Here is a 115,343-nt window from a genome sequence, read left to right on the forward strand (position 1 = left end):
GAAAATCCCTCATGGCCGAAGAGTGTCGATATCATGTTTGAGGTTGACATGGAACTCTCCTGATGGACAGGCGCGCGGCGTGAGTGTCGCCACGCGCTATTTTTGTTTAATCTTCAGAGTTGGCCCAAGCGAGTGGGGCCCATCCGAAATTTTCAGGTCCAGAAGTAATTCGCTTGAGTTTTTCGTTGATGGTTATTTCGATGCTCATTTGATTTTCCTTTTTTAGTTTTTGTTTTTTACTCCCGGAACTGCTAGGGAGGGATGAATTAGTACCTGAGTTTTTTGACGTGTTAAATGGTTCATTTGATTTTTTTAAGAATAATTTTATCTATCTGTTTTGTCGGTGGCGTGTTTTAGTTATTTGTCTGGGTTCTGGCTGTAGTACCGATCTGAAAATTGAATATCAGTGGTTTTTGTTGTTGTGAGGGGTGAGTGTTTTGTAGTTAGGTCTATTTATGGTTTTTGGGTTTATATAAAACTTGGTCGGAGGGAAGCACAGTGCACGTATCAAAGAAATACCTGACAGAAGCATCTGTTCACGAGGCTTTGCTGTTGGACGATTTAACTGAAAAAAGCAATCCTGACCACGCTGTACGGCTATTGCTCGATGAAGTTCTTCTGGGGCTTGCCGAAAATGGCTGGCCTCAAGCCCAGTTGCAAGTGGGACCACGGATCGTCTCCGCTGAAGAAAATTACGGATTACTTGGATACGACCCGAAAGAGATCACGCTGGGTAGTGAACACACTCGATGGGTCGATGAACACTTCCTCTTGCGAACCCAAACCACGAGTCAGATCCCCAAGGCGCTTCAATTAGCCGCTCAGGTTCGACAACTGGGGCAGACGATCTTGTTGGCTGCGCCGGGAATAACGTTCAGGCGTGATAGCCGGGATCGCTGGCATTGTGCGGAGCCTCATCAAATGGATATCTGGGTATTGGGCGATCCAGAACTGGCATCACATGAAAATTTATTGCGTCTGATCGGCGATATTCTCAAAGTTGCTGCTCCCGAAAAACCCTGGATTTACAGCGATAGCCCACATCACTACACCGAGGGTGGAATCGAAGTGAACGTTCTCATGGACGGTACGCCGGTGGAGGTCATTGAGTGCGGCCTTATAGCGAAGTCTTTGCTGGAGCGTTTGAATATTGACCCGCTGCGACATGGCGGGCTGGCGCTTGGGATGGGGCTGGATCGCCTCACGATGTTACGAAAAGGAATTCCTGATATTCGCTTGTTGCGCGATCAGAACGTGCGCGTGCAGGCGCAAATGCATGATCTGAGTCCATGGACTTCGGTATCGCGCCTGCCTTCAATTGCACGGGATATATCATTGGCGATAACGCCAGGCCTTAGTGAGGAAGTGCTGACTGAAAGGATGTTGCGGGCGGCGGGGGATTGCGCTGACTGGATTGAAGAGATGCAGATAAAGGGACGTTGGCCGTATGCGGATTTTCCAGTCCAAGCCATTGAACGGCTCGGCCTGCTGCCGGGGCAGGAAAATGTGCTTTTGCATGTGGTTTTGCGCGATTGTTCGCGATCAATCACTACCGCCGAGGCGAATGCCTTGTACGCCGAAATTCAGGCGGCAATGCATGAGGGCGCCCCCGGTGCAGGATACAAAATGGATCTGTCCAAGGCGTGACATGTACTGACCACAACCGATACACCACGGACCATGTAGGTGTGAGCCTGCTCGCGATGACTCAGTGTCAGGTGGCAAGGATTCAAAAAGTGCCACCGCCATCGCGCGTAAGCCCACTCCCGCAAGGGCTATGGTGTACTCGGATTTCAAGCATTCCAGAAGATTCTGCATGAGTGAAATTTCATCACTCCGACGGACTCAACGCCTGATAAAACGCCATCCACGTCGAGTGGCAGGTTTCGGTGTCCTTAAGATCGACGGCGGTCATTGCACGTTCCAGCGCCGCGGCTTCGTGCACTTTGTACAACTGGTTGACTGCGGCTTGGGCGATGGCGTTGACCTTGGCGGATGAAAAGGTGTCGGGGACCGTTACGGGCTGTCGTGCGAATGGCGCTCCCTCGACGGTGAGGCGTTCAATCCTGACCTTGCTGCTTGCCGGGTTCTTGGGGCGAGTTCCTCGCAGGTATGCGTCCCCGTCGATTGCCAGTGAAGGCGGTGCCGCGCTGTCGGCTGTTGGCGTCAACAATCTCCAGTCGATATCCCTGCGCAACTGAACCTGCGAGTGTCGGACGAAGACTTCGAAGACCCGGGGCGTGTAGTCGCGTAGCAGCGCGATTATGGCGAACGGCCCCGTGTCGTTCCTCGGTTTGACTGCCGCGCCTGGCTGCGGCACCGGACTCAGTGCAAACAGCTCCAGTGTGGAATCTTCGATATCAATCCGTTGTTGCAAAGGTAGCTCGCAAAACGCCTCCTTGATCAAGGCCAGGCTGGCTTTTTTCATTTGAGCCAAGCGGTTGGTGAGGACGAAAGAGAACTGCTCGCAGACCTTCTTCAATCTGGAAAACTGCGGCGTCATTGTTTCCAGATTCAATTGGGCAAGCCTGGAGTTCCAGCCCGTCATGTCGGGCATCAGTCGGTTGGCCATGTGCAGATCCACCAGGGAATATTGCGGCGGATCGGTTTGCGGTACCGCGATTGCGTCGGTCCAGACCAGCACCTTGTCTTCGAGGTGACGGTGATTGGGGAAAATGCTGCGCAGGTCAGCCAATGCCACCGTATAGGGAGTGGGAAAGACCGGGTGAAAACCGTCACGGCACAGTTGGTCCAGCTGTTGAGTGTGCGCGCGGAAGGCCGTGCCGGCCTTTTCCAGCGTGGACGAATCGTAGGTGCTGACATCAAGGTCGGGCTCTGACCGGATCAAGCCTCTGGCGATGGCCCATTCGACCAGCACCAAAGTGCACGCGTGCCCGGCCCGAAAGGTCTGGAATTGAGGGGGTGGATGTTTGGCCAGAGTCATCAGTTGTTCGAATGTGAGCACCCGCGCCAGTCCCGCTTTTAACTGTTCGACGTACAACACCATCTGTTTGAGCATGACCCAACGGCACGAACTCATGTAGCCGACGGACTGGGGAATATCCCGAACCAGAAACTCTGGCGCTATGCCCGATAGCATCAGGTGTGTGGCCAGTACTTTGTTTCTGACTTGCGTCAGGTCGGGTTGACCGTCGATAAAGCGGCGTACTTCGCTGAAACTCTCGCCCCAGAAAAAGCGGTCGTTCAAGGGTTGGCCAATGACCTGTCGGGTGTGTTTTCCCATACTCGGGTCGAGACTCAATATCAGGGCAGCAAGGACCAGGCGTTCGCGGTTTATCGCGTCGAGTGCCTTTGCCATGTCAGTCAATCTGAATTTGCTCAACAATTGGTTGCCAAGATCCTGAGCCCGGGGCGCGCTCAGGATCTGGTTGAACAGGTAATCCGCTTTCGCGCGCAGAGCGGATCGGGGCAGGTCGGTTGCAATGCCTTCGTTCAAATAATCGATCAGCGGGGCTGAGCCTGATGGAAGAAACGCTGCAGTGGTGTCGATGATGAGCTGGCGTTCCTGCGAGGTGAACTGTTCAGTTTCATTTCCGGGAGGGCCCAACAGATACCAGTGGTCCATGTGCACCGGATGCAGTATCAGAAGGGTTTTTTCCCACTGCGCGGTGGTGCGGGCGGCGCCGACGTTTTCAGGTACGTCCATTTCGTAGTAGCGCATCATCTGTACCAGGCTGACTTTACCGTTGGTACGTATCTCTCCTCCTGCATCGCCCGCCAGGGTTTTTAGCTGCTCAAGCAACACTTTCAGTCCCGCGTGTCGCTCGACTTGCCGCTTCAGGGCAATCCACTTGTGGTTGTTGTCAGCGGTGCCTACCCGACCTGATTCGGTCACAAGCAATTGACTGTCCGGCGGGAGGTTTTTGCCTTTGAGAATCGCCTGAAAGGCCGGATTGGACCTGAACTTCAGCAGTGACTCCATGTGCCTCGCCACCAGTCGGCCCAACGTCGATGCAGGTTCCGGTCTGCTGAACTCCTCCAGACTGATCGCCTGGGTGCTGTCCTTGTTCCAGCTCAGCGCCTCCAGGCGCCCGATGATGTACTGACAGTTCTCGATGTCAGCAAACGCTTCCTGGTAGTGCCTGATGAGCAGATTGGTCTGCACGTAGCCACTGACAAAGGGGGGGAGTGGCCATTTTGCCTGGCGCAACTGCAGGATCAGCTCGCGGGTGTCCTTGGCATTGGCCGGCAGTTTGAAGCCATAGCGCGTTATGACGTAGCCGAGGTTGAGTTCAGACTCTGTCTTGGCAATTAAAGAGTCGGAGGTCAGCGATACCGACGTTGCGGCAATGCGAAACTGAACGAAAGGCTGTTTGCGCTCGTCTGCGGTCTGCAGGGCCTGCTCCAGTTCTGCCGCGATGGCGCGATAATCTTCAAGCTGTGCGGTGCGCTCTTTGATCACCGCAGACGTCGTGTAGCCGTCGTTGTTGATCGGGGCAATTGCGCTGGTTTTCAGCTCATTGACAATCACCTGCGCCTGCTGGGTGTTTTGCGGTTCTGGATAGCCGTAGAACGCCAGCACCAGCCGGCGCGGAAAACGGGAGTGCGGGTTGGCGGATTTACCGCCGATACAGGGCAGGCCGATCCCCGCCGGATCGATTCGTTGCGAAATCGACAACAGGACCGGCGCCATTTGCCACCAGCCGGAATCATCTTCCAGGGTGAATATCCTGAGGGTGGGCGTCGTTAGCGACGCAGTCAGGGCCTGCAATGTCTCGCCTTTGGGGCTGAACGTGTCGAGGTTGAGGTCGAACTGGCTGGCCCAATAGAGAAAATCCGGACGCTGCAGAGCGGTCCAGTAGAGTTCGGTCCACTCGCGCAACAGGCAGCCGCGCGGAATCTCAAGGGTGCGCGAGGGCTCCGTGGCATTGGCGACGGGCACTGCGGTCAATTCGTCGATCAGGCATTGGATCAATGCCTGATCGCCCTGGTCGGCAGCTGGATCTGATTCGGTTTCGTCCATCAGTGTTCTCCTATAGGCGGTTGAAAACCGCTGAGCGCCGATTGTCGAACGACGGGGAGAATCTCCGGTGGTACATAGTTATTGCCCGTGCGCGACTTTTGCGCAGGCGAAAAAAAACCGCCTCGAAAGGCGGTTTTTTTCTACATCGAGATTACTCTTCGATGTTGCCCATGGCGGTGGTGTTGAAGCCGCCGTCCACGTACATGATTTCACCGCTGATGCCCGACGCCAGGTCAGAGCACAGGAACGCGCCGGCGTTGCCGACTTCGTCGATGGTGACGTTGCGACGCAGTGGGGTTTGCGCTTCGTTGGCGGCCAGCATCTTGCGGAAGTTCTTGATGCCGGAAGCGGCCAGCGTACGGATCGGGCCAGCCGATACGCAGTTGACGCGGGTGCCGTCCGGGCCCAGGGAACCGGCCAGGTAACGTACGCCAGCTTCCAGCGAAGCCTTGGCCATGCCCATCACGTTGTAGTTAGGCATGGTGCGCTCGGCGCCCAGGTACGACAGGGTCAGCAGGCTGCCGTTGCGGCCTTTCATCATTTCGCGGCCGGCTTTGGCCAGGGCCACGAAGCTGTAGGCGCTGATGTCGTGAGCGATGCGGAAACCGTCACGGGTGGTGGCTTCGGTGAAGTCGCCGTCCAGTTGGTCGCCCGGGGCGAAGCCAACGGAGTGCACGATGCAGTCCAGCCCGTCCCACTTCTTGCTCAGTGCTTCGAAGACCTTGGCGATTTCTTCATCGCTGGCCACGTCGCACGGGAAGCACAGCTCAGGGCTCGAACCCCAGCCTTGGGCGAATTCTTCAACACGACCTTTCAGTTTGTCGTTCTGATAAGTGAAGGCAAGCTCAGCGCCCTCGCGATGCATGGCGGCAGCGATGCCGGATGCGATGGACAGCTTGCTGGCGACACCGACGATCAGTACGCGCTTACCGGCGAGAAAACCCATGTGTTGCTCCTCTTTCAGGTTATTGCGCAGTGGCTGGTGCCAAAAAAGCGGCTTCCAGCAACTGCTGTGTATACGGATGTTCAGGGGCGGCAAAGATTGCTTGCGCGTCTCCCTGTTCGACCACTTGGCCATGCTTGACCACCATCAACTGGTGGCTCAGCGCTTTGACGACAGCCAGATCATGGCTGATGAACAAATACGTCAGGTTGTACTTGGCTTGCAGTGAACGCAACAGCTCCACCACTTGCCGCTGCACCGTCCGGTCGAGCGCCGACGTCGGCTCGTCCAGCAGGATCAGCGCCGGTTTGAGCACTAACGCTCGAGCAATGGCGATACGTTGCCGTTGCCCACCGGAAAATTCGTGGGGGTAGCGGTGCCGGGTTTCCGGATCCAGACCTACCTCCTTCAATGCCGCAATAATTGCCGCTTCCTGTTCGGCGGCAGTGCCCATCTTGTGAATCCGCAGGCCTTCACCAACGATGTCGCTGACGCACATCCGCGGGCTCAGACTGCCGAACGGGTCTTGAAACACCACCTGCATCTCCCGGCGCAACGGGCGAATCTCGTTCTGCGTCAGGCAGTCTAGCTGCTTGCCTTCAAAACGGATCGCGCCTTTGCTGCCGATCAGCCGCAAAATCGCCAGACCCAGCGTGGATTTACCGGAACCGCTTTCGCCCACAATCCCCAAAGTCTGACCTTGAGGCAGGCTGAAATTGATGCCGTCCACTGCCTTGACGTAATCCACCGTGCGTTTGAGCAGGCCTTTCTTGATCGGGAACCAGACTTTCAGGTCCTCGACCTCAAGCAGCGGCGCCCCGATTTTATTGGTCGCCGGGCCTCCGCTGGGCTCCGCGCCGAGCAATTCCCGAGTGTACGGATGCTGCGGCGAACGGAACAGCTCTGCGCACGATGCCTGTTCGACGATGCAACCGCGCTGCATGACACATACACGATGCGCAATTCTTCGCACCAGGTTCAAATCATGACTGATCAGTAGCAACGACATGCCCAATCGAGCCTGAAGTTCCTTGAGCAAATCGAGGATTTTCAGCTGAACGGTCACGTCCAGCGCCGTGGTCGGCTCATCTGCGATCAACAGTTCCGGCTCGTTGGCCAAGGCCATCGCGATCATCACCCGCTGGCGCTGGCCGCCGGACAGTTCGTGGGGCAGGGCCTTGAGGCGCTTGTGCGGCTCGGGGATGCCGACCATCTCCAAAAGCTCCAGCGTGCGCTTGGTCGCGACTTTGCCGGTCAGGCCCTTGTGGATGCCGAGCACCTCGTTGATCTGCTTCTCGATCGAGTGCAGCGGATTGAGCGAGGTCATCGGCTCTTGAAAAATCATCGCGATGCGGTTGCCGCGGATGTGGCGGATGGTTTTCTCGCTCAGGTTCAGCAGGTTTTGCCCGGCGTAATTGATGCTGCCGGCCGGATGCCGCGCCATCGGGTAGGGCAGCAAACGCAGGATGGAGTGGGCGGTCACCGATTTGCCGGAGCCGGATTCGCCAACCAGCGCCAGGGTTTCGCCGCGTTTGATGTCGAAGCTCACGCCCTCGACCACCCGGTGCAGGCGCTCGCCGAAACCGAATTCGACGGCGAGGTCGCGCACTTCGATCAGATTGTCCTGATTCATTTCACTTCCTCGGGTCGAAGGCATCGCGAGCGGACTCGCCGATAAACACCAGCAAACTCAACATCAGCGCCAGCACCGCAAACGCACTCATGCCCAACCACGGCGCTTGCAGGTTGGATTTACCCTGAGCCACCAGCTCGCCCAGCGACGGGCTGCCGGCCGGCAAGCCGAAACCGAGGAAGTCCAGCGCGGTGAGGGTGCCGATGGCGCCAGTGAGGATGAACGGCATGAAGGTCATGGTCGACACCATGGCGTTGGGCAGAATGTGGCGGAACATGATCGCCCCGTTCTGCATGCCCAGCGCCCGCGCTGCGCGCACATATTCGAGGTTACGGCCACGGAGGAACTCGGCACGCACCACATCAACCAGACTCATCCACGAAAACAGCAACATGATCCCCAGCAGCCACCAGAAATTCGGCTGGACGAAACTGGCCAGAATGATCAACAGGTAGAGCACCGGCAAACCTGACCAGATCTCAAGAAAACGCTGTCCGGCCAAGTCGACCCAACCACCATAGAAGCCCTGCAAGGCCCCGGCGATCACGCCGATGATCGAACTCAGAATGGTCAGCGTCAGGGCAAACAGTACCGAAACGCGGAAGCCGTAAATCACCCGCGCCAGCACATCGCGACCTTGATCATCGGTGCCCAGCAGGTTGTCCGCCGACGGCGGGGCAGGGGCCGGGACTTTCAGGTCGTAGTTGATGCTCTGATAGTTGTACGGAATCGGCGCCCACAGCACCCACGCATCCTTGGCCTTGAGCAGTTCGCGGATGTACGGGCTCTTGTAGTTGGCCTCCAGCGGAAATTCGCCGCCGAAGGTGGTTTCCGGGTAGCGCTTGATCGCCGGGAAGTACCAGTTGTTGTCGTAGTGCACCGCCAGCGGCTTGTCGTTCGCGATCAATTCGGCGCCCAGGCTTAGCCCGAAAAGGATCAGAAACAGCCACAGCGACCACCAGCCGCGCTTGTTGGCCTTGAACAGTTCGAAGCGGCGGCGGTTGAGAGGGGACAGGTTCATCTCAATGCTCCCGGCTTTCGAAGTCGATACGCGGATCGACCAGGGTGTAGGTGAGGTCGCCGATCAGTTTCACCACCAGCCCCAGCAGGGTGAAGATGAACAGGGTGCCGAACACCACCGGGTAATCGCGGTTGATCGCTGCTTCGAAACTCATCAGACCGAGGCCGTCGAGCGAGAAGATTACCTCGACCAACAACGAGCCGGTGAAGAAGATACCGATGAATGCCGACGGAAAACCGGCGATCACCAGCAGCATGGCGTTGCGGAAGACATGGCCGTAGAGCACGCGATGGCGGGTCAGCCCCTTGGCCTTGGCGGTGACCACGTACTGCTTGTTGATCTCGTCGAGGAAGCTGTTTTTGGTTAGCAGGGTCATCGTCGCGAAATTGCCGATCACCAATGCTGTCACCGGCAGCGCCAGGTGCCAGAAGTAATCGAGGACCTTGCCGCTCATGCTCAGTTCGTCAAAGTTGTTCGAGGTCAGCCCCCGTAACGGAAACCAGTCCAGATAACTGCCGCCGGCAAACACCACGATCAGCAGGATCGCGAAGAGGAACGCCGGGATCGCGTAGCCGACGATGATTGCCGAACTGGTCCAGACATCGAAGTGACTGCCATGCCGCGTGGCTTTGGCGATCCCCAGCGGGATCGACACCAGGTACATGATCAGCGTGCTCCACAGCCCCAGCGAGATCGATACCGGCAGCTTTTCCTTGATCAGGTCGATGACCTTGGCGTCGCGGAAGAAGCTGTCGCCAAAATCCAGCGAGGCGTAGTTCTTGACCATGATCCACAGACGTTCCGGGGCCGATTTGTCGAACCCGTACATGTGCTCGATTTCCTTGATCAGCGCCGGGTCCAGGCCTTGCGCGCCGCGATAGGCGGAACCGGCCACCGACACTTCGGCACCGCCGCCGGCGATGCGACTGGTGGCGCCTTCGAAGCCTTCGAGCTTGGCGATCATCTGTTCCACCGGCCCGCCGGGCGCAGCCTGAATGATCACGAAGTTGATCAGCAAAATGCCGAACAGGGTCGGGATGATCAGCAACAGTCGCCGAAAAATATACGCCAGCATCTGATTACTCCGTGCCCGCAGGGTCGGCTTGCAGTTTGGTTTCGACTTCTATTGCCGGTTTTGCGTCAGGTTTGACCCACCAGGTATTTATCCCGATGTCGTACTTGGGCGAGACTTTCGGGTGGCCGATGTGGTTCCAGTACGCGACGCGCCAGGTCTTGATGTGCCAGTTGGGGATCACGTAATAGCCCCACTGCAACACGCGGTCGAGCGCGCGGGCATGGGCCACGAGACTTTTGCGCGTATCGGCGTTGATCAGGTTTTCGACCAGTTGATCGACGATCGGGTCTTTCAAGCCCATGGTGTTGCGGCTGCTCGGCTTGTCAGCGGCGGCACTCATCCAGAATTCGCGCTGCTCGTTACCCGGCGAATTGGACTGCGGGAAACTGCCGACAATCATGTCGAAGTCCCGCGAACGCACGCGATTGATGTACTGCGAGACATCGACACGGCGGATCACCAGATCAATGCCGAGGTCGCTGAGGTTGCGCTTGAGCGGCAGCAGCACGCGTTCGAAGTCGGTCTGCGTCAGCAGAAATTCGATGACCACCGGTTTGCCATTAGCGTCGACCATTTTGTCGTCGACGATCTTCCAGCCGGCCTCTTGCAGCAGTTGATAGGCCTCGCGTTGCTGTGTGCGAATCATGCCGCTGGCGTCGGTCTTCGGATTCTCGAAGGCTTCGCTGAACACCTGCGCCGGCAGTTTGCTGCGGAAGGGCTCGAGGATCGCCCGCTCATCGGCGTCAGGCAGGCCGGTGGCGGCCATTTCCGAGTTCTCGAAATAGCTGCGGGTGCGCGCATAAGCGCCGTTGAACAGTTGCTTGTTGGTCCATTCGAAATCGAACAGCAGGCTCAAGGCCCGTCGCACGCGCATGTCCTGGAACACCGGGCGACGCAAGTTGTAAATGAAGCCCTGCATGCCGGTCGGGTTGCCGTTGGCGATCTGTTCCTTGATCAACCGACCCTCGGTGACGGCCGGGATGTTGTAGGCGTTGGCCCAACTCTTGGCGGTCATTTCCAGCCAGAAATCGAATTGGCCGGCCTTCAGCGCTTCGAGGGCGACGGTGTTGTCGCGGTAGTAATCAGTGGTCATCGTGTCGAAGTTGTAGAAACCGCGATTGACCGGAAGGTCCTTGCCCCAGTAATCCTTGACCCGCTCGTAGCGCACCGAGCGCCCGGCTTTTACTTCGGTGACTTTGTAGGGGCCGCTGCCGAGCGGAATTTCGAGGTTGCCCTTGTTGAAGTCACGGCTGGCCCACCAGTGTTTCGGCAGCACCGGCAGTTGGCCGAGGATCAGCGGCAGTTCGCGGTTGTTGGCGTGCTTGAATTTGAACAGTACTTTCAACGGGTCTTCTGCGATGACTTCGGCAACGTCATTGTAGTAGCCGCGAAACAGCGGTGAGCCTTCCTTGGTCAGCGTCTCGAAACTGAACACGACGTCGTCGGCGCGTACCGGGTGGCCGTCGTTGAAACGCGCTTCGGGGCGCAGGTAAAAACGCACCCAACTGTTGTCCGGGGCCTTTTCGATCTTGCCGGCGATCAGACCGTATTCGGTGAACGGCTCGTCGAGGCTGTGCTTGGTCAGGGTGTCGTAGATCTGGCCGATGTCATCGGCAGGCACGCCTTTGCTGATGAACGGGTTGAGGCTGTCGAAGCCGCCGGACCCGGCCTGGCGAAAGGTTCCGCCCTTGGGCGCGTCGGGATTCACATAGTCGAAATGCTTGAAATCGGCCGGGTATTTCGGCGGCTCGTTGTACAGGGTCACGGCGTGTTGCGGGGCGGCAAATGCCAGCCCGGCGAACAGCAAGCCGCTGGCCTGCACGAGCAGGGCGCGGATCGGTTTCATTGATCTTTCTCCGAAGACTTCAGCCACCACGCGCTCAGGCCCAGCGTATAGGGCGGCGTGGTGACAAAGGCCAACCGGTTGCGGTAGGCCAGGCGATGATAATTGAGGTACCAGTTGGGAATGATGTAGTGCTGCCAGAGCAGTACGCGGTCGAGGGCCTTGCCGGCGGCGACCTGCTCGTCGCGGGTGCGCGCCGCAAGCAATTGTTCGAGCAGGTGATCGACCACCGGATTGGCGATGCCCGCGTAATTCTTGCTGCCCTTGATTCCGACCTGGCTGGAATGGAAGTACTGCCATTGCTCAAGGCCCGGGCTGAGGGTCTGGTTGAGCGTCATCAGGATCATGTCGAAGTCGAATTGATCGAGGCGTTGTTTGTACTGGGCGCGATCCACGGTGCGCAGGCGCGCGTCGATACCGATGCTTTTGAGGTTCTCGATGTACGGCTGGAGGAGGCGTTCCAGGTTCGGATTGACCAGCAACAGCTCGAAGCGAAATGGCTGGCCAGCGGCGTTTTGCAGGCGTTGGCCATTGAGCTTCCAGCCAGCCTCGCCGAGCAACGCCAGAGCCTTGCGCATGGTGTCCCGAGGGACGCCGCGCCCGTCGGTCTGCGGCAGGGTGAACGGCTCGGTAAACAGCTTGGCCGGCAGTTGCTCCTTGTACGGCTTGAGCATCAGCCATTCGTGCCCGACCGGCAGGCCGCTGGCGGAAAACTCGCTGTTGGGGTAGTAACTGGTGGTGCGCTTGTACGCATTGCTGAACAGCGCGCGGTTGGTCCACTCGAAGTCGAACATCAGGCCCAGCGCTTCGCGAACTTTGGTGTCAGCAAAGGTCGCTCGCCGGGTGTTCATGAACAGGCCCTGACTCTGGGTCGGGATCTGATGCGCGATCTGCGCCTTGATCACCTCGCCACGGCGCACGGCCGGGAAGTTGTAGCCGTTGGCCCAGTTCTTCGCCTGATGCTCGATGTAGATGTCGAACTCGCCGGCCTTGAAGGCTTCGAAGGCGACGTCGCTGTCGCGGTAGAACTCGACTTGCATGCGATCGAAATTGTACTTGCCGCGATTGACCGCCAGGTCCTTGCCCCAGTAATCCTTGACCCGCTCGAAAATCAACTGACGCCCCGGCGTCACCGAAGTGATGCGGTACGGGCCGCTGCCCAGCGGCGGTTCGAAGGTGGTGGCCTTGAAATCGCGGTCTTTCCAGTAGTGTTGCGGCAGCACTGGCAGCTCGCCCAGGCGCAGGATCAACAGCGGATTGCCCGAGCGCTTCATCACGAAACGAATGCGCTGCTTGTTGAGGATGTCGACCCGCAACACTTCCTGCAGCGCGGTGCGATACAGCGGATGACCTTCCTTGAGCAGCAACCGGTAGGAGAACGCGACGTCGTAGGCGGTGATGGGGGTCCCGTCGTGGAAGCGTGCTTCCGGGCGCAGATTGAACACTACCCAGCTGCGATCTTCGCTGTACTCCACCGATTGCGCGATCAAGCCGTAGCTGGATGCCGGTTCGTCACCGGATGGCGAATACTGGCCGGTGCCGACCATCAACGGTTCGTTCAGCTCGTTGATGCCGTACTGAAGGAAATTCCCTGTGGAAACCGGGCTGGTGCCTTTGAAGGTGTACGGATTGACCGTATCGAAGGTGCCGAACGCCATTACCCGCAACGTACCGCCCTTGGGCGCTTGCGGGTTGACCCAGTCGAAGTGGGTAAATCTGGCCGGGTACTTGAGCGTGCCGAACTGCGCATAACCGTGACTTTCGGTAATCGTCGCGCTTGCGGATGAGCTCAAGGCCAGGCTGATCAGGAGCAGGAGGAGGGGACGCTTCAAGTCAGATCTGATCCAGGCGGCTTGGGCTTTGTGGGCCGTACAGTAACAGCTTGTCTGGGCAGGAAAAAGATAGCGGGTTAATGCGGGGTTAATCGTAGCTCCCTGAGTAGTCTTTTTCCCCTGTGGCGAGGGGATTCATCCCCGTTGGACTGCGCAGCAGGCCTGCCTTTTGGGGATCAAAAGAGGGGCCGCTGCGCGCCCCAGCGGGGATAAATCCCCTCGCCACAGAATTCCCTGGGCATAAGAGCCCCTCAATATTTTTTCATAAAAAAAGCCCCTGAATTTCAGGGGCTCTTTCATCAATCAATGCGGCGAATAAACCGTGAGCATCTGCCCAGGCTTCAGCGCCTTGCCGGCGCCCGGGTTCCAGCGTTTGAGATGTTGCATCTCTACGTTGAAACGCTTGGCCACCACATACAGCGTGTCGCCGCGCTTGACCTTGTACTTGGTCTGCTGGGCGCTCTCGGCCTTGCCTTTGGTCTTGCTGTTGGCCGCGATTACGGTGTTGACCCGGCCACTCTTGCGCGCAGGGCTGCGCTTGGTGTTGTCCTGCATCACCAGGGTCTGGCCGACCTTGAGATTCTTGCCGGTCAATTTGTTCCAGCGCTGCAGATCCTTGACTTCAACCTTGTTGGCCTTGGCGATGGTGCCAAGGTTGTCGCCGCGCTTGACGCGATAGGCGCGCTTGAGTTGCGCCACTTCGGTCGGGTCAGCACCTTCGAATACCGGCTTCAGCGAACGCGGGCTGATCAACTCGTCAGGTCGCATGGTTTGCAGGCTGGCGGTCAGCAGTTGCGCCTTGGACGTCGGCACCAGCAAATGCTGAGGGCCGTCGATGGTGGTGCGCTGCTTGAAGGCCGGGTTGAGCTGGAACAGTTCGTCTTCGTCGATGTTGGCCACCGCAGCGACTTTCGACAAATCCATGCGCTGGTTGATTTCGACGACCTGGAAGTACGGTTCGTTGGCGATCGGGTTGAGGTTCACCCCGTAGGCTTCCGGCGCCAGGACTACTTGCGACAGGGCCAGCAACTTTGGCACGTAGGCCTGGGTTTCCGCTGGCAGCGGCAGGTTCCAGTAGTCGGTTGGCAGGCCGAGCCTTTCGTTACGCTCGATCGCGCGGCTGACCGTGCCTTCACCGGCGTTGTAGGCCGCCAGCGCCAGCAGCCAGTCACCGTTGAACATATCGTGCAGACGGGTCAGGTAGTCCATGGCAGCGGTGGTCGAGGCGGTAATATCACGACGGCCATCGTAGAAGCGGGTCTGACGCAGATTGAAATAACGACCGGTAGACGGAATGAACTGCCAGAGACCCACCGCGTTGGCCCGAGAATAGGCCATCGGGTTGTAGGAGCTTTCAATCACTGGCAGCAGGGCCAGTTCCAGCGGCATGTTGCGTTCTTCGAGGCGCTCGACGATGTAATGAATATAGAGACTGCCGCGCTCGCCAGCGCTCTCGAGAAAAGAGGGGTTACTGGCGAACCACAGGCGCTGCTGCTCGATGCGCGGGTTCACACCCAGGCCTTCCTGCAACTGGAAGCCCTGGCGCATGCGCTCCCAGACATCCTGAGGAACCTGAGGGGTGGGCTTCTCGGTCAGCCAGATCGGCTTCTGCTTGGCTCGCGCAGCAATGTTCGGCGTATGGGTCGCTTCAGGCTGCGGAGCATGGCTGGAGCAGCCCGCCAGCGTGGCGGACACAGCCACCGCGATGGCTTGTGCCAGGCGGGTCAGCGCGTCTGAATTGACGGACTTACGTATGGATGACGACATTGGCTGGAAGTAAGTTCCGGGCGAAAATGTCGGGCGATTCTAGAAAGCGCACCCCTTGCGGTCAACCATTCAGAATATTTGTATCAGGCGATGGGGTACTTAGAACGTATCTTTCCATGCTCGCAGAGCCGCAAAAACCTCGCTCGGCGCCCGGTTTTGAGCGCCTTCCCGTTCGTCCACTTTTTGTGTAACTAATGTTTCAGCGGTGCGCAAAAACGGATTTGTGAGCTTTTCCAGGGCCAGAGTCGAAGGCAGCGTCATGACCCCGTTCTGCCGTTGCTGGGTGACCTTTTCCAGACGGGCGGCAATGTCTGCGTTGCTCGGTTCAACCGCGGCGGCAAACTTTAGGTTGCTCAGGGTGTACTCGTGGGTGCAATAGACCAGCGTATCTTCAGGCAGCGCGGCGAGTCGACTCAGCGAGTGGTGCATCTGCTCGGGCGTGCCCTCGAACAGGCGGCCACAACCGGCGGCGAACAGCGTGTCTCCGCAGAACAGCAAGCCGTGGTGATAATAGGCAATGTGTCCCAAGGTGTGACCCGGCACCGCGTAGACATCGAAGTCCCAGCCGAGCACGCTGACGCTGTCGTTGTCCTTGAGTGCCACGTCCCGTGCCGGAATGTTTTCGCTGGCCGGGCCGTAGACGGTGGCGCCGCTGGCCTGCTTCAGGCGCTCGACGCCGCCGACGTGATCGTGATGATGGTGGGTGATCAGGATATCGCTCAGCGTCCAGCCAGGATGGGCGTCGAGCCACGCCAGCACGGGCGCGGCATCGCCCGGATCGACCACCACGCAGCACTGGGTGCGGTGATCCTGTAACAACCAGATGTAGTTATCGGTGAACGCGGGCAGGGCACTGATCTGTATCATCGTCGGAATTCGCCAAGCGGAAAACATTGGCGCATCTTAGTAGTTCCTGGCGCGTTGGAGAATGACATGACCGATAAAGCGTTCGCTCAGGCTGATCCCGACTGGCTGGCGTTGATCAGCGCCGCCCGTGAATGGCTGGCGGGCCCGCTCGGGCAATTTCTGCTGGATGAAGAGCGGCGCATGCTCGAAGACGAGCTGGGCCGGTTCTTTGGTGGCTATCTGGTGCACTACGGCCCCTCGGCCGAAACCCCGCCGTCAGCGCCGCAAGTGCAGCGCAATGTGCGACTCGGTGCGCCTCTGCCGGGTGTCGAGATCGTCTGCGAAGAGCAGGCCTGGCCATTGAGCGAGCACGCCGCCGACGTGGTGGTGATGCAACACGGTCTGGATTTCTGTCTGTCACCTCACGGCCTGTTGCGCGAAGCGGCGAGCAGCGTGCGCCCAGGCGGGCATTTGTTGATTATCGGAATCAATCCCTGGAGCACCTGGGGCCTGCGCCATGCGTTTGCTCATGACGCCTTGCGCAAGGCGCGCTGCATCTCGCCATCGCGGGTTGCCGATTGGCTCAATCTGCTGGGCTTTGCGCTGGAGAAACGCCGCTTCGGGTGCTATCGTCCGCCGCTCGCGTCGCCCAAGTGGCAGGCCCGTCTGGCCGGCTGGGAACGCAAGGCCGGTGACTGGCAATTGTCGGGAGGCGGCTTCTACTTATTGGTAGCGCGCAAGATTGTGGTCGGGCTACGCCCGCTGCGTCAGGAGCGTCGCGAGCCGATGGGCAAGCTGATTCCGCTGCCGATGGCCAAGGTCAACCGCCGCCGCATCGAACCGTAAACCTTCTTTTTATAGTGGCCGGACTTGCTTCGGCCGCGGTCATCGTCAATCCGCGATTGGCGAGGCACGCATTTTTTCTGGATAGATTGGCATGAGCGAAAGCGTCGAAAGCGTAGAACTGTTCACCGATGGCGCCTGCAAGGGCAATCCCGGCCCGGGCGGCTGGGGCGCCTTGCTGGTGTGCAAGGGCGTCGAAAAGGAACTGTGGGGCGGCGAAGCAAATACCACCAACAACCGCATGGAACTGCTCGGCGCGATCCGTGGCCTCGAAGCCTTGAAGCGACCTTGTGAAGTGCTGCTGGTGACTGACTCGCAATACGTGATGAAGGGCATCAACGAGTGGATGGTCAACTGGAAGAAGCGCGGCTGGAAGACAGCTGCCAAAGAGCCAGTCAAGAACGCTGATCTGTGGAAAGAGCTGGACGAGCAGGTCAACCGCCACAAGGTCACCTGGAAGTGGGTGCGCGGGCACATTGGTCATCACGGTAACGAGCGCGCTGACCAGTTGGCTAACCGTGGGGTTGATGAGGTTCGCGGGTACAAGCAGAGCTGATTTTCTCCTGATGCACCGTGGAGGCCCAATCGCCAGCCTGCTGGCGATGGCCGCGCCACGGTCTGACTGAAACACCCCGTCGAGCGTGTTAACATCCGCGTTTTTGCACGATTGACCCGTTGAGAGCTGAGCACTGATGGCCACCAGATCCGTTGTACTCGATACCGAAACCACCGGCATGCCGGTGACCGATGGTCACCGGATTATCGAAATCGGTTGTGTCGAACTGATCGGTCGGCGCCTCACGGGCCGACACTTTCACGTCTACCTGCAACCGGATCGCGAGAGTGACGAAGGCGCCATCGGCGTCCACGGCATCACCAACGAATTCCTGGTCGGCAAGCCACGCTTTGCCGAAGTCGCTGATGAATTCTTCGAGTTCATCAAAGGCGCACAACTGATCATCCACAACGCGGCGTTCGACGTTGGCTTCATCAACAACGAATTCGCTTTGATGGGTCGACAGGATCTCGCCGACATCACGCAACACTGCTCGATCCTCGACACCCTGATGATGGCCCGGGAACGTCACCCGGGTCAGCGCAACAGCCTCGATGCTTTGTGCAAACGTTATGGCGTCGACAACTCCGGTCGTGAACTGCACGGCGCCTTGCTCGACTCGGAGATTCTCGCCGACGTTTACCTGACCATGACCGGTGGCCAGACCAGTCTGTCGCTGGCCGGCAATGCCTCCGACGGCAACGGCACGGGCGATGGATCGGACAACTCCGCTACCGAAATTCGCCGCTTGCCGGCTGATCGCCAGCCAGCACGGATTATTCGTGCGACTGAAGATGAACTGGCTGCGCATCTGGTGCGGCTGGAGATCATTGCCAAATCGGCCGGTGGCCCGGCGTTGTGGACGCAGATTGCCGAGGCTGACGCCCAAGCCTGAAGATCAAAAGATCGCAGCCTGCGGCAGCTCCTACAGGGGATTGCATTCCAATGTAGGAGCTGCCAAAGGCTGCGATCTTTTGCTTTTGGCGCCATGAAGCCAACTGGCCACCCTCGCCACTTTCGCTGCAACCCTCTACCCTGAATGCATTGGCAGATTTGAATCCGCCGCCTCAGGACACTGAGCCCCATGTACAAAGATTTGAAATTTCCGGTGTTGATCGTCCATCGCGACATCAAGGCCGACACGGTCGCCGGCGATCGTATCCGAGGCATTGCCCGGGAGTTGGAGCAGGAAGGTTTCAGTATCGTTTCGGCCACCGACTACGCGGAAGGGCGTCTGGTGGCTTCGACCCATCATGGTCTCGCGTGCATGTTGATTGCCGCCGAGGACGCCAGCACCGACTCGCATCTTTTGCAGAACATGGCCGAACTGATCGGCCTCGCGCGGGTGCGGGCGCCGGATCTGCCGATCTTTGCCCTGGGCGAGCAAGTCACCCTGGAAAATGCCCCGGCCGACGCCATGGCCGAGCTCAATCAACTGCGCGGCATCCTTTATCTGTTCGAAGACACCGTACCGTTCCTGGCCCGGCAAGTCGCGCGGGCGGCGCGCAAGTATCTCGATGGTCTGCTGCCGCCGTTTTTCAAGGCGCTGGTGCAACACACCGCCGACTCCAATTATTCCTGGCACACGCCCGGCCATGGCGGCGGCGTGGCGTATCACAAGAGTCCGGTGGGGCAGGCGTTTCATCAGTTTTTCGGTGAAAACACTCTGCGCTCCGACTTGTCAGTGTCGGTGCCGGAACTCGGTTCTCTGCTTGATCACACCGGTCCGCTCGCCGAGGCAGAAGCCCGCGCAGCTCGCAATTTCGGAGCCGACCACACGTTTTTCGTGATCAATGGCACCTCGACCGCCAACAAGATCGTCTGGCATTCGATGGTCGCTCGCGATGATCTGGTGCTGGTGGATCGCAACTGCCACAAGTCGGTGTTGCACGCGATCATCATGACCGGCGCGATCCCGTTGTACCTGTGCCCGGAGCGTAATGAACTGGGGATCATCGGCCCGATACCGCTTAGCGAGTTCAGCCGCGAATCAATCCAGGCCAAGATCGACGCCAGTCCGCTGACCAAGGGGCGCGCGCCGAAAGTGAAACTCGCGGTGGTCACCAACTCGACCTACGACGGCCTCTGTTACAACGCCGAACTGATCAAACAAAGCTTGGGCAATAGCGTTGAAGTGCTGCATTTCGACGAGGCCTGGTACGCCTATGCGGCGTTTCACGAGTTCTTCGCCGGGCGCTATGGCATGGACACTTCGCGCAGTGAAGACAGTCCCCTGGTATTTACCACCCATTCCACTCACAAGATGCTGGCGGCGTTCAGTCAGGCCTCGATGATTCATGTGCAGGACGGCGGCGCGCGACAACTGGATCGTGATCGTTTCAATGAAGCATTCATGATGCACATCTCGACCTCGCCGCAGTACAGCATCATCGCCTCGCTGGACGTGGCCTCGGCGATGATGGAAGGCCCGGCCGGGCGCTCGCTGTTGCAGGAAACCTTCGACGAAGCCCTGAGTTTTCGCCGCGCGCTGGCCAATCTGCGTCAGCACATCGCGGCGGATGACTGGTGGTTTTCGATCTGGCAGCCGCCGGGTGTCGAAGGCATCGACCGCGTGCACACCGAGGACTGGCTGCTCAAGCCCGACGCCGACTGGCATGGTTTCGGCGAGGTCAGCGACGATTACGTTTTGCTCGATCCGATCAAGGTCACGCTGGTGATGCCGGGCCTGAACGCCGGTGGCGCGTTGAGCGAGAAGGGCATCCCGGCGGCGGTGGTCAGCAAGTTCCTCTGGGAGCGGGGGCTGGTGGTGGAGAAGACCGGGCTGTATTCGTTTCTGGTGTTGTTCTCCATGGGCATCACCAAAGGCAAATGGAGCACGTTGCTCACCGAGTTGCTGGAGTTCAAGCGCAGTTACGACGCTAACATCAGTCTGGCGACGTGTCTGCCGTGTGTCGCCCAGGAAGACACCGCGCGCTATCGCGGCATGGGCCTGCGGGATCTGTGTGATCAATTGCACGCCTGTTATCGCAGCAATGCCACCGCCAAACATCTCAAGCGCATGTACACGGTACTGCCGGAAATCGCCATGAAGCCGGCCCACGCTTACGATCATCTGGTGCGCGGTGAAGTCGAGGCGGTGCCGATCGACGAACTGGAAGGGCGGATTGCCGCCGTGATGCTGGTGCCGTATCCGCCGGGAATCCCGTTGATCATGCCCGGTGAGCGCTTTACCGAGTCGACTCGCTCGATCATCGATTACCTGAAATTTGCCCGCACGTTTGATAGCAGCTTCCAGGGTTTTGTAGCTGATGTGCATGGACTGCAACATGAAGATGAAGGCAATGGGCGACACTACACCGTCGATTGCGTCAAGGAATGAGGAGCTTTGCGAGCATGCAACCGGTCATGAATCCAAAACACCCAGGGCTGTCGGTGCGGGTTGCCGATGAAGGTTTTGCGCCTTATATCTGGGGCAGCGACTTCAGTTTTGAGGTCGCAGCGTATGGTGCTGCTGTAATCGGCAAACCCGTCGAACAGTGGCGTGTGACGCCCATCGTGCCGTACCGCAAGTGCTATGGCATTGATCCCGAGGAGTTCAGCAGCTTTCACAAAGCTGCCGACAGCGCGATATTCATGGCCTACCTCGATGATGAGCCGGTGGGCCATCTGGTGATCAGCACCAACTGGAACGGCTTTGCCCATATCGATGAACTGGCGGTGCACGCGCCAGCCCGTCGCCATGGCGTGGCCAAGGCTTTGCTGGATGTGGCGCAGTTCTGGAGTCGCAAGAAGAAGCTGCCGGGGATCATGCTGGAAACCCAGAACAACAACCTCGGTGCCTGTCGGCTGTATGAGCGTTGCGGGTATGTGATTGGTGGCGTCGACCAGTTGCGCTATCGCGGTATTGATCCGAACACCGCCGAAGAGGCGCTGTTCTGGTATCGATTGTTCGATAACCCGCTGGAAAATCCGCTCAGCTCGACAACATCGCCTCGGCTTGTTCCGTGATGATCGCCAGTAACGTCTGAATCGTCGATGACGCTGCGACGTGTTTGAAGGTCAGGGCGTAGAGGCTGATCGGCACGGCAGGCGAGAGCGGGCAGACATCCAGCCCGGCCGCGCGCGCACCGAGCGCGGTAAACGGGTCGACGATGGCCAACCCTTCGCCAGCCTCGACCATGCTGCGCATCATCTGGTGGGTTTGTACGCGGGTCTGGATACTCGGCGCCGGACGCACGGCCTGGAGTTTGTGATCCAGCGCCGGGCTCAGCGGGTCCTGACCGTCGAGGCCGACCATCGCCTGGCCTGCCAGATCCTGTAGGGAAATGTACTTTTGTCGGGGTTGCAGCCAGCCGTGCGGCGCGAGCAGTTGCAGCTTGCTGTGGGCCAGTGGCTGGCAATGAATGTCTGGATGTTCGGGATCGTGCAGGCTCAAGCCGAGATCGCTTTCGCGCAGCAGCAGACTGCGGACGATGTCGCGGGTCGGTGCGCTGAGCAGGCTGCACGGCGCGTCTGGCACGCGTCGGCGCAGGGCGGCGAGGCTGTGCGGGAGTAATTGTTGCGCCAGCGGCGGGGTGCCGATGATGCGCAGCGGCGGTGCGAGGTATTGCTTGAGGCTGCTGGCCAGACGTTGCACTGGTTCCAGCGCTTCATAGACGTGGGCGATTTCCACTTGCAACGCCCGCGCCTCGGGCGTCGATTGCAGGCGCCCGCGAACGCTGGCGAACAGCATGAACCCCAACTGACTCTCGGCTTCGCGCAAACGCTCTTCGACTTCGGTCACCGGCAACTGCAGCCATTCGGCGGCGGTGCCCAGGTGACCAGTCTGCAAGAGCGCCTGAATCACTTCGATATGGCGTAAACGCATGCGTGAAGTCCATGTTCAGCAGGTGGGGTCAGAGGCTGAATCCTACCCCAAGTCTGCGCATATGACTTCTGCTCATAACGCACGGTTATGAAGCGACGATTGGCTCAGGTTCGCGGGTCAGGATAATGCCTGACTGAACCAGCTTGAATTCGGCGTCATCAAGTTTCTCGATGCGATCGCCAATCGCCAATTTGTAGGTGGTGACGGGCTCCGTGCCGGTGATTCCGTCCGCAGACGGGGTGGATTCCTGGAACTCATGCACGGAATAAACGCGGCCTTCCGCATCTCTTGCATGGAACTGACCGACGAGTACTGCTGCCATCTGCTTAGAACCTCTGGAGATAAATCGCTTGATTTGCGGCTTGGTAGACCGTCATCAAGTGCTGTAAGTTTTCCTACAGGAAAAAAATAATCAGCAGGCGGGAATTTCCCTCCTCTGCTGGTGAAATCGTCATCGGATCATCTATAACTAGTGGCTCCCCCACTGACAGTCGAGAGTTTCCATGAGCAATGTCTACAACGTCGCGGTAGTGGTTGGTAGCCTGCGCAAAGCTTCGATCAATCGCAAGGTCGCTTTGGCACTGGCTGAGCTGGCGCCAGCGAACCTCAAGCTTGAGATTATCGAGATTGGCGACCTGCCACTGTACAACGAAGACATCGACGGTGATTCACCGCCCGCAGCCTACAGCACTTTCCGTGAAAAAGTGGGTTCATCCGACGCGTTGTTGTTTGTGACGCCGGAGTACAACCGTTCCGTGCCGGCTCCGCTGAAGAATGCCATCGATGTCGGCTCGCGGCCTTACGGCAAGAGCGCTTGGAGCGGCAAGCCGGGCGCGGTGATCAGCGTATCGCCGGGGGCTATCGGTGGTTTTGGCGCGAACCAGCACCTGCGCCAGTCGTTTGTGTTTCTTGATGTGCACTGCATGCAGCAACCGGAAGCCTATTTGGGTGGCGCGGGTTCGGCTTTTGACGAGGCGGGCAAGCTGAGTGAAACGGTGAAGCCGTTCCTGCAAAAATTCATTGATGCCTATGGGCAGTTTGTCGAACAACACAAGAAGTAAGCCAGGACCGAGAACCCCTGTGGCGAGGGGATTTATCCCCGATGGGTTGCGAAGCGACCCCCAGCATTCCTCAGTCATACCCTGTTTGCAGGTTTGACGACTGCTTCGCAGCCGATCGGGGATAAATCCCCTCGCCACAGATTATTTTCAACTCTGCCTATTTCTTGACTGCACAACATTGCTCGCCACAGGGATCTTCTTTCCACAAGTCGGTGTATTGTTCGCGCCTCCTTTTTCCCTTTCTGAAGGTTGCTGTAGATGCTCGCTGCGTCACTGATTTTCCTGCTGACTATTACCCTCGTGATCTGGCAACCCAAAGGCCTCGGCGTCGGCTGGAGTGCGACGTTGGGCGCGGTGCTGGCGCTGATCTTTGGGGTGGTGCACCTGAGTGATATCCCGCTGGTGTGGCAAATCATCTGGAACGCCACCGGCACTTTTGTCGCGCTGATCATCATCAGCCTGCTGCTCGATGAGGCCGGTTTTTTCAATTGGGCCGCGTTGCACGTGGCGCGCTGGGGGCGGGGCAGTGGGCGCAAGCTGTTTGCCTTCATGGTGCTGCTCGGCGCGCTGGTGTCGGCGCTGTTCGCCAATGATGGGGCGGCGTTGATTCTTACGCCGATTGTCATTTCCATGCTGCTGGCGCTGCGTTTTTCGCCGGCAGCAACACTCGCGTTCGTCATGGGCGCAGGGTTTATCGCCGACACCGCAAGCCTGCCGCTGGTGGTGTCGAACCTGGTCAACATCGTCTCGGCGGACTTCTTCAACATCGGCTTCAACGGCTATGCGGCGGTGATGGTGCCGGTGAACTTCGTCAGTGTGGCCGCGACGCTGGGCATGCTGATGTGGTTTTTCCGTCGCGATATTCCGGCGGCTTACGACCCCGAACAGCTCGAGCGTCCAGAAACCGCGATCCACGACAAAGCCACGTTTTACGCCGGTTGGGCGGTGTTGGCGATCTTGCTGATCGGCTGTTTCGCGCTGGAGCCGCTGGGCATTCCGATCAGTGCGATTTCCGCTGTCTGCGCGGCGCTGCTGCTGGCGATCGCCGCCCGTGGTCACAAGATTTCCACACGCAAAGTGGTGAAAGACGCGCCGTGGCAGATCGTGATTTTCTCGCTGGGCATGTATCTGGTGGTCTACGGCCTGCGCAATGCCGGGCTGACCGGGTATCTGGCCGGTTGGCTCGATGTCTTCGCCGGTCATGGCGTGTGGGGCGCGGCGTTCGGGACTGGTGTGCTGACGGCGGTGTTGTCATCGATCATGAACAACATGCCGACGGTACTGATCGGGCTCTTGTCGATTGATGCCAGTCAGGCGAGCGGAGTGGTCAAGGAGGCGATGATCTACGCCAACGTGATCGGCAGCGACCTGGGGCCGAAGATCACGCCGATTGGCAGTCTGGCCACTTTGCTGTGGCTGCATGTGCTGGAGCGCAAGGGAATCCGGATTGGCTGGGGGTATTACTTCCGAGTGGGGATTGTGCTGACGGTGCCGGTGTTGTTGGTGACGTTGGCGGCGTTGGCATTCCGCTTATCCCTCTGACCGGGTTGACCCAATCGCTGGCAAGCCAGCTCCCACAGGTTCTGTGTGCACCACGAAACCTGTGGGAGCTGGCTTGCCAGCGATGGGGCCAGTATGAACACCACAAATCTCAGGCCTGGCCGGGCACGTTCGGCCACAGGTCGGACACCAGAAACAGCCGCTCCGCCTCTTCCCATTCCCCTCGCGCATTCTCGGTCAGGCGCACCATCAGTTGCGCTGGCGCCAAGGGTTCCAGCGCCTCGAGCCACATCTGCAAATGCTCCCGGCTCCAGGTCTGATCCGCCGGGTAATGCGCCGGTGCCAGCCAGGCATGGCGGGGCAGGGGTTGCCAACGTCCCGGCGGACGCTGCGCCAGGAATGCCGGCCAGTCTTTCTGATGCAACCAGCTGCCACGCAAATGCTGCGGATGCGCGCCATTCGGTGATTGCGACTTGCCGGGCCACGGGTAAAGCAGATAGCCGCCCAGCCACAGTTGTGCACTGAACGCCTCGATATCCAGAGCAGCCAGGGTTTCGCGGCTTTCCGGGCGCGCCGAAATCGGCAGTTGATGTTCAGCCAGATGCGCCAGTTTACGATCCAGTCGATCATGGCAACCCGGCCCCAGCCATTGCGCCGGATCATGGCCGTCGCCGTTTTGCGGGCCGAGGTAGAGCTTGATCGCCAGTTCCAGGTGATGCACGCCGTCGCGGTCACGCAGCAGCATGTCCAGCTCGCCAAGGGTATGGCCCTCGCGGCGGATCGGCAGATTGGCCGCGATCAATTCAATGCCCGGCGCATGCTGCACGGCAAACTGCCACAGCCGCTCGTAATACAAACCCAGGCGCCGCGTGCGTGCCTGGGACAACCAGTGCAGCAAGCCGTAGCTGTCGCGATCGAGCTGACGCAGCCACTGCTCCAGGCGCTCGGGATCGCTGACCCAATCGCTGCCCGCCAGCGGATGGCGCTGCGGCCACGGTGTGGTCGCGAGCATCGGCGGGGCGAGGATCACCCACGCCAGGTCGCGCACTTCCGGATGGCGTAATTGGTGAGGCAACTGCAGCAAGTCGGGAAATAGGATCATCTTGCGAGCATAGCCTTAAACACGCGCCCACCCCTGAGGCTGAAAGGATTTTGTCTAACGGCGGCTTTCGCCCATAATCGGGTTTTTCGCGTTTTCGATTGTCCGCAGAGGTCCCATGGAGCAATTTCGTAATATCGGCATCATCGGTCGCCTGGGCAGTTCCCAGGTGCTGGATACCGTCCGCCGACTGAAACGGTTTCTGCTCGATCGTCACCTGCATGTGATCCTCGAAGACACCATCGCCGAAGTCCTGCCGGGGCATGGCCTGCAAACGTCGTCGCGCAAGATGCTCGGTGAAGTCTGCGACATGGTCATCGTTGTCGGCGGCGACGGTAGCCTGCTCGGCGCCGCCCGGGCGCTGGCCAAACACAATACGCCGGTGCTGGGGATCAACCGTGGCAGCCTCGGGTTTCTCACCGACATTCGCCCGGATGAGCTGGAAGTCGAAGTCGCCAAAGTGCTCGACGGCCATTACCTGGTGGAAAACCGTTTTCTGCTGCAAGCCGAAGTTCGCCGCCACGGTGAGGCCATCGGGCAGGGCGACGCGCTCAACGATGTGGTGCTGCACCCCGGCAAGTCGACGCGCATGATCGAGTTCGAGCTGTACATCGACGGCCAGTTCGTCTGCAGCCAAAAGGCCGACGGCCTTATCGTCGCCACGCCGACCGGCTCCACTGCATATGCGCTGTCTGCCGGTGGCCCGATCATGCATCCCAAGCTCGACGCCATTGTGATCGTGCCGATGTACCCCCATATGTTGTCCAGCAGGCCAATTGTGGTCGATGGCAACAGTGAGCTGAAAATCGTCGTGTCCAAAGATATGCAGATCTACCCGCAAGTCTCCTGCGACGGGCAGAACCACTTTACCTGCGCGCCGGGCGACACCATCACCGTCAGCAAAAAAGCGCAAAAGCTGCGGCTGATTCACCCGCTCGACCACAACTACTACGAAGTCTGCCGGACCAAGCTCGGCTGGGGCAGCAAGTTGGGTGGTGGAGGCGACTGATGCTCGATCCCGCGCGCAGTTATGACTTGATTGGTGACGTGCACGGATGCGCGCAGACCCTCGAACACTTGCTTGATCGCCTCGGCTATCACAAGCAGGGCGGGGTCTGGCGGCATCCATCGCGCATGGCCGTGTTCGTCGGCGACATCATCGACCGTGGGCCGCGGATTCGCGAGGCGCTGCACATCGTCCACGACATGGTCGAGGCCGGTCAGGCCTTGTGCATCATGGGCAACCACGAATTCAACGCTCTGGGCTGGAGCACCCCGGCGCCACCGGGCAGCGGCAAGCAGTTTGTGCGCGAGCACACGCCGCGCCATGCGCGCCTGCTGCATGAAACACTGACGCAATTCGAAGGCCATCCGGGCGACTGGCATGACTTCCAGCAGTGGTTCTATCAACTGCCGCTGTTCGTCGATGCCGGGCGTTTTCGCGTGGTGCACGCCTGTTGGGATGCCGGCCTGATCGAGCCGTTGCGCGCGTTGTTCCCAGACGGCTGCATTGATGAACACTTCCTCCAGGCTTCGGCAGTGCCGGGCAGTTTCGCCTGTACCGTGTTCGACCGCTTGCTGCGTGGCACCGACATGCGCCTGCCCGATGGCCAGACCATGACCAGTGGCGACGGTCTGGTGCGTTCGTTCTTCCGTACCAAATTCTGGGAAGACGATCCGAAAACCTACGGCGACATTGTCTTCCAGCCCGATGCACTGCCGGAACCGGTGGCGCAAACCCCGCTGACTTCAAGCGAAAAGAATTCCCTGCTGCGCTACGGCGTCGATGAGCCGTTGCTGTTCGTCGGCCACTATTGGCGCAGCGGCAAACCGGCGCCGATCCGCCCGAACCTCGCCTGCCTGGATTACAGCGCGGTGCTCTACGGCAAACTCGTCGCCTATCGTCTGGATCAGGAAACACGTCTGGATCCGCATAAATTTGTCTGGGTCGATGTCGAGCGGCCGGAGGTGCTGCAATGAGTTCGGTAGCGGTATTGCGTCTGCCCCTGGCGGTGGATCTGAGCGGTTTCGTCACGCTGTTGCAACGCATGCAAGTGCCCCATCGAGTCAGTGAAGAGGCGGGCGAGCAGGTGCTGTGGGCGCCTGCGGAGATCAGCGACGACGTGCGTTCGCTGTACGAGCGTTTTCCCGCTGGCGACCCGGATCAACAACTGGATATCCCGGTTACGCAGACTTTCAAGCGCCCCGGTTTTGCCGAGCAACTGAAGCATGCCAAAGCCACCGGGTTCATCCTGCTGCTGAGCCTGATAGTCGGCGGCCTGACCTTCCTCGGCGAAAATCTGGAAACCCTTCGCTGGCTGACCTTTCTCGATTTTCGCGTAATCGGCGAGTACATCCATTTCACGCCATTGGCCGACAGCCTCGCGGCGGGGCAGTGGTGGCGTCTGGTCACGCCGATGCTGATTCACTTTGGCATCCTGCACCTGGCCATGAATGGCATGTGGTACTGGGAGCTGGGGCGGCGTATCGAATCGCGTCAGGGCAGCATCAACCTGATCGGCCTGACCTTATTGTTCAGCCTCGTTTCCAACTACGCGCAATTTGTCTGGAGCGGGCCGACCTTGTTCGGCGGTCTGTCCGGCGTGCTTTACGGCTTGCTCGGGCATTGCTGGATCTTCCAGTTGCTGGCGCCGAACCCGGCTTATCGCCTGCCGCGCGGCGTGCTGGTGATGATGCTGGTGTGGCTGGTGGTGTGCATGTCCGGGCTGATCTCGATGATCGGTTTCGGCGAAATCGCCAACGCCGCGCATGTCAGCGGGTTACTCATCGGATGCTTCACCGGTTTGTTGGGTGGTTTGTATAACCGCCGTAAACTGGCCATCTAATTTTAGTTTGTAGATAAAGAGCACGGAGACCCAGATGTCCTCTTTTAACGACATGATCAAGAACATCACCCCGGACATCTACGAGAGCCTGAAACTGGCGGTGGAAATCGGCAAGTGGGCCGACGGTGGCAAGCTCACCGCCGAACAGCGCGAGTTGTCGTTGCAGGCGATGATCGCCTGGGAAATGCAGAACCTGCCTGAAGACCAGCGCACCGGTTACATGGGCCCGCAAGAATGTGCGTCGAAGTCGATCGAAGTGCCGAACATCCTGTTCAAGTCGGATGCCATCCATTGATCGAGATTGGCCGCGGTGCAATCAGCAAAATGTCGGCACGCCTTGACGGGCCGAACGTGCAATACGCGTTTCGTCTGGATGATGTCGAGGTGCCGGTCAACCCGTTGATCGGCACGACGGTGCGTCTGGAATACCTGGGGGCGATCCACTGCACCCATTGCGGGCGCAAGACCAAAACCAGTTTCAGTCAGGGGTATTGCTACCCGTGCATGACCAAACTGGCGCAGTGCGACTTGTGCATCATGAGTCCGGAGCGTTGCCACTTTGATGCGGGCACCTGCCGGGATCCGGTGTGGGGCCAGCAGTTTTGCATGACCGACCACGTGGTCTATCTGGCCAATTCGTCGGGGATCAAGGTTGGCATCACCCGTGCAACCCAATTGCCGACGCGCTGGATCGATCAGGGCGCCAGCCAGGCGTTGCCGATCATGCGCGTGTCTACGCGCCAGCAGTCAGGCTTCGTTGAAGACCTGTTTCGCAGTCAGGTGGCGGACAAAACCAACTGGCGCGCACTGCTCAAGGGCGACGCGGTGTCCGTGGATCTGGCGCAGGTGCGTGATCAGTTGTTTGAAAGCTGCGCCGAAGGTTTGCAAGCCTTGCAGGAGCGATTCGGCCTACAAGCCATTCAGACAATTGCCGATGTAGAACCTCTCGAAATCCGCTATCCGGTCGAGCAATACCCGGCCAAAATCGTCAGCTTCAACCTGGACAAGAACCCGATTGCCGAAGGCACGCTGCTGGGGATCAAGGGCCAGTACCTGATCTTCGACACCGGCGTGATCAATATTCGCAAGTACACGGCTTATCAACTCGCCGTGCATCAATAAGGATTCCAGCATGCGCACCGAACAACCGAAGATGATTTACCTCAAGGACTATCAGGCGCCCGAGTACCTGATCGACGAAACGCACCTGACCTTCGAGTTGTTCGAGGACCACAGCCTGGTCCATGCGCAACTGGTGATGCGCCGCAACCCGGCGCGTGGCGCGGGCCTGCCGCCGCTGGTGCTTGATGGCCAGCAACTGGAATTGCTGTCGGTGACGCTGTCTGATCAGGAACTGAGTGCCGATGCTTATCAACTCAGCGAAAACAACCTGACCCTGCAACCGACCAGCGAAACCTTCACGGTCGACACCAGCGTCAAGATCCACCCGGAAACCAACACGGCGCTCGAAGGCCTGTACAAGTCCGGCACGATGTTCTGCACCCAATGCGAGGCCGAAGGCTTCCGCAAAATCACCTATTACCTCGACCGCCCGGACGTGATGAGCAAATTCACCACCACCGTGGTGGCCGAACAGCACAGCTATCCGGTGCTGCTGTCCAACGGCAACCCGATTGCCTCGGGGCCCGGCGAAGACGGCCGGCACTGGGCAACGTGGGAAGATCCGTTCATGAAACCGGCGTACCTGTTCGCGCTGGTGGCCGGTGACTTGTGGTGCGTTGAAGACACCTTCACCACCATGACCGAGCGCGAAGTCGCGCTGCGCATCTACGTCGAACCGGAAAACATCGACAAGTGCCAGCACGCCATGAACAGCCTGAAGAAGTCGATGCGCTGGGACGAAGAGGTCTACGGTCGCGAGTACGATCTGGACATCTTCATGATCGTCGCCGTCAACGACTTCAACATGGGCGCCATGGAGAACAAGGGCCTCAACATCTTCAACTCCAGCGCCGTGCTGGCCCGTGCCGAAACCGCCACCGACGCCGCACACCAGCGGGTCGAAGCGATCGTCGCCCACGAATACTTCCATAACTGGTCGGGCAACCGCGTGACCTGCCGCGACTGGTTCCAGCTGTCGCTCAAGGAAGGCTTCACCGTATTCCGCGATTCCGGCTTCTCCGCCGATATGAACTCGGCCACGGTCAAGCGCATTCAGGATGTCGCCTACCTGCGCACCCACCAGTTTGCTGAAGACGCCGGCCCAATGGCCCACGCCGTGCGCCCGGACAGCTTCATCGAGATTTCCAACTTCTACACCCTGACCGTGTACGAAAAGGGTTCGGAAGTGGTCGGCATGATCCACACCCTGTTGGGCGCCGAGGGCTTCCGCAAGGGCAGCGATCTGTACTTCGACCGCCACGATGGCCAAGCCGTGACCTGCGATGACTTCATCAAGGCCATGGAAGACGCCAACGGTGTCGACCTGACCCAGTTCAAACGCTGGTACAGCCAGGCTGGCACGCCGCGTCTGGCAGTGAGCGAGTCTTACGATGCTGCAGCGAAAACCTACAGCCTGAGCTTCCGCCAAAGCTGCCCGGAAACCCCGGACAAAGTGGAAAAACTGCCGTTCGTGATCCCCGTTGAATTGGGCCTGCTCGACAGCAAAGGCAACGAGATTGCCCTGCGTCTGGCCGGTGAAACGTCGGCCCAAGGCACCACCCGCGTGATCTCGGTGACCGAGGCTGAGCAGACGTTTACCTTCGTCGATATCGCTGAACAGCCGCTGCCATCCTTGCTGCGTGGTTTCTCTGCGCCGGTGAAACTGAGCTTCCCGTACAACCGCGATCAACTGATGTTCCTGATGCAGCACGACAGCGACGGTTTCAACCGCTGGGATGCCGGCCAGCAACTGTCGGTACAGGTGCTACAAGAACTGATCGGCCAGCAGCAGAAGGGCGAAAACCTGAAGCTCGATCCGCGTCTGGTATCGGCACTGCGCACCGTGCTGTCCGATGAATCGCTGGATCAGGCGATGGTTGCCGAGATGCTCTCGCTGCCGGGTGAGGCGTACCTGACTGAAATCAGCGAAGTCGCAGACGTTGATGCCATCCATATCGCCCGTGAATTTGCCCGCAAGCAACTGGCTGAAGGTTTGTTCGAGGCGCTGTGGCTGCGTTATCAGGCCAACCGCGACCTGTCGAAGAAAACCCCGTACGTGGCCGAGGCCGAGCACTTTGCCCGTCGTGCACTGCAGAACATCGCGCTGTCGTACTTGATGCTCAGCGGCAAGCCGGAAGTGCTGGCGGCGGCGCTGGAGCAATTCGAAACGGCCGACAACATGACCGAGCGCCTGACCGCGCTGGCCGTGTTGGTCAACTCGCCGTTCGATGAGCAGAAGGACCTGGCGCTGGCGAGTTTCGCCGAGCATTTCAAGGACAATCCGCTGGTCATGGATCAGTGGTTCAGCGTGCAGGCCGGCAGCACGTTGCCGGGCGGTCTTGCGCGGGTAAAAGCGCTGATGCAGCACCCTGCGTTCAACATCAAGAACCCGAACAAGGTGCGTGCGCTGGTGGGGGCTTTTGCCGGGCAGAACCTGATCAACTTCCACGCGGCGGACGGCTCCGGTTATCGCTTCCTCGCGGATCTGGTGATCGAGCTGAACGGCTTCAACCCACAAATCGCCTCGCGCCAACTGGCACCGCTGACGCGCTGGCGCAAATACGACACTGCGCGGCAGGCATTGATGAAAGGGGAGCTGGAGCGGATTCTGGCTTCCGGGTCGCTGTCGAGTGATGTGTATGAAGTGGTGAGCAAGAGCTTGGCGTAACGCTCGCCTAATCAATATCTTCGGCAAACACAAAACCCTGTAGGAGCTGCGGCACGCTGCGATCTTTTGATCTGATCTTTAAATCAACATCAAAAGATCGCAGCGTGCCGCAGCTCCTACAGGGGTTTTGCGTTTTGTCAGTTACTTCACATCGAACCGATCCAGATTCATCACCTTCGTCCACGCTGCGACGAAGTCTTTGACGAACTGCTCCTTCGCATCCGCACTCGCATACACCTCCGCGACCGCCCGCAATATCGCGTTGGAACCAAACACCAGATCAACCCGCGTTGCCGTCCATTTCACGCTACCGTTTTTACGGTCGCGGCCTTCAAACTCTTCCGCGTCCGGTGAGGTCGGCTTCCACTCCACGCCCATGTCCAGCAGGTTGGTGAAGAAGTCGTTGGTCAGCGCTTCGGTCTGGCTGGTGAACACGCCATGGCGGGTTTGCCCGACGTTAGTGTTCAGCACCCGCAGCCCACCGAGCAACACGGTCATTTCCGGCGCGGTCAGGGTGAGCAATTGCGCCTTGTCTATCAGCAGTGCCTCGGCCGCTACGGTGTATTTACCCTTGCTGTAATTGCGGAAGCCATCGGCAATCGGCTCGAGAAAACCGAACGACTCGACGTCGGTTTGCTCCTGAGTCGCATCCGCACGCCCCGGGGTAAATGGCACGGTGACCGAGTGGCCGGCATTTTTCGCCGCTTGTTCGACCCCGGCATTGCCCGCCAGCACAATCAGGTCGGCCAGCGAAACGTTCTTGCCGGTTGCGCCGCCATTGAACTCGCCCTGAATGCCTTCAAGGGTTTGCAGGACCTTGGCCAGTTGCTCAGGCTGGTTGGCCTGCCAGAACTTCTGCGGTGCCAGACGCAGGCGACCACCGTTGGCGCCACCGCGTTTGTCCGAGCCACGGAACGTCGACGCCGCCGCCCATGCGGTCGACACCAGTTGCGAGACAGATAGACCCGAGGCCAGCACTTTGCTTTTCAGCGTGGCCACATCGTTATCGTCGATTAGCGGATGAGTGACCTCGGGAATCGGGTCTTGCCACAGCAACTCTTCATTCGGCAGTTCCGGGCCGAGGTAGCGTGACAGCGGGCCCATGTCGCGGTGGATCAACTTGTACCAGGCGCGGGCAAATGCATCGGCCAACTGATCGGGATTGGCCAGGAAACGCCGGGAGATCTGCTCGTAAGCCGGATCGAAGCGCAATGCCAGGTCAGACGTCAGCATGGTCGGGTCGATACGCTTGTTCGGGTCATGGGCATGGGGGATGGTGCCGGCGCCCGCACCGTTCTTCGGTTTCCACTGGTGTGCGCCGGCCGGGCTTTTGGTCAGCTCCCATTCGAAGCCGAACAGGTTTTCCAGGTAGTTGTTGCTCCATTGGGTCGGCGTGGTGGTCCAGGTCACTTCGAGGCCACTGGTGATGGTGTCAGCGCCTTTGCCGGTGCCGAAGCTGTTCCTCCAGCCCAGACCCTGTTCTTCCAGCCCGGCGGCTTCCGGTTCAGCACCGACGTTATCGGCAGGGCCGGCGCCGTGGGTTTTGCCGAAGGCGTGGCCGCCGGCGATCAGCGCCACGGTTTCTTCATCGTTCATGGCCATGCGGCCGAAGGTTTCGCGAATGTCGCGGGCCGATGCTACCGGGTCTGGATTGCCCTCGGGGCCTTCCGGGTTCACATAAATAAGACCCATCTGCACGGCGGCGAGCGGGTTTTCCAGGTTGCGTTCACCCTGGTCGGTGCGGCTTTCTTCTTTGCCGTGCAAAACCGGCTCGGCGACCAGCGTACCGTCACCAGGCTCCTGCATCGGTTCCTTGCTTTTGCCGTAACGGCTGTCGCCGCCCAGCCATTCGTTTTCCGAGCCCCAGTACACGTCTTCATCCGGTTCCCAGACATCGGCGCGACCACCGGAGAAGCCGAAGGTCTTGAAACCCATGGATTCCAGCGCGACGTTACCGGTGAGAACAATCAGGTCAGCCCAGGAAATATTGCGACCATATTTCTGTTTGATTGGCCACAGCAGGCGGCGGGCCTTGTCGAGGCTGACGTTGTCCGGCCAGCTATTGAGCGGGGCAAAACGTTGCTGGCCGGAGCCGGCGCCACCGCGGCCATCCGCGGTGCGATAGGTGCCGGCGCTGTGCCAGGCCATGCGCACGAAGAGCGGGCCATAGTGGCCAAAGTCTGCCGGCCACCAGTCCTGTGAGTCGGTCATCAGTGCGCGCAGGTCTTGTTTCAGTGCCTGGAAGTCCAGGCTTTTGAAGGCGTTGGCGTAGTCGAAGTCCTTGCCCAGCGGATCGGACTTGGGCGAGTGCTGGCTCAGGATCTTCAGGTTGAGTTGATTCGGCCACCAGTCACGGTTCGTCGTACCACCACCGGCGGCGTGGTTGAACGGGCATTTCGATTCGTTTGCCATGTTCGGGTCCTTATCAGGTCTGCGACGGCCGGCTCGTGCCGACTTCGGACTTGTAAGGCTAGACCCGAGTTGGCGAGTCAGCTAATAGCCCGACTGATGGGCGCTGATAGGCAGAACCTTTTACCGCAGATGTTGCTGCAAAACCCTCACTCGCCATAGCGCATAACCCCCTGTAGGAGCTGCCGAAGGCTGCGATCTTTTGACGTTGGCCTTTAAAAAAGCAAGATCAAAAGATCGCAGCCTGCGGCAGCTCCTACACGGGATTGCGCAGTCAACTCGACTGCGCGGCCTCGTCCTCAAGCACGTCGTCGAGAATGTCCTCTTGCCCCGGCACTTCAGTGATCACACTGAAATCCGTTACCTCCACCGCGCCCAGTCCATAACCCAGCAAATGGAACGAGAACGCCTTGCGCTGTTGCGGGTTATCAAAGCTGAAATCCATCTCCAACGGTTGATCCGCCGTGGCGACCATTTCTGCTGGCAATCCCAGTTGCACGTCCTGCTCGAACTCCTTGGCCTTGAGCTGAATATACGCAGCCTGCTGCGGATCGACAGAGCGTACGGTCAGGCGCACGCGGGTGTGCGAGCCCTTGGGCATTTCCAGGTACTGCGCGCCGATCAGGTTGTCGGCCCAGTCGTCCTTGATCTGCGCTTGCAGGGGGATGACGTTGGTGCTGCCGAACTGATAGCGATGGTTGAGCGGGGTGCGCAGCAGCGACAGGTCGAGCGCCGTGGCGCGGGCGGCGATTTGCCGGGCGCGCTGGCCGCTGTAGCTGCCCTTGAAGGTGGCGCTTTCGGCGATGAAACCGGCGCTTTCGTAGTAGCGGCAACGGCGCGGCATATCACATTCGGAGAAGATGCCCTGGCCGTTGTGATAACGCAGTTTGCCGTTGGTGAACGACATGATTTCGCGACCGGAATCGTAGTCGCGAAACAGCGAGCGACCGCTTAGCGCGGTCGGCACCGGCAGGTCGAAGTAGTCGAGAATCGACGTGCTCAGATCAACATGACCATAGACCCCGGCGTTCAGGCGCGGCAGTTGTGCCTGCTCCGGCGCCAGCGTCAGGTTGAAGCCCCACGACGAGGCCAGACGTACACCGTCGATGCCGTGGGATTCATCCGAAGTGATCACCACCAGCGTGTCTTTGAGCACACCTTGGCGCTCAAGCCCTGTGAGGAACTGGTCCAGCGCATCGTCGAGGTATCCGACGGCGGCTTGCTTGGGTGTCTCGTAGCGCTCCAGATATTCGTCCGGCGCGGAGTAGGGTTGATGCGTGCCCACCGTCAACAACGTCAGCATCCACGGCTGTTTCTGCTTGTTCAGTTGGCCGACATAATCCAGCGCACCCTCGAAGAACGCCTTGTCATCCTTGCCCCACGGAAACTCCAGATAGTTGGCATTGGTGAACCATTCCAGTCCATGCGTCGCATCGAAACCGATGTGCGGCATGATCTTGTCTTTGGCCATGAAGCGCAGGCCGGCGCCTTGCAGATAGTGGGTGCTGAAGCCATGTTCGCGCAGCTGCGCCGGCAGGCACGCCTGATTGCGCTCGGTGAGGGTGAGCATTTCCACGCCTTTGGGCGTGCCGTTGTTGAGTTTGTCGTAATCGCCACAGAGCATCGCGTACAGACCGCGAATGGTCTGGTGCGTGTGCAGAACGTAATCCGGAGTGTTCATGCCGCGCTCGGCCCAACGGCTGAGGTTGGGCATCAGGTCTTCCTGATAATGGCTGCCGATGGCTTCGCGATTGGCGCGGACGTAAGCGCCGGGAATGCCTTCCAGGGCAATGACCAACACGTTGCGCGCCTGCCCCGGCGCGGCCAGCAGTTTTTGACCATTGAGGTCGACGTCGGTGAGCCCGGCCATGGCCGGCGCGACTTCCTCGACATCGCCGTCCAGCCATTCCTCGGCGTGTATCTGCAGGTCAGCCACTTCGGTGGCGAGCAATTGATGCGGCAGGTTGTACGCGCGCCACGGATCGTCTTCGCTCGGCCACAGGTTCTGCGCGCCCCAGTGCGCGGCGAATAGCACCAGCGGCGCACTCCACGCGGCGCGGGGCAGGGCCGGGCGAGCGATGCCGCGAGCAGCAAATTGCGTCAGCAGCCACAACGACAACGCCAGCAGCAATGTGATGCCCAGCGCCGGGTGCGCCAAACCACCACCAGTTGAGTTTTCGACAAATTGCGGATCAATCAGGTAATGCAGATCGGAAGGACTCGGCAAACGGCCAACGGCGCTGACCAACTCAGCCGTTGCCACCGCCAACAGCGCCCAGAACACCAGCACCGGCAGCGCCAGCCACCACGCTCGGCGATGCAGCAGAATCACCAGCAGACTGCCAATGGCCAGATCCGACAAATAGCCCAGCGGTGTCGACCAGCCGAGCGCCGCGCGCAGGCACACCGGCACAATCAGTACCAGCAGAATCAGAGAGAACAGGCGGGCATGCGGCTGCCGCAACCAGCGAAAAAGAGCGCTCACAAAAAAAGACCTTCCAGTCATTAAATCGTCAAAAAAGTGTGGGCGATGATACCAAGGGTCAGCGGTCTGATCGTCTTTTAAAACTTGAAGGTGATCCGATGTCGGGCGGACTTGTCAGCGTGGGCACTGGGCTAGGGGCCAGTCAGGGGTGGGTGTTTGACAATTAACCGGGATATGGCTGGCGAACCGGTGCCGGCGGTTTTTTGTTTCAGGCTGTTTAACCGAAACTGGAATCCGCCTGCACCGACTTTTGTTCAGTTCAAGCCATCATCAAAAATGCTTTCAATCGACAGCTCAAACGCCCGGGCAATCTGAAACGCCAGCGGCAGGCTCGGATCGTAGCGTTCGTTTTCGATGGCGTTGATCGTCTGGCGTGACACGTTGAGCCTTTCAGCCAGATCGACCTGTGACCATTTGCGCCCGGCGCGCAGTGCCTTGAGGCGGTTTTTCATTGGTAGCGGCGTCGGGCGATTTGCAGGCCGAGGATCCACATCGCGCCCATCACTGGCCACACGCAAGTCCATGGAATGTGCGGCGCGCCGACGTTTTCCAGAAAACCGTAGCTGAAGGTCAGCAGTGCTGAAGCGGCAAACGCGAAGCCCAGCGCTTCGAACTGGATGCGCAGATGCATTTCATCCATGCGGCGCATGTTGCGCACGATGGCCCAGCACATCAAACCTGCCGGGAGGATCGGCGTCAGCGCGACAGCTGAGCGCAGAATAATGTTGGCATCCATCAGGTATTGCGAGGCAACCAGTGAGGCGACCAACGCCACCGTGTAAAGGATCAGTGCTGCGCCAATTTCCAGGTAATACCGGTTCATGCTTACTTCCTATGTAAAAGACCCTTTACATAGTCGCGAAAGATTTTCCTCATGTAAAGCCTGCTTTCCACAAAAGCCGATTTCCCAAACCCAAAAAGGGGCGGACTGATCAACGATCAGGCCGCCCCTTTTTTGTTACCGCTCCGTCAGATCAATGCATCTTGCTGTGATCGTGACCTTCCATGCTGGTCAGCGAACGCACGCTGGCCTTCACTTCAACGGTTTCTTTTTCGCCCTTGGCGTTTTCCACGGTCAGGGTCAGCGGCACGGATTCGCCTTCTTTCAACTGACCGGTCAGGCCCATCAGCATGACGTGGTAACCGTTTGGATCAAGCTTGACGGCTTTACCTGCCGGCAGGTCGACCGATTTGACCGGGCCCATGCTCATGACGTCGTTCTTCATGCTCATTTCGTGGATTTGCACGTCTTTGGCCACTGGCGTCGCGACGCTGAGCAACTTGCTGTCGCTGTCGGCGGTGAGGGTCATGAACGCGCCGCTGGCGGATTGGGCCGGCACGGTTGCACGTACCCATGCATCGTCAACCTTGGTCTGCGCAGAGACCTGGAAGGCCAGGCCCAGCAGGGACAGACCGAGTACCGCGCGTTTGATGTTGTTCAGAAACGGTTGCATCAGCAAACCTCCATAACGGTAAGCAAATCTTCCGTGCATTCTTCTGCCGAAAGCGAGGTGGACAGACCCAGGCGCAGTTCGCCGCGCGAGTCGAAGACGTAACTGGTGGAAGTGTGCGAGATGGTGTAGGTGTCGCCGGCCGGCACCTTCTCGAAGAACACGTCGAATTCCTTGGCCGTGGCCTTGGTTTCCTCAAGCGTACCGTACAGCGCGACGAAGGTCGGGTCGAAGGCTTTGACGTAGGCGTCGAGGATTTGCGGCGTGTCGCGCTCAGGGTCGAGGGTGATGAAAATCACCTGCAAGCGATCGCCGTCCTTGCCCATCAGTTTCTTGATTTTTGCCGCGCGGGCCAGGGTGGTCGGGCAGACCGCCGGGCACTGGGTGAAGCCGAAGAACACCATCGGCATCAGGCCGCGGAAGCTCGACAGGGTCATGGTGTCGCCGTCGGTGTCCTTCAGTTTGAAGGTGCGGCCCATGATCTTGTTACTCAGATCCTTGCCGTACTTGTACGACAGTTGGCCGCGGGTGTCGCAGCCGGCGAGCAGGCCGAGCCCGAGTACGCCCATTCCCGCAAGTACCTTGCGGCGAGTCAACAAAGCCGTCATCTAATACCGCCTTTTGCAGCCCGTCAGTCGGCAGGACTGGCGAGGGGTTAACCGTAAAAGCGGCGCATGATACCAAACTGAACCGGCCAGTCGGTTTTCGATCGGCTGACAGGGTGTCGCAGGGCGACAAAAGGTGTAAGAAAAAGTGACCAGTGCGAGCGACGAAGGTGTTATCAGCTCATCACCGCCGAACTCGAACACCAACGGTTGCGCCCCTGTTGCTTGGCCTCATAGAGACGGGTGTCGGCCGCTTTCAACAACGAGGCCGGCGTGACCGTATCGTCGACAGGATGACGCGTGGTGATGCCAGCACTGGCCGTGACGTACCCCAGAGGATGCCCGGCGTGCGCAAGCTTCAGCGCACGAATACTCTGCAAAATGTCCTCAGTGACCTGAATCGCCCCGGCGCTATCGGTGTTGGGCAATAACACGGTGAACTCTTCGCCGCCGTAACGTACGGCCAGGTCACCCGGGCGTTTGACCGCTTGCTGGATCGCCTGGCCGACCGCGCTCAGGCAATCATCACCCGCCGCATGTCCGTATTGGTCGTTGTAGCGTTTGAAGTGGTCGACATCGAGCATGATCAACGACAGCGCCGAACCCTGGCGACGGGCCAATCGAATTTCATCGGCCAGCGAATTATCCAGGCGTCGACGGTTGCCGAGCCCGGTCAGGGCGTCAGTCAACGCCATGTCGCGCATGGTCTGATGGGCGTGGCGGATTTGCCGTTCCATCGCCATACGCTGGCGCAACTGGCTGAGGACGATGAGGCCGAAACAGCTCAGCACCAGAATCAGAAACACCAGCACGAAGCCGTTCTTCAGCAAATCCTGCTGCCAGGGTTCGATGATCGAATCACGCGACAGACCGGCTTCGACCACCAGTGGATAGGTGGTGAGGGCACGATAGCCGTACAAGCGCTCGGTGTCGTCGACGACGGCGCGCACTTGCGCGATGCCTGAGTTGGAGTTGGGTAAATAGGTCTTGAAGATCTCGCTGTTGGCCAGGCTCTTGCCGATCACCGAGGCGATGAACGGGCGGCGCACGAGGATGGTGCCGTCGCGCCTGGCCAGCACGAGCGCGCCTTTGTCATCGATGCGAAAGTCACCGTAGTAATCGACGAAATAGCTGACCTTGACCGTGCCCAGCAACACGCCGGCGAACGAGCCATCGGCGTTGTTCAACCGGCGTGATATGGGAATGATCAGGTCTTTCGTGGAGCGGCTCTCGACCACATCGCCGATGCGCACATGGCGATCTTCATGGGTGCGGTGGTACTGGAAATAATCGCGGTCGGCGTTGTTAGCGGTCTCGGGCGTCACCTCCTTGTCGGTGACGATCCACTGTCCATCAGGACCGTAGATAAACAAGCCGTGCAGCTGCGGCATGATTGTCGATTGCTGCACCAACAATTTGTGAATGCGCGGGACATCCAGGTTTTGCAGGCCATCACCCTCGATCCGCTCACTCAGGGCGGCGGTCAGCACGTCCATCTGGCGGATGGTGTCTTCGGCATGCTGGGCCGTGGCGCGGGCGAGGTTGGTCACCGAGTTGCGCGCAGAATCGAAGGCTGCACGGTAGTCGCGCCAAGTTCGCCAGCTCTCGACCGCCAAAAAGGCCATGACCACTACCAGCATGAAACTCACCGTCAGGCGGAACGTCGATCCGGCGCGCACGGCTTTCAGGGATGCGGGGTTGTCTGTGTTCGGCTCTGGCGAGTGGCGTCCGAGCATGAACATCTCCTTGGGTTTATTGCACACGTGAAGCTGGTAACAGTATGACAAGGATCGCCGGGAAGGTCGGGATGCCAGCGAAATCCGTGATCAGTGTCGCGTGATTGTCCTGTTCAAGTTGACGGTTAAACGCTTTTCAGCCGATTTATCCAGCGCTGGAGTGTCAGTAATCTGAGCCCATCTTGAACGCAACAAGAACTTCCCCAACTAAAAAGGACTGCACAGATGAACACGCCAACCTACAACCGCCTCAACAAAGACGACGCCGTAGTACTGCTGGTTGACCACCAGACCGGTTTGATTTCTCTGGTGCAGGACTTCTCGCCGAACGAATTCAAGAACAACGTTCTGGCGTTGGCCGATCTGGCGAAATTCTTCGAACTGCCGACCATCCTCACCACCAGTTTCGAACAAGGCCCGAACGGCCCATTGGTACCGGAACTGAAAGAGATGTTCCCGGACGCGCCCTACATCGCCCGTCCAGGCCAGATCAACGCCTGGGACAACGAAGACTTCGTCAAGGCGATCAAAGCTACAGGCCGCAAGCAGATCATCATTGCCGGCGTGGTCACCGATGTTTGTGTGGCGTTCCCGACACTGTCAGCCCTGGCCGAAGGCTTTGATGTGTTCGTGGTCACCGATGCCTCCGGCACCTTCAACACCACTGTGCAACAAGCCGCATGGAGCCGCATGACCCAAGCCGGCGCACAAATGATGAACTGGTTCTCGGTAGCCTGTGAGCTGCACCGCGACTGGCGCAACGACATCGAAGGGCTGGGTAATCTGCTGTCGCAGCGTATTCCGAACTATCGCAACTTGATGAATGGTTATGCGGCGCTGACGGCGCAGCAAAAGTAAGCTGGCACTGTCACAACTCGAAAAGCCTGCCCTGAAAAGCAGGCTTTCGTTCGTTCGACTGACACACCATCCTGTAGGAGCATTCGAGTGCAACGAGGCTGCGATCTTTTGATCCTGTTGTTTGAAATCAAGATCAAAAGATCGCAGCGTGCCGCAGCGCCTACAGGGGCGGTAGGGTCTAGACGGGACGCTGACTAACCAAAAGCCTGCCCTGAAAAGCAGGCTTTTGTTCGTTCAACTGACACACCATCCTGTAGGAGCATTCGAGTGCAACGAGGCTGCGATCTTTTGATCCTGTTGTTCGGAATCAAGATCAAAAGATCGCAGCGTGCCGCAGCTCCTACAGGGGGCGGTAGTGCTTAGACGGGACGCTGACTAACCCAAAGCCTGTCCTGAAAAGCAGGCTTTCGTTCGTTCAACTGAACACACACCATCCTGTAGGAGCATTCGAGTGCAACGAGGCTGCGATCTTTTGATCCTGTTGTTTGAAATCAAGATCAAAAGATCGCAGCGTGCCGCAGCTCCTACAGGGGGCGGTAGGGTCTAGATGGGACGCTGACTAACCAAAAGCCTGCCCTCAAAAGCACGCTTTTGTTCGTTCAACTGACACACCATTCTGTAGGAGCATTCGAGTGCAACGAGGCTGCGATCTTTTGATCATGTTGTTCGGAATCAAGATCAAAAGATCGCAGCGTGCCGCAGCTCCTACAGGGGGCGGTAGTGCTTAGACGGGTGAGGGGATCACAGCCTTGTCGCTGTCTCGTCCTTTGAACGTCAGCCAGAAAAGCAGCATTACCGCAACCGAGAAACCGGCCGGAAACAGCCAGATGCTGCGCCAGTCATGCCCGTTAGCCAAGGCGAAGTGGTCGGTGATCTGGCCGGCGATCCAGAAGCCGATCAGCATGCCCAAACCGTAAGTCGCCAGGGTAATCAGGCCTTGAGCCGAGCTGCGAAAGCGCTCGGGGGCTTTGGCGTCGGTGTAGATTTGCCCGCAGACGAAGAAAAAGTCGTAGCAAACGCCGTGCAGGGCAATGCCGACGAGCAGCATGAATGCTTGATCACCGTTGTCGCCGAAGGCAAACAGCACGTATCGCAACGCCCACGCCAGCATGCCGACCAGCAACGCAATCTTGATGCCGAAGCGCTGAATGAACAGCGGCAAAAGCAGCATGAACAGCACTTCGGACACTTGCCCGATGGCCATCTTCGCCGTCGGATTGGTAACGCCGATTTCGGCGAGGAACGGGTTGGCATTCTGGTAATAAAACGCCAGAGGAATGCAGATCAGAATGGACGCGAGGAAGAACACCAGATAGCTGCGATCCTTGAGCAGGCTCAACGCATCCACGCCCAGCATCTGCTTCAGGCTCGCCGAACCTTCAGTGGATTTCAGCGGTGCGGTATTCGGCAGGCTGAAGCTGTAGAACCCCAACACCAGCGACGCTACGGCAGACATCAGGAAGGTGTTGCGCAAGCCGCCCGCCGCGATGGCTTGTTGGGAGTCCCAGGCAAAACCAAAGCTGATCACGATGCCGGCGACAATCCAGCCGACGGTCCCCCAGACGCGTATGCGCGAAAACTCCAGGGCCGGGTCTTTGATCTGTCGGAACGCCACCGCATTGACCAAGGCCAGCGTCGGCATGTAGACCATCATGTAGGCCAGCACATAAGGATAAAACGCGCTGAAATCTGGCGCCCGATAGAGCTGGAACAGCAGCACCGCGCCGATCAGATGCAGCACCGCCAGGATGCGTTCGGCGTTAAAGAACCGATCGGCAATCAGGCCAATGACGAAGGGCGCAATGATCGCACCCCACGACTGGGTCGAGAACGCCATCCCCACCTGGCCGCCGCTAGCCGCCAGCGTTGTGGTGAGGAAGGTGCCGAGGGTGACGAACCAGCCACCCCAGATAAAAAACTGCAAAAACATCATCACGCTGAGTCGCGCATTCATTACGTTCATTTCAATCACCGTATTATTTTTATGTCGGTAACAGCGGTAAATCAGTGGTCGTGAAGCCCCAGCAGACGTCGGTTGGATTGTTCGTCAGCGCTCACGCTGGCGAAGTCGTCGAACGCCTTGCGGGTCTTGGTGATCATGTGTTGTTCGATGAAGGCGGCGCCTTCGGCAGCGCCTTGCGCGGCATCTTTCAGACAGCATTCCCACTCGAGCACGGCCCAGCCGTTGAAGTCGTATTGGGTCAACTTGCTGAAGATCGATTTGAAGTCGATCTGGCCGTCGCCCAGCGAGCGGAATCGGCCCGGGCGATCAACCCAGCCTTGATAGCCGCCGTAAACTCCGGAGCGCGCGTCGGGGCGGAACTCGGCGTCCTTCACATGGAACATGCGGATGCGCTCGTGGTAGCGATCGATGAATCCCAGGTAATCCATCTGCTGTAACAGCAAGTGGCTCGGGTCATACAGAATCGCGGCGCGCGGATGATGATTCACCGCCTCCAGGAAACGCTCGAAAGAGGCGCCGTCGTGCAGGTCTTCGCCGGGATGGATTTCGTAACACAGGTCTACACCGGCCTCGTCGAAACAGTCGAGTATCGGCAGCCAGCGCTCGGCCAATTCGGCAAAGCCTTGCTCGACCAGACCGGCAGGGCGTTGCGGCCACGGGTAGACATACGGCCAGAGCAGCGCGCCGGAAAAGGTTGCATGGGCAGTCAGCCCAAGGCGCTGACTGGCGCGCGCTGCCAGTTTCAACTGGTTGATCGCCCATTGCGTGCGCGCTTGCGGCTTGCCGCGCAAATCCTCTGGGGCGAAGTCGTCGAAGAGGCTGTCGAACGCCGGATGCACCGCGACCAGTTGGCCTTGCAGATGGGTCGACAGCTCGCTGATCACCACGCCGGCCTTGGCGCAAATTGCGATGAGTTCGTCGCAGTAATCCTGACTGTGGGCGGCGCGCTCAAGATCAATGAAACGCGTGCCAAGGGTCGGCAACTGGATGGCCTTGTAGCCTTGCGAGGCCGCCCACTGCGCAATGTTGGCGAGGGAGTCGAAGGGCGCTTCGTCAGAGATGAACTGCGCGAGAAAGATGCCCGGGCCGCGCATGCCGCCAGGGTTTGTTTGATCAGTTGTCATTGGCGGATGCTCCGATTGACTGGCGAGGTATTTCGCTCCACTTGGCATCACCGCGATGGTTGGCGAGAGCGGTTTCGATGAAGGCCATGCCGCGCAGGCCGGCTTCTATGCCGGGCACGCCGGGCGCATCAGGGCCGCTCGCGCCCTGGAGAATGGCCTGTGCGAGGTCGCCGTAAAGATTGGCCATGGCCTCCAGATAACCTTCCGGGTGCCCGGCGGGCAGACGCATGCGCCGGGTCGCGGCTTCACATAGCCACGGTTGGCCGAGGCCCGAACGCAGCACGCGCATGGGTTCGTTCAACGGGCGGTGGATCAGACTGGCGGGCTCTTCCTGGCGCCACTCCAAACCACCCTTGTCGCCATACAGACGAATTTTCAGCGGATTCTCTTCACCGGCGCAGACCTGACTGGCGATCAACACGCCGCTGGCACCGTCGGCCATTTTGAACAGCATGGCGGCGTCGTCATCCAGTTGGCGGCTGCTGAAGTGCGAGCCAAGCATCGCGCTGACGAACTGGATGGGCTGACCGGCGACAAACTCCGCCAGGGAAAACGCGTGAGTGCCGATGTCACCGATGCAGCCGCCGATGCCCGATTGTTCAGGGTTGTCGCGCCAGTCGGCCTGCTTGTTGCCTTGGCCGGCGACGTCGCTGCTGAGCCAGCCTTGCGGGTATTCGACGAGGACTTTGCGCAAGCGCCCGATAACGCCGCTGGCGACCATTTCCCGGGCCTGCCAGACCATCGCGTAACCCAGATAGGTGTGCGCCAGCGCGTAGATTCGCTGACTGCTGCTGACGACGCCTTTGAGCGCCTGCACTTCGGCCAGATTGAGCGCAGCAGGCTTCTCGCTGAAGACATGGAAACCGGCGCTCAACGCTGCGCTGGCGATAGGGGCGTGCAAGTGATTAGGCGTGACGATCACCAGCAGCTCCATGCGCTGATCGGGCGGCAGCCGGGATTCGGCGGCGAGCATGTCTTGCCAGGCGTCGTAACAGCGTTGCGCAGGCAGACCCAATGCGGCGCCGCTGCGCTGATTGTTTTGCGCGTCTCGGCTGAACGCACCGCAGACCAGTTCAAAGCGTCCATCGAGGCCGGCTGCCTGCCGGTGTGCCTGAGCGATGAAGGCGCCTTCACCCCCACCGACGAAGCCCATTCTTATTTTTCGAGCAGCAGCAATCATGGCAATTGTCTCTGTGGATAGTGCATCAGTCGTCTATGATGTAACCGGTTACATCGTGGGCGAAATCTAGGCTCGAAATGCACGGCTGTCAAACCATCTCGGACGAATGTCGGCGTTTCGGAGGGCGGCGCGGTGCGGTAAGCTCGGCGGCCGATTTGATTGAAAGAGCGAGGCAGACTTGTCCAATATTCGCGAAGTGGCACGGCTGGCGGGCGTTTCGGTGGCAACAGTGTCAAGAACATTGAAGTCGCCGGAGCGCGTACTGCCCGACACCCGCGATCGGGTCATGGCTGCCGTCGAACAGGCCGGATATCGCCCGAATCTGATGGCGGTGCAGTTCCGCTCACGCAGAACCGGGAACCTGGTGATTCTGGTCCCGACCATCGCCAACACATTTTTCGCCCGAGTCATCAGCGGTGCGCAAAAGGCTGCGCAAGCCGCCGGCTACAGATTGTTGCTGTGCGACACCCAGGGTCGCGAAACACTCGAACGCCAGTTCGCTGATCTGGTGTATGCCCATCAAGCGGATGGCGTGATTCAACTGCGCGCCTTCGACCCCTTCGAAGGCTCCGCTTCGGGGAAGGATCTGCCACCGATCGTCAATGCGTGCGAAGTGATCCAGCAAGGCCGTCATCCGACAATCAGCCTCGACAACGTCGCGGCCGCCAAGGCGATGACCGAGCATTTGATCGCGCTGGGGCATCGGCGCATCGGCCTGATCAAAGGGTCGAAAGGCAGCCCGCTGACGCGAGATCGTCTGGCGGGATACGAACAGGCGATACGCCAGGCGGGGCTTGCGCTGGACGATGCGCTAGTTTGTCACGGCGATTTCAGTCTGGCTGCGGGCTATGCCGGCGCCGGAAAAATGCTCGCACTCGACGATCGGCCGACCGCGCTTTTTTGTGAAAATGACGAGATGGCGATTGGTGCTTTGAAGCGCATCAAGGAGCAGGGGTTGCGCGTGCCGGAGGATATTTCGCTGGCGGGATTCGATGACATTCCGATGGCGGCTTACTGCGATCCGCCGCTGACAACCATCTCCCAACCGGCGGAAGTGTTTGGCGAGAAAGCCGTCGAAATGCTGATTGCGCTGATCGAGAAACAGCCGTTGCCTGCTCGACATGTGGTGTTGCCGTTTCAGCTGACGCCACGTGACAGCACGGCGCGATTTGAAATGGCTTAGGCGCCTTCCAGTTTCAACGATTGATACCACTCGGCATACGGCGTGTTGCTCACTTTATACCGGTTGTAATCCGCAGTGCCGTCCTCCCACCAGACCGGGCCACGCTCGCCCAGTGCCACTTTGGCGGCGTGCACATGCGCCCTCGCTGCTTTCAATTTTTGCGGGTCATCCAGCAACTTTGCCGCTTTGACTTCGCGTCGCGCTGTCATCAAGTCGTCGACCAGATGCTGGCGCTGTTGCGGGTCCAACGCCGGGTTGCTGCACCGCCAAAGCTGTTCTTTGACCACGAAATATCGGCCGTCGGGCGTGGTTGGGTGCATCTGTGGGCCCCTCTCATTTTAAATATTGATAGCCGAGCTAACGGCAGTTCAACGGCATAAATACGCTCAGTCAATCGGCTGCGTTAAATCGGGGCTGGCACAGGCAAAACATCCAGTGACTGATCCACCGCTATCGCCAGCAGGCTGGCTCCTACAGGAAATCTGCAAGGGTCGAAAATGTGTGGGCACCGCAGCTCCCACCAGGTTTTGTGGTGTTCACAAGATTAATGCCCCCACCGAACAATGTAGGAGTGAGCCTGCTCGCGAAGGCGTCGACACGGTCAAAACATCCGATAACTGTTCCACCGCTATCGCCAGCAAGCTCGCTCCCACAGGTTTGTGCGTCGCTCACAGATCTTCGGCCAGCACACAAATCTGTAGGAGCATTCGAGTGAAACGAGGCTGCGATCTTTTGATCCTGTTGTTTGAAATCAAGATCAAAAAATCGCAGCGTGCCGCAGCTCCTACAGGGGCCGGTTGCGGTTTACGGCTTTGTCGCTTCGGACAGCAAATTGCTGACCCGCGAAACCAGGGTGTCGACTGCAAAAGGCTTGGTCAGCACTTGCATGCCCGGTCCGAGTTGAGCGCTGCCGATGACGGCGTTTTCGGCGTAGCCGGTGATGAACAGGGTTTTGAGTTTTGGGCGGATTTCCCGGCCTGCATCGGCCATTTGCCGGCCGTTCATGCCGCCCGGCAAGCCGACATCGGTGATGAGCAGGTCGATCTGCGCGTTGGAGCGCAGTACCTCCAGGCCTTCAACGCTGTCAGCCGCATCCAGCACTGTGTAGCCAAGTTCGCAGAGCACGTCTTTGAGCAGCATCCGCACGGTGGGTTCGTCGTCGACGATGAGGATAGTCTCGCCTGCTTTTACCAGCGGTGTTGTCGTGCTGCGGGTGGCGTCGTAATTTTGTTTGGCTTCGCCGCGATAGCGTGGCAGGTAGATGCACATCGTGGTGCCTTGGCCGACTTGTGAATGCACGCGCACCTGGCCACCGGATTGTTTGGTGAAGCCGTAGATCATCGACAACCCAAGCCCCGTACCCTGGCCGAGCGGTTTGGTGGTGAAAAACGGGTCGAAGGCCTTGGCGATGACTTCCGCGCTCATGCCGGTGCCGGTGTCGGTGACGCAGAGGCAAAGGTACTCGCCCTCGGGAATGTCCAGTGTGTGGACCGACTCGATGGTCACGGCGCGGTTGGCGGTTTCCACCGTGATGCTGCCGCCATCTGGCATGGCATCGCGGGCGTTGATGCACAGATTCAGCAGAGCGTTTTCCAACTGGCTGGCATCGACCAGCGCCGGCCAAAGATCGGGTGCCACCAACGTCTTCAAGCGAATGCTCGGGCCGACGGTGCGCTGGATCAGCTCGGTCATGCCGACAATCAGCGTGTTGACGTCCGTTGGCCGCGGATCGAGGGTCTGGCGTCGGGAGAACGCCAGCAGTCGATGGGTAAGCGCCGCTGCACGTTTGGTCGCGCCTTGGGCGGTCACCAGATACTTGTCGACGTCCTTGATACGGCCCTGAGCGATGCGTTTTTCCATCAGCTCCAGGGCGGCGGAAATGCCGGCCAGCAGATTGTTGAAGTCGTGCGCCAGGCCGCCGGTCAGTTGCCCGACGGCTTCCATTTTCTGCGACTGGCGCAGCTTTTCCTCGGCTTGCATGAGATCGGCAGTGCGCGCCATCACGCGTTGTTCCAGGGTGTCGTTGAGCGCACGCAGTGCCGCGTTGGCCCGATCGCGCTCGGCCTCGACACTGCGCCGCTCTTCCACATCGATCAGCACGCCGGGGAAGCGCAGCGCAGTGCCGTCGTCGGCGCACTCGACGCGTCCGTTGGCCTCAAGCCAGTTGTATTTTCCATCGGCGTCGCGCACCCGGTACTGATGGGAATAGGCGCCGCCGCGAGCAATCGCTTCGTTGATCGCACCGATGAGTCCTTCGCGGTCGTCGGGGTGAACGGTCGTCACCACTTGTTCCAGGCTCAGACCGGTGCGGCCCAAAGCAGGATCGAGATTGAACACCTTGGCGGAGGCTTCATCCACGGTAAAGCTATCGGTCGGCAGGTCCCAGTGCCAGGTGCCGATAATGGCGCCGGCGGCGAGGGCGAGTTGTACGCGCTCGACGTTTTCACGCGCGAGCGCTTCGCTGATGCGCAGGCGCTCTTCGGCGTCGCGTCGTTCGGTGACGTCATTGAAGAGGATCGCGATTTGCCGGTCGGCCGGGTCGCCGACTCGTACGGCACGCACGTCGAACCAGCGCTCAAAGGTGTTGGCGTAATTTTCGAAGTTCGCCGGCTCGCCCGTCTTGGCCACGTGCCCGTAGGTCTCGAACCAGAACTTTTCCAGGTTGGGGGCAAACTCGGTCACCCATTTACCACGCAGATTGACCCCGCATTGACGTTCGAACGCCGGGTTGGCTTCGACGAAGTAGTAATCCACCGGAAGATCGTCGGCGTCGAATTTGACGTTGACGATGGCGAATGCGGCTTCGATGGTTTCCAGAATGGTGCTGAAGCGTTCTTCGCTCAGGCGCAGCGCCGTTTCGGCACTGCGCGAGCGCGTCAGATCAAGCATCGCGCCGATCATGCGCTCGGCGCGGCCGTCGGCGTTGCGGATCAAGTGTCCGCGGTCGAGCACTTCGGCGTAGGAACCGTCCTGGCAGCGGAAGCGATATTCGGCGGTCCAGGTCGATCCGCTGCCGTCGATGGCAGAGCGAATCGAGGCTTCGACGCGCTCGCGATCCTGCGGGTGGATCTGGGCAAGGCGCCAGTCACTCGTCGGCTCGATGGCTGCTGAAGGGAACCCATAAGCCTGCTGCAAGGCTTCGTTCCAGACAATCTGCCGGGTCTGCAGATCCCAGTCCCAGACCGCGTCGCGTGTTGCCTTGAGCGCCAGGCGATAGCGCTCTTGCGATTCGAAAAGCGCACGGCCGGCGAGATGCTCCTGGGTGCGGTCACGAAGGATTTTCACGAAGCCCAGATGGGATTGATCATCCGCATAGAGCGGCATCAGTTCGCCCGACGCCCAGAACAATTTGCCGTCCTTGCGCAGGTGCCAGCGTTCATCTGAGGCGCGTCCTTCAAGCAGAGCGCGCTGCATTTCCAGTTCAACACGGCCGGAGGCGCGATCGGCTGGTGTGAAAAAACTCGCAGCACTCTGGCCGAGCATTTCCTCGGCGGTCCAGCCCATGACATTGACGGCGCCGGCGTTCCATTCGGTGATAATGCCCCGCGGGTCGGTGGCGACCATGGCGAAATCGATCGCGCACTCGAAGATTGCCCGCTGGCGCGCTTCACTGGCGGCGAGCGCCGCTCGGCTGGCGGCCAGTTGCGCGGCGATATCGTGCTGTACGTCGCTGATGAGTGTTTGTCCAGTGCCGGTTTCGAGCGCCTGGCGCAGACGCATGACCTCTGACTCAAGCGCTTCGCGGGTAAGATGTTTCAGGATTTTCACCACTCACGCCTGATGATTATTGTGGCCCGGGCTCGTTCAACGTATTGCAAACGAACACTACGGGTCACCCATTGACACGGCGCGCCCTGCATAAGTTGCAGCCTTGAAGGGCGGCGCTTGCGGATCTACAACGAATGGCCGTTATCCAGCTTGTCGAGCAGCATTTGCCCGCGCTGCCAAAGGGCCTGCTGTTTGGCTTCAGGCATGCGGTCGAGGTTTTTGTAGAGCATGCCCATGCGTTGATTGCTGCGCAGGAGATTGCCGTGGCGCATCAGAAAATGCCAGTACAGCGAATTGAACGGGCAGGCGTTGTCGGTGGTACTTTCGCTCACCTTGTAGGCGCAATCGCGACAGTAATCGGACATTCGCTTGATGTACTGGCCGCTGGCGCAGTAAGGCTTGGAGCCCAGGTATCCGCCATCAGCGTGCATGACCATGCCCAGGGTGTTGGGCAACTCGACCCAGTCGAACGCGTCCATGTAAATGGCCAGATACCACTCGCAGATCTCGCTCGGCGCGATGCCGGCCAGCAAGGCGAAATTGCCCGTGACCATGAGCCGCTGGATGTGGTGGGCATAAGCATGTTTGAGGCTTTGACCAATGGCTTGGCGCATGCAGTTCATCTGCGTTTCGCCGGTCCAGTAGAACTCCGGCAATGGCCTGCTGTTACCGAATGAATTGCCCTCGGCGTAGTCAGGCATTTTCAGCCAGTAAACCCCGCGCACATACTCCCGCCAGCCGATCAGTTGCCGAATGAAACCTTCGGCGGCGTTCAGGGCAACGCTGCCCGCCCAATAGGCCGACTCGACGTCGCTGCACAGTTGCCGCAGATCGAGCAAACCGATGTTGAGCGCCGCACTGATGCGCGCATGGAACAGAAACGGCTCGTCGCTGGCCATGGCGTCTTGATAGTCGCCGAAACCGGCCAGACCGAAATCCAGAAAGTATTGCCACAGCGCTTGGGCGTCGGCGTGGGTCACCGGGTAGTTGAAGGTATCGAGAGCGCCGTAGTGACTGGCGAAGTGATCGCGCACCAACGCGAGGACTTCCTGAGTGACCGGGTCTGCGCTGAAGCTGAGCGGGTAGGGCGCCTTTACGCCTTTGGGCAGTGACTTGCGGTTGTCGGCGTCGAAATTCCACGCGCCACCCACCGGCGTGCCGTCGCCATTGAGCAACAGCCTGCTTTTGCGGCGCATCTCGCGGTAGAAGAACTCCATGCGCAGCTGTTTTTTACCGGCCGCCCAATCGGCGAACTCGGCGCGGGTGCAGAGAAAACGGCTGTCATTGTGCCAATGGATGGGCAAACCACAATCGCGCAGCGAATGCTCCAGACGCCAGTCGCCGCATTCGGTCAGGTGCAACTCGTTCGGCTTTAGAAGCGCATGCCAGCGCTGCAACTCACTCGGCACAGCGCCGGTGTTTTGCGGATCGTCGAGCCTGACGTACTGCACCTGAAAGCCTTGCTCCTGCAACGCCTGCGCAAAATGACGCATGGCGCTGAACACCAGGACAATTTTCTGCGGATGGTGAGGAACGTGACTGGCTTCCTCCATCACCTCGACCAACAGGACGGTATCGCGTTCGCGATCAAGCCCCTGCAAAGAGGCGAGATCGAAAGACAACTGGTCACCGAGGACCAGGCACAAGCGGTTAACAGTCTTCATTCGAACGCAATCAGCCTGATGAGAGGCAATAGAGGTAGCCAGTGGTTGGGAAGTCCTTGCTCAGATAGTTGTACGGAAATTTAGTTTTGTATAGGTTTTTCTGCTAGCCGGGGTACACCGGATAATCGATATAACCTTCAGCGCTGCCGCCATACACCGTGGCCGGGTTCAGTGCATTCAGCGGCCAGTCGTTGGCGATTCGCGCAGGCAGATCCGGATTGGCCATGAACGGTCGACCGAAAGCGACAAAGTCAGCGAGGCCGGAATCGAGCAGCCGCGCACCGGATTCGGCGTTGTAGCGCCCGGCGTAGATGATCGCGCCGCTGAAGGTGTCGCGCACCGCTTGGCGGAAGGTTTGCGGCATTGCTGGCGCATCGTCCCAATCGGCTTCGGCGATGGACAGATAAGCAATGCCGACGTCCTCCAGCACCTTGATCGCTTCTATATAAGTGGTGTGCGGATCTTCCTCGACCAGGCCCAGGTACGTGCGCGCCTCATCGGTGGTGGTGAACAGCGGGGCGAAGCGCACGCCGACCTTCTCCTTGCCAATGCACTCGGCGACGCCCGCTACCACTTCGCGCAGAAAACCCAGGCGATTGTGCAGCGAGCCACCGTATTGATCGGTACGCAGATTGCTGTGCGCCGAGATGAACTGGTTGACCAGATAGCCGTTGGCGCAGTGCAGTTCGATGCCGTCGAAACCGGCGTCCATCGCATTGCGTGCTGCCTGGATATAGAGCTGGACCAGTTCCTGAACTTCTTCAGTGCTCAACGCGCGCGGTGCGGACGGCGGCACCAGTTCGCCTTTGCCTGGCGCGGTTTCGATAAACACACTGACCCGGTCGGTCGCCACGGCGGAAGCCGAGACCGGCGCCGCGCCGCCAGGTTGCAACGCGCTGTGCGACACACGGCCGACGTGCCAGAGCTGGGCGAAAATCACCCCGTCGACGGCATGCACGGCATCGGTGACTTTGCGCCATCCGGCAATTTGCTCGGGCGTGTGAATGCCCGGCGTCCAGGCATAACCCTGGCCGCGTGGCTCGATCTGCGTGCCTTCGGTCACCAGCAAACCCGCGCCTGCGCGCTGCTGGTAATACTCGGCCATCAATTCATTGGCGATGTTGCCCGGTTGGGTACTGCGCTGGCGGGTGAGGGGCGGCAGGACGATGCGGTTTTTCAGGGTGTGCAGGCCCAATTTGGCGGGGGTGAAATAACTGCTGTTGTTCATGGATTACCTTTTTCACTGGTTTATTAGACCAGTCAACTATATGGTGGGCGTAAAAAAAACGCCGTGTGGCACGCACACGGCGTTCGGAGGACTTTTCCCGAAGGGGCTTATCAGCCGAGCATCTTCAGCAACTTCTCGGCGACCGCTGCGGAGCTGGCAGGGTTCTGGCCAGTGACCAATTGCCCGTCAGCCACCACATGCACCTGCCAGTCGGCGACCTTGGAGTAGTAACCGCCAAGACGCTGGAACTCGTCTTCGATCAGGAACGGCACGACATCGGTCAAACCGACCGCGGCCTCTTCGGCATTGGTGAAACCGGTGACCTGGCGATGCTGGATCAGCGGTTTGCCTTCAGCATTCAAAACGTGGCGCAGTACGCCCGGTGCGTGGCAAACGAAACCGTGCGGCTTGTTGCTGCGGTCGAAGGCTTCGATCAAAGCGATCGACTGCTTGTCTTCGGCCAGATCCCACAACGGGCCGTGGCCACCTGGGTAGAACACCGCATCGAAATCATCCGCCCGAACATCCGCCAGACGCCCGGTGTTGGCCAGTGCCTGTTGGGCGGCCGGGTCATTGCGAAAGCGATCGGTCTCGGCGGTCTGTGCGTCTGGCTCGTCGCTTTTCGGATCGAGCGGTGGCTGGCCACCGGCCGGGGACACCAGGGTGACGTCGGCACCGGCATCCTTGAAGGCGTAGTAAGGAGCAGCGAACTCTTCGAGCCAGAAGCCGGTTTTCTTGCCGGTGTCGCCAAGTTGATCGTGCGAAGTCAGAACCATCAAGATTTTCATAAAGCACCCTTGGTTGATCAGGTGGCGTCGCTGCGCAACGGATTTGCGAAACGCCGACACCGGGAGATGAGTTGTCGGAGCGCAGCATAGATGCCAATTAGACCAGTCGTCTAGTAATTTTTTCTGCGCAGGTTTTTCACTGACAGATATGGCAAACTTCCGTTCCTCTGAAATATACGACTGGTCTATTGTCTGGTAATTTGCGCCCCATGAAACCGACCTACGACGACACCCGCCAACACTTGCTCGATACCGGCCACCGAATGATGGCCGAGAAGGGCTTCACCAGTGTCGGCCTCAATGAAATCCTGCAAACCGCCGGCGTGCCCAAGGGCTCGTTCTATCACTACTTCAAATCCAAAGAGCTCTATGGCCAGGCCTTGCTCGAGGATTACTTTGTTGGCTACCTCGCCGACATGGAGCGACGCCTGACGTTGCCGGGGCTGACCGCTTATGAGCGATTGATGGATTACTGGCTGGGCTGGCAGAACCGCTGCACGCTCGAAGGCCACGGCGATGAGTGTCTGGTGGTGAAACTCAGCGCCGAAGTCGCCGATCTGTCCGAATCGATGCGCCTCACCTTGCGTGATGGCGCCGAACAAGTGGTGTCGCGCATTACCCTGTGCATCGAGCAGGGGCAGGCTGAAAACAGCCTTCCTCAGGGCAATGCCCGGCGGTTGGCGGAAACCCTGTACCAGATGTGGTTGGGTGCCAGCCTGCTGAACAAGTTGCAGCGCACCGGGCAGTCGTTGAATACGTCGATGGCGACTACGCAACAACTGCTCAGCATTTGACGTTCAGACTGACCTGCCGGACCCGAACTCTGGCAGGCCAACGCCAAGTGCTGCGGTTCAGAACTCGGGGGTGTACTTGACGCTGAACATCACGTTGCGCGGGTCGCCGAAGTTGTTGTTGCCATTGAGCTGGTTGTAGGCGGCGGTGTAGTAGCGCTTGTCGAACAGGTTGTTGGCGTTCACCGCCAGGCCGATTTCGTTGCTCAACTGGTAACCGAGACGGGCGCTCCAGACGGTGTAACCAGCGACGTCGTAAGTGTGTTCATAGCCAAGCGTATGGCTTTGGGTGGTGAAACCCAGGCCGGTGCTGACATGGTTCCAGTCGCCGCTGAACTGATAATCGCCCCACACCCGCAGCATGTGTTTCGGCGTCCAGGTGCTGAAGGTTTTGCCTTTTTCAGTCGGGTCGTCGAGGTACTTGGTGGTGTTGTAGGTGTAGCCGGCGAACAGTTGCAGGCCAGTCAGCACTTCGCCGCTGATCTCGGCTTCGATACCCTGGCTGCGAACTTTCCCGGCGGCCGTCGAGCAATACCAGTCGTCGCAAACCATGCCTGAAGCCAGGTCGTTGACTGCACGGTTTTCCTGGTCATAACGGAACACCGCCAACGACGTGTTGACCCGGCCGTCCATCAATTCGCCCTTAAGACCCACCTCGTAATTGCTGCCGATCACCGGTTTGAGCACGGAACCGTTAGCGTTGCGATTGGTTTGGGGTTCGAACACGTCGGTATAGCTGGCGTACACCGCCCACTCGCGGATCAAGTCGTAGACGATGCCCGCGTAAGGCGTGACTTCGCCGGTCTCGTTCGCGGTGCTTTGCGGTTCCTCGACAGCGACGTCACTGAACGCCATTTGCGTCCATGACTTGTAGCTGTAGTCGTACCAACTGACGCGCGAACCCAGCACCAGCGTGAGTGATTCGACCGGTTTGACCCGCCAGCTGCCGTACAGGCCTTTTTGACGAATGTCGTATTCGCTCGGCGTTGCCCGGCCACCCGGGGTATTGAGCAAACCTTCGTAGCTGATTTCGGGACGGTCGTGGTTGATGTCGAAAATCGTGTCGCTGCTGTTGTTGAAGGTGCGAGCGAATTTATCGTCAGAGGTGAACTTGGCGTAGTTGCCGCCGAGCATCACTTCATGCTCCATCGACAGCGCTTCGAAATGCCCGGAGAGGTTCATGTCCAGACCGAGTTTGTTTGCGTCGAAATCCGTGACGAAATCGGCGTATTGCAAACCGCTGCCATCAGCTTGCACCCCGGCGCCGCTGGTTTGCGTGCGCTGGTTTTTCGATTTGTTGGTCTCGGTCATGCGCACCGCACCGACCTTGACGGCCCAGTCGTCGTTGAAGCGATGTTCCAGATCGGCGTAAACGGTAGTGACATCAATGTCGGCATGGTTCCAGCGTGCACCACCGTAGGTGGAACGCGGCACGTTGAGCGGCTTGCCGTCGGCGTAACGTGGCAGGCCGCGGATCATTGGCCGTGATTCGCCATCCGAATGGCTGACCGCCACGCCGAGCGTGGTGTCATCGCTGACGTCGAAGTCCAGAGCGCCGTACAGCGAGTGAGTTTTGCTCCATTCGTAATCGACGAATGAATGGCTCTGATCTTCATCGGCGACAAAACGCCCGCGCACCGTGCCGGTCGAGTTCAACGGTCCGCCGGCATCCAGTTGCAAGCCGTAGTGATCCCACGAACCCGCCTTGCCGGTGACGGTTACGGTCGGGGTGTTCTGGCCGCGCTTGCGCACCAGATTGATCGCGCCACCGGGGCTGCCGGCGCCTTGCAGCAGGCCCGACGCGCCGCGCAGCACTTCCATGCGATCAAAGAAAATCAGGTCCTGCGTTGCCCAGTTGCCCAGCGCATAGGTATTGCGCGGGATCGGCACGCCGTCGTACTGCCAGTCGTCGATCTGAAAACCGCGTGAGGTGAGGATCATGCCTTTGCCCACGCCCTGAAGGCCGACCAGACCGGTGGTTTTATTGGCGGCGTCCTTGAGATCGGTGAGGTCCTGATCATCCATTTGTTTGCGGGTCATGACGGTGACCGACTGCGGAATTTCCTTGAGCGTGTGTGTGCCTTTGCCAATGGTCACCGCCCGCGAGGCATAGGAGCCCGATCCCTCGGTGGTGGCGTCGTTGCTGCGCTCGACAATGTTGGTGGCCCCCAGTTGCAGCGCTGCGCTGTTGTCAGTCACCGGTTCGACGCTGAAGTTGCCTTGCCCCGTGACGCGCAGTTGCAAGCCGCTGCCCGACAGCGCCTTTTGCAGCGCTTGTTCGGCGGGCATCCGGCCTATCACTGCCGGTGCCTGTTTGCCCTGCACCAGCGCAGGCTCCAGCGAAATGATCTGGCCGCTCTGGCCGGCAATCGCATTGAGCGTATTGGCAAGGGCGCCGGCCGGCAAGTTGAAGCTCAGCTCTTGCGCCAGCGCTGAGCTTGCCAGGGTCGCGAGGGCAACGGCGAAGGGAAGGGTACGGGGCCACGTGTTGAGCACAACATTCTCCTGTTTGTTTTGAAGTGTCAGGAGATAGGTGGGATGAGAAATGAAAACCGGACACAAACGAGAACGATTTTCAAAAAAATGTTCGCCCATCACTTTTTACTGATCAGGGTCAGCCAAGGGCCGTAGCGATCCACGCGAATCGGCAGGGTTTCGGCCAAGGCGCTGAAGGTGCGCTCGGCGTCATCCAGCGGGAATACGCCCTGCACCCGCAAGCCGCGAATATCCGGGGCCAGGCGTACGAACCCACGATGGTAAGGTCGCAGCGCAGCGACCACGTCTGCCAGTGATTCATCCAGTACATTCAACTTGCCGCTCAACCAGTCTGCGCGCCGACGTTCATCGCCGCTGGCCAGCGTGATGCCACGCGAGGAGAGGACCGCCGCCTGACCTTCCTTGACGATTTGCGTTGTGCCGTTGAACAAACGGGCTTCAACCGAATGCTGCAACACCACGAGGCGGCTGGCGTCCGGTTCCTGGGCTACCAGAAAACGCGTGCCCAGTGCACGCATTTCGCCCTCGGCGGTGCGCACGACCAAAGGCCGACGAGCATCTGGCGCGACATCAATTACCAATTCACCATGACGCAGGATGATCACGCGTTGCGCGTCATCGAAGCGCAGATCCACCGCACTGTCGGCGTTCAGGCTCAGGCGACTGCCATCGGCCAGATTGAAGTGCTGCCGCTGGCCGCGCCCGGTGTGCAGGTCCGCCAGCAGCGTTTCACCCAAGCGGGTTTTGCTGCCCAGCAGCAGGCCGCCGCCGAGCAGCCCGAGACCGGCGATGACGCGCAAGGCATCACGCCGCGAAGCCTGCGGCTGCAACAGAATCTGCCGGGCTTCACCGGCCTGGCCGGGCACGCGTCGATCCAGTGCGCGAACCGTGTTGAACGAACCGCCGAGGCGTTCCTGCAAGGTGTCCCACGCCTGTCTGTGCGCAGAATCCATCGCCAGCCAGGCGTTGAAGCGTTCGTTGAGCGCAGTGTCAGGCGTGCCGGCGCGCAGCTTGACCATCCAGTCGATGGCTTGCTCGCTGACAGGGTCGAGGCGGGTTTTGCTCACGGTGCCATCTCGCACAAATAGCATTGGCGCATCGCCTGTTTCATGTAGCGGCTGACGGTGCGCTCCGACAGGCCGAGTTTCTGCGCAATCGCCACGTAACTCAGGCCGTCCAGTTGGCTGTAGAGGAAGGTGGTTTTGACGATCAACGGCAAACCATCGATGGCGCGGTCGATCGCGACCAGGGCTTCGATCAATTGCAGTTGTTCTTCAGGGGAGGGCGCCAATGCTTCAGGCAGAGCGGACAACCGCTCAAGGTAGGCCAGTTCCAGCTTGCGCCGACGATGACGATCAAAGATCAACCGGCGTGCGATGGTCGACAGGTAAGCACGCGGTTGCTCGATGCTGTCCGGATCGACGCGGGCCGCCAGCAGTTGGCAAAACGTATCGGCGGCGGTGTCCTCGGCGTCCGCGTGGTTGCGCACATGACGATTGATATGCTGCAACAACCATCGATGATGATCACTGAAAAAGTATCCCAGCTTGCTGGACGGAGGAGATTGCACTGGTGAGCTTTCCAGATGTTAGTGAGAATCTCTCTCAATACTACCTGTGTGGCCAGAGCCAGTGCAATCAGTCTGTAGCGCCCGACGCATTCACCGCTAAAGCTCCGCCCACTGATCACGGTATTGCAGCAGAAAATCGACGAAGGCCCGCACGTGTTGGGGCACGTAGCGCCCGTGCGGATACAGCAAGGTGTAAGGCCGGGAACGACCTTTATAGGGCTGCAGGACCTCGACGAGACGGCCGTCCGCCAATTCCTGTTCGACAATGAATTTGTAGGTCTGGAACACCCCGGCACCATGCTTGGCCAGCGTCACGCCACCGAGCACATCGTCAGAACAGGAATAACCGCCGTCCGAAATAATCTCGCGATCGCTGCCGTTTTCCTGAAACAGCCATGAAATCCGCCGTCCGCTGCTGGGCAGTTCAAACTGGATGCACTCGTGTTCCGCCAGATCCTCCAGCGTCTGCGGCGTACCGGCCTTGTGCAAATACTCGGGCGAGGCGACCACCACCAGTTTGGCGTCCTCTAAAAGGCGCGCAATCATCGTCGAGTCGGGTTGGGCGCGCACGCGGATCGCCAAATCGTAGCCCTCCGCGACGAAGTCGATGTTGCGATTACCCAAGTGGATATCGACGGTGACGTCGGGGTGCAGCGCACGAAACTTTGGCAGCAGCGGCAGGATGCGGTGATGCCCGTAAGTGGTCGGCAGGCTGATGCGCAATCGTCCTGAGGTACTTGTCTGTGCGCCCATGACCTCTTGTTGAGCTTCGACCAGTTGGGTCAGCGCCTGGCTGCACTGGACGAAGAAGTTTCTACCGGCCTCGGTCAAGCGAATGCTGCGCGTGGTTCGCGCGAAGAGCCGAGCACCGAGCCGTTGTTCCAGACGCAGAATCGACCGGCTCACCGCTGCCGGAGTTACCCCGGCGAGCTGCGCAGCCGCGGTGAAGCTGCCCGCTTCGGCGGCGAGGCAAAAGAGTTCGATACTGCCTAACTGCAAGTCTTCAAAGTGGCGCTTCATAATCGATTACACCGAGTCTCAACGGATATTTCATCCCGGTATTTACCACAACAAACGGCACCGCCGGTATAGACCGACGGTGCCGTTTGTTGTGGCAAGGACAGCGGCTGGATCAATGACCCGCGCTCTGGCCGCCGTCGACGTGCAGGATCTCGCCCGTGACAAAGTTCGCGTTATCCAGATAGAGGATCGCTTGCACGATGTCATCAATCTCGCCCATATGGCCAACCGGGTGGAGATTGCCCAGCGCTTCGTGGGTTTCCACGCCGTGCATTGGGGTCTTGATGATGCCCGGCGAAACCGCGTTGACCCGAATGCCGCGCTTGGCGTACTCGATGGCCAGCGATTTGGTTGCCGCGTTGATGCCACCCTTGGTCAGCGAAGCCAGCACCGAAGGCACGCCGTCAATCGCGTGGTCGACCAGGCTGGTGGTGACGCTGACGACATGGCCGCTACGGTTTTTTTCCATCTCGGCAATGGCCAGTTGGGTGATGTAGAAGAAGCCGCTCATGTTGGTCGCCACGACCTGGGCGTAATCTTCTTTGCTGTAATCGGTGAACGGCTTGGCGACGAAGATGCCCGCGTTGTTGACCAGTGTGTCGATGCGACCAAAGCGTGCAACGGCTTCACGGATAACCCGCTCGGCGGTTTGCGGATCAGCGATGTCGCCAGCGACGGTCAGAATATCCGGGTCTGACGACGGTTTGACGGAGCGAGACGTCGCGACAACCTGATACCCGCGATCGCGAAAACCCTTGACCAGGCCAGCGCCAATGCCTTGCGAGGCGCCGGTAACCACTACAACTTTATTGGAAGTGCTCATGATGAATTCCTCATTGAATCGATAGGGATTGGGTAGAAAAATCTGCAAATCAGGCCTGAGAGGTTTCTCGTGCCGCCTGCCGTAACGCTTGCTGGTATTCGGCGACCGAGTGCGATCCGGACATCAGTTCTCGGTCATTGAGCACCATTGCCGGGACCGAGTTGATGCCTCGCGCCTGGTAAAACTGCTGAAGCTCGCGGACCTCCTGACTGAACTCGCCGCTCGCCAATACTTCTTGCGCACGCCGGGTGTCGAGACCGACTTCGCCCGCCAGATTCACCAGCGTTTGCGCGTCATCCGGGTTCTTGCCGTCGGTGAAGTAGGCTCGCAACAGAGCTTTCTTCAGTGCGCGTTGACGGCCTTCGATGTGTGCCCAAAACAACAGGCGATGCGCATTGAACGTGTTGAAAAAATGACTGCGTTTTTCCAGATCGAAAGTGAACCCGATGTCTTTGCCGCGTTGAATGATCATCGCGTTGCGCTCTGCCACTTGCTGAGCGCTACGGCCATATTTGCGCATCATGTGCTCGACGGCGTGTTCACCGGCGGCCGGCATATCCGGGTTCAGCTCGAACGGTTTGTAGGTCAGTTCAACATCGATCTCACCGGCCAGATTCGCAATCGCTTGCTCAAGTGCCGTAGCGCCCAAGGCGCACCATGGGCAGACCACATCCGAGACAAAGTCGATTTTTACCGTGCGGCTCATGACTGTTCGTCCGCTAGCTGCTGGCGGTACTCGGTGGTGGTGATACCGGCGTAACCCCAGTTATCCGTGTCGACTTCTTCAATCACGATGTGCGTGAGTTTTGGGTCCTTGTTGAGTACTCGCTCCATCGTCTCGGTGATCTCTTTGATCACCTGGGCTTTTTGCTCGCGAGTGACGCCGTCACGGGTGATGCGTACGCTGATGAAAGGCATTGGAGTAACTCCATTAGCCAGCCTGTCGGGATGATGGGCTGCTGTTGGAGTGAACTTTAAGAAGTGGCGCGTGATTGATAAATACGCCTTGAGGTACTTCATTTGTGATGTGGTGTATCAAATCGAAAGGAGCGAACCCTGCGGGATTCTTCCACTGAGGGCGATAGCGGGGGGGAGTCATTCAGAAGCCTTGGTCACAACGGATGTGCGCCCAGGATGGAAGCGAAGCGATCAGTGCTGTCAGGCGTCCGCCATTCAAGCCAATAAATCGGTGATCCATTGCGCCTGTTGCGCGATCTCTTGAACTTTCGCTTCGGGCAACGCCTGCCGCGCTCGGGCGAACTGGCTCAGGGTCTTTTGTTTCTCGCGAAGGATGCGCTGCCACTTGCTCAGGAACGCCGGGCTGCGCGCCTGCATCTGCAGTGGCCCGAAGTACAACTCTGGCCCCGTGTAGGCGACGGGGTCTGCACGCTCGGCAACGATGATTTCGTAGTAGAAGCGGTTTTCCCACAGCAGTTCTTCGCAGAGGATGCGGTAGCCGTTATCCATCAGCCATTGGCGCAGGGGTTGCTCGCCGCCGTTGGGTTGCAGGATCAGGCGTTCGGTGCCGCTAAGCTGCGCTTTGCCGCTGTCGAGAATGTCGCGGATGGTTTCGCCGCCCATGCCGCAAATGCTGATCGCGGTGATTGCGTCGCCAGGCTCGATTGCCGCCAGGCCGCTGGCATGACGCACGGTGATGTGCTGTTCAAGATCGTTCTCGCGCACCGTGCGTTCAGCCGAGCGGAACGGCGTCAACGCCACTTCGCCAGCCACTGCCGCTGCAATCACGCCACGACGCATCAGCGCCACCGGCAGATAGCCGTGATCCGAGCCGATATCGGCCAGTCGCGCGCCGGCGGGCACGTGCGCCGCCACGCGCTCCAGACGCATGGACAATGTGTGTTCGTTCAACGACAACCCCTGTTCAACACTGACCTGCGGCACTGATGGCCGCAAAAGGGGTGCGACTTTGTCGAGCTACGCGTTTCCTGTCAAATCCCGGCGACAGGGGCAACGTTGCGACCCGGACGTGAAGTCGTGAATTCCCGAGCAATGCTTGCCTGATCCTGTGCGTCTTTGTGACGTTGCACGGACAGACGAGCGCGGCGTTTGCGGGTAATCTGCCGGCTCGCTGACTAAAACAAGACAAAAACAGGAGTCATTGATGCAACCGATCCGTCTCGGTCTGGTGGGCTACGGCAAGATTGCCCAGGATCAACATGTCCCGGCGATCAACGCCAATCCTGCATTCCAGTTGGTGTCTGTCGCCACACAGGGCAAGCCTTGCGCCGGCGTGGAGAATTTCCAGTCCCTGAGCGAGTTGCTCGCCAACGGCCCGCAAGTTGATGCGATCGCGTTCTGCACGCCGCCCCAAGGGCGCTTTGCCTTGGTGCAAGAGGCGCTGGCTGCCGGCAAACATGTGCTGGTGGAAAAGCCGCCGTGCGCCACATTAGGTGAGGCCATGGCGTTGGTCAGCCTGGCCGGGCAGCAAGGCGTCAGCGCGTTGTTCGCCTGGCATTCGCGCTACGCCCCCGGCATTGCCGCCGCCCGCGAGTGGCTCGCCACGCGCACTCTGCAAAGCGTGCAGATCGACTGGAAGGAAGACGTGCGCAAATGGCACCCCGGCCAGACCTGGATCTGGCAACCGGGCGGTTTGGGCGTATTCGATCCGGGCATCAATGCTTTGTCGATTGTCACGCACTTGCTGGCGCTACCGTTATTTGTCGAGTCCGCCGAACTGCGCGTTCCCGAAAACTGCCAGTCACCGATTGCCGCGTCGATCAAAATGTCAGACGCGCGCCACCTCGATGTACGCGCCGAATTCGACTTCGACCACGGCCACGACGAACTCTGGAGCATCGAAATTCGTTGCGCCGAAGGGGTGTTGCGACTGGACAATGGTGGGGCGTTGTTGAGCATCGACGGCGTGCGCCAGGCCGTTTCGGAGGAGGGTGAATATGCCGCGGTGTATCGGCACTTCCAGCAACTGATCGATGACAAGAGCAGCGACCTCGACCTGCAACCGCTGCGGTTGGTGGCGGATAGTTTCTTCGTCGGCAGTCGCGTCTCAGTTGCCCCGTTCTACGACGCATAATTCCTGTAGGAGCTGCCGAAGGCTGCGATCTTTTGATCTTTCATTCCATCAGGCTTGCTGTGGACTGAACAAAAAAACCGCCGTCCCGGATGATCGGGACGGCGGTTTTTCATGTCAGACGAAAAGGTGATTTCCGCCCCTCACACAAGTCATTGTGGCAAGGGGCTTTAGCGAAACGTCGCACCGCCCCGATGGCTACGCGGCAGACCCAAATCAGCAGCTCCGGTACAAACGATGAAACCCCATTGTGGCGAGGGGATTTATCCCCGATGGGCTGCGCAGCAGCCCCAAAACCAGTCACCGCGAACTTGCAGGAATACCGCATGCTCGGGTTTTACGACTGCTGCGCAGCTGATCGGGGCGGTGGGACGTTTCGCTAAATCCCCTCACCACGGCGACGCGCTTCAGTGCATTTGACGCGAGATCAAAAGCGCGCCAGTCGATAGGCCTCGGTGCCTGGCAGGTCTTGCGGCGATTTTGTGGTTACCGCCCCCACCATCCCCACAATCATCTCCGCCGTCACAGCCGCCTGCGTCAGCCCCAGATGTTGATGCCCAAACGCAAGCAGCACCTTGCCGCCGCACACCTGATCAATCACCGGAAGCGAATCCGGCAATGACGGTCTGAAGCCCATCCACGGTGTTGCCGCTTCAGCACTCAGATCTTTGCGGAACAACCCCTGGCTCAACCGATGCAACTGCCACGCGCGTTCCATCTTCGGCGGCTGTTCAAGGCCTGCGAACTCAACGGTACCGGCCAGCCGCAGTCCCTCGTCCATCGGCGTCATGATGAACTTGCGTTCCATGGAGGTGACGGGGAAGGGCAGTCGGCTGTGTTCCTGGGGCAGCATCAAGTGGTAACCACGTTCGGTGTCCAGCGGCACGGTTTTACCGGTCAACGCGGCCGTGAGTTTGGCCGAGTGCGCGCCGCAGGCGATCAAGACGCGGCTCGCGGTCACACCACCGTTTCCGGTGAGCAGTGAAACGCCGTGCTCCTGAACATATCCGCCCTGAACCTGCTGCCTCACAAAACTCACGCCGCTGGCCTTGGCTGCGTTAACCAACTCGCAAACCACGCGATAAGGATCAATGAAATGCCCGGTGCGCGGAAAGAACAGACCACCCTTTATCTGCTCGCTGAGTTGCGGCGCGGTGTCGCGAATCGCATCTGCCTGCCAGAAGTCGACGGGTACCTGCTGCTGATGCAAGCGTGTCTGAAGCGCTTCGATGGCCTGAAGTGAATCCGCACGTTCGAATACCAGCAGTGAGCCTTCAACTTTAAGCAGGTCGGGACGCTCGATATCGCTGAGTAACCGTTGCCAGGCATCGAGGCTGCCTTCGTTGAGCGCACGCAAACCGGCGACGGTTTTCTGAAAGGGTTCCGAGCGCAGATTCAATAACAGCCGTGTGAACCAGGGCAGGGCGCGGGGCAGGTATTTCCAGTCCAGGCGCAACGGCCCCATCGGGTCCATCAACATGGCCGGCAGGCGCTTGAGTATCGATAGATCGGCAATCGGAAACACTTGTTCGGTCGCCAGATGCCCGGCATTGCCGAACGATGCGCCGTGGCCCGGTTCCTGTTGGTCGATGACGACAACTCGCAAACCCTGGCGAGCCAGACGCAATGCGCAGGCAACGCCGATGATGCCGGCGCCGACCACGGCGATATCATGCGAGGCGTTATTGGGCATTGTTCTGCGCTTCCCTTTGCCCGTCGAGCAACCGTCGCAACCCCAGCGGATTGGCCTGTTTCAGCGCGCCAGGCAGCAAGCTGTCCGGGAAGTCCTGATAACAGACCGGGCGCAGGAACCGCTGGATCGCTGCGGTGCCGACCGACGTTGTGCGCGAGTCGGACGTGGCTGGAAACGGTCCGCCGTGAACCATCGCCTCACACACCTCGACGCCGGTAGGCCAGCCATTGACCAGCAACCGACCGGCCTTGCGCTCCAGTGTCGGCAACAATGCGCGGGCCTGCTCAAGGTCTGCGTCGTCAAGGTGCAACGTGGTGGTGAGTTGGCCTTCCAGGTGTTCGATCACTTGACGGATTTCATCGTCATCGCTGCATTGCACAACCAGCGACGCCGCGCCAAACACCTCTGCCTGAAGGCTGTGATCGGCCAGAAAATCCCTTGCCTGAGTGACGAACAGCCGGGCCTGACACTGATTTGGTCCTGTGCTCATCTGACCCTCAGCGCACAGTTGCGCGCGCGGGTTTTCAATTAACGCATTCACGCCAGCCTCATAGGCATTGAAGATCCCGGGCGTCAGCATCGTTTGCGCCGGGCTGTGTCGTAACCGCTCGGCAGCGGCCGCGATAAAGCTGTCCAGCGCGGGACCCTCACGCGCAATCACCAGCCCGGGATTGGTACAGAATTGCCCGGCCCCTAGCGTCAGCGAAGCAACGAAGCCTTCAGCGAGCGCTTGCGCGCGATTGTGCAACGCCGCCGCAAACAGCAACACCGGATTGATCGAGCTCATTTCCGCATACACCGGAATCGGCTCCGGCCTTGCCTGCGCCGCTTGAACCAGGGCCAGACCACCGCTGCGCGAACCGGTAAAACCCACGGCTTTGATGCGGGGATCGGTGACCAGCGCAATGCCCACTTCGCGTCCGGAACCGTACAGCAAAGAGAACACGCCCGGTGGCAGACCACAGGTTTTTACCGCCCGCGCAAGCGCATGGCCGATCAGCTCACTGGTGCCTGGATGCGCGCTGTGCGCCTTGACGATTACCGGACAACCGGCGGCCAGTGCCGATGCCGTGTCACCGCCGGCGACGGAGAACGCCAGCGGAAAATTGCTCGCGCCAAACACCACCACCGGGCCCAGCGGTACCTGACGTTGGCGCAAGTCCGAACGCGGCAGCGGCTGACGCTGCGGTTGTGCGGTATCGACGCGCACGTCCAGCCATTCAGCGTTGCGCACCGTGCGTGCAAACAGACGCAGTTGCTGACAAGTACGCCCGCGTTCGCCGAGCAGACGCGCACGTGGCAGACCGGTTTCAGCGGCGGCGCGGTCGATCAGTCCATCGCCAAGGGCTTCGATTTCGTCGGCAATGGCTTCAAGAAATTCGCTGCGGGCATCCAGCGTTTTTTCGCGATAGCTGTCCAGCGCCGCCCAGGCCAAGGCACAGGCCTGTTCGACATGCGCGGCCGATCCGCCGGCATAAGCAGGTTCCAGCACGGTATTGGTGGCCGGGTCGATCCCGCGAATGGCTTCACGATTGCCCGCAATACGTTGCTGCCCGATCAGCATGTTGCCCGTCAGAGTCATGGTGTCTTCCTGATGAGAAAAAAGCGCCCGCCGCAAACCCGGCGGGCGAGAAAGCGACGTAAGGGGTCAGGCGAAGTTCTGCTCTGCCGACCAGTTTTCGTACCAGTGGCGGAACAGCGCGTACTGGTTTTCGGCATAGCGGCGCTGGGAGTCGCTCAACGCATCGGTGTCGTTGAAATGCAGGGTGTATTCCTTGTCACCGTTGAGCACCATCAGGTGTTTGTAATACAGCACCAGATCACAGCCCTCGTCGAACGACGACAGCACTGCCAGTGCCGATTCCAGCTCCCGCGCCTGACGCCGCGCCTTGGCATCACCCTTCGCCGCTTGCTTGCTCAGGGCCACCAGTTGCAGCACTTCGCGCGGCAGGGCATTGCCGATGCCAGTGATCGCGCCGGTGGCGTTGCAGTTGACGAAGCCATGCACCACCTGGGTGTCGACACCGACCATCAGGGTCACTCCGTCATCCTTGGAGGTGATGTTCTCGGCGGCGTAACGCAAGTCGGCGCCGCCGCCGAATTCCTTGAAGCCGATCAGGTTCGGGTACTCGCGGCGCAGCTCGAAGAACAGATCAGCGCGGGTGGCGAAGCCGTAGTAGGGGCTGTTGTAGATCACCGCCGGCAAGTTCGGCGCGGCTTGCAGAATCGCGGCGAAGTGAGCCTTTTGCGCGGCGGCCGAAGCGCCTCGCGACAGCACGCGTGGAATCACCATCAAGCCCTGCGCGCCGACTTTTGCCGCGTGGGCTGCATGGGCAACGGCCTCTCGGGTATTCACCGCGCCGGTGCCGACAATCGTCGGGATGCCCGCGGCCACCAGCCGCGCCACGCCTTCCTGGCGCTCGGCTTCGGTCAGCAGCGGCCAGTCGCCCATGGAACCGCAGTACACGACAGCGCTCATGCCGATATCGATCAACTCGCGACCCTTGGCCACCAGTGCGTCGAAATCCGGTTTGCGCTGGGCGGTGCACGGGGTCATCAGGGCCGGCATGCAACCGGTGAAGATGTTGTCGCTCATTGTTTTAACTCCTTGGCACATCATTCGGATGGGTTTGAAAAGTCGACGCGGTGGCTCAGATGCCCCACGCGAACGGGTCTGTTTCGTCGATCAGCAGCGTGCTGTCGGCGGTCATGTAAGCGCGGCCGGTGATGTACGGGCGAATGCGTTCGCCGTGCCATTCAAAGCGGCCTTCGAACTGGCTGCCGGTGATGCTTGCCTGCACCCAGCGCTCGCCGGGTTGCAATTTGTCATCAGCGGCCAGGCACGCGAGTTTGGCGCTGGTACCCGTGCCGCAAGGGGAGCGGTCATAGGCCTTTCCGGGGCACATGACGAAGTTACGGCTGTCGGCGTCGGGGTCATCGGCGAACAGTTCGATGTGGTCGATCACGGCCCCGTCTTCGCCATAAATGCCCTGATCTTCGAGAGCCTTGAGCATCGCCCAGGTGTAGGCGGTGAGGTGCTCGACGTTGTCCATCGACAGGTTTTGCCCGTGCTCGGACACTAGGAAAAACCAGTTGCCGCCATAGGCGATGTCGCCAGACACGCGGCCGAAACCGGGCACGTCCACCGGCACCTGTTTGCGGTAGCGGTAAGACGGCACGTTGCCCAGCGTCACCATGCCGTCTTCATGCAACGTCGCGCTGACTGGGCCAACGGGCGTGTCGATCTTGTGCACGCCCGCAGTGATCTGCCCCAGGTACTGCAACGAGTTGATCAGGCCAATGGTGCCGTGGCCGCACATGCCGAGATAACCGGCGTTGTTGAAGAAGATCACGCCGCAGGTGGCGTCCGCCGATACTGGCGCGCAATACAGCGCGCCGACCAGCACATCGTTGCCGCGCGGTTCCAGCAAGCAGGCGCGGCGCCACTGATCATGCTGATTGCGCAGGGCATCGCGTTTTTCCGCCATGGTGCTGCCGGGTAATTCGGGGAAGCCGTCCATCACCAGACGCGTGGGCTCACCCCCCGTGTGGGAATCGATAACGTGTACTCGTTTCATAAAAGGTGCCCCTTTGGTTGATTTCAGTAGGCGCCAGCAGGGCGCGCGTTCACGGTGGTGGCGGCGGAGGCGACTTCGCTTTCTTCATCGTCCTCTTCAAGACGCAGCAGGTGTGCCGGCACGCCCGTGGCGGCGCCCCAGTAATAAATACCGGTGGCAAACGCGGCCACGACGATTGTGTCGAAAGGGTGGGCGAGAATGCCCAGGCCGCCGAAGGTGCCGAGCTTCGACAGCACGATGGTGATGGCGTAGAAGGCGATCAGCCACGCCGAAGAACGAACCTGATGGGTCAGGCTCAGGTGCGCAGTTGGTACGAAGCGGCCGCACAGCAGATACACGACAAACATCAGGATTTGCAGGCCAAGCAGCCACGAAACGGTGTTCCAGCCGGACCAGTAGACGATCAGCGCAGCGATGATGAACGACACCGGCCCGAGCACACCCATGTACTTGACCCGGAACGGTCGTGGCATGTCCGGCGCATTGCGGCGCAGCGCCGCCACCGTTACCGGCGCCACGGCGCAGCGCCGCCACCGTTACCGGCGCCACGGCGTAGCTCAACACCAATGCGGCGGAGACCACGTTGATCAACGCTTCCCACGACGGGAACGGCAGGGTCCAGAACACTGACAGCGCAAACGTCAGCCACAGCGCCGGGCGCGGAATACCGGACTTTTCATCGATGTGGGTGAAGACCTTGAAGAATGTGCCGGTCTGCGCCCAGCCGTAGATCACCCGAGGCGTTGCGTTCATGTAGATGTTGCCGCAGCCGCTCGGCGAGATCACCGCGTCGGCCACGACCAGATAGGCCAACCAGCCCACGCCCAGTGCCAGCGCGATGTCGCGATACGGCAGGGCAAATTCCTTGCTGACACCGGCCCAGCCGTTGGCCAGCATTTCTGTCGGAATGCTGCCCAGGAAAGCCATTTGCAGCAGTACGTAAATCAGGGTCGACAGCAGTACAGAGAGGATCAGTGCGATGGGAATCGTGCGCTGTGGATTCTTCACTTCACTGGCTACCGAGATGATCGGAGTCAGCCCCAGATAAGCAAAAATGATCCCGCCCGCCGAGACTGCCATCTCCACCCCCGACAGGCCGAAAGGCGCAAAACCCTGTACCTGAAAGTTCTCTGGTTTGAAGAAAGTGAACAGCACACCGATCACCAGCAGCGGCACGATGAACTTGAAAATACTCACCAGATTATTGGCCTTGGCGAAGGTCTTCACGCTGCGATAGTTGAGCACGAAGAACAGGCAGAGCAGGCCAAACTGCACCAGCCAGCCGAGCAAGGTCGGATCACCGCTGCCGCTTTTTGTCAGACCGGGAAACCACGCCGCCGCGTATTGGCGCGAGGCAACCACTTCGATCGCCACCAGACTGGAAAACGCGATCAGGGTGATGAAGCCCATCAGGTAACCGAGCAGCGGCCCGTGGGAGTAAACCGGATAACGCACCACGCCGCCGGCGCGTGGCAGTGCGGCGCCGAGTTCGCAATAAACGATGCCCAGCAGCAACACGGCGAAGCCGCCCAGCAGCCAGGAAAAAATCCCCGCCGGCCCGGCGATGGCGGACACATGACTGGCCGCGAACAACCAGCCCGAGCCAAAAATCGCACCGAGGCCGATAAACGTGAGATCAATCAGTGATAGCTGTTTTTTGAACTTGCCTTGACCAGACATGGCGTTGCCTTCTTGTGAGTTATTGGATAGGCAGTTGTGTCACTGGGACGGCCAGACTTTGAACTGATCGGCGTTGGCGCGATTGATGTTTTGCGGCGCGATCGATGACGAAATCGGCACAGTTGCGCCGATGCACTGCGTCACTCGACACGGCGCAGACGTTGCTGCAATCTGCAGGCGACTACCCAATGGCCGACCTGTGAACAGGGAGAAACCTTCGATGCACAACGCGTTTTCAATCCTGTGCCAGGACGGCCAAGGCAATCGCCCGCAAACGCTGGAAGCGCTCTTGGCCGGCGCGGCGCCGCTGTTGCCGATGCTCGACCTGATTCCCAATGCGGCGATTTTCATCAAGGACGTTCAGGCCCGCTACGTGCTGGCCAACCGCACGCTGGTGCAGCGTTGTGGCTTGAAGGATCTGCGGCCAATGCTCGGCAAAACCTGCGCACAGGTCTTCCCGGCGCAACTGGGGCCGGGCTACACGGAGCAGGATCGCAAAGTGCTGGAGGAGGGCTTCGTGCTGGAGGATCAGCTCGAACTGCACTTGTACGGCAGCCGCGAACCGGGTTGGTGCCTGACCCATAAACACCCGTTGTACAACGGCGACGGCGCGATCATCGGTCTGGCCGGGATCTCGGTCGATTTGCAGTCGGCCAGCGAAACCCATCCGGCCTTCCAGCGACTGGCCGCAGTCGACGAGCACATCCGCAAGCACTTCAATCGGCGCGTTACGCTGGGCGAACTCACTCGCATTGCGGGCATTTCAGTGGCGCAACTGGAGCGCTACTGCAAACGGGTATTCCACCTGACGCCACGACAGATGATCCAGAAAGTGCGGCTTGAACACGCCCATCGCCTGTTGCATACCGACCTGCCGATCACCGAGGTTGCATTGCAATGTGGCTACACCGATCACAGCGCCTTCACCCGCCAGTTCAAGGCTTCGACCGGTTTCACCCCGCGCCAGTACCGCCAGGCCACGACCTCCGTGTAGGAGCTGCCGAAGGCTGCGATCTTTTGATTCTGTTTTTACAGTCAAGAGATCGCAGCCTTCGGCAGCTCCTACAATGGGGCGCGTTCAGTGCAGCTAGACTGAATGAGTCACAACCCTCATGCGACAGGAGCAACGCGATGATCGGAACACCTCGGCACCGATGCTCGCAGTGGCTCTTGCCTGCGCTCATCGTTTTCAGCCTGACGCTGAGCGCCGGCTGCTCGAACCGCAAACACTATCCGCCCTCAGGTGTGGGCGACAGTTGCTACGCCAAGGCGTTGCCGACGGTGGGCGAGGGCGGTCTGGCGTGGGGCTCAAGCCTGAACATGGCGCGGCAGAAATCCATGAACAACTGCATTCGCTATGCCGGGCGCTCAGGCGGCACGCCGAATACTTGTCAGGTGGTGTTGGCAAAGTGCAAATGATTTGAGCTGCGAAGAAGCTAATGCGGTTGCCGCGAATGAAACCGAGCCTGTAGTGACAAAAAAAAACCGGCCTCTTCAGCCGGTTTTTTCATGAGCGATACTTTTGCGCGCGTGTGCCTGTCAGACGATGTTCAACGCTCTGAGAATCACCAGTTTGTTACTGGCAAACACTTGGGCACTCAGCGTCAGTTCAGCGATGTTCTCTTGGGCGCTGGCCAGCGGCTGGCCGTCCCTGACGAGGACTTCGCCTTGTTCACCGAGGATGGCCCACGCCAGTTGTGCCCATTCGGCGGGTTGTTCCTGGCCATGCTTGATCGATATCAGGAAGAGCTGCTCGAAACGGCTGACGGTGATGCCGCCGCCGGTCACCGGGCTGGCCAACACCTGGATCTTGTCGTTCAGCAGCGAGCGTTTGCACAGTTCCAGGTTCAGGTCGTTGCAACGCGCCTGCACGCCTTTCTCGGCGGCTTCGCTCTGGCACGGTGCCACGGCATTCATGCCGATCAGTACGTTCAGCGCCTGCAGCACATCGTCAGAAGCCAGCGAGGACGCGGCGGCTGACAACTGGCGCAAGGTTTTCGGGGCATAGTCGTTGGCTGCCAGCGCTTCAAGTACCGGGCCGTAGATCTCCGTCTGCAGCGAGGCTTCACCCGCAGGGCCGCGAACGTGGACAGGTACGCTCTCTGGCGCTTGCAGCAGGATGAAACGGGTATTGAACAATGTCTGGCGCTGCTCTGCGGTGGACAGGCGGGTGGCGCCGCGCACGTAGAGATCACGACGGAAACTCTGATTGACGAAATAGTCACGCGCCTGTTCGCGCATGATCGGATGCTCGATCCCTTCCAGGAAATCCATGCCCTCGGGCCTGAGGTTGAGCGGGTCGACCGAGTCCAGTGGCACAGCAGTCGTGACGTAGTCGAGTTTGGCGGGGGCCATGGCGTCGACCACGTCAGTGAAATACATGCAATCCCAGCTGCGATTGAAGTATTCATGGGCGATGTATTGGCGATTCTGCCCCTTGATGCTCTGAAGTTTGGCATCCAGGTTCGGCGCTGCGCTGGCGTAGTTGGGATTGGCGGCCAACAGCGCTTCGGAGAATTGCAAAGCGGCGTCAATACGCTGATCCGGGCCGGCAGAGGCAGATTTGGTGAAGCGATCATGCAAGCTGAACAGGTTGCGCAGTGGCGCTGCAGGCGACCAGCCGGGGAAGCAGTTGTAGCTGACGTACAGCATTCCACCCGGTTTCAGATGGCGACGGGCAAACTCGACGATCAGTTGCTGGTTGTCGCGACTGACCCAGGTCCAGATGCCATGCAGGCTGATGCTGTCGAATTGCGGCAAGTCATCGCGGGCCAGCAGTTGCGCGAAGCTGTCGTCATACAGCCGCGCGTTGCTGTTCCAGTCGCTGGCGAGCGTGCTGGCAAAGGCGGCCTGAGACGGTGTGAAGTCTGTACCCACATAGGAACCGGGGTTGGCGGCGGCATGGATATTGATCGAAACGCCTTGGCCGAAGCCCAGTTCGCAATGATGGCTTTCGCTCGATTCCAGGCTGGCAAAGCCGCGCAGCAACAAGCAATAACGCTGGAAGACAGGATTGATTTCCCGGCTATAGCTGTAGGTGTAGCCTTCGTCGGTGAAATACCCTTCGTTCCAGGTGTCGCTCATGTTCGTGTCCTAATATTTCGTGACTGAAAGGCTGGTTTTATAAGGGCTGGTGATTACGGGCCACAAGGACAAAATGCGCGTGAGTATTTCTATTCGTGTCCGCATTGTGGCGAGGATTCATCCCCCGATGGACTGCGGAGCAGGCCCCAGCCTCTAAATGGCCTCATCGCGAGCAGGCTCACTCCTACAGTGATCGGCGTCAGGTAAAGATTCTTTAGACACCCGGCAACCTGTGGGAGCTGGCTTGCCAGCGATAGCGGCGCATCAGCCAGCGAAAATATCGAATCTGATCAAGCACTCGACGCCGGCTTCGCCAGCGCAATCCCCGCCGCGCCCAACCGCTTGAGCACCTCGAACAGCAAATCACTCTTGGTCACCCCGACAATCCTCGGGCTGCCCACATACCCCGTTACCGTCAACGTAATCCCGTCCGGCGATAAATGGCTGAAGCGCACAAACGGCGCCGGCTTGTCGAGGATGTTTTCGTTCTCGCGGTAGGTGTTGAGGAGAAGCTCTTTGACCTCCTCGGGATCGATATCCAGTGGGAACATCAACTCCAGCGATGCCACGCCCTGGGCACTGCCGCCGAGGGTGACGTTGCGCAGGTTCTGCGAGATCAGTTGCGAGTTGGGCACGATCACGATCGAGCGGTCGCTGAGCTGGATTTCCGTGGCGCGCACATTGATCCGGCGGATGTCGCCCTCGACGCCGCTGATGCTGATCAGATCGCCGACCTTCACCGGGCGCTCGGTGAGCAGAATCAGGCCCGAGACGAAGTTCTTCACGATCTCCTGCAAACCGAAACCGATGCCCACCGACAGTGCGCTGACAATCCACGCCAGATTGGTCCACTGCACGCCGAGCGACGACAGCGTCAGCAAGATCACCAGCGCGTAACCGATATTGGAAAACAGCGTGCTCAGCGATGCGCACATGCCCGGATCCATGTCGGTCTTGGGCAGGAACTCGTTGTCGAGCCAGCGGCGCAGGGCACGGATCAACCAGATGCCGATCAGCAGTGCCAACACGGCATTGAGCAGATGACCGGGGACAATGTTCAGCTTGCGCAATCCGGCGCCGCCGAGGATTGCCATGATGTTGCTCATCAGTTGCCCGAACGTGGTGCCAATGCCGCCGACAAACAGCGAAATAACCGCAAACAGTAACAGCATGGCGCGGCTGAAGCCGGACAGCACAATCGCGATCTGATCCAGCCGTCGATCCCCCATCCCGAACAGATGCTTGAGTGCTTTGCCGCTCGAATGCCTGGGCGAAAACGCGTACTCGCAACCGTCCTTGACCACTTGAATCAGCATGTAGAAGCCCGACAGCACGATATATGCCCACACCAGCTCATACGTGACAAAACGTGCCAACGACACATAACCGGTCAGCAGTGCGATCGTTGAGACAAACATCGAAATACTCGCCGCCGTGTAAATTACCCCGGCAAATGTACTGCCCGCTTGTGGATCGTTGGCGGCGATCAACACCTTGCGCACTTTGCCGACGCGCAACAGCATCGTCACAATAATCGCCATGACCACTATGGAGATCACCCCACGCCCGGCCAACACGATCTGGCTGCTCATGGCCGTAGCGTTGCCGACCAGCACCAGCGTCACCAACACCAGCAATGTGCAGGACAAGATGCGCGGATAAGGCTTCAGCGCCAGCGCCACTTCATCGGCAATCGCTGGCAAACGCCACGATGGATGCTCCGTCGCCAACAGCGCGCGGCTCAAACCTGTGATCAGCACACAGGCATAGACGACTTTCTCGAACTCTTCGGAGAACGTTGTCAGCACTGGCACCAACGGCGCGTGCCGAGTCAGGGCGTAGAACATCAAGTGCAGGGCGAGGGCGGTGGTGGCGATTGTCGCCAGCGCCGTTGCAAACGCCAGTGCACTGCGGCGCAAGCGCCCCTCGGGCATGCGATGAATACAAGCCCACGTCAGCCCTCGCTCGGCCAACCGCCGTCCGACCGTCCACACCAGCCATGCCAGCAACATCAGCACCAGCGTGAAAAAGTACTCACCCGGCGCCCATACCGTCGCCCAGATTTTGCGGATCTGGTCGGAGAAATAGTTGAAACGCTGGGCATCACTCTCTGAAGGATTGACCAGCGGCGCCCAGAAATCCGGATTCAGCACACTCAGTGTGCGCAGCGTCAATTCGCTCTCAAGCAACGTGCGGCGGATACCGGCGATCTGCGTGATCAAATCCGCCGCATTCTGTTTCAACGCCGCCAGACTCTTCAGCGTGCCATCGACCTTGTTCTTCTGCTCCGTCAGCGCCGCCCGCTGCGCGACGATATCTGCCTGCTCCGCCGCCGCCTGGGCATCCGGTGCCGCACCCAACACCCCCAACTGCACCGCCAACTGCGCCTGCTGCGGCAACAACGACGCCGACAACCGATCAACATCCAGGATAAAAGCCTGAACCCGATCCTGCGGCCCTTCGAGCTGATTGAAATTGTTCGCCGACGAGATCTGCTGCTTGAGCGCATCGAGACGCTGTTGCAGCGCTTGCAGATCACTTTGATTAATCACCGGCAGCGGCGCCGCCGCTGTCGTGGAAGGCGCCGGCAGATCCGCAGCCCACAGCGAGAAACTGCCGGGAACGAGCAGCATGAAAGCGACCAGAAACAACGACTTCATCGTGTTACGCATGGGTGGACGGGCTCGAAGGGAACACACAGCCTATGAGGTTAGGTGATCGAGCCGGATGGGGTGGAAAAGTTTCACGGGAGGAGGTGGATCAACTGCGGTTCCAGTGCGTCTGCACGCATGTCGAGCAGGGCCAGAGTCACGGGGAGTTTGAAACGACGGCGACCGGCGCTGCCGGGGTTCAGGTACAGGCGGTTGTCGCGCCATTCGATTAACGGCTTGTGGGAATGGCCGGTGATGATGAGTCGGGTATTGGCGGCGAGTAGGGCAGGGACGTCGGCGATGTCGTGGATCAACAGCGTTTGCCAGCTGTTGAGATCGAGGCTGAGGTGGTCGGGGATATTGGCAGCCCATGGGAGGTTGAGGTCGTTGTTGCCGCGCACGGCGTGGACGGGGGCTATTTGGGATAGCTGATCGAGGATGTCGGAACTGCCGATGTCGCCAGCGTGGAGGATGAGGTCGCAGCCCTGGATGGCGGTCAGGGCTTCGGGACGCAGGAGGCCGTGGGTGTCGGAGATGATGGCGGTTTTCATGGGGGGAGATTAGCAGGGAATGAGTGGGTGTTTTTGGCGAGAAGCAGGCATTGGACTGCAACCGTATCTCCTGCCATGCGCTTCATCGCACGGCAGGTCAACTTCTGGCTTACATCGAACGGCTCTCGTATCATCCTCGATGATCCGCCCACCGCCGCTTCAACCTACGCTTTCACCGGTATGCCTGCGCCTTGAATCTTCGAGCATCAACATGACCACTTACCTTGCCAGGTTCACGGAGGGGCCTGTCAGCAGACATGTATTGAGTATGGCAAGCACCAGCGCACTGGGCTTGCTCGCCGTATTCCTGGTCGACATCCTGACACTGATGTACGTGTCGATGCTCGATGATCAAAGCCTGCTCGCCGCCGTGGGGCTGGGCAAGACGCTGATATTCATCAACGGTGCGGTTTCCTCCGGACTGGTGATCGGTGCCAGCGCGTTGCTTTCCGAACGTATCGGCCGACATGCTTCCACAGCGTTGGCCAGACTCACCAGCCACATGCTGATCATGGCGTTGGTGCTGTCAGGCTCGATTGTCCTTGTGGAGTTGCTTTTCGCGCTGCCTCTGGCGCGATTGCTGGGTGGCGACCTGGCGGTTTATCAGGATGCACGGCTTTATTTGTGGACGGTTGTGCCCTCCAGCCTGCTGATTGCCGGGACACAGATGTGCGTGCAGATGCTTCGCGCTCAAGGCCAGGTGAGGCTGGCGCTCGGCGTTTTGCTGGCGGGGGCGGTGACGTTGGCGGTGGCCGATCCGCTGTTCATTTTTGGCCTGGACATGGGCCTGGAAGGCGCCGGTGTTTCATCCCTGCTGGCGGCGGGGACGTCTTTGAGCCTCGGCCTGATTCTGGTCAAACGGCACATCGGTTTGTCGGCGCTGATCAATCTTCGGTTACTGGCGCTGCACACTCGCCGTACTCTACGAGTCGCGCTCCCGGCGATGGTGGGAAATCTGGCCATGCCCGTGGGCATCACCTACCTGATGGTGGCGATGGCGGGTGTCGGCACGTCGGCATTGGCCGGGATGGCGGTCGTCGATCGAATCCTGCAATTTGGCTACTGTGTGTTCTTCGCCTTGCCGGGGGCGTTGGTGCCAGTGATCGCGCAGAACCTGGGGGCCGGGCGTGATGACCGGGTCAAGGCGATTGTGGTCTTTACCCGCCGCTGCGTCGTCCTTTATGGTGTGACGCTGTGGTTTTGCCTGGCGTTGGCGGGGCCTTGGATCGCCGATTATTTCCATCTGGTCGACGCGGGCCGAGCGCTGTTCATGGCGTTCTGTCAGATCGGTGCGGGGCTCTGGATTGTCTTCGGACTGGACTTCGTCGCGCAGTCGATGTTCCTGACAATGAACCGTGCCTGGTGGGTGCCGGTGTTCGGCTGGATTCGCGGAACCCTGGGAACCTTGCCGTTCGTGTACGTCGGCGTCCATGGCTTCGGTGCCAGCGGCGCGGTGATCGGCATGTGGACAGGCAACACACTGGTGGCCATTGCCGCAATCGTGACGGCCTCGTTTGTAGCGCGAGGATTTTTCGCTCGTCGCGCGCAGGCGTCGCAGTTGCATTGAACCCATACATTCACCGCAGCTGAACCGGCCGTGGTGGCGCAGACTTTTTAACGGATTTTTATGGCAGTCATGGACACTCAAAACCCACTGCAAGCGCAAAGCCCCAAACGTCGGCGCGCACCCAAAGGCGAAATGCGCCGCATGGCGTTGCTCGATGCCGCCACCGAGGTCTTCGCCCGGGACGGTTATCTCGGCGCGTCGATGCGTGATGTCGCGGATATCGCTGGCATCACCACGGTCGGCTTGCTCCACCATTTCCCCAACAAGGTCGCACTGCTGCGAGCGCTGCTTGATCGTCGCGATGAGCGAGTGGTTGCTCGCTTTGGTGATCTGGCCACCGCGCCGACGCTGGAAGGGTTTTTGCAGTTTCTGCGATTGAGCATGAGTTTTAGCGTCGAGGATGCGCGCGAGTGTCAGGCATCCGTGATGATCAACACCGAAAGCCTGTCGGAAAAGCATCCGGCCTTTCCCTGGTACAAGGAAAAGTTCGACATGGTCCATGGGCATGCCCAGGCGCACCTTGGGTCATTGCAGGAAGCGGGGGAGATTCGCCAGGACGTGGAGGTGAAAGCGCTCGCCCAGGAGATTTTCTCGATGATGGACGGGCTGCAAATCCAATGGCTGAGAGGGCGGGCCGAAGTGGACGTGTTGAACGTCTTTGACGGCTATCTGCGCCGTCTGGCCGCCGATCTCAAAACGCAGCAAAAGGCTCATCCCTGAGCCTCATGTGACGGTCAGTACGTTTGCGAAGCCGATACTTGCACGGCTTTGCGCAGTGGCACTGGCAGCGGGTTGCTGTCGCGGGTGGTCAATTGCTCCGGGTACAGCGTGATCAGAGTCTGGCTCAGGGCCAGATCCTCTGAGTCGGTACCGACGCGGATCTTGAACTTGCCGGCATCGACGTTCCAGCTGGCGGTGTTATCCACGTAGTAAGCCAGCGAGCGCGAGTCGAGCGGGATGCTCACAGTCTTGCTCTCGCCAGGCTGCAGATACACCTTGGTAAAGCCCTTCAGTTCTTTTTCCGGACGGTCGACCGCAGGTTTCACCGGTTGCACATACAGCTGCGCCACTTCGAAACCGGCCTTGTCGCCCTTGTTGGTCACGGTGAACTTCACGTCAACCGTGGCGCCCGGCGTCAGCACATTGCTCGACAACTTCAGATCGCTGTAACCGAACGTGGTGTAGGACAGACCGTAACCGAACGGGTAGAGCGGCTTCGTGTGTTTCTTGTCGTAGCCGCGATAGCCCAGGTACAGGCCTTCGCTGTAGGTCAGTTCGGTCAGGGCGTTGTCGCCGCGATAAGCTGCTGGATCCGGGTAGGAGGCGTAGCTCGGGTTGTCCTCGATCTTCTTGTCGATCGTCACCGGCAGTTTGCCCGAAGGGTTGACCTTGCCGTAGAGAATCTCGGCCAGGGCCTGGCCACCTTGCTGACCCGGGAACCAGGCTTGCAGGGTCGCGCCGACTTTCTTCGCCCATGGCTGCATGTCCGCTACACCGCCACCGTGCATCACGACGATGGTGTTGGGGTTGGCCTTGGCTACGTGCTTGATCAGTTCCGCCTGTTGATCCGGCAGTTCATAACCGTGGTCGGAGCCTTCGCCTTCGTTCTCATAGTTGGTGCCCGCAGCCACCACGACGGCATCGTACTTCGACAAATCCTGTGGCGGACGCAGCGCCGCCCAGCTCATTTGCACACCGGCAAGACCACCCAGCGCCGGGGTGAAGTTGCCTTGTACGCGTTGGTATTCGAGCTTGACGGTGTATTGCTTGCCGGCGACCAGGTTGGCGGTCTTGCCCGAGGTGGTCAGCGCATTGACCACATCGGCGGAGTACGGCACGCCGTCGCTCTGCACCACGAGCTCATCGTTGACCCACAGCTTGTATGGACCGTCCGCGCGAATCTTGAAGACCTGAGGGCCGGAAACCACAGGCTTGATCTTCGCGGTGAAGCGCGCCGAGAAATTGCCGGCGGTTGGGCTGAAACCTGCGACTGTGGTGGTGCCGGTATTGGTTTCGTTGGTGCTGGTGGTCCAGTTGAAATTCACGCCTGGCTCGACACGGGTCTGCGCCGGGGTGCCGGAAAAGCTGGTGTTGGCGAAGTATTCGGCCTTGACCCCGGAGTTGCTGATGTCGCTGCTGCCGGTGGATGGCTGATACCACACCGAACTCTTCGGATTCAGACTCATCTCGGACAGATAAGTGACGTTCGAGCTGCTCGAAGCCAGTTGCTGCAGGCCGCTCAGTTCAGTCACGTAGCTGTTCGGCGGCGAGTTGGCGGTACCGAACGGCGAGGCCGGCGCCTGGTTGGCCCAATCACCGATAACGGCGACTTTGGCGGTTTTCGCCAGCGGCAACAGCGGCGTACCAGCGCTGGTTTTCTCGTTGCGCAGCAGCACGATCGCCTCACGCGCAGTGTTCAACGCAGCGCGTGCACCGTACTCGGGATGGTCGAGGGTCTTGGCGGTGTTGAGGTTTTCCTGGAAGTCGTAGCTGACCACGGCACGCAGGTTGCGTTTGACCTTGTCGTCGATGACGTTCTGGGTCAGTTGCCCGCTCCACACGTACGGCATCAGGTTGGCTTCGGTGAATTGCAGGCCCGACGGCATGTCGATGTCGGTACCGGCCCACGCGCCTTTGAACGCATTGTGAATGGCGTTGAAATCGCTGATCACGGTGCCCTGATAGCCCCATTCACCCTTGAGCACCTCGGTGATCAGGTGATGGTTTTCGCAGGCGTAGTCGCCGTTGACCTTGTTGAAACCACACATGATCGAGGCGACGTTGGCGTTCTTGACCATCGATTCAAAGCCCGGCAAGTACATCTCGCGCAGGGTACGTTCGTCGGCGACGATGTTTACCGCCTGACGGTTGGCTTCCTGCTCGTTGGCCAGGTAGTGCTTGCCGCTGGCCTGGATGCCTTGGGCCTGGATCGCGTTGACGATGGCCGGCGCGAGTACCGCGCCGAGGAACGGATCCTCGCCACTGACGTACTCCGCCGAGCGACCGTTGTAAGGCGTGCGATAGAGGTTCACGCCCGGGGACAACATCTGCTGGCCGCCGGAGATCTTCGTTTCATAGGCAATCGCCAGGCCGAACTCCTTGGCGCGGTTGATGCTCCAGGTCGCGGCGAGTGCCGACTGCGACGGGTATTGCGCGCCGAAGGTGGCGTTATTGACGTGCACGCCCATCGACGAGTCATACGCCGTAGTGCCCTTGATGCCCCATTTGAGCAGGGACGGGATCATGTGACCGTCGTTGACGCGGGTGAAGTTGATCTTTTCGGACAGGTTCATGTTGTCGAGGATCGAACTGACGCGGGCTTCGACTTCGTTGCCGGTGGCCGGCGTGACGGCGGCGAGCGCGAGATTGGCCTGGACGATACTGAAGGTCAGCACGCTCAAGCCAAGGGTGTGTTTGAAGGCTGACAAGGCAAAAGTCCTGTTGGCGTTGGTCGGGTTCATGGTTGCTGGACCTGCGCGGGAGCGTCATCGGTTTCCACGGGTGCATCGAGCAGGGTGCCAACACCGTTTGGCGTGGCAGGGGCGAGGTTGGCGGCGCCGGTCAGCTGATCGCGCTTGGCCTCGATTTGTTCACGAAGCTGTTGATCCGCGTTACCGCCGTTCGACGAAGAGGAATAATCCGCTGCCATGACGGGCAAACTTTGCGCGCACAAAAGTACTGCGCCCATAAGGGGCGACATGATTCGAAGCATCGATCAGTTCTCGTTTGGTGAAGGAAGCGTTAATGCACGACTGCACACTTGTAGTCTTGAAATCGCACATAAGTCCGAAGCATGCACATGAAAGTTCAATGCTCGCAAAACTATTTTTTCAAATGGGAAGTGAAGCGAAGGAAAAGCGACGTTCGGGCGTTGTTTTCGATACTGGCAAATTGATAGGTTTTTGGTGTTGATAGCGCGTACCTACAGTAAATTGGTTTTTAAATGCCATCAATCATCGAATTTATGCGTTAAAGCGGCGTTTTTTACGAAAAAAAAGCAACAAAAAACCACACCATAAACCTAGTTGCAATTAGGTTTAGTGCTCTGATAAGCTTTCCCGGCACTCAGTTTTCAGTCAGTTGCACACGCCTTTTATGGGCTGAAATATCAACGGAAAAATCCCTTTAAATCTTTCACCAGCCGTTTTGGTGATGCGCTAATTACAGATAAGTTAATGATCGATCGATTTCACCCAGTGTCTTCAAGAGCCTGGTTATTTCGATCGTTAGTTGTTTGTGCCCAAGAGAAACCAACAGTGTGATGCAACTTCCTTCGCAGTCCGCAATATGCCAATGGTTGGTCGACAATGCCGAGGTCAAGGCGTCTGACGTCAATCGCGCGCGCAAACTGTGCCTGGCTGAAAGTGGTCGCGAAGAAGAGGTGCTGCGCAATCTGCTGCGTCTGGGCAGTGTCCGTGATGATCAGGCGGTCGAGGCTTACGCGACGTTGCTCGGCGTGCCTCGTCTGCAACTCGATGAAGCCTCTTGGGACATCGAGCCATTGATGATCGGCAGCGAGCGTTTCCTGCGCCATCACGGCCTAGTGGCAGTGGCTGCGGATGCCGCAACGGTGACGGTGGTCGCCAGTCCGCCGCTCAGCCAATACGCCCTGGATGCCATGGGCTACTGCGCGAGCAAAAGTGTGTCGTTGCGGCTGGCGACAGCCGCTGATGTCAACACGCTGATCGAGCGTCTTTACGGCCAGGGCCGCAGCGCCATGGATGCGTTGATCGAGTCGCTGGACGAAAACGATGGTGCCGAAGATGACATCGAACACCTCAAGGATCTGGCCTCCGAGGCGCCGGTGATTCGTCTGGTCAACCTGATTCTGCAGTGCGCGGTGGAACAGCGGGCGTCGGACATTCATATCGAACCTTTCGAGAGCCAGCTCAAGGTGCGCTATCGCATTGACGGAGTGCTGCATGAAGCCGAAGCGCCGCCATCGAGTTCATCCGCTGCGATCATTTCGCGTTTGAAAATCATGGCGCGGCTCGACATCGCCGAGCGGCGTTTGCCCCAGGACGGTCGCATCATGTTGCGCATTCAGGGCAAGGAGCTGGATTTGCGCGTGTCGACGGTACCCACCAGTTTCGGCGAGTCGGTGGTGATGCGCCTGCTTGATCGGCGCACCGTGAGCTTCGATTTCCCAAGCCTCGGTATGGACGGTGAACGCCTGAACAGCTTCCTCGACGTGCTCGAAAGTCCACACGGCATCCTGCTGGTCACCGGTCCCACCGGCTCCGGCAAGACCACAACGCTGTACACCGCGCTATCCCGGCTCAACACGGCCGAGCGCAAGATCATCACCGTCGAAGATCCGGTCGAGTATCAGCTCGAAGGCATCAATCAGATTCAGGTGAAACCGGCCATTGGCCTGGACTTTGCCAATGCGCTGCGCTCCATCGTGCGTCAGGATCCGGACGTGATCATGATCGGTGAAATGCGCGATCTCGAGACCTGCCGCATCGCCATCCAGAGCTCGTTGACCGGCCACCTTGTGCTCTCGACCCTGCACACCAACAGTGCGGCGGCGAGTATCACCCGGCTGCTGGACATGGGCGTCGAGAGCTACCTGATTGCGTCCACGGTCAAAGGCATTCTGGCTCAGCGCCTGGTGCGCCGCCTCGATCCGCAGACACGGATTGCCTTCGAAGCACCGCCGCAAATGATCGCCGAACACGGGCTTGAGCAGTTCACCGACCAACGACCGATTTTGCTCTATCGCGCGGATACCACGGCGATTGGTGGCGGTTATCACGGGCGCAGCGCGATCACCGAACTGTTGGTGATGAACGAAGAACTGCGCTCATTGCTGATGCGCCAGGCCGATGCCGCCACCCTCGAACAGGCTGCCCGGCGCGGCGGTCTGCGTACCTTGTACGAAGAAGGTTTGCGTCAGGCGGTGGCCGGCATCACCTCCCTTGACGAGGTGCTGCGCGTTACGCGCGGCGACTGACATGAGCCATTTCAAGTATCGCGCACTGGACGCCGATGGCGTTTCTCGACAGGGCAGTCTGGAAGCCGCCGATGAAGCGGGCGCCATCACTGTGCTGCAAAAACGAGGCTTGTTGTTACTCAGCCTCGAAGCCTGCGCCGGTGATCGGCTGACGGGACCTTTGCGGCGTGGCGTACTGAATGGCGCCGCACTGGTCAGCTTCACCCAGCAACTGGCGACGTTGTTGGGTGCGGGCCAACCGCTGGAGCGCGCGCTGGGCATTCTGCTCAAGCAGGCCACCGATCCGCGGCGCCGAGCGTTGCTGGAGCGGGTGCGTGAGCAGGTCAAGGCCGGTAAACCGCTGAGCCAGGCACTGGAAGAAGAGCACGGCCAGTTCTCCGGTTTGTACATCAGCATGATGCGCGCCGGTGAGGCGGGCGGTTCGCTGGAGCACACGCTGCATCAGCTTGCCGATTATCTGGAGCGCAGCCAGACACTGCGTGGCGAAGTCATCAATGCGCTGATTTATCCGGCCTTCCTCATCGTCGGCGTATTGGGCTCGCTGGCGCTATTGCTGGCGTATGTGGTGCCGCAATTCGTGCCGATCTTTCGTGATCTCGGCGTGCCGATTCCGCTGATCACCCAGACCATCCTCGTTCTCGGCGAATTTCTCAGCGCCTATGGCCTGCTGGTGCTGGCAGCTCTGGTGATGGCGGCGTGGGGCATCGCTGTCGCACGCCGTGATCCGCAACGCCGCCAACGTCATGACCATCGTCTGTTGTTCATCAAGGTCATCGGCCCGTTGTTGCAGCGCATCGAGGCCGCTCGGCTGGCGCGCACGCTGGGGACGTTGCTGAGCAATGGCGTGGCGCTGTTGCAAGCAATGATCATCGTCCGCGAGGTGTGCGGCAATCACGCCTTGCGTGCCCAGGTCGAGCAGGCCACGCAGCGGGTCAAGGGCGGCGGCACGCTGGCGCAGGCTTTCGGCGAACAACCGCTGCTGCCGGAACTCGCCCTGCAAATGATTGAGGTCGGCGAACAGGCCGGCAATCTCGACGCCATGTTGCTCAAGGTCGCCGAGGTTTTCGATGTCGAGGCCAAACGCGGCATCGACCGTTTGCTCGCGGCCCTGGTGCCCAGTCTGACCGTGGTCATGGCCGTGCTGGTCGCGGTGATCATGCTCGCCATCATGCTGCCGCTGATGAGCCTAACCAGTAACATTTGAGGAAAAAACATGTCCCGTCCAAACGCTGCCGGCCGTCGTCGGCAAGGCGGTTTCACCCTGTTGGAAATGCTCGCGGTCATCGTCTTGCTCGGCATCGTTGCCACCATTGTGGTGCGCCAGGTTGGCGGCAACGTCGACAAAGGCAAGTACGGCGCCGGCAAGGCGCAACTGTCCAGCCTGAGCATGAAGGTCGAAAGCTACGGCCTCGATGTCGGCAGCCCGCCGGCCAACTTACAGCAGTTGCTGCACAAACCGGCCAACGCGGTCGGCTGGGCCGGGCCGTACGCCAAGCCTTCGGATCTCAAGGATCCGTTCGGCCATGCGTTCGGCTATCGCTACCCCGGTGAGCACGGCAGTTTCGATCTGATTTTCTACGGTCAGGACGGTCAGCCCGGTGGGGACGCCTACAAGGCCGACCTCGGCAACTGGGAATAACCGTGCACGCCTTGCAGCGCTCTCGCGGCTTCACTTTGATCGAACTGCTGGTGGTGATCGTCTTGATCGGCGTCAGCATCGGTTTGATCAGCTTCGGCGTGGGCAAGGGCCTGCAATCGGCGAAGGAACGTCAGGCGCTGACGCAATTGGTGCAGTCACTGCGCGCTGCGCGGGTGCAAGCCATCGTCACCGGTCAACCGGCCCAGACGCATTTCGATCTGCACAAGGCGCGCTTCAATGGCCCCGACCATAAGCCGCACAGCTTGCCGCAGGACATGCATGTGCAACTGGTCACCGCCGAGGGACTCGGCGCGGCATTCGAGTTCTATCCGGATGGCGGCTCCAGCGGCGGGCACCTGATGTTGTCGCGCAACGACAAGCGTTGGCGTATCGATATCAACTGGCTGACGGGCAGCGTTCAGTTGCACACGCTCAATTGAACCGCCAGCGCGGTTTCACATTGCTGGAAATGCTGGCTGCCCTTGCTGTGCTGGCGGTGTGCAGCAGCGTCCTGGTAGGGGCGTTCGGCAACAGCGCCCGGGCCTTGCAGCAAGTGCAACGCAGTGATCGTTTGAGTCTGGTCGCGCGTTCGCTGATCGACGACGCCAGTGACCGTGCCTTCGTAGCCGGGCGCAGCAATGGCGAATGGAGCGGGGTGCGCTGGCAAATGAATGTAAGCGTTGTCCCCGGCCCTAATGGATCGGCCAATGCTTATCGGCTGGATCTGCAAGTGGACGATGGCGGCCGGCATGCCCGGTACAGCACCTTGCAAGTGCGCAGCGCAGGCAGCGGTGCTGGCAAATGAAGGGTAATCAGCGAGGCTTCACCCTGCTGGAAATTCTGGTGGTGATCAGTTTGCTCGGCGTGTTACTGACGTTGATCGGCGCAGCGATATCGGGTGCCAATCGGGCCATGGCCAAGGCCGAGCGCTACAGCAACCGCCTCGATGAAGTGCGCTCGACGCAGAATTTCTTGCGCAGCGCCATCGGCCAGGCATTGCCTCTGGCAGAGGGAAAACCGGGTGAAAGCCAATCGCCAATCTTTCAGGGTGACGCTGACAGTTTGAGGTTTTACGCGCCGCTTCCCGCGACGGTGGGCGGTGGTATCTATCGGCACCAAGTGAGTCTCGTAGAGGGGCGTTTGCAGGTCACTCTTCAGCGTTTGCAGGGCGAAACCTTGCAGTCGGCCAGGGAACCGCAAGTGCTGTTGCAGCAGGTAAAAGCGCTACATATGAGCTACCGGGGCCTGTCGCCCGAGGGGAAAACGACGGAGTGGCTGGATCACTGGCCATGGCCCGGACGGCTGCCGCGCGCGGTGTGCATCGACGCGCAATTTGCCGGGGCTATCGTGTGGCCGAGGCAGGTTGTTCGTCTGCGTCTGGATTTGTCCGGCGAGAACATCACGCCATGAAGCGTCAGCGCGGCGTCGCGCTGCTTCTGGTGCTGTGGGTGTTGGCGCTGCTCGCCACGTTGCTCGCCGGGCTGGTGGGTTGGGTGCATTTACAGAACCGTCAGGCCCTTTGGAAGCGCCAGCATTTACAGGGGCAACTGGCTGCCGAGGCGGGTATCGCCATGGCGGTGCTGGCCCAACTCGATCACGACCCGCAACGGCGCTGGCTGGCGGACAACCAAGTGCATGCCTTGCGTTTCGATGATGCCGAGCTGGCCGTCAGCCTGCGCAGCGAGCAGGGCCAGGTGGATCTAAACGCTGCGCCTGCCGAGTTGCTCGCGCGGTTGTTACAGGCATGCGGCGCGCCCCCCGGGGATGCGCGGCAACTGGCGCAAGCCGTCGAGCGACGTCGCGCCAATGATCAGGCGCCGCTGCGGATGGTCGAGGAACTGCGCGAGCTGCCTGGCATGACCCAGGCGATTTACCAGCGAGCCGTACCCTACGTGACGTTGTGGAGCGGGTTGCCAGCGCCGGATCCGCGCTTTGCGACGCCCTGGTTGCAACAGGCATTGAACCTGCCACGAGCACGCCCGAGCGTCTCACCCGCCGGGTCGATCATCACCGTTAAAAGCCGGGCGACCTTGCCCGGCGGTTACACCACGACGCTTCGCGTCACGTTGTTATTGAATCCATCGAAGGAGGGGGCACGACCTTACCGGGTCTTGCGCTGGCAAGAATGAAGCAATTGATCTCACAGCCTCTGGCTCGGCGATTTGCCCAGGTCCACGGCCACTGGCAAAGCCACTGGCGCGGCAGCCTTGCCCAGCGTTTGTGGCAGGCGTGGTTGCAGGAGCTGCGCAACGCACTGCCGGCCCAAGTGCAGCGCGGTTTGCTGCCGCGCAACCGAGAGCATCGGTTGACATGGCCGCTGCCCGAGGCGCTGCCTGATGCTGGCGACGACCGGGTTGTGTTGCTGTTGCCTTATGCGATGGTTCTGGCGCAAACGCTGGATCTTCCGCTCGCGGCCACACGCGATTTGCGCAGTGTGGTCGGGTTTGAACTGGACAAGTACACGCCGTTTCCCCGCGAGGACATGCACTTTGTCACTCGCGTGCAAAGCCGTGGAAAAAGCATCGCGCGGGTGTTGCTGGTGGCGATTGCGCGTGAGCGTCTGCAAACCGTGCTCGATCATTGCCAAGCCCGCGGCCTGCATGTGCACGCCATCGATTGCCGGGGCAGCGACGGCGAACCTTTGGGAGTCGATCTGCTGCCGGACGAATACAAACACCAGCGCGCCCGTCGCAACTACTTGCCGCGTTATCTGGCGATGACCTGCGTCGGCCTGTTGCTGGCGTGCATGGTGCTGTGGCTGGACGCGCGATCGGCGCGTATGGAAGCGATGCAGGACGCCGTCGATCAGCAACGCGAACAAGTGCAGGCGCTGCAAAACTTGCGTCGTGAGTTGGTCAACACCCAGGGTGCCGCCCGCTATCTGGCGCAACGCAAGACTGCCCGGCCCAGCGTGTCCAGTGTGTTGCTGGACCTCACCGGTTGCCTCGGCGCCGATACCTGGGTCGAGCAACTGGACATCAGCGAAGACGGCGGCGTCTCGATCACCGGTCAGAGCGCCCGGGCCAGTGCCTTGATTGCCCGCGCCAAAGACTGCCGAACCCTGAGCGATGCGCAGTTCCAGGGGATCATTCAGCCCGACGAACAGACGGGCAAGGAGCGCTTTTCATTGCACGCGCAATTGCGCAAGGAGCCAGCCGATGCGTCGTGAATTGACCGCGCGCGAACGTCGCGGCGCAGCGCTGATCGTGCTGGCACTGGCCGTGTGGGCGGGGTGGTGGCTGCTGGTGCAGAGCTGGTTTCTCGGCCCCCTGTTGCAGATCGAAAACCAGGCCGACAGCCTGCGCGAACAACAGCAGCGCTACGCCGGCGTCCTGCAGCAACGCGACGCTCTGCAACAGCAGTTGCAACAAGCCCGGCGCGACCCGGCCAGCCGCAGCAGCCTGCTGCCCGGCACCGACCCCAGCGGCGTGGCGGCCGACCTGATGCAACGCAGCCTCGATCTGGTCAAGGCACATACCGCTCAGGGGCCCGGATGCCAGGTCACGCAACGCATGCCGATCACACCGGAGCAAAACAGCGCCGAACCGTATCGCCAGGTCAAAGTCAGCCTCACCCTCGAATGTGCCATGGAGCCCCTGACCGGGCTGCTGCACGATCTCGAATATGGCCAGCCGTTTCTGTTTGTCGACCATCTGAGCATCCGTCGTCAAACCTCCGCGCCAGCCAGCGGAGGTGCAGGGCGGTTGCAGGTGAATCTGCTGTTGCGCGGTTATCTGCAACCGGCCAACGGCAAGGAGCCCGGAGCATGAGGCTCAGCCATATGGACCTGCTCCTGCTAACCATCGCCGCGGCGCTGGGCGCAGTTTTTGTAGTGCTGTTACTCGGCTCGGGACGAGCTGAACACTGGCTGCCCGCCGATCAACCGCGTCATCTGCCGGCCAGTGCCGCGCCAAAGCCGCTGCCGACCTTGACCGCGCAAGACTTGAGCCTCAGCTGGCAACAATCGATTTTCAGTCCCGAGCGCAAACCCGACCTCGTCAGCGGTAAAGGCGGGACGGCCGCGCTGCAAGGCGTTGCGTTGACCGGCGTGGTCATCGATGGCCAGGCGCAGTGGGCGCTGTTGCGCCTGGCCAACCAACGCACGCTCAAGCTCGCGGTCGGCAAAGCGCTGGATAACGGCTGGACCCTGACCGCGCTCAGCCCACTGCAAGCCACTTTCATGTACCAGGGCCAGACCCGCCAGCTGAGTCTGCCCGTGCTACGTCTTCCGTCGCCATCTACGGCGCCCCTTATCACTCTTCCCAATGTACCGAGACCATGAACAATTGCTTTCCTGAAATCCTTCGTTTGCGCAGCCCCTTGCTTTGTCTCGCCACGGCCGTGGCTCTGGCGGGCTGCGCGTCCACGCCGTCGTCGACGCAAAATGACCCGGCCCTGATGCAGGAAGCACTCAACGGTACCGGCTCGCAACGCGCGCCAGTGGTGGATGCGCCCGCCGATACGCCGGGCGCGTCAGTGTCCGATGACGTCACACCGGCGCGCCGGCAGATCATTCGCGGCAGCCAGAACTTTGTGCGTCCGGCAGCGCCTGCCGCCGGCGCAAAGGCTGGCGCCGAGCCAGGCGGGGACATCGTCTTCAACTTCACCGACCAGCCGATCGAAGCGGTGATCAACAGTGTGATGGGCGACCTGCTGCACGAAAACTACAGCATCGCCCAAGGCGTCAAAGGCAATGTGAGTTTTTCCACTTCCAAACCGGTGAACAAGCAGCAAGCCTTGTCGATTCTGGAAACCCTGCTGTCCTGGACGGAAAACGCGATGATCCGCCAGGGCGACCGCTACGTCATCCTGCCGTCGAATCAGGCGGTCGCGGGCAAGTTGGTACCGGAAATGCCGGTCGCCCGACCTTCCACCGGCCTCACCGCGCGCCTGTTCCCGCTGCGCTACATCTCCGCCACGGAAATGCAGAAACTGCTCAAACCGTTCGCTCGAGAGAACGCGTTCCTGCTGGTAGATCCGGCGCGTAACGTGCTGAGTCTGGCCGGCACCCCGGATGAACTGGCCAACTATCAGGACACCATCGATACCTTCGACGTCGACTGGCTCAAGGGCATGTCCATCGGCGTCTACGGCCTGCAACGGGCATCGGTGGCCGAATTGATGCCGCAACTGCAAAAGCTGTTCGGGCCTGACAGCGGCATCCCGTTGGCGAGCATGGTCAAGTTCATGCCCAACGAACGCACCAACTCCATCGTCGCCATCTCGTCGCAGCCGGCGTATCTGCAGGAAGTCGGCGACTGGATCGCGACCATCGACGAGGGTGGCGGCAATGAACCGCAAATGTACGTCTACGACGTGCGCAATATGAAAGCCTCGGATCTGGCCAAATACCTGCGCCAGATCTATGGCAACGGCGCGATCAAGGAAGACACTGCCGCCAAGGTCGCGCCGGGTTTGCGCACCGCCTCGCTGTCGTCGCTCAATGGCAGCGGCAATGGGCTTTCCGGCGCGACGTCGCAAGCATCTGCCGGTCTGGGCGCTGAAAACAATCGCGCGCAATCGAGCGGTGAAGAGGAGGAGGCCGAGGATGATTCCTCTGGTGGCGAATCGGGCGACAGCGAAAGCGCCGACACTGCAGAGTCCGGCGGGCAGGCTGCGGAGCAGAGTCTGCAACAGAGCGTGCGCATTACCGCGCAGAAAAGCACCAACCAGTTGCTGGTACGCACGCGACCGGCACAGTGGAAAGAGATCGAATCGGCTATCAAGCGGCTGGATAACCTGCCAATGCAAGTGCAGATCGAGACGCGGATCCTTGAGGTCAAACTGACCGGCGAACTGGATCTCGGCGTGCAGTGGTATCTGGGCAATCTGGCCGGCAATTCATCGAGCACGACGGTCGCCAACACCAGCGGTAATCAAGGCGCGCTCGGCGCCGGCGGGGCAGGGCTCGGTGCAGCGGATTCGCTGTTCTATTCCTTCGTCAGCAACAACCTGCAAGTGGCGCTGCATGCACTTGAAACCAACGGGCGCACGCAGGTGTTATCGGCGCCGTCGCTGGTGGTGATGAACAACCAGCAAGCGCAGATTCAGGTCGGTGACAATATTCCCATCAGCCAGACGACCGTCAATACGAGCAATTCCGACACGACCTTGAGCAGCGTGGAGTATGTGCAGACGGGGGTGATCCTTGATGTGGTTCCGCGAATCAATCCGGGTGGTCTGGTGTACATGGACATCCAGCAACAGGTCAGTGACGCCGATACGAGTAACGTGACCTCCTCTCAACCCAATCCGCGCATCTCGACCCGTTCGGTCTCCACGCAAATCGCTGTGCAGAGCGGGCAGACGGTGCTGCTCGGCGGGTTGATCAAGCAGGACAATGCGGAGTCCACCTCCAGCGTGCCGGGTCTGTCGAAAATTCCTGGCCTGAAATGGCTTTTCGGCAATACATCGAAGTCGCGCGATAGAACCGAGCTGATTGTCCTGATCACCCCACGGGTCGTGACCAGTGCGAGTCAGGCGCGGCAGGTTACGGACGACTATCGCCAGCAGATGCAATTGCTCAAGTGACAAGTCACGTCAGCTCGCAAGCTGCAGGCTTGGGCGAAAGCAGTCACTGCTGACTGCTTTCGGCGGGTTGTGACAGACAAGTATGAACTAAGCTTTTCCGTGCGCTTGAGGATGTAGGGTCTTGGCCATCCTGGCATGGTTGAAGTCATGGATGCAGCCCGAGGTTCCGTGAAAGGATGTCGCGCGCGAGAAGGTGATATTGCCCAAACGGCAGAAGCCAGGCGGCTATCGCGACCCGGATTATCCGCACCGGCGAGTGCCCGAAAAATTCTGACGGGTACGTGTAAGCAAATCTGCGTTGTACATCTAAAGGGCAAAGTTCTATGAGCGATTTGGATTCTTCGCCTCCCGTCCTCGAACCGGGCCGAATTGCCCGTCGCGATGGCGGCGACGAAACCGGCTGGGGCCGCTGGCTTCCTGGACTCCGCACGCTGCGCGGGTATCAGGTTGCCTGGTTGCGTCACGACATCATGGCCGGACTGGTGCTCACCACGATGTTGGTACCCGTCGGCATTGCTTACGCCGTGGCATCGGGCGTCCCCGGCATCTATGGCCTCTACGCGACCATCGTTCCGTTGCTCGCTTACGCGTTGTTCGGGCCTAGCCGGATTCTGGTGCTGGGCCCGGATTCCTCACTGGCCGCCGTTATCCTGGCTGTCGTCCTGCCCCTGTCGGGCGGCGACCCGCACCGCGCCGTCGCCCTGGCGGGCATGATGGCGATCGTTTCAGGCACGGTGTGTATCCTGGCGGGCATCATTCGTTTGGGCTTCATTACGGAGTTGCTTTCCAAACCGATCCGCTACGGGTACATGAACGGCATCGCGCTGACCGTATTGATCAGCCAACTGCCAAAGTTTTTCGGTTTTTCGATTGAGTCTGACGGTCCGCTGAGAAACATATGGGCCATCTCGACCGCAGTAATGGAAGGAAAGACCAACTGGACTGCGTTCATGATCGGCGCAGCCACATTGGTCGTGATCCTTCTACTCAAACCCTATAAACGGGTGCCGGGCATTTTGGCCGCAGTGGTCGGTGCGACTGTCGTCGTCGGTGTGCTGGACCTTGGCGCGCGGGCCGGGGTGTCGGTGCTCGGTGTTCTTCCACAAGGTTTACCTGCGTTCGCCATCCCCTGGATTACCCGCGCTGATATTGTCCCCGTGCTTATCGGCGGTTGTGCCGTCGCACTGGTGTCATTCGCCGACACCAGTGTGCTTTCTCGTGTCTATGCAGCGCGGACCCGCACATACGTGGACCCGAACCAAGAGATGGCAGGGCTGGGTTTTGCCAATCTGGCGGCTGGATTTTTCCAGGGCTTTCCAATCAGTAGCAGTTCTTCACGTACCCCCGTGGCTGAAGCCGCAGGCGCCAAAACCCAGTTGACCGGCGTTGTTGGCGCGTTGGCAGTTGCCTTGCTGCTGGTGGTGGCGCCGAATTTGTTGGAGAGTTTGCCCAGCAGCGCATTGGCAGCGGTGGTGATCGCATCAGCCATTGGCTTGATTGAAGTCACCGACCTGCGGCGAATTTATCGGATCCAGCGCTGGGAGTTTCGGCTGTCAATCGTGTGCACCCTCGGCGTGGCTGTATTTGGCGCGATTGAGGGCATCGGGCTGGCCATCGTAATAGCCGTCATCGAATTTCTGTGGGATGGCTGGCGACCGTATTCCGCAGTGCTGGGGCAAGCCAAAGGCGTCAAGGGGTACCACGACATCCAGCGTTATCCTGACGCGAGCCTTATATCGGGCCTGGTCCTGTTTCGCTGGGATGCACCGTTGTTTTTTGCCAACGCCGAACTGTTCAATGAGCGAGTGCTGGACGCAGTGGCTGCATCGCCTACGCCCGTGCGCTGGTTAGTCGTAGCAGCAGAACCCGTCACCAGTGTGGACGTGACCTCGGCCGACATGCTGGGTGAACTGGACGAAACCTTGCACGCGGCGGGCATCAAGTTGTGCGTGGCCGAGATGAAGGACCCGGTCAAGGACAAGCTGAAGCGATTCGGGCTTTTCGCAAGGCTTGGCGAAACGGCGTTCTTTCCAACTATAGATGAGGCAGTCAGCAGCTATCTCGGCATGCGTCACGTGGATTAGCCGGTTCGGCAGAACGTCGTAGTCTGACTACATTCTGTTCATTCTGGGTTGAATTTGTTGTCGGGGAATTATTCCCGTCCCCGTGCGAGCCGGGCTGCCTTCCATCGTTTGCTTGTTTTGCAAATTTTCTTCTTCTTTTTGGTCGTGACAAGACGCGCCACCGAGACAGATGGTAGCGGCAAGTAAAAAAACAGGAATAAAACGCCTGATCATCGGAACCTCCACGCTTTGAAAATCAAGTGGCTCAGATTCTCTCCATGTAATCGCACTAGGTAAAAGCTTAGGTGAACGCTTGAGTTTACCTATGGCTGCCCGACAGCCGGACCAAGCTGATTGTGTCTGGATTGCCTTGATGGCTGGGAAACCGAAAAAGACCCCAAGTTGACGATGCCCGCGGTAAAGCGGGCACCGCTTCCTTTAAGGGAAAAAGGCTTACAAGCCTGCTTACCAGTTGTAACTCACTTTGGCGGTAATCTCGCGACCCGGGTTGTAGAAGTTCGCTGTGCCGGAACCGACCACGTGCTGCTCATCCAGCAGGTTGCTGACGTTCACCGCAAGGTCGGTGCCCTTGGCAATCTTGTAGTTGAAGGCGGCGTCGAACAGCGTGGTGCCATCGCTTTTGCCGGAGTTGGCCGCATCGAAGTAATACGAGCCGACGTAGCGCGCACCCAGGCCAACGCTGACATCAGTGGCGGGGACGTCGTAATAACTCCAGAGCGAAGCGGAATGCTTGGGTGCCGTGGAGAACTCATTACCCTTCAGGGAGCTGCCGTCGTACAACGAACCGCGCAGTACCTCGGACTCCATATAGGAATAGCCACCGATCAGGCTGAGGTTCTGCGTCACCTGCGCCTTGGCCTCCAGGTCGAGGCCACGCGCCCGCGATTCGCCCACCGTCTGTTGCTCAATGATGCCGCTCGGCAGCACCACGGCGATGGTGACGTTTTCCTGGGTCAGGTCATAAACGGCGGCGGAGAACAGTGCGTCCATCCCCATCGGCGCATATTTCACGCCCACTTCGTACTGCCTGCCCGTCTGCGGTGTTACGCCAACCTGCGGCGGCGAGACGGATTCCACCATGCTCACATAGGTGGACACCTCATCGTTGACGATATAGGTCAACGCACCTCGGTAGGAGGTTTCGGAGAAGGTGTCTTTCTCAGTGGATTGCAAGCCTTTGCTGGTCAGGTCCATCGAGTCGTTGCGCACACCGCCGGTGACGATGAAACGTTCGTAGAACGACAGGTTCTGCTGCAGGAATACGGCCTTGGTGGTCGCGTCTCGCTTGTTCACGGCATACGGCGCGATTGAGCGTGAAACGCCAGTAAACACGGGGTTTGCAATGTCAATCGGGGTCGTCAGGGCGTAGATCGAGCTTTCCTTGGTGGTCGAATCGAGGTACTCCACGCCCACCAGGCTGCTGCTGTCGATGTTCTCGAAGCGGGCATCGTATTGCAGCATCAGATTGCCGTTGAACTGGTCGGCCTCACTGTCCGTGCCAAACTGATAGCGGTCAACAGTAGTCCCTACACGCGCGGCGCTGTCGCTGAGGTAAACGTAGCCAAAATCGTCGGTCAACTTGCTGTAACGCAGATTGCTGCGCAGCACGAAGCCGTTGTCGAAGTCATGGGTGACGTTACCGCTGAGGCTGGTGCGCTCGACATCGTGGAAGTTGTAGCTGGGCTCGCCATAAAACTTGCTGCGGTCGTATTCCTTGTCCAGCGGATAACCGCCGCTATTGGGCGAACTTTCGGTTTTCAGGTAGTCCAGAATCATCGTCGCCGACGTGTAATCCGTCGGTGCCCAGGTGAGGCCACCCATAAACAACTGGTTGTCGTCCTGTGAGTGATCGTACTCGCGGTCGCTGTTTTGGCCTTTGGCAGTAAAGCGGCCAGCCAGGGTTTTCTCGTCGTTCAGCGCATCCCCGACATCGATGCCTGTCTCGACATGGTCAAACGAACCGTAGGTCACATAGCCTTGGCCAAACTGCTCGAAGCGCGGCTGTTTGGTCACGAAATTCACCGAGCCGCCCGGGTCTGCGGGGCCAAACAGCGTGGAGTTGGCGCCACGCAGAATCTCGATGCGCTCATAAGCGAATGGATCTTCGCGTACGCCGCGCATCGAGCTCAGGGTCAAGCCGTCACGGTAGGTGGTGGCCTGGAAGCCCCGGATCTGGAAATAGTCGTTGCGGTCATCCGTACCATAGAAGTCAGTGATCACGCCCGGCGTGTATTGCAGCGCCTCTTCCGTGGTGCTGACGCTGCGTTGCTGCATTTCCTTGTTGGTAACAACCGACACCGATGCCGGTGTATTGAGAATGCTGGTTGCCACCTTGCCGCCAACCCAGAGCTCCTTGGCGACCACCGAGTTGGCGTCGTCGTCGGCACTGACCCTGACCTTGGCATTGATGATCAGGGGGGCAAGGCGGTAGTCCTCGACGTCCGTTGCATCGAGCTCCAGCGGGCCGGCGGGCTTTGCTTGAGGGAGCAGCAGGTAGGCGTTCGGGCCTTGCTGTTCGATTTGCAATTCGCTCCCCTGCAGCAACGATGACAGCGCTGCCGACGTATCGAGCGTGCCATTCACGCCAGCAGTGGTGCGGTTCACTACACTCGACGCGTCGAATGAAAGACTGATGCCAGCCTCGCGCGCAAAGCGGTCAAGCGCCGGCGCCAGTGGGCCCGCAGCGATGTTCCACTGCTTGATTTGATTGCTGTGATCAGCGCTCGACGTTTGCGCCAGCGATGGCAATGCGTAGCTGCTTACGATCAAACCCAACATCGCACCGTGCAAGGCACGATTCAATGGATGGCGCTGTGAAACCGGGGACGAACTCATTTTCTCGCTCCAAGAAAGGACATCGGCAGACTGGCCTGTATTCCGGCCTTCCAAAGAGGTCGAACGAGAATGAGAAACCACCTCATTATTTTTCACGAACTACAAAGTTCTAATCGGCTCAGGTGGTAGCAGCGGTCACGGTCACCCAATAACGGGTTCGATAATCAATGTGCAGGTGCAGTGACTGCGCGATCAAAGCCAGGACCTGATCGTTGTCGGCGAGCTGGAAGGTGCCGGAAACGCGCAGATCAGCGACCTCTTCGGCGCAGCGCAGTACCCCGGGGCGATAACGCGACAACTCCACGATGAAATCACTAAGGCGCATGTTGCGCGCACTGATCACGCCGTCACCCCAGCTCCATAGGTCAAGACCGTTGTCCCTGACCATTTGGGCGCCACTTGATGTGAACAGCAGCTGATGTCCGGCCTGGACACTGCGGCTGGCAGACGTTTGACTGGAGCCGGGGAATACCGTGACTGATCCTTCCTGAGCCGCGACCAGAGTGCCAACGTCAAGCTCGCGCGCCAGAAAGCGCGAACTCTGAGCGCGCATGATCCCGTCACGTGATTGCACCCAGAACGGTCGCGCTTGAGGCGAGTGTTGATCCGCGCCGACATTCACGATGATTTCACCACGCCGCAGAATGAGCAGGCGTCGCTGAGCGTCGAAATCGCTGTCGACGGCGCTATCGCTATTGAGCTGGATAAGGCTGCCATCATCGAGTTGGAAGCGTCGTTGCTCGCCGGTGCTGCTGCGTTGCTGCGCCAGCATGGCGGGTACGGGTGTGTAGTCCCGGCCGAGCCAGGCTGCCGTGCCAACAGTCGCCAATATGCCCAGTAGCTTCAGGCTTTCCCGCCGGCGCATTCCATGGTGGGAGCCATCAAGGGTTTGTCGGGCCAGTTGAGCTGGCACGCCTGTGAGTTCATCCCCAAGCGATTCCACACGCTGCCACGCCAACACATGCTCTGGGCGTTGCTGCAGCCAGTGCTCGAAAGTGCGTTGTGTTTGTTCATCGGCTTGATTGAAGCGAAGGCGCACCTGCCATTGAATCGCCTGCTCGACAATGGCCGGATCCAGCGCCTGCGGCTCACGCCTCGGCATAACGCAAGCGATAGCAGTGTTGCAGGGCTGTGGCCAGGTCGCGTTCCACGGTCGCGCGGGAAACACCCAGCTTCTCGGCTATTTGCGCGCAGGTCAGACCGTCGAGTCGGGCAAATAAAAACGCCTGGCGAACTCTCGGTTTAAGCGTACCGAGCATGCGGTCAATGCGCTCGAGCGCATCAAGAATCATCAGCCGGCTTTCTTCCGAGGGAACCTCGTGTTGAGGCAGCAACGTGACGCTTTCCAGGTAGGCACGTTCGAGTTCGCGACGACGGAACTGATCAATCATCAGTCCGCGGGCGATACTGCTCAAATAGGCGCGTGGTTCGCGCAAGGGGCTGGACTGACGGGATTTGAGCAGACGTACGAAGGTGTCCTGCGCCAGATCTGCTGCGTTATCGCGACATCCAATGCGTCGGATCAGCCAGCCGTGCAACCACGAGTGGTGGGTGCGATAGAGCAGCCCTAGATCTGCAGTACCTAGTGTTTCGTCGCTGCGCATCGGAATCCCAGCAAGTACATGATTGATAATTAATCGCATTCTACTCACGCGATAGGCCTTAGGTAAATACGTGGCGCTCAGTGTCTGCTTTTGCCGACCGCAGAGCGCCGCTCCAGGCATGCATTCCCCGCAGGAATGCACCGCATAAAATTTATGCATTTTTTTTATCCGGTTTCTCGGCGTACCTTGCTGCAAAGACAAGGAGATCGCCCATTGAACTCATCCACTGCCAATCCCGCCGATAAATTCGATACCTCCCGCGCCAGCGAATACGCCAGGCAAAGCCGCATCGCATTGGCCGGTTACGATGCCTGTCACGATCTTGCGGCGTGCATGTTGGCCGCCAGTCTCGGTCACTCGCGGTCGGCCAAAGTGCTGGTCGTCGGCGCTGGCGGTACGGCGCAGGAAATCATCGCAATGGCCACGCTGGAGCCGAACTGGCGCTTCACCGCAGTTGATCCTTCCGAGCCAATGCTGGAAGCCGCGACGCAGCATTTGCAGGCCAACAACTTGCTGCACACAACGAAGGTGCATCTGGGGCATGTCGACGACTTGCCAGCGGACGAGTCATTCGACGCAGCGACCCTGATCGGCGTACTCCATCACCTGAATGGCGACGAGCAAAAACACGCCATCCTGCAATCGATCAAGGCTCGCTTGAAACCGGGCGCGCCGTTGATCGTGGCAGGCAATCATTACGCGTACGCGAGTCAACCGCTGTTGTTGAGCGCTTGGGGTCAACGCTGGCGGCAACAGGGCGCCAATGCGGAGGAGGTGAGGGCAAAGCTTGGCAAGATTCTTCAGGGCGCAGATCCGCCGCATTCCGAGGCGGCGGTTCAGGCGTTGCTGCATGAGGCGGGGTTCGGCGAGGCTACGCGGTTTTTTAGCAGCCTGTTCTGGGGGGCGTGGTTAACCTGTCGAACGGTCTGAACGCAAACTGTCGGTGGTATTCTTCCGCCGCCGCGCTTGGCTGATGTTTGAAGAGCATGAATCCTCAGAGCCCGGTCAAAATAACAAATCTAAGAGCATAGGCTCGCCCCACTAAACCCCTTCGCGCAGCGCATTCGCAACCAATGTAAATGCAGGCGAAGGTTGCCGGCGATTGGGGTAGTACAAGTAATATCCAGAAAATGGTAAGCACCAGTCTTCCAGAACCCGCACGAGTCGGCCTTCCTGGAGATGCGGTTCAAACTCCTCTTCGGGGAGGTAGGCAATGCCCAGCCCGGCCAAAGCGGCATAGACGATGTGGGTCGACGTGTTGAAAATGAGCTGACCGTCTACGCGCACGTTCACTTGTTTGCCGCGCCGCTCGAAATCCCACACATAGAGCCCGCCTGATGTCTGCATACGCTGATTGATGCAGTTGTGGTTCATCAGGTCTCGTGGATTTTTCGGGCGCTCGTGCGTGGTGAAGTACGCTGGCGAGGCTACGACGGCCATGCGTAAGGGCGGCCCTATCGGAACGGCGACCATGTCTTTGTCGATGGTATCCCCAAGACGCACACCCGCATCAAAACGATCCGCCACGATGTCTCTGAATCCGTAATTGACGTCGAACTCGACATTGATATCGGGGTATTCGTGTAGCAATGCGGTGAGTTTTGGAAGGAGTGTTGTCCGCAAAACATGATCGCCGCAGGTGATGCGTACCGTGCCGGCCGGCTTGTCGCGCAGGTCCGTCAGGATATCCAGTTCCGTTTCGATTTCATCGAAGCGGTGGCCGATCGCCTGCAACAGCCGTTCGCCCGCAGCGGTCGGCGAAACGCTGCGTGTGGTTCGCGTCAGCAACCTGATTTGCAGACGTGCTTCCAGACCGCTGACGGCCTGACTCAGCGCAGACTGCGTGACGCCCAGTACGCCTGCCGCGCGCGTAAAACTGCCTTCGCGCGCCACCGTTACGAACGACAGCAGATCGTTGAGATTTCTTCTGACCATTTTGTAAACGCCGTCACAGTCGATTGATTAGCTGAGCTTATAACCTTGTTAAGTATTCATTAGCTAGTCGCGGTCGCGTTCACTCGTCACCATTGTCGGCATGAATATGAATGCTAATGAGGCCCCAATGGTCGCTGTCTCCTCCCCCCAGAATACGCCCGCTCATTGGAGCGGCGTCTTTGCAATGACGCTTTGTGTCTTCGCGCTGATCGCGTCGGAGTTCATGCCGGTCAGTCTGCTGACGCCGATGGCCGATGATCTTCAGGTGACGCAAGGGATGGTCGGGCAGGGCATTGCGATCTCCGGAGCATTTGCCGTTTTAAGCAGCCTGACCATCTCCTGGATGGCTGGAACCCTCAACCGCAAGATTTTGCTGATGGCATTGGCAGGGTTGATGGCCGCCTCCGGCGCGATCGTCGCACTGGCCCCCAACTATCTGACGTACATGGTCGGTCGTGCCTTGATCGGTGTGGTCATTGGTGGTTTTTGGTCGATGTCCGCTGCGACCGCGATGCGACTGGTACCAACCTCGCAGGTGCCCAAAGCCTTGGCCATCTTCAATGGCGGCAATGCGTTGGCTACCGTGATTGCCGCACCGCTGGGCAGCTATCTGGGCTCGATCATCGGTTGGCGCGGCGCGTTTTTTTGTCTGGTGCCGGTAGCAACGATTGCCTTCATCTGGTTGTGGATCAGCCTGCCGACCATGAAGGTAGCGCCGCGCACGTCGGGAACGGGCAATGCCTTGAAGCTGTTGAAGAACCGATCTGTCGCAATCGGCATGGCCGGGTGCGGCGCCTTTTTCATGGGGCAGTTCGCCCTGTTTACCTACCTGCGACCTTTCCTCGAAACGGTGACGCGTGTCGATGTATCCACACTGTCGCTGATCCTGTTGGTGATCGGAGTAGCAGGCTTTATCGGCACTCTGATCATCGGCCCGTTTTTACGGCGCGGTCTCTTCCGGACATTGATCGTCATACCGATGCTGATGGCGTTGATCGCTTTGGCACTGATTCCCTTTGGATCCTCGGTCGTAGTCGTCACTGTACTGCTTGGCTTTTGGGGGTTGTTGGCCACCGCGGCGCCAGTCGGATGGTGGAGCTGGATCGCGCAGGCCTTGCCCAACAATGCCGAGGCCGGGGGAGGTTTGATGGTGGCGGTGATTCAACTGGCCATCGCCCTGGGCTCAAACATCGGCGGACTGCTTTTCGATCATGGCGGCTATCAGAGCACTTTCGTGTTTAGCGCTGGCGTGCTGCTACTTGCCGCGTCCGTGACGTTGCTGACATCTCGCTCCCCAATATCGCAATCCGCTTGAGTCCTACAACTTTTTGGGAGATGGACCATGAGAGCACTTCGCTGGCTTGGTTTGCTGTCTGCAATGCTCGTGCTGGGCGGTTACGTCGCTGTATGTGATGCCGCGTCGGCGTCCTTAAAACCGGAGAAATCTCGCATGTGGATGACCGTCGGGGAACAACGCTTCGCCATTACTTTGGCCGACAACGCCGCCGCCGGCGCGTTTGCCAGGCTACTGCCGTTAACAATCGAGATGAGCGATCTCAACCGCAATGAGAAACACGCCAGCCTTCCAGAAACTTTGCCCGCCAACGCGAGCAAACCGGGAACGATCCACAACGGCGACTTGATGTTGTATGGCGCGGATACGCTGGTGGTTTTCTATTCAACTTTTAATTCGACGTATTCCTATACGCGGCTCGGGCGTGTGGATGACATCGCTGACCTGGCTCAGGCGCTAGGGCGAGGGGATGTGCGCGTGATGTTCTCTAAAGACTGATCAATCCGAATCAACAGGGATTCCAATGAAAAAGCTCATTGTTCTATTAACGCTTCTTGTCAGTTCACTCTCAGCAACAGGAGCCGATATGTCTAACGGCGCAGATAATTTTTACACCAGCGAAAAAGTGACGGTGCAGAAGGTTACTTTCAAAAACCAATATCAAATGAATGTGGCGGGGAATCTGTTTATCCCGAAAAACCTCGACGCAAAATCGAAGAGCCCGGCGATTGTTATCGGCCACCCGATGGGCGCGGTCAAGGAGCAGAGCGCTAACCTCTATGCCACGAAAATGGCCGAGAAGGGCTTTGTGACTCTGTCACTGGATCTGTCGTTCTGGGGTGAAAGCGAGGGGCGTACGCGCAATGCTGTTTCGCCGGACATCTACGCCGAAGACTTCAGTGCGGCAGTGGACTTTCTCGGTGCACAGCCTTTCGTCGACAAGGAGCGTATTGGCGCAATCGGCATCTGTGGCAGCGGCAGTTTCGTCATCAGCGCGGCCAAGATCGACCCGCGCATGAAAGCCATCGCAACGGTCAGCATGTATGACATGGGCGCAGCCAATCGCAATGGTTTGAAGCATTCGCAAACGCTTGAGCAACGCAAGGCGATGATCGCGCAAGCGGCACAGCAGCGTGATGTTGAGTTCGCTGGCGGTAAAACCGCTTACACCAGCGGCACGGTACATCAACTGGATGAAAACACTCATCCCATTCAACGCGAGTTCTATGACTTCTACCGCACACCTCGCGGCGAGTACACACCGTCCAGTTCCTCTAAAGAGTTGACGACGCACCCGACTCTGACGAGCAACATCAAGTTCATGAACTTCTACCCGTTCAATGATATCGAGACGATTTCTCCGCGCCCGATGTTGTTCATTGCCGGCGCTGATGCGCACTCAAGGGAGTTCAGCGAGGAGGCCTACAAGCTCGCCGGACAACCCAAGGAGTTGGTTATCATCCCGGGCGCCGGGCATGTTGACCTCTATGATCGTGTCAATCTGATTCCTTTCGACAAGTTGGCTGCCTTCTTTCAGAACAATCTGCAGTAACCAACACGCAGGAATTGCCTCGCCCAACAGCCTCACGATGGTGAGGCTTTCGCGAGAGTTCGAGTGACATTCTTTTCAGTACGCTTATTGGATGGTGACAGTGACTTTGCCTTTTGATCTGCCTTGCTCGACGTACTGCAACGCTTGTGCAATTGACTCAATAGGGAAGGAACGATCAATGACGGGTTTGATGACACCGGCTTCGATAAGCGTGGTGATTTTTTGCAGTTGTGTGCCGTCAGCACGCATAAACAGAAATGCATAGCTCACCCCGTGCTTGCGGGCTTTTCTGCGGATGCCGCTGCTCAGCAGGCGCATGATTTGCCGCAACACCCAAGACAAACCTCGCGCTTGGGCAAACTGTGCGGTCGGTGGTCCCGACAGGGAAATGAGCTGCCCGCCAGGCTTGAGAACCTTGACTGATTTCTCCAGTACGTCGGCGCCGAGGCTGTTCAACACCACGTCGAAGTCGCGCAGTTCGTTTGCAAAATCCTGCTGTTGGTAATCGATGACCACATCCGCGCCGAGTGCTTTCACCCAGTCGACATTCGCCGCGCTGGTGGTGGTCGCAACGAAGGCGCCAAGGTGTTTGGCAAGCTGAATGGCCAGCGTGCCGACGCCGCCGGATCCGGCGTGAATCAGCACCTTCTGGCCTTTTTCCACTTGAGCGATCTCAACCAGCGCCTGCCAGGCCGTTAGCGCAGCCAAGGGGATGGAAGCCGCTTCGGCCATATCGAGATTTGCGGGTTTCAACGCGAGCGCGTTTTCGTTCACCGCGATCAGTTCAGCAAACGTCCCGATGCGTGACTCGGGAGGGCGTGCATAGACTTCGTCTCCTGGCTTGAATCGCTTTACCGCCGATCCCGTGCGTACGACTACGCCGGCCAGGTCATTGCCCAATATCAGTGGGAATGTATAGGGCAGGATGAGTTTGAATTCCCCGGTTCTGATCTTGGAGTCCAGCGGGTTCACACTCGCTGCATGCACCTGGACCAGTACGTCATGCACACCGACTACCGGGTCGGGCACTTCGCCGATTCGTCCGTTCTGCTTGCCGTAGCGGTCGATGAAAAATGCTTTCATGTTGCAGATGCTCTGGTCGGTGGAGTGAGAAGGGCGCGGGGTTCCAGGTCGCGATAGGCGAAGGGTATCCCGCCAACCACCACCGACTGATTAGGCGCGTTAATCAATGACGTGCTCGCCATGATTCAGACTAGCGTCAAATAGCGTTGCGCCACGGCGGACTGGCGGATCTGCGACAAAAGCCCCTGACGCGCGGTTTGCAAGGCATCCCAGCGCTCGCCTTCATGCAGCGGCGGAATGGTCACCGGCTCGCGTCGGTCGAAGCCAACCAGTGCGGCGTCGACCAGGTCACCCACTTCCATGATTTCGCTCAAGGTGTTGATGTCGATACCGGCGCGATCCCAGATCTCCGTGCGGGTGGCGGCGGGCAGTACGGCTTGCACATAAACACCCAGGGGCGAGAGTTCCAGGCTCAGTCCCTGGGACAGGAACAACACAAACGCTTTGGTCGCGCCATAGACCGACATGCCGAACTCAGGCGCCAGACCTACCACCGAACCGATGTTGATGATCGCGCCGTCACCTGCTTTGGCCAGGCGTGGTGCGATGGCGCTGGCGAGCCGCACCAGCGCAGTGGTGTTGAGGGCCACCAGTTGTGCAACGTTGTCGGTGCTTTGTTCGATGAAGGTGCCGGACTGCGCTGCGCCCGCATTGTTGACGAGGATGCCGATGCGCGCGTCATCACGCAGGCGCGCTTCAACGGTGTGCAAGTCGTTGAGTTGCGTCAGATCGGCCTTGAGCACTTCGACGGTGACGTTATGTGCGCCACGCAACGTTGCGGCAAGGGTTTCCAGACGCGCGTGGTCGCGGGCGACCAACACCAGATCATGCCCGCGCTGGGCAAAACGCTCGGCGTAAACCGCGCCGATGCCGGTGGAAGCGCCAGTGATGAGAACGGTAGGGCGAGTAGTCATGATGTCAGCTCTTTTCAAGTCACACGGTTTGGGATGTGGGATGTTCGTACTGTCTGCATTTAGGATGATGATCGGAATCTAAGCTGTCAATGTTTTAATTACGAGCAACATCTATGTATCATCAGGCGATGTATTTCCAGCGGTAGCGAGGTATCCAACATGCGAGTATCCAAGGCTCAGGCCCAGGCGAACCGGGAACACATCGTCGAAACGGCGTCAGTTGTATTTCGCGAAAAGGGTTTTGATGGTATCGGCGTGGTCGACGTGATGGCCGCCGCCGGTTTTACCCATGGCGGTTTCTACAAACATTTCGGCTCGAAGGCTGACCTGATGGCTGAAGCCTCGGCCAAGAGCCTTGCGCAGTCTCTGGCCAGTGCCGAAGAGCTGAGCGTGAAGGATTTCATCGATGTGTATGTGTCCCGGGATCATCGCGATGGGCGCTCCACGGGTTGCACCCTGGCGGCGTTGTGCGGTGATGCGGCGCGTCAGTCGGACGATTTGAAATCGGCCTTCGCTGAAGGCATCGAGCGCACGTTGCAGACGCTGGGCGAAAAATGCCCGACGGGGCCGGAGGCGGCATCGGGTGAGGCCAGGGTGAAAATGATCGACCTGCTGGCGCGTGCGGTCGGCGCGATCATGCTATCGCGCGCTTGCCCGGACGACTCGGCGCTGGCTGATGAGATTCTGGCGGTGTGCCACGCGCAAATGACCGAATCATTGGTCGTTCAGTCGTAGACGGGGTAGATGGATGTCTTACAAAGCGTTCTGACTTGCGTTTATTCCGGTGTTGGCCAAGACGTACTGGCCGAACGCAGTCGTCCAAAGCAGTCTGTTCTGGAGGCCTTGGCTAACGCCTACAGCGAATCAGGGCTAAACGCAGCCTCGACAAATGCCTCGAGCGATTTTTCTTCCAGAATTTCGATGGAAAAGTGTCCGAAGCGTTTGGGCAGCCAGATGATGCGTGTCCCGGACGGTGATTGAAGGTCTGCGCGTAGCAATGGTTGTCCATTTTCATCTTCAGGCTGCACACCGGCGATCAGCAATTCGTCATACGCCTTTTCGATGTCCGGTGTCGAATAGCAGTGACGGTAGATCATCCCTTCGCCAGCGGTATCCAGCAGCGTCTTCAGGTTCCCCGCCAACGGTTGCACCAGCATGAAACGCTCTTGCCCGATCACCGCAATCGAGTAGCGCACATGCAGTCCGCCTCGCTCCCATATCTGGGTTTTGGAGATTTTGGCTTTGAGGATCAGTGCGTAGTAAGCACACGCTTCTTCGAGATCGTTGACCAGTACGTCGACATGACTGAACTTCAGTTCCATTGAATGCCTCCCGCCGAAACGGCCGTGCGGATTAATCTCGGGGGCCGGGAACTCGATCAAGGTTGATGAATGGTTCCCCAACGGTTTCCAGTGGCCGTGCCCTTGAGGGTGTTGCCTCAGCTATCGGTAGTAACGACCGGCTCGGCAGCAGTTTCCTCAGCCATCTTCAGCCGGTCAGCCTTGCTGATGTACTTTTCTTTTTTCGGGGCCAGTTTCGCGCTGGCCTTTTTGGCTTTTTCCCTGAACAACTGCTTCAGTTTTTTCTGGCGGTTCATGTTGATGACTCGGGTTGTCTGTTGAATATCGACGATCGAAGGGTTTCTCGCTCGCCTTGACCAGAGAGTCGCATAAGCAAGTGTCGCTGTCTCTGGCCCAAAAGGGCAGGCATCCTGACGCATGGCCGGGGTGCAGGCAACATCAATTCCTGACATCGCAATAAAGTCCCGAACAGACTTGATCGTCGGGCCGGCGCTTGTTCCATGGACGAACGCCCCGCACCCGGAATCAAGTGAGCGTAGACGCGTTTTGGCATCTGCATTTGAGCGTCGATCAATACGGCCGGTTACGCGCGCAGTCGGGAGGGAGATCACCAATCTGGATCAGGCCGACCATAACGGAAGGGTCGTCTCTGGAGCCCCAGGACACCGGCGCCCCATGCGCCACCAGGTCGTAGATCCTGCTCTCACCGAGCAACTGACCATTGCGGTTATCGTATAAGCGGAAAAACGCCGGGCTCTCCCAACGAATGAACCAGGACAGATCTTGCGGATCGTCAGGATGGAACTGAGGATGAAAGGAGTTTGGCAACACCCAATAAGGCCTGAACGCCTGGACCCGAACGCAGCCATCGGGGCTGATGTCAGCGTCGCCGTAAGGGTTGGCCAGCGCTTTTTCCCACCACTGGGACGCCGCCCACAGTCCAATGTAAAACACCACTAAACCGAGGGCGATCATCAAGAGTCGGCGTTGCCTGCTCATGCCAGACGCATGCCCATTTCAACTGCGCGGTCCTCGAAACCGAACTCGGCATACATGCGCGCCGCACGCTCATTGAACGGCCAGACTGTCAGGCGCAAATCCTGTGCGTCATGTTCAATCGCCCAGTCCCTGACGAGTTGCATCAGCGCCCGACCAATGCCTTTGCCGGAAAACCGCTCGGCGACACACACCGAGCCGATGCGCACAACCTTTTGTGGCTGCATCAGCGGTGGCGAACTGGCCGACAGACTGCCCGTAATGAATGCGGCGGGTTGATCGCCGACGTGCGCAATAAACACCACCTGATCCGCCTTCTCGAAAACCCCCGACCAATGCGGCAGGTCGCGGGAGAAGTCTTCAGTGGAGGCAGCATAAATATCGGGACGGGCGGCGTGGTGTACGGAGTTGAGCAACTGGCCCAACTCGCACATGGTCAGTGCGTCTTCAGCAGTTGCGATGCGGTAGGTGATGATGTCGTCCATGATGAGTCACGTTCCTTGAGTAAGTGGAGGGGGCGCGGCAAAGCCAAATCTTCAGGTTGAACTGACCGGTCGCTCCCCCAGACGCTCTACCAGCCTTACCAGATAACCATCCGGATCCTGAACGATGAATTCGCGTTGCCCCACTTCTACCGTATCAGCCCGGTACCAGGTGTCCCGGCATTCCCGGTAAAGTGCAAAGCCTGCTTCGCCAAGTTTGCGGATGACGGGGTCCACAGCCTCGACATCAATCTGCAAATTGATGCCTCTGCCAAATGGTTTGCTCAGCGTAGCGGTCAGCCATTGACCAGCATTCGGATCAACTTGCTCGAGCATGACTTGCGCGCCGTTCAGATCCAGATAAGCGAAGCCATCTTCCGCACGCTGATAAGCAATGCTGAAACCAAGGCATGACACCCAGAAAGCCAAGCTGTTATCCAGATGGGTAACCATGAGTTCAGGAACCAGTTTGTTGCGTTCAAACATGAGATGACTTCCTTTTCGAGCTGTAGCCCATGAATTGAATCTTCAGTCGAATGCCACAGCGGGCGCTGATTCTGGATACTCGCTCGCCATTTGTGCCAGACATTTTTTCAGCAGTGCCGCCTCTCTGGGCAGGCGGCTGGAAAAACCATCCCAGCCGCAAATGTTCAAATGCATGGGCATTTCGACGAGCCCTGTGATGGCGTCCCAAAAAGCGTCCCAGTTGCAGCCGTACCAGTCGGGGAATCCGAGGGCTTCTTTCAACATGCCATGGAGTGCCTGGCTACTTTGCGCTTCACTTAGATCAATACTCACAAGCTCAAGTCGCGACATTATTCAGCCTCACGAATAACGTTATCGCTGTCGATGCTGTGACCACGTGCCGGTTTGTTCAGACCCGCCACAAACGCCAAAATCTGTCGCGTCCCGCTCAGGTGAATGACAGGAATCTGCGGTGCAATCGCCATTCGCCTGGCCTCGCTGCCTGGGCGATTGACTCGGTCGAAGTGCCAGACATATTTCAGAAAGCCCAGAAAGGCTTTATCCAGTCGTTCGGTGCATCCTGCCGGCAGATCCGCGCGTGGCCGGTTCAATGCGCTACGCATGATGACCCGTCGCAGGCAGGTCAGGCGCGGTGTTTCGAGCCAAATGATCAGGTCTGTACGGGGCAGGCGCAGATCGAAGGTGCGCTGGGAATAATTGCCTTCACATACCCAGGCATCTCCGGCGATGGCTTGTCGTACCCGCTCGCGGAAGACCTCGTCATCCGGTTCGATCCAGCCGGGTTCCCAGAACAGCGGATCAAGGTGAACAACGGGCACGTCCAGACGCTGGCCGATTTCCCGGGCCAATGTGGACTTCCCACTGCCGGAGTTGCCCAGAATGGCGATGCGTTGCATATGCAAATCCCTTGCGGCAAAAGTTGGCAATTCTAAGCCACCAAGACCTGGGGCAGGCCATCGACCGCAAAAAAAAGCCCGGCAGTACGCCGGGCTCGGGATCGGCTCAATGCATTACGCAGCCATATTGCCGGCCGCCATGTCTTTCTTGTAGCTGGCCTTCATGGCTTCCATTTGCGCGCCGAGTTCATCGAGTTTGGCTTTGCCCAAGAGCTTTTTCGCCTGAGGAAACATTTCTGTTTCTTCCTCTTCGATGTGGTGTTCCAGCAACTCCTTGACGACTTTCACCCGGCCGGCAAATTCCGGCGTGCCGGGATCGGTCATTTTCAGGTCCGGCAGCACCAGCGAGTCCACCGTGCGGTGCTCTTCCTTGGCCTCGAAGTACATGATGTCCTGCTCTTTGCTACCGGCTTCCTTGAACGCGGGGTAGAGGATTTCTTCTTCCAGACGCGTGTGGATCGAGATTTCCATTTCCAGCTTGGCCAGCAACTCGGTGCGTTTTTTCAGCGCCCGCTCGGTGGATTCGCTCAGTTGGGTGAGGATGCCTTTTACTTTTTCATGGTCGGCTTTGAGAAGGTCGATGGCGTTCATGGTGGTTGCCTCTGCTATCACGGGTTGTACACAGGCCGTTGTGCCACGGCGCTATGGGATTCCCTGTAGCTATCGCATTTGCTGTGCCAACTTGCAGCGCAACCCTGAACCGCGCTGGATCAAAGGTTTGCGCCGCATGCGGCAAAAAGCCTTCGTGCAGGCTGCATGAACTGCGTCCGGCGAGCATTGCAGATCACAGTCTGTATGACATTTGCCGAAGAACAATCGCAGGTCGCTCTACATTCCACTAATCCGAATAAGCAAAAACGCAATGAACTCGTGGCGCCTTTCATCCTTCCGAAAATGAAGCAGCAATCCTTTCATCAGAAAGTACGAGGACGCCCCCATGCGAGCAATGACTTACCACGGCGCACATGATGTCAGAGTCGAAACCGTGCCGGACCCGATCATCGAAGCGCCTGACGACATTATCCTGCGCGTCACGGCCACGGCCATTTGCGGCTCGGATCTGCACCTGTATCGCGGCAAGATTCCCACCGTTGAGCATGGCGATATCTTCGGCCATGAATTCATGGGAATCGTCGAGGAAACAGGCTCAGCAGTGACGGCCGTGCAGCGCGGCGATCGCGTGGTGATTCCTTTCGTGATTGCGTGTGGTGATTGTTTCTTCTGTCAGCTGGAACAGTACGCCGCGTGTGAAACCACCAATTCGGGCCCCGGTGGGGCGTTGAACAAAAAGGTCATTCCACCGCCGGCCGCGCTGTTCGGTTACAGCCGCCTGTACGGTGGCATTCCCGGTGGCCAGGCGGAATTGGTCCGGGTGCCGAAGGCCAACACCGGGCCCTTCAAGGTGCCGGGGACCTTGTCGGATGAGAAAGTGTTGTTCCTCTCCGATATCCTGCCGACGGCGTGGCAAGCGGTGACCAATGCCGGTATCGGCCAAGGGTCGAGCATTGCGATTTTTGGCGCCGGCCCTGTCGGTTTGCTCAGCGCGGCGTGCGCCAGGATGCTCGGTGCCGAACGCATTTTCATGGTCGATCACCACGCCTATCGACTCGAATATGCGCAACGCACGTACGGCGTGATCCCGATCAATTTCGATGACGACGATGACCCGGCGGACACCATCATTCGCCAGACCCCGGGCAATCGCGGCGTGGATGCGGTAGTCGATGCAGTCGGTTTTGAAGCCAAGGGCAGCACCACGGAAACCATCATGGCCACGCTCAAGCTTGAAGGCGGCAGCGGCAAAGCGCTGCGTCAGTGCATCGCAGCCGTGCGTCGCGGTGGCGTGGTGAGTGTACCGGGGGTGTATTCCGGGCCGATTCACGGCTTCCTGTTTGGCGATGCATTCGACAAAGGCCTGACATTCAAGATGGGCCAGACCCATGTCCAGCGCTTCCTTCCTGAACTGCTCGGGCATATCGAGACCGGACGCTTGCAGCCGGAGGCGATCATCACCCATCGGATGTCGCTTGAGCAGGCGGCCGAGGGCTACAAGATCTTCGACAAGAAAGAGGAAAGCTGCCGCAAGGTCATTCTCACGCCGGGCGGCAGCGATGTGCCGTTGGCGGAGACGTTTGAGACGCCTGCATTAGTGCCGGCGACCTGAGTCATTGTTCATGGGCAGTGGAGTGCGCAGGCACTCCATTGTCTGACGTTCACTCCACTTTCGACTCGACATCGATCTCATCGGCTTCACCGAGCGCTCTGTAGTGCTTGCGCAATTTACGCAGTTCACGGGTGCCCATTTTGTCCAGCCCCAGCGTGGCGTTCTGCGCATCCTTGGTGGCGCGAATCAGTTCGTCGATCTTCAGGTGCAAGATATCGTTGTCGCGGTTTTGCGTGTTTTGGATCAGGAAAACCATCAGAAACGTGATGATCGTGGTCGAGGTGTTGATGATCAATTGCCAGGTGTCGTTGTAATGAAAGAAGGGCCCGGTAAGTGCCCAGATGATGATCAGGACAATGGCGGCGATGAAGGTTTTGGGGCTGCCGGCCCAATTGGACAGGGCCTGGCAGAAAGACGCGAATTTCATGTTCGTACAAGCTCTTGAGGAAGGTAAGGGATAGACCTCAGCAGTCCTTTGAAATTCTTTTTTACAATTTGGTGAGGCGGATTCATGGGTAAAACCATCTCGGCAGAAGATCTGGAGATCAGCTTTGGCGACGCGGCAGATGAGGTGGCGCTGTTCAAATGGTTGATCGCCAGTTTCCTGATGGGCAAACGCATACAGGCTGATATTGCTGCGCAAGCCTATCGGGTGATCGTCGAAAAGCGTCAGCGCGACACGCCGCGCAAGTTGGCGAACTGCAGCCATCGTGAATTGGTGGTGATGCTTGGCGAAGCGCATTACGTGAGGTACGACGAAACCACCGCTACGCGCCTTCTGGCGTTGGCACACAAGCTCAATGATGAATACGCGGGGAAGGTCGGCAATATCGTGGTCGAGAGTGCCGACCGCCAGGCGTTCGAGAAACACCTGGCGGAATTTGACGGGATCGGTCCGAAGACCGTCGAGATTTTTATGCGTGAAGCAGGGCCGGCACTTTTTGGTTAACGGCCAGGACGCGCAGCGGTGCTCGGGCTGATGTGTTTAGGGCCGGCGATTGCCCAGGCGATGAGCCCGAACAGCGGCACAAACACGATCAATACAATCCAGACCCCCTTGTTGTTCGATTTCCCCTCACTCTTGCGCACCCGATTGATGGCCCACAGTTCAATCAGTAGAAGAACTGCCGCCAGTACGATCCACACGGTTTCGATATGCATTGGCTACCTCCTGATGGTCTTTCTTAGGTGGCTTGAGGTTCGGCGGGTTCATTTATTTTTCTGCAGCGCCTGGAATTGCTGCGCCAGGTGCAGCGCGACACGGCCGCTGCCCACCGTCGGCAGCAGGTGGGTGAAGGGGATGTCGATCAGGCGATTCTCACGCACGGCGCGCAAGCGCGATAACACCGGATCATTTTGCAGCAGCTGACGTTTGCGCCAGGCCGGCGACCATTCGGCGTCGGCCAGCAAGATGACGTCGGGATCGCTGATCAGCAGGGTTTCGCGATCTATGGTCACGCGATACTGGTTGACCTCGGCGAATGGATTGCGCGCCCCGGCAGCAGCGAGCAGGGTGGTCACGAAGCCGCGCCCGCCCTCTGAATCCAGACCGTTGACCTCGCTGTCCAGATAGAACACCGACAGCGGCTTTTCGCTGCCGATCAGTGCGCGGGCGCGGGCCAGATCGGCGTCCATGGCGGCGCTCAGTTGCTGCGCTTTTTGCTGTTTGTGCAGCAGCGCACCGAGGGTCAGCAGGTCATTGCGCACAAGCTCGAAATAATCCAGCGAATGCCCCGCGCAAGCGGACTCCAGTAAATAGGAGGCCACGCCGTTGCGCGCCAGACCCGAGCGTGATGTCACGCCATCGCCGAACGCCGTGGCAAAGCCGCCGACCACCAGATCCGGTTTCTGCGCGTACAGCACTTCGCTGGATGGATAGCGCGGCGCGATCACCGGAACCCCTGCGTACTTGGTCTTTCGACTCCCGGTATGGGTGTCGTCCAGATACGCGACGCCAACCAGACTCGGGCCTGCATCCAGGGCGATCAGCAGATCAGCTGCGTGCTGATTGAGTGCGATGATGCGCGATGGCGGTAATTGTGCAGCGCTCCAGGTTTCGCCGCAGTTTCGATAATTGTCAGCGAGTGCCGGTGCTGTGCAAAGCAGGGCCGTCAGGCATAACCCAAGCG

At 59.3% G+C, this 115,343-nt stretch carries 103 protein-coding genes and 2 pseudogenes (2 of these 105 only partly in view); 42 read left to right on the forward strand and 63 right to left on the reverse strand.

Annotated features, from left to right (window positions below):
- Positions 1-50, reverse strand: the 5' end (the start) of a protein-coding gene (locus tag ICA16_RS26065) for a CgnE/CgnB domain-containing protein (protein ID WP_210701955.1). The gene continues 898 nt to the left of window position 1, outside the view; the window shows 50 of its 948 coding nt (coding positions 1-50); the start codon lies at positions 48-50; its stop codon lies off the left edge, out of view.
- Positions 51-498: 448 nt separating this feature from the next.
- On the opposite strand from ICA16_RS26065, the gene srmL reads away from it, so the two are divergent.
- Positions 499-1,647 carry a PheS-related mystery ligase SrmL gene (gene srmL / locus ICA16_RS26070; RefSeq protein WP_210701956.1) on the forward strand — a complete coding sequence of 383 codons (1,149 nt, stop codon included), beginning with the start codon at positions 499-501 and terminating at the stop codon, positions 1,645-1,647.
- Between the two features lie 184 nt (positions 1,648-1,831).
- Here srmL and ICA16_RS26075 read toward each other — a convergent pair whose 3' ends face one another.
- The 9 genes from ICA16_RS26075 to gloB all read right to left on the reverse strand — a co-directional run bounded on the left by ICA16_RS26075 (position 1,832) and on the right by gloB (position 15,965).
- Positions 1,832-4,984: a hypothetical protein gene (locus ICA16_RS26075; protein WP_210701957.1), complete on the reverse strand. Its 3,153-nt coding sequence runs from the start codon at positions 4,982-4,984 to the stop codon at positions 1,832-1,834.
- A gap of 151 nt (positions 4,985-5,135) precedes the next feature.
- Positions 5,136-5,930: an enoyl-ACP reductase FabI gene (fabI, locus tag ICA16_RS26080; RefSeq protein WP_007910591.1), complete on the reverse strand. Its 795-nt coding sequence runs from the start codon at positions 5,928-5,930 to the stop codon at positions 5,136-5,138.
- A 19-nt stretch (positions 5,931-5,949) separates the two neighbouring features.
- On the reverse strand, positions 5,950-7,560 hold the full coding sequence (locus tag ICA16_RS26085; protein ID WP_150618183.1) for an ABC transporter ATP-binding protein: 1,611 nt from the start codon (positions 7,558-7,560) through the stop codon (positions 5,950-5,952).
- Between the two features lies 1 nt (position 7,561).
- Positions 7,562-8,581, reverse strand: coding sequence for an ABC transporter permease (locus ICA16_RS26090; protein ID WP_150605136.1), 1,020 nt, complete (start codon positions 8,579-8,581; stop codon positions 7,562-7,564).
- A gap of 1 nt (position 8,582) precedes the next feature.
- Complete coding sequence (locus ICA16_RS26095; RefSeq protein WP_210701958.1) at positions 8,583-9,656, reverse strand: microcin C ABC transporter permease YejB; 1,074 nt, start codon at positions 9,654-9,656, stop codon at positions 8,583-8,585.
- A gap of 4 nt (positions 9,657-9,660) precedes the next feature.
- Entirely contained in the window at positions 9,661-11,502 is a 1,842-nt protein-coding gene (locus tag ICA16_RS26100) for an extracellular solute-binding protein (protein ID WP_210701959.1), read from the reverse strand.
- Positions 11,499-13,331: an extracellular solute-binding protein gene (locus ICA16_RS26105; RefSeq protein ID WP_210701960.1), complete on the reverse strand. Its 1,833-nt coding sequence runs from the start codon at positions 13,329-13,331 to the stop codon at positions 11,499-11,501. The genes ICA16_RS26100 and ICA16_RS26105 overlap by 4 nt, the downstream gene beginning before the upstream one ends.
- Positions 13,332-13,634: 303 nt before the next feature.
- The gene (locus ICA16_RS26110) at positions 13,635-15,098 is read right to left on the reverse strand and encodes a transglycosylase SLT domain-containing protein (RefSeq protein WP_150605523.1); all 1,464 of its coding nucleotides are present in this window, start codon (positions 15,096-15,098) and stop codon (positions 13,635-13,637) included.
- 99 nt (positions 15,099-15,197) lie between these two features.
- Positions 15,198-15,965 carry a hydroxyacylglutathione hydrolase gene (gloB, locus tag ICA16_RS26115; protein ID WP_150605522.1) on the reverse strand — a complete coding sequence of 256 codons (768 nt, stop codon included), beginning with the start codon at positions 15,963-15,965 and terminating at the stop codon, positions 15,198-15,200.
- Positions 15,966-16,031: 66 nt separating this feature from the next.
- Here gloB and ICA16_RS26120 point away from each other — a divergent pair, with 66 nt between their 5' ends.
- From ICA16_RS26120 to ICA16_RS26140, 5 genes are all read left to right on the forward strand, one after another.
- Positions 16,032-16,790, forward strand: coding sequence for a class I SAM-dependent methyltransferase (locus ICA16_RS26120; RefSeq protein ID WP_150605521.1), 759 nt, complete (start codon positions 16,032-16,034; stop codon positions 16,788-16,790).
- 91 nt (positions 16,791-16,881) lie between these two features.
- A complete protein-coding gene (gene rnhA / locus ICA16_RS26125; RefSeq protein WP_150595434.1) occupies positions 16,882-17,343 on the forward strand; it encodes a ribonuclease HI in 462 nt (153 codons plus the stop codon).
- Positions 17,344-17,479: 136 nt separating this feature from the next.
- Positions 17,480-18,238: a DNA polymerase III subunit epsilon gene (gene dnaQ, locus ICA16_RS26130; protein WP_047300751.1), complete on the forward strand. Its 759-nt coding sequence runs from the start codon at positions 17,480-17,482 to the stop codon at positions 18,236-18,238.
- 189 nt (positions 18,239-18,427) lie between these two features.
- Positions 18,428-20,683 (forward strand): Orn/Lys/Arg family decarboxylase, encoded by a 2,256-nt coding sequence (locus ICA16_RS26135; protein WP_210701961.1) that lies wholly within the window; start codon positions 18,428-18,430, stop codon positions 20,681-20,683.
- Positions 20,684-20,697: 14 nt separating this feature from the next.
- Positions 20,698-21,312: a GNAT family N-acetyltransferase gene (locus tag ICA16_RS26140; RefSeq protein WP_150595431.1), complete on the forward strand. Its 615-nt coding sequence runs from the start codon at positions 20,698-20,700 to the stop codon at positions 21,310-21,312.
- Here the strand turns inward: ICA16_RS26140 and ICA16_RS26145 are convergent.
- Together ICA16_RS26145 and ICA16_RS26150 are read right to left on the reverse strand one after the other, a co-directional pair.
- Positions 21,278-22,171, reverse strand: coding sequence for a LysR family transcriptional regulator (locus ICA16_RS26145; protein WP_150618187.1), 894 nt, complete (start codon positions 22,169-22,171; stop codon positions 21,278-21,280). The two genes, ICA16_RS26140 and ICA16_RS26145, sit on opposite strands and share 35 nt — an antisense overlap.
- A gap of 85 nt (positions 22,172-22,256) precedes the next feature.
- Positions 22,257-22,493: a hypothetical protein gene (locus ICA16_RS26150; RefSeq protein ID WP_150618188.1), complete on the reverse strand. Its 237-nt coding sequence runs from the start codon at positions 22,491-22,493 to the stop codon at positions 22,257-22,259.
- Between the two features lie 181 nt (positions 22,494-22,674).
- On the opposite strand from ICA16_RS26150, the gene ICA16_RS26155 reads away from it, so the two are divergent.
- Positions 22,675-23,232, forward strand: coding sequence for an NADPH-dependent FMN reductase (locus tag ICA16_RS26155; protein WP_150604971.1), 558 nt, complete (start codon positions 22,675-22,677; stop codon positions 23,230-23,232).
- Positions 23,233-23,490: 258 nt separating this feature from the next.
- Positions 23,491-24,774, forward strand: coding sequence for an arsenic transporter (locus ICA16_RS26160; RefSeq protein WP_210701962.1), 1,284 nt, complete (start codon positions 23,491-23,493; stop codon positions 24,772-24,774).
- A 109-nt stretch (positions 24,775-24,883) separates the two neighbouring features.
- Here the strand turns inward: ICA16_RS26160 and ICA16_RS26165 are convergent, their stop codons facing one another.
- Positions 24,884-25,834: a DUF1853 family protein gene (locus ICA16_RS26165; RefSeq protein WP_150604973.1), complete on the reverse strand. Its 951-nt coding sequence runs from the start codon at positions 25,832-25,834 to the stop codon at positions 24,884-24,886.
- Between the two features lie 115 nt (positions 25,835-25,949).
- Between ICA16_RS26165 and ICA16_RS26170 the strand changes: the two genes are divergently transcribed.
- From ICA16_RS26170 to pepN, 6 genes are read left to right on the forward strand one after another with little or no spacing between them, the layout of a single operon-like run.
- Positions 25,950-26,840 carry an NAD(+) kinase gene (locus ICA16_RS26170; RefSeq protein ID WP_042558815.1) on the forward strand — a complete coding sequence of 297 codons (891 nt, stop codon included), beginning with the start codon at positions 25,950-25,952 and terminating at the stop codon, positions 26,838-26,840.
- On the forward strand, positions 26,837-27,811 hold the full coding sequence (locus ICA16_RS26175) for a metallophosphoesterase (RefSeq protein ID WP_191626503.1): 975 nt from the start codon (positions 26,837-26,839) through the stop codon (positions 27,809-27,811). Before ICA16_RS26170 ends, ICA16_RS26175 begins: the two co-directional genes overlap by 4 nt.
- Positions 27,808-28,677, forward strand: coding sequence for a rhomboid family intramembrane serine protease (locus ICA16_RS26180; RefSeq protein WP_150604976.1), 870 nt, complete (start codon positions 27,808-27,810; stop codon positions 28,675-28,677). The genes ICA16_RS26175 and ICA16_RS26180 overlap by 4 nt, the downstream gene beginning before the upstream one ends.
- 34 nt (positions 28,678-28,711) lie before the next feature.
- Positions 28,712-28,972, forward strand: coding sequence for a YeaC family protein (locus ICA16_RS26185; RefSeq protein ID WP_210555177.1), 261 nt, complete (start codon positions 28,712-28,714; stop codon positions 28,970-28,972).
- On the forward strand, positions 28,969-29,799 hold the full coding sequence (locus ICA16_RS26190; RefSeq protein ID WP_210555178.1) for a DUF2797 domain-containing protein: 831 nt from the start codon (positions 28,969-28,971) through the stop codon (positions 29,797-29,799). The genes ICA16_RS26185 and ICA16_RS26190 overlap by 4 nt, the downstream gene beginning before the upstream one ends.
- A gap of 10 nt (positions 29,800-29,809) precedes the next feature.
- On the forward strand, positions 29,810-32,467 hold the full coding sequence (gene pepN / locus ICA16_RS26195) for an aminopeptidase N (protein ID WP_210701963.1): 2,658 nt from the start codon (positions 29,810-29,812) through the stop codon (positions 32,465-32,467).
- A gap of 141 nt (positions 32,468-32,608) precedes the next feature.
- Here pepN and katG read toward each other — a convergent pair whose 3' ends face one another.
- From katG to ICA16_RS26230, 7 genes are all read right to left on the reverse strand, one after another.
- A complete protein-coding gene (gene katG, locus ICA16_RS26200; RefSeq protein ID WP_210701964.1) occupies positions 32,609-34,879 on the reverse strand; it encodes a catalase/peroxidase HPI in 2,271 nt (756 codons plus the stop codon).
- Between the two features lie 271 nt (positions 34,880-35,150).
- Complete coding sequence (locus ICA16_RS26205) at positions 35,151-37,361, reverse strand: LTA synthase family protein (RefSeq protein WP_210701965.1); 2,211 nt, start codon at positions 37,359-37,361, stop codon at positions 35,151-35,153.
- Between the two features lie 254 nt (positions 37,362-37,615).
- Positions 37,616-37,813 carry a helix-turn-helix transcriptional regulator gene (locus tag ICA16_RS26210; RefSeq protein ID WP_210701966.1) on the reverse strand — a complete coding sequence of 66 codons (198 nt, stop codon included), beginning with the start codon at positions 37,811-37,813 and terminating at the stop codon, positions 37,616-37,618.
- The gene (locus ICA16_RS26215) at positions 37,810-38,184 is read right to left on the reverse strand and encodes a hypothetical protein (protein ID WP_150604982.1); all 375 of its coding nucleotides are present in this window, start codon (positions 38,182-38,184) and stop codon (positions 37,810-37,812) included. The genes ICA16_RS26210 and ICA16_RS26215 overlap by 4 nt, the downstream gene beginning before the upstream one ends.
- A gap of 151 nt (positions 38,185-38,335) precedes the next feature.
- Positions 38,336-38,815, reverse strand: a complete 480-nt coding sequence (locus tag ICA16_RS26220; RefSeq protein WP_210701967.1) for a copper chaperone PCu(A)C — start codon at positions 38,813-38,815, stop codon at positions 38,336-38,338.
- Positions 38,815-39,420: an SCO family protein gene (locus ICA16_RS26225; protein WP_210555184.1), complete on the reverse strand. Its 606-nt coding sequence runs from the start codon at positions 39,418-39,420 to the stop codon at positions 38,815-38,817. Before ICA16_RS26225 ends, ICA16_RS26220 begins: the two co-directional genes overlap by 1 nt.
- Positions 39,421-39,593: 173 nt before the next feature.
- Positions 39,594-41,153, reverse strand: coding sequence for a sensor domain-containing diguanylate cyclase (locus ICA16_RS26230; RefSeq protein WP_210555185.1), 1,560 nt, complete (start codon positions 41,151-41,153; stop codon positions 39,594-39,596).
- 225 nt (positions 41,154-41,378) lie between these two features.
- On the opposite strand from ICA16_RS26230, the gene ycaC reads away from it, so the two are divergent.
- Positions 41,379-42,011: an isochorismate family cysteine hydrolase YcaC gene (gene ycaC / locus ICA16_RS26235; RefSeq protein ID WP_042558826.1), complete on the forward strand. Its 633-nt coding sequence runs from the start codon at positions 41,379-41,381 to the stop codon at positions 42,009-42,011.
- A 724-nt stretch (positions 42,012-42,735) separates the two neighbouring features.
- Here the strand turns inward: ycaC and ICA16_RS26240 are convergent.
- From ICA16_RS26240 to ICA16_RS26250, 3 genes are read right to left on the reverse strand one after another with little or no spacing between them, the layout of a single operon-like run.
- On the reverse strand, positions 42,736-43,974 hold the full coding sequence (locus tag ICA16_RS26240; RefSeq protein ID WP_210701968.1) for a nucleoside permease: 1,239 nt from the start codon (positions 43,972-43,974) through the stop codon (positions 42,736-42,738).
- A 41-nt stretch (positions 43,975-44,015) separates the two neighbouring features.
- The gene (locus ICA16_RS26245) at positions 44,016-45,098 is read right to left on the reverse strand and encodes a sugar phosphate isomerase/epimerase family protein (RefSeq protein ID WP_210555187.1); all 1,083 of its coding nucleotides are present in this window, start codon (positions 45,096-45,098) and stop codon (positions 44,016-44,018) included.
- Positions 45,088-46,278, reverse strand: coding sequence for a Gfo/Idh/MocA family protein (locus ICA16_RS26250; protein ID WP_210701969.1), 1,191 nt, complete (start codon positions 46,276-46,278; stop codon positions 45,088-45,090). The genes ICA16_RS26245 and ICA16_RS26250 overlap by 11 nt, the downstream gene beginning before the upstream one ends.
- Before the next feature lie 178 nt (positions 46,279-46,456).
- Here ICA16_RS26250 and ICA16_RS26255 point away from each other — a divergent pair, with 178 nt between their 5' ends.
- Positions 46,457-47,461, forward strand: a complete 1,005-nt coding sequence (locus ICA16_RS26255; protein ID WP_210701970.1) for a LacI family DNA-binding transcriptional regulator — start codon at positions 46,457-46,459, stop codon at positions 47,459-47,461.
- Here ICA16_RS26255 and ICA16_RS26260 read toward each other — a convergent pair.
- From ICA16_RS26260 to ICA16_RS26280, 5 genes are all read right to left on the reverse strand, one after another.
- Complete coding sequence (locus ICA16_RS26260; RefSeq protein WP_210555190.1) at positions 47,458-47,781, reverse strand: hypothetical protein; 324 nt, start codon at positions 47,779-47,781, stop codon at positions 47,458-47,460. The genes ICA16_RS26255 and ICA16_RS26260 overlap by 4 nt on opposite strands.
- 484 nt (positions 47,782-48,265) lie before the next feature.
- Positions 48,266-51,181, reverse strand: coding sequence for a PAS domain-containing hybrid sensor histidine kinase/response regulator (locus ICA16_RS26265; RefSeq protein WP_210702030.1), 2,916 nt, complete (start codon positions 51,179-51,181; stop codon positions 48,266-48,268).
- A gap of 173 nt (positions 51,182-51,354) precedes the next feature.
- Positions 51,355-52,893, reverse strand: coding sequence for a cryptochrome/photolyase family protein (locus tag ICA16_RS26270; RefSeq protein ID WP_210701971.1), 1,539 nt, complete (start codon positions 52,891-52,893; stop codon positions 51,355-51,357).
- Positions 52,894-52,996: 103 nt separating this feature from the next.
- Positions 52,997-54,121, reverse strand: coding sequence for an alkene reductase (locus ICA16_RS26275; RefSeq protein WP_210701972.1), 1,125 nt, complete (start codon positions 54,119-54,121; stop codon positions 52,997-52,999).
- Between the two features lie 110 nt (positions 54,122-54,231).
- Positions 54,232-54,909: a type 1 glutamine amidotransferase domain-containing protein gene (locus ICA16_RS26280; protein WP_042558830.1), complete on the reverse strand. Its 678-nt coding sequence runs from the start codon at positions 54,907-54,909 to the stop codon at positions 54,232-54,234.
- A gap of 209 nt (positions 54,910-55,118) precedes the next feature.
- Between ICA16_RS26280 and ICA16_RS26285 the strand changes: the two genes are divergently transcribed.
- On the forward strand, positions 55,119-55,703 hold the full coding sequence (locus ICA16_RS26285; protein ID WP_150604993.1) for a TetR/AcrR family transcriptional regulator: 585 nt from the start codon (positions 55,119-55,121) through the stop codon (positions 55,701-55,703).
- Positions 55,704-55,760: 57 nt separating this feature from the next.
- Here the strand turns inward: ICA16_RS26285 and ICA16_RS26290 are convergent, their stop codons facing one another.
- From ICA16_RS26290 to ICA16_RS26325, 8 genes are all read right to left on the reverse strand, one after another.
- A complete protein-coding gene (locus ICA16_RS26290; RefSeq protein ID WP_338049963.1) occupies positions 55,761-58,196 on the reverse strand; it encodes a TonB-dependent siderophore receptor in 2,436 nt (811 codons plus the stop codon).
- Positions 58,197-58,294: 98 nt separating this feature from the next.
- On the reverse strand, positions 58,295-59,263 hold the full coding sequence (locus ICA16_RS26295) for a FecR domain-containing protein (protein WP_210701974.1): 969 nt from the start codon (positions 59,261-59,263) through the stop codon (positions 58,295-58,297).
- Positions 59,260-59,766, reverse strand: coding sequence for a sigma-70 family RNA polymerase sigma factor (locus ICA16_RS26300; protein ID WP_210701975.1), 507 nt, complete (start codon positions 59,764-59,766; stop codon positions 59,260-59,262). Before ICA16_RS26300 ends, ICA16_RS26295 begins: the two co-directional genes overlap by 4 nt.
- A 96-nt stretch (positions 59,767-59,862) precedes the next feature.
- Positions 59,863-60,786 (reverse strand): LysR family transcriptional regulator, encoded by a 924-nt coding sequence (locus tag ICA16_RS26305; RefSeq protein ID WP_210701976.1) that lies wholly within the window; start codon positions 60,784-60,786, stop codon positions 59,863-59,865.
- A 112-nt stretch (positions 60,787-60,898) separates the two neighbouring features.
- A complete protein-coding gene (locus ICA16_RS26310) occupies positions 60,899-61,609 on the reverse strand; it encodes an SDR family NAD(P)-dependent oxidoreductase (RefSeq protein ID WP_042562036.1) in 711 nt (236 codons plus the stop codon).
- Between the two features lie 49 nt (positions 61,610-61,658).
- The gene (locus ICA16_RS26315) at positions 61,659-62,315 is read right to left on the reverse strand and encodes a DsbA family oxidoreductase (protein ID WP_210701977.1); all 657 of its coding nucleotides are present in this window, start codon (positions 62,313-62,315) and stop codon (positions 61,659-61,661) included.
- Entirely contained in the window at positions 62,312-62,527 is a 216-nt protein-coding gene (locus ICA16_RS26320; RefSeq protein WP_042558834.1) for a tautomerase family protein, read from the reverse strand. Before ICA16_RS26320 ends, ICA16_RS26315 begins: the two co-directional genes overlap by 4 nt.
- 255 nt (positions 62,528-62,782) lie before the next feature.
- Positions 62,783-63,478 (reverse strand): tRNA (adenine(22)-N(1))-methyltransferase, encoded by a 696-nt coding sequence (locus ICA16_RS26325; RefSeq protein ID WP_210701978.1) that lies wholly within the window; start codon positions 63,476-63,478, stop codon positions 62,783-62,785.
- A 253-nt stretch (positions 63,479-63,731) separates the two neighbouring features.
- Between ICA16_RS26325 and ICA16_RS26330 the strand changes: the two genes are divergently transcribed.
- Positions 63,732-64,661, forward strand: a complete 930-nt coding sequence (locus tag ICA16_RS26330; protein ID WP_210701979.1) for a Gfo/Idh/MocA family protein — start codon at positions 63,732-63,734, stop codon at positions 64,659-64,661.
- A 424-nt stretch (positions 64,662-65,085) separates the two neighbouring features.
- Here the strand turns inward: ICA16_RS26330 and ICA16_RS26335 are convergent, their stop codons facing one another.
- The 5 genes and pseudogenes from ICA16_RS26335 to ICA16_RS26355 form a co-directional block, all read right to left on the reverse strand.
- Positions 65,086-66,351: an NAD(P)/FAD-dependent oxidoreductase gene (locus ICA16_RS26335; protein WP_210701980.1), complete on the reverse strand. Its 1,266-nt coding sequence runs from the start codon at positions 66,349-66,351 to the stop codon at positions 65,086-65,088.
- Complete coding sequence (locus ICA16_RS26340) at positions 66,341-67,933, reverse strand: aldehyde dehydrogenase (NADP(+)) (protein ID WP_210701981.1); 1,593 nt, start codon at positions 67,931-67,933, stop codon at positions 66,341-66,343. Before ICA16_RS26340 ends, ICA16_RS26335 begins: the two co-directional genes overlap by 11 nt.
- Positions 67,934-67,999: 66 nt before the next feature.
- Positions 68,000-68,947 carry a dihydrodipicolinate synthase family protein gene (locus tag ICA16_RS26345; RefSeq protein ID WP_210555202.1) on the reverse strand — a complete coding sequence of 316 codons (948 nt, stop codon included), beginning with the start codon at positions 68,945-68,947 and terminating at the stop codon, positions 68,000-68,002.
- A 55-nt stretch (positions 68,948-69,002) separates the two neighbouring features.
- Positions 69,003-69,929, reverse strand: a complete 927-nt coding sequence (locus ICA16_RS26350) for a 4-hydroxyproline epimerase (protein WP_210701982.1) — start codon at positions 69,927-69,929, stop codon at positions 69,003-69,005.
- A 23-nt stretch (positions 69,930-69,952) separates the two neighbouring features.
- Positions 69,953-71,609 (reverse strand): annotated as a pseudogene (locus tag ICA16_RS26355) (APC family permease).
- Between the two features lie 220 nt (positions 71,610-71,829).
- Between ICA16_RS26355 and ICA16_RS26360 the strand changes: the two are divergent.
- Entirely contained in the window at positions 71,830-72,603 is a 774-nt protein-coding gene (locus ICA16_RS26360) for an AraC family transcriptional regulator (protein ID WP_210701983.1), read from the forward strand.
- 137 nt (positions 72,604-72,740) lie between these two features.
- On the forward strand, positions 72,741-73,028 hold the full coding sequence (locus ICA16_RS26365) for a hypothetical protein (RefSeq protein ID WP_150595402.1): 288 nt from the start codon (positions 72,741-72,743) through the stop codon (positions 73,026-73,028).
- A gap of 120 nt (positions 73,029-73,148) precedes the next feature.
- Here the strand turns inward: ICA16_RS26365 and ICA16_RS26370 are convergent, their stop codons facing one another.
- The 3 genes from ICA16_RS26370 to ICA16_RS26380 all read right to left on the reverse strand — a co-directional run bounded on the left by ICA16_RS26370 (position 73,149) and on the right by ICA16_RS26380 (position 77,895).
- On the reverse strand, positions 73,149-74,693 hold the full coding sequence (locus tag ICA16_RS26370) for a methyltransferase regulatory domain-containing protein (protein ID WP_150618219.1): 1,545 nt from the start codon (positions 74,691-74,693) through the stop codon (positions 73,149-73,151).
- A gap of 290 nt (positions 74,694-74,983) precedes the next feature.
- Positions 74,984-77,365 carry a DUF3772 domain-containing protein gene (locus ICA16_RS26375; RefSeq protein ID WP_150605009.1) on the reverse strand — a complete coding sequence of 794 codons (2,382 nt, stop codon included), beginning with the start codon at positions 77,363-77,365 and terminating at the stop codon, positions 74,984-74,986.
- Positions 77,366-77,436: 71 nt separating this feature from the next.
- Positions 77,437-77,895, reverse strand: coding sequence for a metallophosphoesterase family protein (locus tag ICA16_RS26380; protein WP_210701984.1), 459 nt, complete (start codon positions 77,893-77,895; stop codon positions 77,437-77,439).
- Between the two features lie 268 nt (positions 77,896-78,163).
- Here ICA16_RS26380 and ICA16_RS26385 point away from each other — a divergent pair, with 268 nt between their 5' ends.
- Both ICA16_RS26385 and ICA16_RS26390 read left to right on the forward strand, forming a co-directional pair.
- Positions 78,164-79,462, forward strand: coding sequence for an MATE family efflux transporter (locus tag ICA16_RS26385; RefSeq protein WP_228734224.1), 1,299 nt, complete (start codon positions 78,164-78,166; stop codon positions 79,460-79,462).
- 132 nt (positions 79,463-79,594) lie between these two features.
- On the forward strand, positions 79,595-80,182 hold the full coding sequence (locus ICA16_RS26390) for a TetR/AcrR family transcriptional regulator (RefSeq protein ID WP_191627728.1): 588 nt from the start codon (positions 79,595-79,597) through the stop codon (positions 80,180-80,182).
- 14 nt (positions 80,183-80,196) lie between these two features.
- Here the strand turns inward: ICA16_RS26390 and ICA16_RS26395 are convergent, their stop codons facing one another.
- Positions 80,197-82,923 carry a beta-glucosidase gene (locus ICA16_RS26395; protein ID WP_210701986.1) on the reverse strand — a complete coding sequence of 909 codons (2,727 nt, stop codon included), beginning with the start codon at positions 82,921-82,923 and terminating at the stop codon, positions 80,197-80,199.
- A complete protein-coding gene (locus ICA16_RS26400; RefSeq protein ID WP_210702031.1) occupies positions 82,920-83,162 on the reverse strand; it encodes a hypothetical protein in 243 nt (80 codons plus the stop codon). Before ICA16_RS26400 ends, ICA16_RS26395 begins: the two co-directional genes overlap by 4 nt.
- 561 nt (positions 83,163-83,723) lie before the next feature.
- Here ICA16_RS26400 and gspE point away from each other — a divergent pair.
- From gspE to ICA16_RS26460, 13 genes and pseudogenes are all read left to right on the forward strand, one after another.
- Positions 83,724-85,418: a type II secretion system ATPase GspE gene (gene gspE / locus ICA16_RS26405; protein ID WP_210701987.1), complete on the forward strand. Its 1,695-nt coding sequence runs from the start codon at positions 83,724-83,726 to the stop codon at positions 85,416-85,418.
- 1 nt (position 85,419) lies between these two features.
- The gene (gene gspF / locus ICA16_RS26410; RefSeq protein ID WP_210701988.1) at positions 85,420-86,622 is read left to right on the forward strand and encodes a type II secretion system inner membrane protein GspF; all 1,203 of its coding nucleotides are present in this window, start codon (positions 85,420-85,422) and stop codon (positions 86,620-86,622) included.
- A gap of 9 nt (positions 86,623-86,631) precedes the next feature.
- Positions 86,632-87,057, forward strand: a complete 426-nt coding sequence (gene gspG, locus ICA16_RS26415; RefSeq protein ID WP_150618227.1) for a type II secretion system major pseudopilin GspG — start codon at positions 86,632-86,634, stop codon at positions 87,055-87,057.
- 2 nt (positions 87,058-87,059) lie between these two features.
- The gene (locus ICA16_RS26420) at positions 87,060-87,497 is read left to right on the forward strand and encodes a GspH/FimT family pseudopilin (protein WP_150618228.1); all 438 of its coding nucleotides are present in this window, start codon (positions 87,060-87,062) and stop codon (positions 87,495-87,497) included.
- Entirely contained in the window at positions 87,494-87,862 is a 369-nt protein-coding gene (locus ICA16_RS26425; RefSeq protein ID WP_210701989.1) for a type II secretion system protein, read from the forward strand. The genes ICA16_RS26420 and ICA16_RS26425 overlap by 4 nt, the downstream gene beginning before the upstream one ends.
- Entirely contained in the window at positions 87,859-88,467 is a 609-nt protein-coding gene (locus ICA16_RS26430) for a prepilin-type N-terminal cleavage/methylation domain-containing protein (RefSeq protein WP_210701990.1), read from the forward strand. Before ICA16_RS26425 ends, ICA16_RS26430 begins: the two co-directional genes overlap by 4 nt.
- Positions 88,464-89,186: a type II secretion system protein GspK gene (locus ICA16_RS26435; RefSeq protein ID WP_210701991.1), complete on the forward strand. Its 723-nt coding sequence runs from the start codon at positions 88,464-88,466 to the stop codon at positions 89,184-89,186. Before ICA16_RS26430 ends, ICA16_RS26435 begins: the two co-directional genes overlap by 4 nt.
- Positions 89,183-90,226, forward strand: a complete 1,044-nt coding sequence (locus ICA16_RS26440; protein ID WP_224450924.1) for a type II secretion system protein GspL — start codon at positions 89,183-89,185, stop codon at positions 90,224-90,226. The genes ICA16_RS26435 and ICA16_RS26440 overlap by 4 nt, the downstream gene beginning before the upstream one ends.
- Complete coding sequence (gspM, locus tag ICA16_RS26445) at positions 90,216-90,827, forward strand: type II secretion system protein GspM (protein ID WP_210701992.1); 612 nt, start codon at positions 90,216-90,218, stop codon at positions 90,825-90,827. Before ICA16_RS26440 ends, gspM begins: the two co-directional genes overlap by 11 nt.
- Positions 90,824-91,339, forward strand: a complete 516-nt coding sequence (locus tag ICA16_RS26450) for a general secretion pathway protein GspN (protein ID WP_210701993.1) — start codon at positions 90,824-90,826, stop codon at positions 91,337-91,339. The genes gspM and ICA16_RS26450 overlap by 4 nt, the downstream gene beginning before the upstream one ends.
- Entirely contained in the window at positions 91,336-93,588 is a 2,253-nt protein-coding gene (gene gspD, locus ICA16_RS26455; protein ID WP_210701994.1) for a type II secretion system secretin GspD, read from the forward strand. The genes ICA16_RS26450 and gspD overlap by 4 nt, the downstream gene beginning before the upstream one ends.
- A gap of 172 nt (positions 93,589-93,760) precedes the next feature.
- Positions 93,761-93,862, forward strand: a pseudogene (locus tag ICA16_RS28265) (polyphosphate kinase 2); the annotation flags it as partial.
- A gap of 49 nt (positions 93,863-93,911) precedes the next feature.
- A complete protein-coding gene (locus ICA16_RS26460; RefSeq protein WP_210701995.1) occupies positions 93,912-95,672 on the forward strand; it encodes a SulP family inorganic anion transporter in 1,761 nt (586 codons plus the stop codon).
- Between the two features lie 444 nt (positions 95,673-96,116).
- Here ICA16_RS26460 and ICA16_RS26465 read toward each other — a convergent pair whose 3' ends face one another.
- The 3 genes from ICA16_RS26465 to ICA16_RS26475 all read right to left on the reverse strand — a co-directional run bounded on the left by ICA16_RS26465 (position 96,117) and on the right by ICA16_RS26475 (position 100,111).
- Positions 96,117-98,507: a TonB-dependent siderophore receptor gene (locus ICA16_RS26465; RefSeq protein ID WP_210701996.1), complete on the reverse strand. Its 2,391-nt coding sequence runs from the start codon at positions 98,505-98,507 to the stop codon at positions 96,117-96,119.
- Between the two features lie 118 nt (positions 98,508-98,625).
- Entirely contained in the window at positions 98,626-99,609 is a 984-nt protein-coding gene (locus tag ICA16_RS26470; protein WP_210701997.1) for a FecR domain-containing protein, read from the reverse strand.
- Positions 99,596-100,111, reverse strand: a complete 516-nt coding sequence (locus tag ICA16_RS26475) for a sigma-70 family RNA polymerase sigma factor (protein WP_210555223.1) — start codon at positions 100,109-100,111, stop codon at positions 99,596-99,598. The genes ICA16_RS26470 and ICA16_RS26475 overlap by 14 nt, the downstream gene beginning before the upstream one ends.
- Before the next feature lie 213 nt (positions 100,112-100,324).
- Between ICA16_RS26475 and ICA16_RS26480 the strand changes: the two genes are divergently transcribed.
- On the forward strand, positions 100,325-101,041 hold the full coding sequence (locus tag ICA16_RS26480; RefSeq protein WP_210701998.1) for a class I SAM-dependent methyltransferase: 717 nt from the start codon (positions 100,325-100,327) through the stop codon (positions 101,039-101,041).
- Positions 101,042-101,152: 111 nt separating this feature from the next.
- Here the strand turns inward: ICA16_RS26480 and ICA16_RS26485 are convergent, their stop codons facing one another.
- The gene (locus ICA16_RS26485) at positions 101,153-102,046 is read right to left on the reverse strand and encodes a LysR family transcriptional regulator (protein WP_210701999.1); all 894 of its coding nucleotides are present in this window, start codon (positions 102,044-102,046) and stop codon (positions 101,153-101,155) included.
- Between the two features lie 127 nt (positions 102,047-102,173).
- Between ICA16_RS26485 and ICA16_RS26490 the strand changes: the two genes are divergently transcribed.
- The 3 genes from ICA16_RS26490 to ICA16_RS26500 are packed head-to-tail and all read left to right on the forward strand — an operon-like array spanning position 102,174 to position 104,892.
- Entirely contained in the window at positions 102,174-103,361 is a 1,188-nt protein-coding gene (locus tag ICA16_RS26490; protein ID WP_210702000.1) for an MFS transporter, read from the forward strand.
- 27 nt (positions 103,362-103,388) lie between these two features.
- Positions 103,389-103,838 carry a cyclophilin-like fold protein gene (locus ICA16_RS26495; RefSeq protein WP_210702001.1) on the forward strand — a complete coding sequence of 150 codons (450 nt, stop codon included), beginning with the start codon at positions 103,389-103,391 and terminating at the stop codon, positions 103,836-103,838.
- Positions 103,839-103,863: 25 nt separating this feature from the next.
- Positions 103,864-104,892 (forward strand): alpha/beta hydrolase, encoded by a 1,029-nt coding sequence (locus tag ICA16_RS26500; protein ID WP_210702002.1) that lies wholly within the window; start codon positions 103,864-103,866, stop codon positions 104,890-104,892.
- Between the two features lie 84 nt (positions 104,893-104,976).
- Here the strand turns inward: ICA16_RS26500 and ICA16_RS26505 are convergent, their stop codons facing one another.
- Both ICA16_RS26505 and ICA16_RS26510 read right to left on the reverse strand, forming a co-directional pair.
- On the reverse strand, positions 104,977-105,975 hold the full coding sequence (locus ICA16_RS26505) for an NADP-dependent oxidoreductase (RefSeq protein ID WP_210702003.1): 999 nt from the start codon (positions 105,973-105,975) through the stop codon (positions 104,977-104,979).
- 125 nt (positions 105,976-106,100) lie between these two features.
- Entirely contained in the window at positions 106,101-106,889 is a 789-nt protein-coding gene (locus ICA16_RS26510; RefSeq protein WP_210702004.1) for an SDR family NAD(P)-dependent oxidoreductase, read from the reverse strand.
- A gap of 159 nt (positions 106,890-107,048) precedes the next feature.
- Here ICA16_RS26510 and ICA16_RS26515 point away from each other — a divergent pair, with 159 nt between their 5' ends.
- A complete protein-coding gene (locus ICA16_RS26515) occupies positions 107,049-107,624 on the forward strand; it encodes a TetR/AcrR family transcriptional regulator (protein WP_210702005.1) in 576 nt (191 codons plus the stop codon).
- Between the two features lie 119 nt (positions 107,625-107,743).
- Here the strand turns inward: ICA16_RS26515 and ICA16_RS26520 are convergent, their stop codons facing one another.
- The 8 genes from ICA16_RS26520 to ICA16_RS26555 form a co-directional block, all read right to left on the reverse strand.
- Positions 107,744-108,211, reverse strand: a complete 468-nt coding sequence (locus tag ICA16_RS26520) for a VOC family protein (RefSeq protein WP_210702006.1) — start codon at positions 108,209-108,211, stop codon at positions 107,744-107,746.
- Between the two features lie 116 nt (positions 108,212-108,327).
- Positions 108,328-108,486: a DUF2986 domain-containing protein gene (locus ICA16_RS26525; RefSeq protein WP_210702032.1), complete on the reverse strand. Its 159-nt coding sequence runs from the start codon at positions 108,484-108,486 to the stop codon at positions 108,328-108,330.
- Between the two features lie 274 nt (positions 108,487-108,760).
- Positions 108,761-109,189, reverse strand: a complete 429-nt coding sequence (locus tag ICA16_RS26530) for a hypothetical protein (protein WP_228734225.1) — start codon at positions 109,187-109,189, stop codon at positions 108,761-108,763.
- Positions 109,186-109,671, reverse strand: a complete 486-nt coding sequence (locus ICA16_RS26535; RefSeq protein ID WP_210702007.1) for a GNAT family N-acetyltransferase — start codon at positions 109,669-109,671, stop codon at positions 109,186-109,188. Before ICA16_RS26535 ends, ICA16_RS26530 begins: the two co-directional genes overlap by 4 nt.
- A 51-nt stretch (positions 109,672-109,722) precedes the next feature.
- Complete coding sequence (locus tag ICA16_RS26540) at positions 109,723-110,154, reverse strand: bleomycin resistance protein (protein ID WP_210702008.1); 432 nt, start codon at positions 110,152-110,154, stop codon at positions 109,723-109,725.
- Between the two features lie 42 nt (positions 110,155-110,196).
- A complete protein-coding gene (locus tag ICA16_RS26545; protein WP_210702009.1) occupies positions 110,197-110,484 on the reverse strand; it encodes a barstar family protein in 288 nt (95 codons plus the stop codon).
- Positions 110,484-111,050: a P-loop NTPase family protein gene (locus ICA16_RS26550; protein WP_210702010.1), complete on the reverse strand. Its 567-nt coding sequence runs from the start codon at positions 111,048-111,050 to the stop codon at positions 110,484-110,486. Before ICA16_RS26550 ends, ICA16_RS26545 begins: the two co-directional genes overlap by 1 nt.
- 114 nt (positions 111,051-111,164) lie before the next feature.
- Positions 111,165-111,641 carry a hemerythrin domain-containing protein gene (locus tag ICA16_RS26555; RefSeq protein ID WP_150605027.1) on the reverse strand — a complete coding sequence of 159 codons (477 nt, stop codon included), beginning with the start codon at positions 111,639-111,641 and terminating at the stop codon, positions 111,165-111,167.
- 346 nt (positions 111,642-111,987) lie between these two features.
- On the opposite strand from ICA16_RS26555, the gene ICA16_RS26560 reads away from it, so the two are divergent.
- Positions 111,988-113,214 carry a zinc-dependent alcohol dehydrogenase gene (locus tag ICA16_RS26560; RefSeq protein ID WP_210702011.1) on the forward strand — a complete coding sequence of 409 codons (1,227 nt, stop codon included), beginning with the start codon at positions 111,988-111,990 and terminating at the stop codon, positions 113,212-113,214.
- A gap of 49 nt (positions 113,215-113,263) precedes the next feature.
- On the opposite strand, the gene ICA16_RS26565 is transcribed toward ICA16_RS26560, so the two are convergent.
- Positions 113,264-113,641, reverse strand: a complete 378-nt coding sequence (locus tag ICA16_RS26565) for a low affinity iron permease family protein (protein ID WP_210702012.1) — start codon at positions 113,639-113,641, stop codon at positions 113,264-113,266.
- Between the two features lie 84 nt (positions 113,642-113,725).
- On the opposite strand from ICA16_RS26565, the gene ICA16_RS26570 reads away from it, so the two are divergent.
- The gene (locus ICA16_RS26570) at positions 113,726-114,163 is read left to right on the forward strand and encodes an HhH-GDP family DNA glycosylase (protein ID WP_150618252.1); all 438 of its coding nucleotides are present in this window, start codon (positions 113,726-113,728) and stop codon (positions 114,161-114,163) included.
- On the opposite strand, the gene ICA16_RS26575 is transcribed toward ICA16_RS26570, so the two are convergent.
- Positions 114,160-114,375, reverse strand: a complete 216-nt coding sequence (locus tag ICA16_RS26575; protein WP_042558859.1) for a PLDc N-terminal domain-containing protein — start codon at positions 114,373-114,375, stop codon at positions 114,160-114,162. The genes ICA16_RS26570 and ICA16_RS26575 overlap by 4 nt on opposite strands.
- 48 nt (positions 114,376-114,423) lie before the next feature.
- On the reverse strand, positions 114,424-115,343 hold the 3' portion of the coding sequence (locus ICA16_RS26580; protein ID WP_210702013.1) for an ABC transporter substrate-binding protein. 7 nt of this gene lie beyond the right edge of the window; only the last 920 of its 927 coding nucleotides appear in the window; its start codon lies off the right edge, out of view; its stop codon occupies positions 114,424-114,426.

The sequence above is a fragment of the Pseudomonas anatoliensis genome (assembly GCF_017976235.1).
GTDB lineage: Bacteria > Pseudomonadota > Gammaproteobacteria > Pseudomonadales > Pseudomonadaceae > Aquipseudomonas > Aquipseudomonas anatoliensis.

Coding starts and splice junctions, on each gene's coding strand:
- ICA16_RS26075 (WP_210701957.1), bottom strand. CDS start 4,984: ATGGACGAAACCGAATCAGATCCAGCTGCCGACCAGGGCGATCAGGCA.
- fabI (WP_007910591.1), bottom strand. CDS start 5,930: ATGGGTTTTCTCGCCGGTAAGCGCGTACTGATCGTCGGTGTCGCCAGC.
- ICA16_RS26085 (WP_150618183.1), bottom strand. CDS start 7,560: ATGAATCAGGACAATCTGATCGAAGTGCGCGACCTCGCCGTCGAATTC.
- ICA16_RS26090 (WP_150605136.1), bottom strand. CDS start 8,581: ATGAACCTGTCCCCTCTCAACCGCCGCCGCTTCGAACTGTTCAAGGCC.
- ICA16_RS26095 (WP_210701958.1), bottom strand. CDS start 9,656: ATGCTGGCGTATATTTTTCGGCGACTGTTGCTGATCATCCCGACCCTG.
- ICA16_RS26100 (WP_210701959.1), bottom strand. CDS start 11,502: ATGAAACCGATCCGCGCCCTGCTCGTGCAGGCCAGCGGCTTGCTGTTC.
- ICA16_RS26110 (WP_150605523.1), bottom strand. CDS start 15,098: ATGTCGTCATCCATACGTAAGTCCGTCAATTCAGACGCGCTGACCCGC.
- gloB (WP_150605522.1), bottom strand. CDS start 15,965: ATGATACAGATCAGTGCCCTGCCCGCGTTCACCGATAACTACATCTGG.
- ICA16_RS26120 (WP_150605521.1), top strand. CDS start 16,032: ATGACCGATAAAGCGTTCGCTCAGGCTGATCCCGACTGGCTGGCGTTG.
- rnhA (WP_150595434.1), top strand. CDS start 16,882: ATGAGCGAAAGCGTCGAAAGCGTAGAACTGTTCACCGATGGCGCCTGC.
- dnaQ (WP_047300751.1), top strand. CDS start 17,480: ATGGCCACCAGATCCGTTGTACTCGATACCGAAACCACCGGCATGCCG.
- ICA16_RS26135 (WP_210701961.1), top strand. CDS start 18,428: ATGTACAAAGATTTGAAATTTCCGGTGTTGATCGTCCATCGCGACATC.
- ICA16_RS26140 (WP_150595431.1), top strand. CDS start 20,698: ATGCAACCGGTCATGAATCCAAAACACCCAGGGCTGTCGGTGCGGGTT.
- ICA16_RS26145 (WP_150618187.1), bottom strand. CDS start 22,171: ATGCGTTTACGCCATATCGAAGTGATTCAGGCGCTCTTGCAGACTGGT.
- ICA16_RS26150 (WP_150618188.1), bottom strand. CDS start 22,493: ATGGCAGCAGTACTCGTCGGTCAGTTCCATGCAAGAGATGCGGAAGGC.
- ICA16_RS26155 (WP_150604971.1), top strand. CDS start 22,675: ATGAGCAATGTCTACAACGTCGCGGTAGTGGTTGGTAGCCTGCGCAAA.
- ICA16_RS26160 (WP_210701962.1), top strand. CDS start 23,491: ATGCTCGCTGCGTCACTGATTTTCCTGCTGACTATTACCCTCGTGATC.
- ICA16_RS26165 (WP_150604973.1), bottom strand. CDS start 25,834: ATGATCCTATTTCCCGACTTGCTGCAGTTGCCTCACCAATTACGCCAT.
- ICA16_RS26170 (WP_042558815.1), top strand. CDS start 25,950: ATGGAGCAATTTCGTAATATCGGCATCATCGGTCGCCTGGGCAGTTCC.
- ICA16_RS26180 (WP_150604976.1), top strand. CDS start 27,808: ATGAGTTCGGTAGCGGTATTGCGTCTGCCCCTGGCGGTGGATCTGAGC.
- ICA16_RS26185 (WP_210555177.1), top strand. CDS start 28,712: ATGTCCTCTTTTAACGACATGATCAAGAACATCACCCCGGACATCTAC.
- pepN (WP_210701963.1), top strand. CDS start 29,810: ATGCGCACCGAACAACCGAAGATGATTTACCTCAAGGACTATCAGGCG.
- katG (WP_210701964.1), bottom strand. CDS start 34,879: ATGGCAAACGAATCGAAATGCCCGTTCAACCACGCCGCCGGTGGTGGT.
- ICA16_RS26210 (WP_210701966.1), bottom strand. CDS start 37,813: ATGAAAAACCGCCTCAAGGCACTGCGCGCCGGGCGCAAATGGTCACAG.
- ICA16_RS26215 (WP_150604982.1), bottom strand. CDS start 38,184: ATGAACCGGTATTACCTGGAAATTGGCGCAGCACTGATCCTTTACACG.
- ICA16_RS26220 (WP_210701967.1), bottom strand. CDS start 38,815: ATGCAACCGTTTCTGAACAACATCAAACGCGCGGTACTCGGTCTGTCC.
- ICA16_RS26225 (WP_210555184.1), bottom strand. CDS start 39,420: ATGACGGCTTTGTTGACTCGCCGCAAGGTACTTGCGGGAATGGGCGTA.
- ICA16_RS26230 (WP_210555185.1), bottom strand. CDS start 41,153: ATGCTCGGACGCCACTCGCCAGAGCCGAACACAGACAACCCCGCATCC.
- ycaC (WP_042558826.1), top strand. CDS start 41,379: ATGAACACGCCAACCTACAACCGCCTCAACAAAGACGACGCCGTAGTA.
- ICA16_RS26240 (WP_210701968.1), bottom strand. CDS start 43,974: ATGAACGTAATGAATGCGCGACTCAGCGTGATGATGTTTTTGCAGTTT.
- ICA16_RS26245 (WP_210555187.1), bottom strand. CDS start 45,098: ATGACAACTGATCAAACAAACCCTGGCGGCATGCGCGGCCCGGGCATC.
- ICA16_RS26250 (WP_210701969.1), bottom strand. CDS start 46,278: ATGATTGCTGCTGCTCGAAAAATAAGAATGGGCTTCGTCGGTGGGGGT.
- ICA16_RS26260 (WP_210555190.1), bottom strand. CDS start 47,781: ATGCACCCAACCACGCCCGACGGCCGATATTTCGTGGTCAAAGAACAG.
- ICA16_RS26265 (WP_210702030.1), bottom strand. CDS start 51,181: ATGCGTCTGCGCCAGGCGCTCGAAACCGGCACTGGACAAACACTCATC.
- ICA16_RS26270 (WP_210701971.1), bottom strand. CDS start 52,893: ATGAAGACTGTTAACCGCTTGTGCCTGGTCCTCGGTGACCAGTTGTCT.
- ICA16_RS26275 (WP_210701972.1), bottom strand. CDS start 54,121: ATGAACAACAGCAGTTATTTCACCCCCGCCAAATTGGGCCTGCACACC.
- ICA16_RS26280 (WP_042558830.1), bottom strand. CDS start 54,909: ATGAAAATCTTGATGGTTCTGACTTCGCACGATCAACTTGGCGACACC.
- ICA16_RS26285 (WP_150604993.1), top strand. CDS start 55,119: ATGAAACCGACCTACGACGACACCCGCCAACACTTGCTCGATACCGGC.
- ICA16_RS26305 (WP_210701976.1), bottom strand. CDS start 60,786: ATGAAGCGCCACTTTGAAGACTTGCAGTTAGGCAGTATCGAACTCTTT.
- ICA16_RS26310 (WP_042562036.1), bottom strand. CDS start 61,609: ATGAGCACTTCCAATAAAGTTGTAGTGGTTACCGGCGCCTCGCAAGGC.
- ICA16_RS26315 (WP_210701977.1), bottom strand. CDS start 62,315: ATGAGCCGCACGGTAAAAATCGACTTTGTCTCGGATGTGGTCTGCCCA.
- ICA16_RS26320 (WP_042558834.1), bottom strand. CDS start 62,527: ATGCCTTTCATCAGCGTACGCATCACCCGTGACGGCGTCACTCGCGAG.
- ICA16_RS26330 (WP_210701979.1), top strand. CDS start 63,732: ATGCAACCGATCCGTCTCGGTCTGGTGGGCTACGGCAAGATTGCCCAG.
- ICA16_RS26335 (WP_210701980.1), bottom strand. CDS start 66,351: ATGCCCAATAACGCCTCGCATGATATCGCCGTGGTCGGCGCCGGCATC.
- ICA16_RS26340 (WP_210701981.1), bottom strand. CDS start 67,933: ATGACTCTGACGGGCAACATGCTGATCGGGCAGCAACGTATTGCGGGC.
- ICA16_RS26345 (WP_210555202.1), bottom strand. CDS start 68,947: ATGAGCGACAACATCTTCACCGGTTGCATGCCGGCCCTGATGACCCCG.
- ICA16_RS26350 (WP_210701982.1), bottom strand. CDS start 69,929: ATGAAACGAGTACACGTTATCGATTCCCACACGGGGGGTGAGCCCACG.
- ICA16_RS26360 (WP_210701983.1), top strand. CDS start 71,830: ATGCACAACGCGTTTTCAATCCTGTGCCAGGACGGCCAAGGCAATCGC.
- ICA16_RS26365 (WP_150595402.1), top strand. CDS start 72,741: ATGATCGGAACACCTCGGCACCGATGCTCGCAGTGGCTCTTGCCTGCG.
- ICA16_RS26370 (WP_150618219.1), bottom strand. CDS start 74,693: ATGAGCGACACCTGGAACGAAGGGTATTTCACCGACGAAGGCTACACC.
- ICA16_RS26375 (WP_150605009.1), bottom strand. CDS start 77,365: ATGCGTAACACGATGAAGTCGTTGTTTCTGGTCGCTTTCATGCTGCTC.
- ICA16_RS26380 (WP_210701984.1), bottom strand. CDS start 77,895: ATGAAAACCGCCATCATCTCCGACACCCACGGCCTCCTGCGTCCCGAA.
- ICA16_RS26385 (WP_228734224.1), top strand. CDS start 78,164: ATGGCAAGCACCAGCGCACTGGGCTTGCTCGCCGTATTCCTGGTCGAC.
- ICA16_RS26390 (WP_191627728.1), top strand. CDS start 79,595: ATGCGCCGCATGGCGTTGCTCGATGCCGCCACCGAGGTCTTCGCCCGG.
- ICA16_RS26395 (WP_210701986.1), bottom strand. CDS start 82,923: ATGAACCCGACCAACGCCAACAGGACTTTTGCCTTGTCAGCCTTCAAA.
- ICA16_RS26400 (WP_210702031.1), bottom strand. CDS start 83,162: ATGTCGCCCCTTATGGGCGCAGTACTTTTGTGCGCGCAAAGTTTGCCC.
- gspE (WP_210701987.1), top strand. CDS start 83,724: ATGCAACTTCCTTCGCAGTCCGCAATATGCCAATGGTTGGTCGACAAT.
- gspF (WP_210701988.1), top strand. CDS start 85,420: ATGAGCCATTTCAAGTATCGCGCACTGGACGCCGATGGCGTTTCTCGA.
- gspG (WP_150618227.1), top strand. CDS start 86,632: ATGTCCCGTCCAAACGCTGCCGGCCGTCGTCGGCAAGGCGGTTTCACC.
- ICA16_RS26430 (WP_210701990.1), top strand. CDS start 87,859: ATGAAGGGTAATCAGCGAGGCTTCACCCTGCTGGAAATTCTGGTGGTG.
- ICA16_RS26435 (WP_210701991.1), top strand. CDS start 88,464: ATGAAGCGTCAGCGCGGCGTCGCGCTGCTTCTGGTGCTGTGGGTGTTG.
- ICA16_RS26440 (WP_224450924.1), top strand. CDS start 89,183: ATGAAGCAATTGATCTCACAGCCTCTGGCTCGGCGATTTGCCCAGGTC.
- gspM (WP_210701992.1), top strand. CDS start 90,216: ATGCGTCGTGAATTGACCGCGCGCGAACGTCGCGGCGCAGCGCTGATC.
- ICA16_RS26450 (WP_210701993.1), top strand. CDS start 90,824: ATGAGGCTCAGCCATATGGACCTGCTCCTGCTAACCATCGCCGCGGCG.
- gspD (WP_210701994.1), top strand. CDS start 91,336: ATGAACAATTGCTTTCCTGAAATCCTTCGTTTGCGCAGCCCCTTGCTT.
- ICA16_RS26460 (WP_210701995.1), top strand. CDS start 93,912: ATGAGCGATTTGGATTCTTCGCCTCCCGTCCTCGAACCGGGCCGAATT.
- ICA16_RS26465 (WP_210701996.1), bottom strand. CDS start 98,507: ATGAGTTCGTCCCCGGTTTCACAGCGCCATCCATTGAATCGTGCCTTG.
- ICA16_RS26470 (WP_210701997.1), bottom strand. CDS start 99,609: ATGCCGAGGCGTGAGCCGCAGGCGCTGGATCCGGCCATTGTCGAGCAG.
- ICA16_RS26475 (WP_210555223.1), bottom strand. CDS start 100,111: ATGCGCAGCGACGAAACACTAGGTACTGCAGATCTAGGGCTGCTCTAT.
- ICA16_RS26485 (WP_210701999.1), bottom strand. CDS start 102,046: ATGGTCAGAAGAAATCTCAACGATCTGCTGTCGTTCGTAACGGTGGCG.
- ICA16_RS26490 (WP_210702000.1), top strand. CDS start 102,174: ATGGTCGCTGTCTCCTCCCCCCAGAATACGCCCGCTCATTGGAGCGGC.
- ICA16_RS26495 (WP_210702001.1), top strand. CDS start 103,389: ATGAGAGCACTTCGCTGGCTTGGTTTGCTGTCTGCAATGCTCGTGCTG.
- ICA16_RS26500 (WP_210702002.1), top strand. CDS start 103,864: ATGAAAAAGCTCATTGTTCTATTAACGCTTCTTGTCAGTTCACTCTCA.
- ICA16_RS26505 (WP_210702003.1), bottom strand. CDS start 105,975: ATGAAAGCATTTTTCATCGACCGCTACGGCAAGCAGAACGGACGAATC.
- ICA16_RS26510 (WP_210702004.1), bottom strand. CDS start 106,889: ATGACTACTCGCCCTACCGTTCTCATCACTGGCGCTTCCACCGGCATC.
- ICA16_RS26515 (WP_210702005.1), top strand. CDS start 107,049: ATGCGAGTATCCAAGGCTCAGGCCCAGGCGAACCGGGAACACATCGTC.
- ICA16_RS26520 (WP_210702006.1), bottom strand. CDS start 108,211: ATGGAACTGAAGTTCAGTCATGTCGACGTACTGGTCAACGATCTCGAA.
- ICA16_RS26525 (WP_210702032.1), bottom strand. CDS start 108,486: ATGAACCGCCAGAAAAAACTGAAGCAGTTGTTCAGGGAAAAAGCCAAA.
- ICA16_RS26530 (WP_228734225.1), bottom strand. CDS start 109,189: ATGAGCAGGCAACGCCGACTCTTGATGATCGCCCTCGGTTTAGTGGTG.
- ICA16_RS26535 (WP_210702007.1), bottom strand. CDS start 109,671: ATGGACGACATCATCACCTACCGCATCGCAACTGCTGAAGACGCACTG.
- ICA16_RS26540 (WP_210702008.1), bottom strand. CDS start 110,154: ATGTTTGAACGCAACAAACTGGTTCCTGAACTCATGGTTACCCATCTG.
- ICA16_RS26545 (WP_210702009.1), bottom strand. CDS start 110,484: ATGTCGCGACTTGAGCTTGTGAGTATTGATCTAAGTGAAGCGCAAAGT.
- ICA16_RS26550 (WP_210702010.1), bottom strand. CDS start 111,050: ATGCAACGCATCGCCATTCTGGGCAACTCCGGCAGTGGGAAGTCCACA.
- ICA16_RS26555 (WP_150605027.1), bottom strand. CDS start 111,641: ATGAACGCCATCGACCTTCTCAAAGCCGACCATGAAAAAGTAAAAGGC.
- ICA16_RS26560 (WP_210702011.1), top strand. CDS start 111,988: ATGCGAGCAATGACTTACCACGGCGCACATGATGTCAGAGTCGAAACC.
- ICA16_RS26565 (WP_210702012.1), bottom strand. CDS start 113,641: ATGAAATTCGCGTCTTTCTGCCAGGCCCTGTCCAATTGGGCCGGCAGC.
- ICA16_RS26570 (WP_150618252.1), top strand. CDS start 113,726: ATGGGTAAAACCATCTCGGCAGAAGATCTGGAGATCAGCTTTGGCGAC.
- ICA16_RS26575 (WP_042558859.1), bottom strand. CDS start 114,375: ATGCATATCGAAACCGTGTGGATCGTACTGGCGGCAGTTCTTCTACTG.